Raw genomic sequence first — 111,776 nt, forward strand, 5'->3', positions numbered from 1 at the left:
CACCGACCAGGTCCAGGACGAGATGCTCGTCGGCGTCGCCAAGATCACCGCCGCCACCGAGTAACACCCCGCACCACAGCACCACCCACAGCACACGACGGCGCCGCCCCCACCACCGGGGACGGCGCCGTCGCCGTGCGCCGAGGGGACATCCGTCCCACTCCTTTTCGTGAATCATTCATAACTAGGGTAGGGTGGGGGGCATGACCTCGACGACCCTCCCCGTCCAGCCCGCCCCGCTCGCCGGCAACTACGTGAGCACCGTCCGCCCCACCGGGACCGGCTCCTACGTCTCCGCCCCGCGCGACCTCCGCACGATCGGCTCCTACGTCAGCGTCTCCGGTGCCCGCGACGTGACGCTCGGCCGCTACACGCGCAGCGCCCGCCGCCAGCCCAGCGCCGTCACCCGCGTCGTGCGCACCGTCACTGGCAGCATCCGCGTCAGCCGGACCGCCCAGGCCTGACGCGCCTCCTGCCGGTCGGCCGCCCGCCGCCGCCTCGCGACCGCACCTGAACCCGAGGCCCGGCGCCGGCTCGGCAGCCCCGCCCGGGCAGGGTGTCGGACCGACTCGGAGGTGCCCGGCCCGCGCGGCCGGCCGCCCTCAACCCTGCGCGAGCACCAGCGCGTCGGCCTCGCCGGCGGGGTCGGCGAGCAGCGGCTCGAACACGAGCTCGGCCGCTCCGCGGAGCAGGATCGCCGCTCCCAGGCGCGTCCGCGTCACCGCCACCCCGTCGCGCACGACGCGGGTCTGCGCGGCGACGAGCGCCTCCAGCCGCTCCCCCGCCACCTCGTGCAGCGCCCCGAGGAACCCGCCGAGCACGACGAGCTCCGGGTCCGTGGTGAGCACGACGTCGCGCAGGGCCCGGGCGAGGAACCGCAGCTGCCGGTCCACCTCGGCGGCGAGGGGCGGGGCGGGGGCGGCCAGGGCCTCCTGCAGGATGTCCGCGTCGGTCGGGCCGAGCCCGGCCGCGTCGAGCAGCAGCGACTGGGCCACCACCGTCTCGAGGCAGCCCGTGCTGCCGCAGTGACAGGGGCGCTCGTCTCCGTCGACGAACGTGTGGCCCAGCTCGCCGGCGTGGCCGTCGCGCCCGCCGAGCGCCCGCCCGTCGACGACGAGGCCGCCACCGATGCCGCTCGCGCCGCCGTTGACGTAGACCACGTGCCGACGGCCGCGGGCGCTGCCGTGCAGCTGCTCGGCCCGCACGCCCAGGTTCGCGTCGTTCGCGGCCGAGACCCTCAGCCCGGTGGCGGTCGCCAGGCGGGCGGCGAACGGTTCGTCGCGCCAGCCGAGGTGCGGGGCGTTGCGCACCAGCCCGTCGTCGGCGCGGACGATGCCCGGCACCGCCACGCCCAGCCCGGCGACGCGCGTCGTCGACGGCAGGCCGTCGCGGAGCTCAGCGACGATCGTGCCGAGCCGTGCGGACGCCTCGGCCGGGGTCGGCACGGCCTCGAGCCGGTGCCGCACGCGGGCGTGCTCCGTGCCGTCGAGGCCGACGACGGCCACCGTGAGGGCGTCGATCTCGGGGTTCGCGGCGAACGCGACCACGTCGGGCGAGGCGGTCACGGTGGGACTGGGCCGGCCCACCGCACTGGAGGCGACCGGGTCGCCCTCGACCACGAGGCCCAGCCGCACGAGCTCGCCCACGAGCGCGCCCACCGTCGAGCGGTTCAGCCCCGTCGTGCGGGTGAGCGCGGACCGCGCGGTCGTGCCGTCCTCGTGCACGAGCCGGAGCACGCGCGCCAGGTTCGTCCGGCGCACCCGCTCGAGCGCCGACCCGGGCGCCCTCACCGTGTCCGGCACGGGGTCACGGGTCGGGTCGGCGGTCACGGCACCACCCTAGTGAGCGGGATCCGGGCCTCCTGCCGCGCCGCGAGCCGACGGCGCCGGGCAGTCGAGCGGCAGGTCGCCCCACGGCACGGGCAGGCGCCAGGCACCGCCCGCCCGTCAGGCCGTGCGCGCCCGCACGAAGGCGACGGCCGCGAGGTCGTCCTCGACGCCGCCGCCCTCGTGCCCGTTGTACGGCCACACGGTCAGCTCGGCCTCGCCCGCGTACCGGGCGTGCGCGGCGAACACCGTCGCGGGCGGGCAGGTGGCGTCCATGAGCGCGACCGTGATCAGGGCAGGAGCCGCGGCCCGCTCGGCGAAGAGGGTCCCGTCGACGTACGACAGGGTCCGCATCACGGCGTCGGCGTGGTCGCGGTGCTGCGAGAGGTAGTCGACGACCTCGCGGTACGGGTAGGCGTCGGTGACCATGAGCGCGCGCGGGAAGTCGCAGAGGAACGGCACGCGCGCCACGACGGCGGCGAGGTCGTCGCGCAGCCCGGCGACGGCGAGCGCGAGCCCGCCGCCCTGGCTGCCGCCGACGACGGCGAGGCGCTCGGGGTCGACGACGTCGAGCGTGCGGGCGGCGTCGACGGCGAGGACCGCGTCGGTGACGAGCCTCCGGTAGTAGTAGGTCTCGGGGTCGAGCACGCCGCGGGTCATGACGCCCGGCACCTGCGGTCCCGTGCCGTGGGGGTCGGGGGTGTCGCCGACGGACCAGCCGGAGCCCTGCCCCCGCGTGTCGACCACGAGGTGGGCGAACCCGCTCGAGGCCCAGAGCAGGTCGTCGGTCGCGTGCCCCCGACCCCCGCCGTAGCCGATGTACTGCACGACCGTCGGCAGCGGCCCGGTCGCCCCGGCGGGCGTGCGCAGCCAGGCACGGACGGGGTCGCCGCCGAAGCCCGAGAACGTGACGTCGACGACGTCGACGGTCGTCAGCGGCGTGTCGACCGGCGTCAGGACAGGAGGCGCGGCCTGCGAGCGCGACCCGGCCAGCGTGGCCTGCCAGAACGCGTCGAAGTCGTCGGGGGCGACCTGCACGCCGCGGTAGGCGCGCAGCTGGTCGAGGGGCACGTCGGTGAGCACGAGGACACCGTAGCGGGCGGGCCGGCCCGGCGACCGCGTGGCGGGGCGGACCGGGAGACGGGGCGCGACCGGGGCGGGCCTCCTGCCGGGCCCTTGCGCGCCTCCTGCGCACGGCGTATGTTCGGCATGGCAACAATCCCCCTCGATGATGACGGAACAGGATCCCCCATGGCGACGACGCCCACCCGCGACGACAAGTTCTCCTTCGGCCTCTGGACGATCGGGTACAACGGCTCCGACCCCTTCGGCGGCCCCACCCGACCCCCGCTGGACGTGGTCGAGGCCGTCGAGAAGCTCGACGAGCTCGGTGCCTACGGCCTCACCTTCCACGACGACGACCTCTTCGCCTTCGGCTCGACCGACGCCGAGCGCCAGACGCAGATCGACCGCCTCAAGGGCGCGCTCGACGCGACCGGCCTCGTGGTCCCGATGGTGACGACCAACCTCTTCAGCGCGCCCGTCTTCAAGGACGGCGGCTTCACCTCGAACGACCGTGCCGTGCGCCGCTTCGCGCTCCGCAAGGTGCTGCGCAACATCGACCTCGCCGCCGAGCTCGGCGCGAAGACCTTCGTCATGTGGGGCGGTCGCGAGGGTGCCGAGTACGACTCGGCCAAGGACGTCCAGGCGGCCCTGTCGCGCTACAAGGAGGGCGTCGACATGCTCTCGCAGTACGTGCTCGACAAGGGCTACGACCTGCGCTTCGCCATCGAGCCCAAGCCCAACGAGCCCCGCGGCGACATCCTGCTGCCGACGCTCGGCCACGCGATCGCGTTCATCGAGACCCTCGAGCACCCCGAGATGGCGGGCGTGAACCCCGAGGTCGGCCACGAGCAGATGGCGGGCCTGAACTTCACGGCCGGCATCGCGCAGGCGCTGTACCAGGGCAAGCTCTTCCACATCGACCTCAACGGCCAGCGCGGCATCAAGTACGACCAGGACCTCGTCTTCGGCCACGGCGACCTGCAGAACGCGTTCTCGCTCGTCGACCTGCTCGAGCACGGCGGCCCCGCCGGCGGCCCGTCCTACGACGGCCCCCGCCACTTCGACTACAAGCCGAGCCGCACCGAGGACATCACGGGCGTGTGGGACTCCGCCGCCGCCAACATGCGCATGTACCTGCTGCTCAAGGAGCGCGCGCAGGCGTTCCGCGCCGACCCCGAGGTGCAGCAGGCGCTGGAGGCCGCCAAGGTCGCCGAGCTGGCCGCCCCCACGCTCGACGAGGGCGAGACCTACGACCAGCTGCTCGCCGACCGCAGCGCCTACGAGGACTTCGACGCCGACGCGTACCTCGGCGGCAAGGGCTTCGGCTTCGTGCGCCTGCAGCAGCTGGCCGTCGAGCACCTCATGGGCGCGCGCGGCTGATGAGCACGCTCGTCGCCGGCGTCGACTCGTCGACCCAGTCCTGCAAGGTCGTCGTGGTCGACGCGGCGACGGGGAGCGTGGTCCGTGAGGGCCGCGCCCCCCACCCCGACGGCACCGAGGTCGACCCCGCCGCGTGGTGGACCGCCCTCGGTGCGGCGGTCGCCGACGCGGGCGGCCTCGACGACGTCGCGGCCGTCTCGGTCGGCGGTCAGCAGCACGGCATGGTCGTGCTCGACGCCGAGGGGCGCGTCGTGCGCGACGCCCTGCTCTGGAACGACACCCGCAGCGGTCCCGCCGCCGCGGCGCTCACCGCCGAGGTCGGCGCCGAGGAGTTCGCGCGCCGCACGGGCGTCGTCCCCGTCGCGTCGTTCACGGGCCCGAAGCTGCGCTGGCTGCGCGACGCCGAGCCCGCGTCGATGGCCCGGGCCGCGGCCGTGGCGCTGCCGCACGACTGGCTGTCCTGGCGCCTGCGCGGCTACGGCCCCGCCGACGAGTCGCCGCTCGGCCCCGACCTCGACGCGCTCGCCACCGACGCGTCCGACGCGTCGGGCACGGCCTACTTCGCGACGGCGCGGGGCGAGTACGACGCCGAGGCGTTCACGACGGCGACCGGCAGGAGGCTCGTGGTCGCGGGCGAGGCCCGTCCCGCCCCCGAGGCGGGCGGCTCCGGGTCGGACGCGGCCCCCGTGGTCGTGCCGCGCGTCGTCGCGGCGGACCAGCCGATGGGGACCCTCTCCCGGGTCGTGCACCTGCCCGGCGGGGCCGCCGTCCCGGCGGGCGTCGTCGTCGGCCCGGGCGCCGGCGACAACGCGGCCGCGGCCCTGGGCCTCGGCCTGCGTCCCGGCGACGTCGCCGTCTCGCTGGGCACCAGCGGCACCGTGTTCGGGGTCACCGAGGCCGACGTCGTCGACCCGACCGGCACGGTCGCGGGCTTCGCCGACGCCTCGGGCGCCCGCCTGCCGATCGTCACGACCCTCAACGCCGCACGGGTGCTCGACGTGGTCGCCGCCCTGCTCGGCGTGGACCACGACGGCCTCGCCGAGCTGGCGCTCCAGGCGCCCGCCGGCAGTGCAGGAGCAGTCCTCGTGCCGTGGTTCGCCGGCGAGCGGACGCCCGACCTGCCGGACGCCACGGCGACCTTCGAGGGGCTCACGCCCGTCAGCGCCACGCGCCCGCACGTCGCGCGCGCGGCCGTCGAGGGCATGCTCTGCGGGCTCGCGGCGGGGGTCGAGGCCGTCGCGACGGTGAGCGGTCGACCCGCGGCGCGCCTCCTGCTCATCGGCGGGGCGGCCCGGAGCGAGGCCGTGCAGGCCGTGGCCCGCACCGTGTTCGACGCGCCCCTCGAGGTGCCGCCGCCCGCCGAGTACGTCGCGCGCGGTGCCGCCGTGCAGGCCGCGTGGGTGCTCTCGGGCAGCCGACCGGAGTGGACGCTCGCGGACACCGTGCGCCTCGCTCCGGACCCGCGGCCCGAGGTCCGCGCCGCGTACGACGCGGCGGCGGCGCGCGCCGCGAGCCGCGCCTCCGACTGACCCACCCCTCCTCCCCCGGTTCCCTTTCTGGACGACCGGGGGCAGGAGGGGCGTCGTCCCGGCCGATCCGCCACCTCGGCCCGGTACCGTGAGGGGACCCACCCCACGACGGAAGGCGGTCCATGGACCTGCGCTCGACCCTGAAGAGCCTCCCCTGGAAGCGCATCGCGAAGGTCGTCCCGGCCGTCGTCCTCGTCGTCGAGTACCTGGCCCGCATCGTGGCCCTGCTCACGGTGCCGCGCAACCGGCGCCCCACGGCGGCCATGGCCTGGCTGATGACCATCTTCTCGGCGCCGATCCCGGGGACCCTGCTGTTCAGCCTCCTGGGCACCACGCGCCTGCCGAAGAACCGGCGCGACAAGCAGACCGAGATCAACGAGTACATCCTCGACACCACCGAGGGGCTCGACCGCGTCACCGAGACCGGCAGCTGGCCCACATGGCTCGCCAGCGTCGTGGCGCTCAACCGCAAGCTCGGCGCCATGCCGCTCGTCGGCGGCAACGACGCCCAGCTGCTCAGCGACTACTCGGCGTCGATCCGGTCGATGACCGAGGCGGTCCGCTCGGCCGAGAAATGGGTCCACGTCGAGTTCTACATCTTCAGCCGCGACGTCACCACCCGCCCCTTCTTCGACGCCCTCGCCGACGCCCACGCCCGGGGCGTGACGGTGCGCGTGCTCTACGACCACTGGTCGACCATGCGCAGCCCGCGCGGTCGCGCGACGCGGCGCTGGCTGCGCGCGTCCGGCATCGCGTTCCAGCAGATGCTGCCGTTCAGCCCGTTCCGGCGCTCGTGGCGCCGGCCCGACCTGCGCAACCACCGCAAGCTCGTCGTCGTCGACGGCACGGTCGGGTTCATGGGGTCGCAGAACATGGTCGACCCGAGCTACAACAAGCGCGGCAACGTCGCGCGCGGCCTCCGGTGGAAGGACCTCATGGTCCGCCTCGAGGGGCCGATCGTCGCCGGGGTCAACGCGCTCTTCGTCACCGACTGGTACAGCGAGACCGACGAGCTGCTGCAGCGCGAGGCCGAGGGCATCCGCGAGGCACCCGCCGAGGAGGGGCTCGACTGCCAGCTCGTGCCGAGCGGACCGGGCTTCGAGGGCGAGAACAACCTGCGACTGTTCAACGCGCTGCTCTACTACGCGCAGGAGCGCCTCGTCATCGTCAGCCCGTACTTCGTGCCCGACGACTCCATGCTCTACGCCATCACGACGGCCGCCGAGCGCGGCGTGCAGGTCGAGCTGTTCGCCTGCGAGGTCGCCGACCAGGCCGTCGTCTACCACGCGCAGCGCTCCTACTACGAGACGCTGCTGCGGGCCGGGGTCCGCATCTGGCTCTACGAGAAGCCCGTCGTGCTGCACGCGAAGCACTTCACGATCGACGACGACGTCGCGGTCGTCGGGTCCAGCAACATGGACATGCGCTCCTTCAGCCTCAACTTCGAGGCCTCGCTGCTCGTGCGCGGGCGGCGGTTCGTGCGCCAGCTGCGCGAGGTCGAGGACGAGTACCGCCGCCAGTCGCGCGAGCTCAGCCTCGACGACTGGCTCGAGCGCCCCGTCCGGTCGCAGGTGCTCGACAACCTCGCGCGGCTCACCGCGGCCGTGCAGTGAGCGGCGACTGAGGGCGACCCGCTCGCCGCGGTCGACGGCCGCCGCGAGCGGGTGACCGTCGGGCGAGCGCCCGGTGCGGGCCGCCCTGCCGCCACCCGCCGGGCGTAGCCTCGACCCGACCACCCGACGATCCACCGAGGACGACATGGCACTGACCAACCTTCCCTACGACGACGACGCCATCGTCGCCGCGGTCCGCGACGTCGCCGTGCGGCGCCAGGAGGTGCGCGACGTCCGCGTCGACTTCTCCTCCACCGACATCGACGACTCGGCCGAGGCCACCGTCACCGCGACGTTCACGTGGACCGTGTCCGCTGCCGATGCCGCGCGCATCCTCGCGGACGCCGCCCCCGTGGGCACGACCGGCACGACCGACTGACCAGGAGGCACACCGTGGGCTACTTCATCTACGACGGCGGCACCGCCGAGGTGCAGATGGAGGACCGCGTGCTCGCGCACCTCCAGATCGTGATCATCTCCAAGCTGCGCCGACAAGAGAGCTTCGCGTTCTCCTGGAAGGACCCGGCCTCGTCCGGCGACGGCCGCAGCACCGTCTGGCTGCACCCCACCGTGAGCCTCCGGTTCAAGTTCTCGGGCAGCCGCCCGCCGTCGATCAACACCAGCTGGGTCGCGGCCCTCACGACCAGCGCCAACAGCGGCTCCGGGCTGCACGTGCTGCCCGAACCGACCGACGGCGAGCCGGCCGACCACCCCGGGCGCGCCCACGCCTCCGCTCCCGGGGCCAGCGACCCCGGCAGCCTCGACCTCCCGGGCGGCGGGGGCCACCGCCGCTGAGGCCCGGCTGCCTCGCCTCGAACCAGTCTCCTGCTCGGGAACCAGTCCGTTGCCTGGTTCTCGAGCAGGAAAGTGGTTCGGCACCACGGGCCGTGCTGCTGCCGGCCCTCAGCCGCACCCCACCGTGGAGTGCGCTCGTGCACCGCGACGTAGCGTCGGGGCACGCCTGCCGCTGCCTGCCCGGTGACCCTGCCCGCGCCTCCTGACCTGCTGCCCGTCGTCCCCGTGGGGCAGCGCTGCGCACCGAGACCTCGCTGCGGGCGGCGCTGCGGCGCACGCCGTCACGCATGCACGAAGGGGACCTCCGTCCGCTCGCTCAGCAGGTCGTCGTGGTCACCGGCGCCTCGAGCGGCATCGGGCTCGCGACCGTGCGCCGGGCCGCCGCCGCCGGTGCCGCGGTGGTCCTCGTCGCCCGCGACGCCGAGGCGCTCCAGGCCGACGTGCGCGCCGTGCCTCGCACCAGGTTCCTGACCGCGAACCAGTCCGATGCACGGTTCGCCGACAGGAGGCTGGTTCGACACCGCGAAGTCCGCTCGGCACCCGCACCGTCCGCGGTGCCGGGCGGACCCCGCGGTGCCGACGCGCAGGGCGGGCGTGGACCGCACGACCGGCGCCGCCGCCCGGTACCGTCGTACCCGTCCGCGCCCGCGGCCCGCCACGACGACGTCTCGAGCCCATGACCGCCTCCCCCGCCCCTGCCCCACCGGCCGACGCCCGTCGCGCACGTCTGGGCGTCGCGTTGCTGTTCCTCACGAACGGCGCCCTCTTCGCGAACCTCCTGCCGCGCTACCCGGGCCTCAAGGCCGACCTCGACCTGTCGAACACGGCCTACGGCCTGGCCGTCGTCGCCGTCCCGGTCGGCGCCATCGCGGCTGGACTTGCCGCGGGCGTCCTCGTGCGGCGCCTCCGGTCGTCGCGCGTCGCCCTCGGCGGCACCCTCGTCACGGCCGTCGCGGTGCTGGGCGCGGCCGTCTCGCCGTCGTGGGCCTGGCTCGCGGCGGCCCTGTTCGTCGCCGGCGCCATGGACGCCATCACCGACGTCGCCCAGAACAGCCACGGCCTCCGGGTGCAGCACCGCTTCGGCCGGTCGATCATCAACTCGTTCCACGCCGTCTGGAGCATCGGCGCCGTCCTCGGCGGGCTCATGGGCGGGCTCGCGGCGACCCTCGACGTGCCGCGCGGTGCGCACCTCGCGGTGTCGGGCCTCCTGTTCGCCGTGGTCGCCGTGGTCGCCTACCGTCTGCTGCTCCCCGGGCCCGAGCCGCAGCACCGGGGGTCCGACGCGGGCGCCGAGCCCGCGGACGCCGATGCCGACGCCGATGCCGGTGCGGCTGGGTCCGATGCCGTCGCGGCCGCGGGCGGCTCGGCGGCCGGCGCCCCGATCGATCCCGGACCGGCCGACGCGGCCCGGGCCTCCGGCACGCCCGGCCGCCTCGTCGTGCTCGGCCTGCTCGCCGCGTTCGTCGTCATCGGCGCGTCCGGCACCCTCGTCGAGGACGCCGGCCAGTCGTGGGCCGCGCTCTACCTTACCGGCTCGTTCGGGACGACGGCCGGCATCGCCGCGCTCGGCTTCGTCGCCCTGCAGGGCGCCCAGTTCGTCGGCAGGATGCTCGGCGACCGCCTCGTCGACCGCTTCGGCCAGCGCGCGGTCGCCCGCACCGGCGGCGCGCTCGTGCTCGTGGGCTTCGGGCTGGCACTGGCGTTCCCGTCGGTCCCGGGCACGATCGCCGGCTTCGCCGCGGCCGGGCTCGGCGTGGCCACGCTCGTGCCGGCCGCCATGCAGGGGGCCGACGAGCTGCCGGGGCTGCGGCACGGCACCGGGCTCGCCGTCGTCAGCTGGCTGATGCGCATCGGGTTCCTGCTGCCGCCCGTGGTCGGGGCCGTCGCCGACGCCTCGAGCCTGCGGGTCGGGCTGATCGTCGTGCCGATCTCGGGACTGCTCGTCGTCGTGCTCTCCCAAGCGCTGTCGGGCAGGAGGCGCCGCCCGGCGCCCTGACACTCGAGCGCGGCCGCCCGGCAGTCCCGCGGCGGTTCCGGTCCCGATCCCCGGGCCCTGTCCGGCCCCGGGCCCTGTCCGGCCCCGGGCCCTGTCCGGCCCCGGGCCCTGTCCGGCCCCGGGCCCAGCCCGGCCGGGCCCAGCCCGACCCGGCCCGGCCCGGCCCGGCCCGGAACGGTGTCCACGACACGCGGGCGTCCGGCCCGCGCACCCGCGTTCCGGGGACGCCGTCCTGCGGAGGGTGTCCCCGGAACGTCGCCGGGCTCCTCTCGCCACCGCGTGTCGTGGACGCCCTCGGCTGGCCTCGGGGGCGGGCGACGGTCAGTCGGAGGCCGGGGGCACGCCGGTCGCCGTCGGCGCGGTGGGCACCAGCCGGGGCAGCACCCGCACGAGCACGACCATCGCGACGAGCTCGACGAGGGTCTGCGTGACGACGACGAGCGGCGCCAGCGCCAGCTCCGCGGGCAGGGCCAGGGCGAGCGGCAGCACGACGAGCGAGTTGCGGGTCGCTCCCCCGAAGACCAGGGCGCGGGCCGACGGCACCCCGAGCCCGGCGACCCGGGCGGCGGCGATCCCGAGCGGCACCATCACGACGACGAACGCCACGAACACGGGCACCACCCTCACGAGCACGGACAGCTGCTCGCCGACCGCCCGCACCTGTGACGCCACCACGACCGCGAGGGTGGCGACCAGGAGCGGGACCACGGCGCCCTGCACGACCGCGTCGAGCCTCTTGACGGCCGCCGACCGGCGCGCGAGGGCCTGGACGACGCCGGCCGCTCCGAGCGGCAGCAGCACGAAGGCGACGAGCGCCGCGACGAACGGCCCGGGATCGACCAGGCCCGCGGCGTCGTCGCCTAGGAAGAGCACCAGGTACACGGGCAGCAGGAGGACCTGGCCCAGCAGGAGCAGGGGCGCAGCGGCCAGGAGGCGGTCGGCGGCTCCCCCGGCGAGGCCCGCGAACACGACGACGTAGTCGACGCAGGGCGCGAGCAGCACGAGCAGCACGCCGACGAGCAGGGCGGCGTCGTCCGCGACGATCCGGGACAGGCCCAGCACGACGAGGGGCACGACCACGACGTCCAGGACGCCCAGCACGACGAGGAACCTCCGGTCGCGCAGCGCCGCCCCGAGCGCCCCCAGTGGCACGCCCGAGAAGGTCGCGAACAGCAGCAGCACGAGCACGGGCGCCACCGCCTGCTCGAGCACCCCGCTGCCCGGGACGGCGAGGCCGCCCGCGAGGCCGACCGCGATCGCGGCCAGGCAGAGGGCCACCTGGTGGCGCTCGCCCCAGCCCACCGCCCCGCGCACCGACACGCGCCCCACCCTAGGTGCGCCGGGACGGCGGAGGGCCCGTCGCCCCCGCAGGGGCCCTGGCCCTGGGTGTCCACGACACGCGGTCCACCCGCTCTCGCGCCCGCCGGTCGTGGACACCCTCGCCGCGAGGGTGTCCGCGTGTCGTGGACACCCTCCGGGAGCGGCGGGAGGCCAGAGGCCGGCCACCGCGGCCGCCGGCGAGCTGCCGTCCCGCGGACCCTCAGCGCCGCTGCATCCGCGGCACGACGACCTCGTCGAAGATGATGACCCCGGCGGTCGCGACGGGGATCGCGACCAGCGCGCCGAGGACCCCGCCGAGGGCCGCGCCGCCGAACGCGGCGACGATGACGAGCGCACCGGGCACCGCCACGGCCTTCGACATGACGCGCGGCGTGAGCACGTAGGCCTCGACCTGGGCGTAGACGAGCAGCACGATGCCGACGACGAGCGCGGTGACCGGCCCGACGGTGAGCGTGCCGACGACGATGATCGCGTAGGCGACGACCGTGCCCACGACGGGGATCAGCGCACCGAGGAACGCCAGCGTGGCGAACAGCACGGGCAGCGGCCCGCCCGCGATGGTGAGCACGACGAACACGAAGACCCCGTTGAGGGCGGCGAGCGCGATCTGCCCGGCGACGTAGCGCCCGACCGAGAGGAAGATCTCGTCGGCGACGGCGACCACCCCGTCGCGGTGGCTGCGCGGCACGGCTCGGCTCAGCGACCGGATCATCTGCGGCAGCGTCACCGCGAAGTAGAGCGTGAGGATCGCCACGACGATGACGGCCGTGACGGCGGAGACGAGGCCCTGGCCGACCGCGAGGATCCCGCCGCCGAGGGTGAGCAGCCGGTCGGGGTCGAGCAGGTACCCGCTGACCGTGCCGACGAGCGCGTCGAGGTCGAGGTCGAACCCGAGGGCCCGGACGGTGTCGCGGACCCAGTCCTGACGGGACAGGTCCGTGAGGAACGCCGGCGCCTCCTGCACGAGGTAGCCGATCTGCTCGGCCAGGCGCGGCACGACCGCCCAGAGCAGTGCGGCGACGGCGACGACGGTGAGCACGACCGTGACGAGGACCCCGACCCAGCGCGGGGCGCCGAGCCGGGCGATCCGTCGCACGACCGGTTCGAAGGCCAGCGCGAGGAAGAACGCGAGCCCCACGTAGACGAGCACCTGCGAGAGGGTGACGACCGCCGCGATGATCCCCACGCCCAGTCCTGCGCCGAGGGTGGCGACGAGGCCGAGGCGGAAGGCCCGCGGCGGGGCGGTGCGCGGTCCCGGGGTCGTGCCCGAGCCTCCTGCGACCGGGGCAGGGTCGGGGGCGGCGCGGCGACGACCGGCGGCAGGGCCCCGGGCCAGGTCGAGCACGGCGCGGGCGCGGTGGTGGACGGTCATCCGACCATCCTGCACCGACGGGACGAGGGGCACGGACCACAGCAGCGCCTCCTGCGCTCCCCCGCCCCCGCCCCCCGCTGCCAGACTCGACGCATGCGCACCGTCACGAAGGACACCACCCTCTGCGTCTCGCTCGCCGCGCGGCCGAGCAACATCGGCACGAGGTTCCACAACTTCCTCTACGAGGCCCTCGACCTCGACTACGTCTACAAGGCGTTCGCGCCGGCCGACCTCGCCGGTGCCGTCGCGGGGGTGCGCGGCCTGCCGATCCGGGGCGCGGCGGTGTCGATGCCGTACAAGGAGGCGGTGATCCCGATGCTCGACGAGCTCGACCCGTCGGCCGCGGTGCTGCAGAGCGTCAACACGATCGTCAACACCGACGGGCACCTCGTCGGGCACAACACCGACTACACGGCGGTCGCATCGCTGTTGCGCTCGCACGCCGTGCCGGTGACGCCCGTGCTGCTGCGCGGCAGCGGCGGCATGGCGAAGGCGGTGGGTGCGGCCCTGCGCGACGCGGGCTTCACCGACGGCACGCTCGTGGCCCGCAACGAGGCCACCGGACGCGCCCTCGCCGACGAGCTCGGCTGGTCGTGGGCGCCCGACGTCGAGGGGCGCACGGCGCCGCTGGTCGTCAACGTGACCCCGCTCGGCATGGCCGGCGGCCCGGAGGCCGGCACCCAGGCGTTCGACGACGCCACGGTCGCCGCGGCGTCGGTCGTCTTCGACGTCGTGGCGCTGCCGGCCGAGACGCCGCTCGTCCGGGCCGCGCGCGCCTCCGGCACCCCCGTCGTCACGGGCGCCGAGGTCATCGCCCTGCAGGCCGAGGAGCAGTTCGTGCTCTACACCGGCGTCCGCCCCGACCCCGCCCTCGTGCGCGAGGCGTCGGAGTGGTCGCGGCGCGCGTGAGCGGGCGGACGCCGGTGTCGCAGTCGTGACCGACGTGCAGGTCGTCGCGGCGTTCTTCGTGCCGGCCGCGACGATCACGGGCGTCTGCTTCGTCGTGTTCCACCAGCACATCTCCGACATGGCCCGCCAGGTGCGTCGGGAGCACGGGCGGCACGTGGGCCCGACGACCCAGTCGCCCGGGCTGATGATCGTGGCTGGCCTCGGGCTCCTCGTCGGTGCGGGCGCGTTCGCGCTGGGGGCCTTCACCGACGTGTTCTCCGCCGCCGGCTGATCACCCCGGTCGGCTCTCGCCGCACCACGGTGGACTTCTCGCACGGAGGTGGAGACGTTCGCACCGCGGTGCGAGAAGGGCACCGCGATGCCGGAGCGGCGGACCGGCACGCGGGCACGGGCGCAGGAGGCGCGGCCCGCGTCAGGCGCGCACGTCGCGCCCGCGCCGGCGCAGCACCGCCGCCCGCAGCAGCACCCCGACCACGAGCACGGCCGCGCCGCCCGCGAGCGACGGCCACGGCAGCGTCGCGACGAGCAGCACGCAGCCGGCGAGCCCGACGATGGCGACGGCCCTCGGCTGACGGCGGTGCGGCGGCCGCTGCGTGAGGGCCGCGGCGTTCGCGACCGCGTAGTAGACGAGCACCCCGGCCGACGAGAACCCGATCACCTCGCGCAGGTCGCCGACCAGCACGAGCAGGCAGACCGCGACGCCGATCACGAGCACCGCCCGGTGCGGCACGCCGACGCGCGGGTGCACGGCCGCCAGCGGGCGCGGCAGGTCGCCCTCCCGGGCCATGGCGAGGGCGGTGCGGCCGATCCCGGCGACGAGGGCGAGCAGGGCCCCGAGGGCGGCGAGCGCGGCGCCGACCGCGACGACGGGCACGGCCCACGGGGCGCCGGACGCGGTGACCACGTCGGCGAGGGGCGCGGCGGAGCCGGCCAGCGCCTCCTGCCCGAGCACGCCGAGCGCGGTGACGGCGACGACCGCGTAGAGCACGAGCACCCCGGCGAGCGCCCCGAGCACGGCGCGCGGGATCGTCCGGGCGGGGTCGCGGACCTCCTCGCCGAGGGTCGCGACGCGCGCGTAGCCCGCGAAGGCGAAGAAGAGCAGTCCCGCGGCCTGCAGCACGCCGAAGGCGCCGGAGGCTCCGGTCGCGTCCGTCACGGCGACCCGGCCGGGCTGCCACGCGCCCCCGGCGAGGCCGAGCAGCACGACGCCCGCGAGCACGACGAGCACCAGCACCACGATCACCCGGGCCACCGCCGCGGTGCGCGTGACCCCGCAGAGGTCGACCGCGACGACGGCCACGACGGCGAGGAGCGCGATCGGCCGCTGCCACGCCTCGGGCACCGCGTAGGCGGCGACCGTGAGCGCCATCGCGGCGCAGCTGGCGGTCTTGCCCACCACGAAGCCCCAGCCGGCGACGAAGCCCCACCACGGTCCGAGCCGCTCGCGGCCGTAGACGTAGGTGCCGCCCGAGGTCGGGTACTGCGCGGCCAGCTGCGCCGACGACGACGCGTTGCACCAGGCCACGACGGCCGCCAGCGCGAGACCGAGCAGCAGGGCGCCGCCCGCGGCCCCGGCGGCGGGGGCGAGCACCGCGAAGACGCCCGCGCCGATCATCGAGCTGAGGCCCACGACGACGGCGTCGCCGAGCCCGAGGCGACGGTGCAGGGCGGGCGGGGTCGGGCCGGAGGCGGTGGTCACGCCCCCGAGGATGCCCCGACCGGGTGGACGGCAGGTGACGGGGGTGGGGGCTGGCCCCCAGGGGAACGTGCGGCCAGCGCCGCTGTGGGGCGGACGGCCCTCACCGTACGGTGAACCCGTGAAGACGCTGACCACCCTCTGGACCTCCGCGGTCGACCTGCTGATCGACGCCGTGCTGGGCCTCACCGGGCTGATCGTCGTCGTCACGCTGCTGGCGACGTCCCTGGGCACGATCCCCGCCGCGGGCATCGGCATCGTGCTCCTCGTGCTGACGATGCTGCTGCTCCGCGGCGTCGGCGTCGTCGAGCGGGCCCGCGCGACCGCGCTGCACGGCGTCGAGATCCTGCCGCCCACGCGCCGACGGACCCGGGTGACGAGCGGCTGGCGCGTGCTCGCGCAGGCGTTCGTCGACCTGGTCGACCCGGTCACCTGGCGGCTGCTGCTCCACCTGCTCGTGAGCACCGTGCTGGGCTGGACCTTCCTCGGGCTGCTCCTCGCGGTCCCGCGCCTCGCGGTCGCCGTCGGCACCGCCGAGCTGTCCGGGCCGTCCTGGCTGCCGACCGGCCCGGTCGCGGGCACGATCGCGGGCCTGCTCGCCCTCGCCCTGCTCGTGGCGTGCACCTGGGGCGCCGGCGCGGTCGACCGCTCGATCTCGCCGCCCCTGCTCGGCACGAGCCGCACCGCGCACCTCGAGCACCGCGTCGACGCCCTCGTCGAGGCGCGCCAGGGGGCCGTCGACGCCGCCGCCCTCGAGCGGAGCCGCATCGAGCGCGACCTCCACGACGGCGTGCAGCCCCGCCTGGTGGCGCTCGCCCTCACCCTCGGCATGGCACGGTCGCGCCTCGACTCCGACCCCGAGGCCGCCAGGGAGCTCCTCGACCAGGCCCACCGCGACGCGAAGGACAGCATCACCGAGCTGCGGCACCTCGCGCGGGGCATCCACCCCGCCGTGCTCACCGACCGCGGGCTCGACGCGGCGCTGTCCGCCGTCGCCTCGCGCACCGCGGTCCCCACCACGGTCGACGTCCAGCTCTCGGCACGCCCGCGTCCCGAGGTCGAGGCGGTCCTCTACTTCACCGTCGCCGAGGCCCTCACCAACGTCGCCAAGCACGCCGCCGCCTCCCGCTGCTCCGTCGTCGTCGACGAGGTCCCGGGCGGCGTGCGCGCCGTCGTCACCGACGACGGCCGCGGCGGCGCCAGTCGCGAGGGCCACCCCGGCGGCGGGCTCGGCGGCCTGCACGACCGGGTGCGCGCCGCGGGCGGCACCCTCCTGACCGACAGCCCCGTCGGCGGGCCGACCATCGTGACCGTGGAGGTACCGTGCGCATCGTGATCGCCGAGGACGCCGTCCTCCTCCGAGCGGGGCTCGTCCGCCTCCTCACCGACGCCGGCCACGAGGTCGTGGCCGCCGTCGACACCGCCCCCGCCCTGCTCGCCGCCGTGGAGCAGCACCGCTCCGACCTCGCCCTCGTCGACGTCCGCATGCCGCCCACCTTCACCGACGAGGGCATCCGCGCCGCGGTCCTGATCCGCGCGCAGGACCCCACCGCCGCCGTGCTCGTGCTCTCGCAGTACGTCGAGGAGCGCTACGCCGCCGACCTCATCGCGGGCGGCTCCGCCGGCCTCGGCTACCTGCTGAAGGACCGCGTCGCCGAGGTGGACGAGTTCCTCGCCGCCGTCGCGACGGTGGGCTCCGGCGGCACCGTGCTCGACCCCGAGGTGGTCGCCCAGATCGTGGTCCGCTCCCGCCGCACCGACGGCCTCGACGCGCTGTCGCCGCGCGAGTCCGAGGTGCTGCAGCTCATGGCCGAGGGGCGCTCCAACAGCGCGGTCGCGGCCGACCTGCACATCTCCGAGAGCTCCGTCGAGAAGCACGTCTCCGCGATCCTCGCCAAGCTCGGCATCCCCGCCGAGGCGACCGGCAACCGCCGGGTGCTCGCCGTCCTCCGCTACCTCTCGAGCGTCGCCGGCCCCCGTTCCTAGGCCCGGCCTCCTGCCCCGCCGTCCCGCCCGCACCGACTCCTGCCCGCCCCTCCGAACGAAGGTCGTCATGTCCGCACCCGCCCCCACCGGCGCTCCCACGCCGTCCCGTCCCCGCACCCTGCGCACCGTGCTGCTCGTCGTCGGGTCGCTCGTGCTCGCCCTGCTGCTCGTCCTGGTCGTCGGGCAGGCCGTCTCCTCCACCCAGCGCGTCGACGCCTCGGGCACGAGCACCGTCGACGAGCGCTTCGACCGGGTGTCGATCGAGAGCACGGCCGCCGACGTCCGGGTCGAGCAGGGCGACGTCGACCGGGCCGAGATCGTCTTCGACGCCGGCGGCACGCGGCTCACCGAACGGCACCGGGTGTCGGGCGGCGAGCTCGTGGTCGAGGTGCGCGGACCCCGTTGGAGCCCCTTCGACGGCAGCGCCGGCGTCACGCGCGGTGCCAGCCTGACCCTCCTGCTCCCGTCGTCCACCGAGGGCGCCGACCTGGAGGTCGAGTCGGCGGCGGGCGACGTCGCCCTCACCGGCACGTACGGCGACGTGGACGTCTCGAGCACCGGTGGCGACGTGGACCTCGCCGGGGCGGTCGCCGACCTCGAGGTCGAGTCGGCCGCGGGCGACGTGACGGCGCGAGCGCTCGAGGTCGACGGCGAGGTCGAGGCGTCGACCACGGCCGGCGACGTCGAGCTCGACCTCGCCACCGCGCCGACCGCCCTCTCCGTCACGTCGACCGCCGGCGACCAGCGGGTGCTGCTGCCCGCTGGCGACTACGCGATCACGACCGAGACCGTCGTCGGCGACGTGTCGAACGCCCTCGGCGACGACCCCCGGTCCGCGTCCCGCTACCGCCTCTCCGCCGTCGCCGGCGACATCACCCTCGAGCGGCGCTGACCGTGGGGGTGGTCACCGCACGGTGCCCACCCCACCGCACGGTGCCCACCCCACCGTGCAGTGCCGTCTTCCGTGCGGGGAGCCGGTCACCTACGGTGACCAGTGCACGCGAACGAAGGAGAACCCATGAAGATCGCCGTCACCGGAGCCACCGGCCAGCTCGGACGACTCGTCGTCGACCACCTGCTCGCCCGAGGAGCCGACGCCGAGGACGTCGTCGCCGTCGTCCGCGACGAGGCCAAGGCCTCACCGCTGGCCGAGCTCGGCGTGCAGGTCCGCGTCGCCGCCTACGGCGACGTCCCCGCCCTCACCGAGGCCCTCGACGGCGTCGACCGGCTGCTGCTCGTCTCGGGCAGCGAGGTCGGCCAGAGGGTCCCCCAGCACGCGAGCGTGCTCGAGGCAGCGCAGGCCGCGGGCGTCGGGTTCCTCGCCTACACGAGCGCGACCCGCGCCGACACGAGCGACCTCGTCCTCGCCCCCGAGCACCGTGAGACCGAGGCCCTGCTGCAGGCCTCCGACCTGCGCGTCGCGATCCTGCGCAACAACTGGTACCACGAGAACTACGGCGCAGCCGTGCAGGAGGCCGCGGCCACCGGGCGCGTCACCACCAGCACCGGCACGGGTCGCGTCGCGAGCGCCTCGCGGTCCGACTACGCCGAGGCCGCCGCCGTCGTGCTGCTCGGCGACGGCGACCCCGTCGTGCTCGAGCTCGGCGGCGACAGCGCCTGGAGCGCGTCCGAGTTCGCCGAGGCCGCCTCGGTCGCCGTCGGCCGGCCCGTCACCGCCAACGTCGTGTCGCGCGAGGAGCACCTCGAGGCGCTCTCCGCGGCCGGGCTCGACGAGGGCACCGCCGGGTTCGTCACCGCCCTCGACGCCAACATCGCCGCGGGCGACCTCGACGTCGTGACCGGCGACCTCTCGCGCCTCGTCGGCCACCCGACGCAGCCGCTCGCCGAGGGCCTCGCCCGCCTCGCCTGAACGGCCGGCCGGCCGGTCGGCCGGGTCGGCCCGGCCCGGCTGGCCGCCCAATTGGCCGCCCGACCGGCCCGGCCCTCCTGCCCTGCCCTGCCCGACCCTCCTGCCCGACCCGGCCCTCCTGCCGGACGCTGTCCACGACACGCGGAGCGTCCCCGACCCGACCCGCCGAACGTGGACACCCTCCCGACGAGGGTGTCCGCGACACGCGGAGGTGACCCCAGCCCACCCGCCGAACCTGGACACCGTGCGGCCGCTCGCCCCGGCCGGAGGGCGACCACCACCCAGGGCGACACCGCCCAGGGCGACCACCGCCCAGGGCGACACCGCCGAGGGCGACCGGCGCCGAGGGCGGTCGGCGCCGTCGGCGGGGGCACGTAGCCTGACGGGGTGCTCCCGTTCCGCCGCCGCGACGTCTCGGCGCCCCGCCTCCCGCGCGACGTGGTCGTGCTCGGCGTCGTCGCCTTCTTCGTCATGGTCGGCTTCGGCGTCGTCGTCCCCGTGCTGCCCGTCTACGCCCGCAGCTTCGGCGTCGACCACGCGCTCGTCGGCGCGGTGCTCTCGGCCTTCGCGGCCATGCGCCTCGTCGCCAGCCCGTTCGTCGGCACGATGGTCGACCGCGTCGGCGAGCGCGTCGTGCTGTCGGTCGGCATCGGGATCGTCGCCGTGTCGAGCGGCCTCGCGGGGTTGGCCCAGGACTACGTGCAGCTGCTCGTCCTCCGCGGCCTCGGCGGCATCGGCTCGGCCATGTTCTCCATCGCGGCGATGACGCTGCTGCTCGCGGCCGCCCCGCCGACGATGCGGGCCAGGGCGGTCGGCTTCTACCAGGGCGGCTTCCTCATCGGAGGCATGGCCGGTCCCGCCCTGGGCGGGCTCCTCGCCGCCATCTCGATCACGGCCCCGTTCTTCTTCTACGCCGCGACGCTCGCCGTGGCGGGCCTCGTGGGCGTCGCACTGCTGCGGCCGGCGACCGCGACGGACGGGACGGAGCAGGTCGAGCCTCCTGTCCCCTTCGCCCGGGTGCTGCGCGACGTGCGGTTCAGGGTCGCGTGCCTCGCCTCGTTCGCACAGGGCTGGTCGTCGCTCGGGGTGCGCAGTGCGCTCGTGCCCGTGCTCGTCGTCGAGGTGCTGCGCGGACCCACCTCGTGGACCGGCGTGCTCTTCGCCGTCTCCGCCGTGGCGCAGACCCTCGCGCTCGCGCCCGCGGCCCGCTTCGTCGACACCGTCGGCCGGCGGCCCGCCATGATCGGCGCCTTCGCCGTCGCAGGAGTCGCGTTCGCCGGCATCGCCTTCGCCCCCGACGTCTGGGTGCTCGGCGGCCTGCTCTGCGTGTACGGGGTCGCCACGGCGTTCCTCGGCACGGCACCCGCCGCGCTCGTCGGCGACGCCGCCGGGGCCCGGGGCGGTCGCCCGGTGGCCGTCTTCTCGATGTGCAGCGACGTCGGAGCGATCGCCGGGCCGCTCGTCGCGGGGCTGCTCGTCGACCAGGCGTCCTACCCGGCCGCGTTCGGCGTGGCCGCCGCGCTGCTCGTGCTCAGTGCCGTGGCGTCGGCCTGGCTGCCGCGGGCGTCCCGCGCGGCGGTCGCCGCGCCTCCTGCCGCCGCCTGACGCCGGCCGCCGCACGCACCACCCACGCCGTTCACGCGAACCACCCATCGGTCCACGAACCACGCCTGGGCGACGGGCATGCCGCCGATCGGAGGTCCACGCCACCCGAGCCTCCCCGCGGCGCGACGCACGCACGCACCCCAGCGCACCGCACGGCACCGCACGCACGGCACCGCCCGCCCGGCAGGTGCCGGACGGGCGGTGCGTGACGGAGCGACGGACGCTACGCGCGGTGCGCCGGCGGGTGGCCGGTGTCCACGGTCGGGTCCTGGTCGGGCGTGACGGGGGCGACGTGCGACCCGTGCCCGTCCTCGGCACCCGCACCCGCACCCGCGGCACCGTCGTGCCGGCGCTGCAGCGCGGCGCCCTCGACGTCGACGTCCGGCAGGATCCGGTCGAGCCACTTCGGCAGCCACCACGCGGCGTCGCCGAGCAGGTGCATGACGGCGGGGATGAGCAGCAGGCGCACGATGAAGGCGTCGACGAGCACGCCGAAGGCGAGGCCGAAGCCGATCGACTGGATCATCACCGAGTTCGAGAAGACGAACCCGCCGAAGACCGAGATCATGATGATCGCCGCCGCGATGACGACCGACCGGCCGGCGTGCAGGCCGCGCTGCACGGCGAGCCGCGCGGGCGAGCCGTGGGCGTAGGCCTCGCGCATGCCCGACACGAGGAACAGCTGGTAGTCCATCGCGAGCCCGAACAGGATGCCGATGAGCAGGATCGGCAGGAAGCTCAGGATCGGCCCCGGGTCGTGCACGCCGAACGCGCCGGCGAGCCAGCCCCACTGGAAGATCGCGGTGACGCCGCCGAAGGCCGCGAGCACCGAGAGCACGAAGCCGAGGGTCGCCGTGATCGGCACGAGGATCGAGCGGAACACGACCACGAGGATCACGAGCGACAGGCCGACGACGACCGCGAGGTAGAGCGGCAGGACGTTCGCCAGCTTCTCGCTGACGTCGATGTTGGCGCTGGCGTTGCCGGCGACGCCGAGCTCGGTGCCGTCGTCGAGGGGCGACGCGTCGCGGAGGGCGTGCACGAGCTCCTCGGTGGAGACGCTCGTCGGGCCCTCCTCGGGCACGACCTGGAACGCGAGCAGCGTGTCGTCGTCGGAGGCGCCGATGGGCGCGACGGCGGCGACGTCGTCGAAGTCGCCGATGAGCTGGCCGAGGCGGGCCTGCTCGCTGACGAGCTCGTCGTCGTCGACCGCCTGGGGCAGGTCGGCGACCACGACGATGGGGCCGTTGATGCCCTCGCCGAACTCGTCGGCCATGATCGTGTACGCCTTGTACTGGGTCGAGTCGACCGGCTCGCTCGACCCGGCCGGCAGGCCGAGGCGCATCGAGAGCGCGGGCAGCGCGACGATCGCGAGCACGGCGAGGCCGGCGACGAGGGTGAGCACGGCCCGCACGGTGCTCATGGGCGCCGAGGGCACCTTCACGGCGCCGGTGCGACCGATCGAGGCCCGGGCCTTCTTGGGCAGGAGGCGCATGCCGACGAGGCCCAGGAGGGCCGGCGTGAGCGTGACGGCCACGAGGATCGCGACGAGCACGCAGACCGCGCCGACGGTGCCCATCAGCCCGAGGAACGGGATGCCGGTGATGTTGAGGGCGAGGAGCGCGATGACCACGGTGGTGCCGGCGAAGACGACGGCGTTGCCGCTGGTGCCGTTGGCGAGCCCGATGGACTCGTGCAGGTCGGTGCCCTCGCGCAGCTGGTTGCGGTGCCGGTTGAGGATGAAGAGCGAGTAGTCGATGCCGACCGCCAGCCCCAGCATCACGCCCAGCACGGGGGTGATGGAGAGCATCTCGACGGCGCCCGAGAGCGACAGCGAGGCGACGACGCCGACGGCGACGCCGAGCAGCGCGTTGATGAGCGGCAGTCCGGCGCCGATGAGGGTGCCGAGCATGACGAACAGGGTGATGGCGGCGATGGCGAGGCCGGCGATCTCACCGGGGCCCGCGAGCTCGGGGAGGCTCTGGGTGAGGTCCTGCGAGAACTCGACCTCGACGCCGTCCACGGGCGCGTCGGAGACGGCGTCGATGACGGCCTCCTTCGTCTCGGGCGCGACCGAGTAGGTGTCCTCCTCGAACTGCACGGTGCCGAGCGCGGTGCTGCCGTCGCTCGAGACCTGGCGGATCTCCTCCGCGAGGCCGAGCAGGGTACGGGCGTCCTCGGCCTGCGCCTCGCCGGTCTCGAGCTCGGCGCGGGCGTCGTCGAGCTGCGCCCGCTGCTCGTCGAGCTGCTGCTGCCCGGCGTCGAGCTGGGCCTGCTGGGCGTCGAGCTGGGGCTGCGCGGCGGCGAGCTGACCTGCGGCCTCGGCCTGCGCACGGGCGGCGTCGAGCTGCTCCTGGCCTGCGGCGATCTGGGCCGCGGCGGCGTCGAGCTGCTCCTGCCCCTGTTCGAGCTGCGTGCGGCCGTCGGCGAGCTGGTCGTCGCCGGCGTCGAGCTGGGCGGCCTGGTCGTCGAGCTGCTGCTGGGTCGCGAACGGGTCGACCACGCCCGTGACGCCGTCGACCTCTTCGGCGGCGGCGAGGGCGTCGCTGACGCCGCGCTGCTGCTCGTCCGTGAAGGCCTGGCCGTCGTCGGTGGTGAAGACGACGCGGCCGTTGCCGCCGCTGGCGTCGGGGAACCGCTCGGCGAGCTGGTCGGTGACCTCTTCCGTGGCCGTGCCGGGGATGCTCACCGAGCTGGTGAGGGTCCCGCCGAAGGCGAGGAAGGCGCCGACGGCGAGGCCGAGCAGCACCACCCATGCCGTGATGACGAGCCAGGCGCGGCGGGCGGCGGCCCGGCCGAGCCGGTAGAGCAGTGAAGCCATGGTCCTCGGTCCGTTCTGTGGGGGCGTGCGATCGGGTGCGGTGGAGGCGTCGTCGGCTCCGAGGGGTGCGGGGGCGGGTGGTCAGTCCGTGGGTGCGGCCCGGACCGGCAGGTCGTCGGGGTACCCGCGCTTGGCGGTGACGAGCACGTGCTCGAGCAGCTCGTCCCAGCGTGCCCGGGTCGCGTCGTCGAGGCGCGCCGACGTCTCGACGGTCCAGTGCTCGGCGACGAGCGCGATGCCGTGCAGGAGGGTGCTGACGAGCAGCTCGACGTCGAGCCCGCGCGCACCGGGGTGCCGCTCGGTGGCGGCGGCGACGAGCTGGCCCGACACGCGGTGGAAGGTGTCCTGGACGATGCGGACGCCCGAGATCTCGGGGTCGCGCACGTGCTCGAGCGCGGACGAGAGATAGGCGATGGCCGGCGTGAGGTCGGTGCCCCGGAGCGTCGTCGCGACCTCGTCGAAGAGGGAGCCGAGCGATCCGTCGCCGAGCGGGGCGGCGACCACCTGCGCCTCGAACGTGTCGATGACGACCGCGAGCTCTCGGGCGCACGCGGTCGTGACGACGTCGTCCAGGGACGAGAAGTGGTTGAAGACGGTGCGCCGCGACACGTCCGCTCGCTCGGCGAGCTCGTCGACGCTGAAGCGCGCCGTGCCGCGCTCGCGGATGAGCGCGTCGGCGGCGTCGACGATGGCCGTGCGGTGCCGCTCCTTGAGGGCGGCCCGGCGGTCGACGAGGGGTGCGGGCGAGCTCACGCCGTTACACTAAGTGCATCGACGCACCCGGTGCACGCTGGCCCAGCACCTTCTCAGGACCGGCGCGACCGCGTCGCCCGGGCCTGCGGGGACGCGCAGGAGGTCCGCTCAGGCGGGCGGGCGGCTCCCGCCCGGCGCGCGGTGCGCCTCCGGCCCCACGTCGTCGAGGTCGTAACCCTGGGGGTGCACGCGAGAGGCCTCGCCCGGGGTGAAGGCGATCCCCTCGGGAGCCGCCCGTCGGCGCGACCACCGACGTGCTCGCAGCACCGCACGGCTCAGTCGTCCCGGCACGCGGGGCAGGCCGAGCGCGCGCGCCACGGCGACGTCGTCCAGCAGCGCCGCGAACGCCAGCCGGGCGACGAGCGCCGCGAGCGGGCGCGCCGGTGCGCGGACGGTGGCGACGAGCGCCTCGATCGTGCTGGCGGTGAGACGGGTCGCGGCCGCGGACGGCCCGACGCCCGCCGCGACGTACGCGTCGAGGAAGGCCTCGGCCTCGGACTGGGTCCGGGGGGCGTCGACGAGGCCGAGGTCGTCGGCCAGGCGACCGAAGAGACGACCGGCCGCCGCGCGTTCGTCGGGCGAGAGGGGCCGCCTGCCCGCGGCGTCGACGAAGCGCACGGGCACGACGAAGAGGGTCGACAGCACGAACAGGTGGTCGTCGCGGCCGCCCGGAACCCCCCGGTGCACGCGACGCAGGAGGTCCACCATGCGGGCGGCGCGCTCCGAACCGGGGCCGGAGGCGAGGATCTCGTAGACGACGATCGAGGTGTCCTTGGCCCGGCGCACGGGCCGCTGCCGGATCTCGCCCGTGGCGTCGAGCGCCCCCGCGACGACCGGGCTCGCGAAGGACCAGAGGTAGGCGAGCTTGAAGCCGAGGCGGAAGTCCGCCCCCAGCTCGCCCAGGACGACCCGCCGGAAGTCCCCGTACAGCTGCTCGTCGTCGTCCGACAGCGGCGGGAGCCCGGCCCCGCCCGTCCTCGACCCTCGCTCGCCCACCTGCACATGGTAGACAGAGGATGCACCGGCCGACGACGTCGCCGTACCGTCGAGCGGTGCACCGTGCGACCAGGGGAGGAGCACCGATCATGACCGGACCTGGCCCCGGCCTCGAGCCGCGCGAGCTCGCCAGCAGGCTGGCGATCCTCCTCGACCACGTCGAGGCCGTCCGGGGCACGCCCCTGACCTTCACCGAGATCAGCCGATGGCTCGAGGAGCGCGGCGTGCCCCTCTCTCGGGCGCGCTGGTCGTACATGCTCAGCGGCGACTCCTGGCGCGTGCGCGACGCGGCGCTCTTCGAGTCCCTCGCCGAGCTCTTCGGCGTCGACGTCGCCTACCTCACGGGCGAGGGCGAGCTGCCCGCGGCGGTGGCCGCCGAGATGCACCTGGTCCGCGCCCTGCGCCGGGCCCGCGTGCAGACCTTCGCCGCGCGCAACCTCGGCGACGTCGACCCGGCGGCGTACGAGGCCATCGCCGACTACCTCGACGGCGGCGGGCGCTGACCGGTCGCCGACCGGGGTCGACGCGGCCGCCGACCGCCCCTGAGCGGGGTGCAGACGGGTCGACCCGCTCGTCCTAGCATGGGGAGCATGACCGGGCTCGAGGACGAGGCGCTCGCGCGACGCGAGGGCGAGGCGCTGGCCCGCCGTGCCTACGAACGGCTCACCCTGCCCGAGGTGCCCACGACCGGCTCGATCATCGACCACGTGGCCGCCCTGCGGAGCCGCGAGATCCGGGTCACCGAGCTCGCCTCGCTGGCCGGCACCCGCACCTGCGGCTGGTGGCTGGCCCGTGAGGACCACGACGAGATCCTCATCGCCCCTCCCCTGTCGTCGGCGCACCGTGACGCGCTCGTGCTGCACGAGGTGGGCCACCTCGTGCTCGACCTCACGGGCGTGGTGCGCCCGGCGTCGGACGACGCCGTGGCGGTCCCGGGCGCCGCCCCCGGCGTCGTCGCCGCACGCCGGTCGCACTTCACGGACGCGACCGAGATCGCCGCCGAGCTGCTCGCCGACGCCCTGCACCGCGCGATCCGTCGCGGCCCCCGCCGAGCATCGCGGTTCCTCAGCGTCTTCTCGTGAGCGCGGTCGTCCTCGCGGCCCTCATGTGGTCGGCGGCAGCGTGCTGTGCCTTCCCCCTCAGGCGCGGGCGGGACCGTTCCGTCCTGATCGCGGCGTCGCTCATGGCCGCGTCGTTCACGGTCACCGTCGAGCAGGCGTACCGCGCCGTCGACCGGCTGGTGGGCGTGCCCAACGCCGCCGACCTGCTCAAGCACACGCTCTTCGTCGCGGCCGTCGCGGTGCTCGCGCACGGCCTCACGACGGCCCTGGGCGGCCGCGGCCTGCCTCGTGCGGCAGCCTGGGCCGCACCCGCCCTGGTGGTCGTCGCCCAGACCACCGCGTTCGCGCTGATCGACATGCCGGAGGGCACGACGACGGCTCTGATGCCGACCTACGGCGACCAGCCCGCGGCCGCCGTCTACTCGATCGCGCACTTCTCGTACTTCGGGGCGACCATGGGCGCCGTCGGCGTGGCCTGCCTGCGCTCGGGCCTGCCGACGATGCCGACGGTCGCCCGCACGGGGGTCCGCCTGCTCCTGGCCGGCTGCGTGGTCAGCGTCGTGACGGCGGCCGTGCTCGTCGTCCGCGACGTGTCCCGCGTGACGGGGGCGGTGCCCCTGGAGGACGCCCTGGAACGCACCTACGCTCCGTTGCTGCTGCTCTCGGTGACCCTCGTCGCCCTGGGCCTGGGCCTGCCGCCGCTGCTCGTGGGGGCGTCACGTCGTCGTCTCGCGCGGGAGCTGCCCGGGCTGACGGCGCGACTGGCGCGCCTGCGCGACCGCGCCTCCGGCCGGTCGGGCTCGTTGCGGTTCCCCGCCGACGCACGCATGCCGGGCGAGGAGCCCACGCCGCTCGACCAGCTGCACCGGCTCGTGGTCGAGGTGCGCGACCAGATGTTCCTCGACCCGGGGTTCGAGCCGACGCCCGACGAGCTGCGCGCCCTGACCCGCAGCGAGCGCCTCGTGGGGCGGCTCGAGCTGCTCTGACCCGGCGGCGGACGCAGGAGGCGCGGGCCCGGCAGGGCGCGGGGCCAGCGCTCGACGGGCCTCGTCCGGGAGAAGAAGAGGCCCCCGCGGAACAGGCTGCGTGGGGGGACGCGATGCCTACCGCGGGGGCGCGGTCAGTTGGGGGGAACTGACAAGAAGTACGTTACGCCGTGCCCCCGGTCGCGGCAACCGTGGACATGTCCAAGTTGCCCCGATGTCCGCTGGACGAACGACGCGTGCGCCGCACCCCGCTCAGGGGTGCGGCGCACGCGTCGCGGCGCAGGCCGTTCAGTCGAGCCGGCGACGGCGGACGGCGAGCAGGACGCCCAGCAGCACGAGCAGCAGGGCCGCGCCCAGCACCCCGATCCAGGCGTCCGAGCCGGTCCAGGCCAACGCCCCGTCGACGGGCCGGCCGTCACCCGCACCGACCGCGCCCTCGGCGGCGAGGACCGTGAGGACCGCCTCCGCGCGCTGACCGGCGCCCTCGAGCACGACGCGGTGCGCCCCGGGCTCGAGGTCGGCCGGCACCGTGAAGGCGAGGGCACCGCTGCCGCTGCCCGACGCCCTGACGGCGCCGATCGAGCGGGGCTCCGAGAACACGGTGCCCTTGAGGCGCTCACCGGGGGCGAAGCCCTCGGCCGAGACGGTCACCCGGTCGCCGACCCGTGCGGTGGCGGGGTCGAGCGTCGCGGCGACGACCCGCGTCGAGGGCTCCTCGCCCGGACCGGGGGTCGGGCCGGGGGTCGGGCCGGGGCCGGGCGTCGGCTGCTCGAGCACGAGCCCGAGCACGCTGGCGAACCCGATGACGGCGTCGTCCGGTCGGCCCTGGGCGACGGCGTGCTCGGCGTCGGCGGTGATCGCCGCCGAGCCGTCCGCGGCCGTGCCGTCGAGCATCGCGACCTGGGCGAGGTCACGGGCGAGCGACACGAGGTCGTCGGCCGCGGCCATCGTCGCCGTGTCGGTCCCGGTGAGCGCGGCGGCGGCGGCGAGCAGGAGGCGCAGGGCCTCCGGCGCGTCGGCCACCGTGCCGTCGGCGGCCCAGACGTCGGCGTCGAGGGCGACCTGCACGGCCTCCTGCGCACCTCCGGCCGGCAGCGACGCGGCGAGCGCCTCGAGGCGGTCGCGCGGCACGTCGGTGCGGAGGCCCCAGCCGTACGGGAACGCCGGGTCGTACGACTCGTCGCCCACGTTGATCGGGACCTGGTCGGCGCTGGCCGCCCAGGTGACCGGGAGGCGCCCCGCGAAGGGCTCGTCGCCGAAGAGCACGTCGGCCACGCCGGTGCCCTCGGAGCCGGGCAGGAACGACGCGACGACCGCGTCGGCGACGTCGAGGACGCCGTCGAGCAGCTGCGGACGGCCCGACACGACGAGCACGACGCACTCCATCGCCCCGCAGACCGTGTCGATCGTGGCGCGGTCCTGCGCGGTGAGCGAGAGGCTCGAGCCGTTGTTCGGCACGTCGCCCTGGCCCTCCGCGTAGGGGCGCTCGCCCACGACGACGACGCCGACCTGGCCGTCGGTCATCGGGGCCGAGGCGTCCGGGCTGACCGTGATGTCGGCCTCCGGAGCGACCTCGCGCATCCCCTCGGCGATGCTCGTGCCGGTGGTGGTGTCGCCCGAGCCGCCCTGCCACGAGATGGTCCAGCCGCCCATCTGGCGACCGAGGTCGTCGGCGGTGGAACCGGCCAGGTAGATCGACTGCTGGTCGGACAGCGGCAGCACGCCGGAGTCCTGCAGCAGCACCTGTGACTGGGCAGCGGCACGTCGGGCCACGGCCCGGTGCTCGGCCGAGCCGACCTCGTCGATGCCGGCGCGCTCGGCGAACGGCTGCTCGAAGAGGTTGAGGTCGAACTTCTGGGTGAGGATCCTCCGCACGGCGTCGTCGACGCGCGCCTGGGCGACGTCGCCCGACCTGACGCCCTCGACGATGGCGGTGATGAAGTCGTCGTAGTTGTACGGCGCCATCGCCATGTCGAGGCCGGCGTTCACGGAGCGGACCGACTTCTCGGCGTAGCTGCCGCCGGGCAGCTTGTCGATGCCCTCCCAGTCGCTGATGAGGAACCCCTCGAAGCCGAGCTCGTCCTTGAGCAGGTCGGTGTTCAGGGCACCGTTCTCGTGCATGCGCACGGGCCCGTCGCCGAGGTCGACCGCCGAGTACGACGGCATGATCGTGCCGACGCCGGCCTCGATCGCGGGCAGGTACGGGTCGACGTGCAGGCGGCGGAACTCGTCGAGGGAGGACGCCTCGGTGACGCCCTGGTCGATCGGGTAGCCGCCCGTGCCCGCGACGGACTCGTCGTAGCTCGTGCCGCCGTCGCCGGCCCAGTGCTTCGCGGTCGCGAGCACCTCGTCCGCGCCGCCGATGTCGGTCGGGTCGTCGCCCTGCAGGCCCAGCACGCTGGGCGCCGCGAAGGTGCGCACCAGGTCGGGGTCCTCGCCGAACGACTCGTAGCTGCGGCCCCAGCGTTCGTCGCGCGTGACGCAGAGGCACGGGGCGAACGTCCACGGGATGCCCGTGGCGCGCACCTCCTGCGCCGTGACCCGCATGATCTCGCGCACGAGCTCGGGGTCGCGCGCGGCGCCCAGGCCCGTGTTGTGCGGGAAGATCGTCGCGCCCTCGACGTTGCTGTGGCCATGGACCGCGTCGACGCCGTAGATCATCGGGATCTGCAGGGGCGTCGACAGGGCCTCGCGCTGGTAGCCGTCGACCATGTCGGCCCAGTCGACGGCCTCGCCGCCCTCGGGCACCGAACCGCCGCCCGAGAGGATCGACCCCAGGCCGTAGCGGCTGATGTCGTCGGTGGACGGCAGGCCCAGGCGCTCGGCCTGCGCCATCTGGCCGACCTTCTCCTCGAGGCTCATGCGGGCGAGGAGGTCCTCGACGCGCTCGGCGGTCGGCAGCGCGGCGTCGAGGTAGGGCAGGTCGTGCGCCCGGATCACGACGCGCGGGCCGTCGCCGACGCGGGCGGTCGTGCTCGTGAGCTCGACGCGCAGCTGCTTCGACTCGGCCGCACCGGTCGCGGCCAGGGTCTCGACCACGACGTCCCGGGAGTCGCCGGAGGCGGTCCCCGCGGGGAACGTCAGCGTGCCGTCCGCCGCGACGTAGTCGGTGCCCGCGACGGCGCTGTCGTCGCTCGTCGACCACTCCACCGCGACGTCGGAGCCGAGGGGCTCGCCGTCGGCGGTCGTGAGCGTCATCGGGATCGTGGCCGCGCCTCCTGCGTCGACCAGGTGGACGTCCTGGCTCGGCTCGACCGCGACGCGCGAGACCCTCGCGGGCGTGCCGTAGAGCTGCACGTCGTCGACCGCGTAGCCGACGGGCCCCGGCGTGCCGACCGGGAAGGTCAGCGCGTAGCCGTTCGCGGCCGTGAGGTCGAGGGTGCCGTTGCGGGTCGCCTCGTCGCCCGGCTGGTACCCGCCGAGCGTGAAGGCGGAGAAGGGCAGCTCGACGAGCTTCCAGCGGCTGGTGCTGCTGCCCCAGTTGTCGCGGAAGGTCGCCTGCCACAGTTCGCTGGTCTCGCCCGTGCTGCTGCCGGCGGGGTCGCCGTCCTTGATCTCGACCTTGATGTCGGAGCCGGCCGTGGGCGAGGCCGGGTTGTTCGGCTGCGAGGCGTACCACCAGAAGCGGATGCCCTGGTAGCTCGACCAGTCCTGGCTCTCGGCCAGGTTGTGGCTGAAGCCGCCCCAGCTGCCCGAGGGGACCTGGTAGCGGCCGCTGAGCACGTGGTTGTCGGCGACGCCGCCGCGCTCCTGCACGGTGACCTCGCGCGTGACGTCGACGGCAGCGGCGTCGGGTCCGGCCCAGGTGAAGAAGCCGACCGGGTCGGACGCGGTGCCGAGGGGCACCTCGCCCTCGAAGTCCTCGATGGTCGTGGCGCGCTCGAAGAGGGCCACGTCGTCGAAGCGCCAGGTCCCGGCACCGAGCGCGGTGAGCGTCACGGCGAAACCGGTCGAGGCGGTCGGGTCGAAGCGCTGGTCGGAGTCCGGCTGGCCCTTGAGGCGCAGGTCGGAGAAGAGCACGCTGACCTGCCGCCAGCCGACGGAGTCGTCGGGGACGGCGACCTCGAAGAGCGCGCCCTGGCCGTTCTTGAGCTCGTAGCGCAGCGTGCCGCCCGAGCCGGTGCCCTCGAACCAGAAGGAGAAGCCGTCGGCGGACGACCAGTCGGTGGCGGGGGTGTCGTGGGTGAAGCCGAACCAGCTGCCGTCCTCGGTCGGACCGGCCACGACGGCCTCCAGGGCCTGACCGCTGCCGTCGCGTCCGGGTGCCGCGGCGCCCAGCACGGGCGTCACGGCGGGGGCGGAGCCCCACGTCGTGTAGCCGGAGGGCACGCCGTCCTCGAAGTCGTCGAGCACCGTCGACGCCCCCGAGTTCGGCAGGTCGCCCGTCGGGGTGAGCGTCACGACCGTGGTCGCCCGGGTGCCCACGATCGTGTCGGCGCTGGGCTCGTCGACCGTGAGCTCGATCGTGCGACGGGGCGTGAGCGCCCCCGTCGAGATCGTCTCGAGGGCCACGGAGGCCGTGGTCCCGCCCGGTGCGAAGGTGACCGTCTCGTCGACGGGGACGTAGTCCGTGCCCGCCTCCGCCGTGCCTCCCGTGCTGCGGACGCGCACCGTGGTGGCCTCGTCGGACGGGCCGGACAGCGACAGCCCGGCGGTCAGCGACTGCCCCGCGGCGACCGTCGCCGTCGCACGGTCGAAGGCGACCGCGCGGGTCTCGGGGTCGCCGAAGACCTGCAGCCCGTACGCCGAGTAGCCGTACCAGTGCAGCGTGGGGGCGTCCCACGTGGCGGGGGCGCGCTCGAGCATGCTCACGCGCACGTAGCGGGCCTGCGTCGGCGTGGTCAGGGCCACCTCGTCGCGGGCGCCGTCGGAGTCGTCGACCGTGGCGGCCGTCGTCCACGAGCCGGGCAGCGTCGGGTCGGCCGTGGCGACGTCGACGGTGTACCGCTCGGCGTACGAGGCCTCCCAGTCGAGCCCGATCGAGCTGACCGTCGCGGTCCCCTGCAGGTCGACGACGACCGACGCGGTGAACTCGGCGTCGGCGGAGTCGGGGCCGTTGCCGCTGGCCCACCGCGTGGTCGGGTCGCCGTCGACGAGCGCCTCGGCGGGGAACGAGCCGTCGGCGTCGTCCTGCGACGCCGACGCGGTCACGGTGCCGAACCGGGCGAGGTCGACGGGGGCGGCCGAGGCGGAGATCGCCGGGAGGCCGGTGGCGAGCAGGGCCGCGAGCGCCGTGGTGGCGGTGACGGCGAGGGCTCGGCGGGGGCGGTGGGACTGGTGCCCGCTCGTCGTCGAGCGGGCAGGGCGATGGGGCACGGACACTCCTTTGTGCACGGTGGGGGTCGCCGCACGTCACCACCCCCGTGGAGGGGGCAGAGCGGGCGGTCTCGCTCAGGGTAGGGGCACAGGAGGCTCTGGGCAAGGGCTCGGCAGGCCCGCACCGACAACGGTGTCGGCAGGGCCTCCGGGCGGTCGCGCCGGCCCGTCGTCGACCTACGCCGCGCGGCGCACCTGCTTGAGGTACCGGTACACGGTCGGCTCGGAGACGCGGAGCGCCTCGGCGGCGCGCGCCACCGCGCCCTTGAGCAGGAACACGCCCGCGCGCTCGAGCTCGCGCACGGTGAGGAGCTTCTCGTCGGGCGTCATGCGCTGCGGGTCGACGCGCTGGGCGGCCACGATGCGCGCCACGCTCTCGAGCGTGAGCTCGTCGACGTCGGTGCTGAACCGCTCGGCGACGGCCGCGGGGGTCGCGGCGTCGACCCGGGTCACCGGTCCGGCCTCGCCCTTGAGCAGGCCCGTGGTCTCGGTCATCGCCGCGAGGAGGTCGCGTGCGCGGGACAGCGGCTCGTCGTCGATGTTGACGCACAGCATGCCGACGACGTCGCCGCCGGGGTCGCGCACGAAGAACGTCGAGGAGCGGAAGCTGCCGCCCGTCCGGGACTGCGCGAGGTAGTTCGCGAGGTAGTCGCGGTCGTCGTCCTCGTGGTTGCGCAGCACCTTGAGCACGAGGTCGGTCGCGGGCCCGCCCACCGTGCGACCGCTCACGTGCCCGTTCGTGAGGGCGACGATGGAGCGGCCGAGGTCGCTGGTGTCGTGCAGCACCACCTCGGTGCGCGGTCCGAGCAGCTCGGCGAGGAAGTCCATGAGCACGAGGTAGGGGGCGAACTCGGGGCGCAGGGTGCGCGTCTCGTCGACGACGGTCGTCGGGGTCGGTCGGGACATGGTGCCTCCTGCTCGGTGTGCCGTCATCCTGCTCGGCCCTCCAGGTTACCGGCTTGTAAAAAGTTCTTCTCATGGTGAGAATGGTCTCTCACGGAGGGTCGGCAGCGGCTACCGTCCGGATGACCGACGACGTTCACGAAAGGCTCGACCATGACCCGACCCCGCTCCCGCGTCCTCCTGGGCGCCACGACCACGGGCCTCGCCCTGGCGCTCGCCCTCACCGCCTGCGGCGGCCCCAGCGCGCCGCAGCCCGGCGACGCCGGCGGCTCCGGCTCGGGCTCCGGCTCCGGCTCCGGCGACTCGCGCGTCCCCGACACGAGCGCGATCCTCGACGGCGTCGAGGTCGACGACGAGCTCGCCGCCCAGGTCCCCGCCGAGATCGCCGACGCCGGGGTCCTCGCGGTCGGCTCGAACGTGCAGTCGCCGCCCAACAACTTCTACGCGGCCGACGGCAGCACCGTCGTCGGCAGCGACCACGACCTCATCACCGCCGTCGCGAGCACCCTCGGCCTCGAGGTCGAGTACCAGGACCAGGACTTCGGCTCGCTCATCACCAGCCTCCAGTCGGGCCGCGTCGACGTCACCATCGCCGCCATGAACGACACCGCCGAGCGCCAGGAGGCCATCGACTTCGTCGACTACCTCACCTCGGGCATCACGATCATGGTGCAGAAGGGGAACCCGGCCGAGATCACCGGTCCCGACGCGCTCTGCGGCAAGAGCATCGCCGTCGTCACCGGCACGAGCCAGCAGGAGTTCGCCCAGGAGACCAGCGAGACCTGCGTCGCGGACGGCGAGCAGCCCCTCGAGGTCACCGTCACCGACAGCGACAGCCAGAACCAGACCCAGCTGCGCACCGGCCGCATCGACGCGATCGTCAACGACCTGCCCAGCGCCGTCTACATCTCCGACACCACGCAGGACGGCGAGGCCTTCGAGGTCGTGCCCGGCGACGTCATCGACGGCGCCCCCTACGGCATCGGCGTGAACAAGGACCAGCCCGAGCTGCGCGACGCCATCGCGGCCGCGCTCGACGGCCTCATCGAGGACGGCACCTACGACGAGATCCTCGACGCCTGGGGCATCACCTCCGGCAGCGTCGACGAGGCCGTCGTCAACGGGGGCGCGTAGTGCCGGGTCCGTCCGGGGCGGGCACCCACGACCGTCAGGAGGCGCGGCGCGAGCTGCTCCCGCAGGTCCCGCTGACGCACTGGGGCCGCTGGGTCAGCGCCGTCGTGATCCTCCTGCTGCTCGCGGCGCTGGTCTACGGGGCCTCCCAGGGCGACATCTCGTACCGGGACGTCCCCTACTACCTGGTCTCCCCGATCATCCTGCAGGGCCTCGTCGGCACGATCGTGCTCGCCGTCGTCGCGCAGCTGAGCGCCGTCGTGATCGGCGTCGTCATCGCCCTCATGCGCATCTCGGCGAACCCGGTCGCGCAGGCGTTCGCGGCCGGCTACACCTGGCTCTTCCGCGGCCTGCCCGTGCTGCTGCAGATCCTGCTCTGGTACAACCTGGCGCTGATCTTCCCGCGGCTGCAGGTCGGGATCCCGTTCACCGACCTCGTGTTCGTCGACGTCAGCACGAACGCCGTGATGACGACCTTCATCGCCGCGTTCCTCGGCCTCGCGCTCAACGAGAGCGCCTACATGGCCGAGATCGTGCGCGCCGGGCTCAAGAGCGTCGACCGCGGCCAGATCGAGGCCGCCCAGTCGATCGGCGAGACCCCCGCGCAGCGCATGGCGCGCATCGTGCTCCCCCAGGCGATGCGCGTGATCATCCCGCCCACCGGCAACGACTTCATCAACATGCTCAAGGGCACCGCGATGGCCTCGGTGATCGGCTACGTCGAGCTCATCAGGGCCGCGAACAACATCGCGTCGTTCAACCTGCAGGTGATGGAGACCCTCATCGCCGCCGCCTTCTGGTACATGGTCATCGTGAGCGTCGCCAGCGTCGGGCAGTACCACCTCGAGCGCACCTTCGACCGGCAGGACCGCCGCCCCGGCACCCCGTCGGCACGGTCCGTGCGCCGCCGCCTCGCCGCCGACCTCGGCCGCCCGCCCCTCGTCAGGAGGACCCCGTGACCACCACCGGCACCCCGTCGCCCGTCCTGGAGGCGATCGGCATCGGCAAGTCGTACGGCAGCCACGAGGTGCTGCGCGACGTCTCCCTCACCGTGCACCCCGGCGAGGTCGTCTGCATCATCGGCCCCTCGGGCGCCGGCAAGTCGACGTTCCTCCGCACCCTCAACCGGCTCGAGGCCCCCGACGCCGGAGAGGTCTGGGTCGGCGGCGACCCGATGGGCTTCGAGCTGCGCGACGGCCGGCTGCACGAGCTCAGCGAGCGCAAGCTCTCGGCCCAGCGGGCCCGGACCGCCATGGTGTTCCAGCACTTCAACCTGTTCCCGCACCTCACGGTGCTGGGCAACGTGCTCGAGGGCCCGGTCCGCGTCCAGCGCCGTCGCGCGGCGGAGGTGCGCGCCGAGGCCGTGGCGATCCTCGAGCGCGTGGGCCTCGGCGACAAGGTCGACGCCTACCCCGGCCAGCTCTCGGGCGGTCAGCGGCAGCGCGTCGCCATCGCGCGGGCCGTGGCCATGAAGCCGCTGTTCCTGCTCTTCGACGAGCCGACGTCGGCGCTCGACCCCGAGCTGGTCGGCGAGGTGCTGCGCGTCATGGGCGACCTCGCCCGCGACGGCATGACGATGCTCGTCGTCACCCACGAGATGCAGTTCGCCCGGGAGGTCGCCGACCGCGTCGTCTTCATGGCCGACGGCGGCATCGTCGAGCAGGGCCCCGTCGAGCAGGTGCTCGGTGCGCCCACCGAGGCCCGCACCCAGCAGTTCCTGCAGCGGGTGCTCGGGTGAGCCCGCTCGACCGGTACCTGGCCGCCTTCACCGAGCCGGCGGGGTACCTCAACCACGCCAGCTACGGGCCGCCGTCGACCGACGTGGTCGCGGCGATCACGGCGACCGCGACGGCCGCCGCGTCGGGCGCCCCCGCCGCCGGGCTGCACGCCGAGGACGACCGGGCCCTCGGCGCCGCGGCCCGCCTGGCGGGCGTGCCCGCCGACGCCGTGACGCTGGTGCCCAGCACCTCGCACGGGCTGCACGCCGTCGCGTTCGGCCTACCGCGCGGCGAGGTGCTCGTGAGCCGCGACGAGTTCCCGTCGAACGCGTACGCGTGGTGGCGCGCGCAGGAGGCGGGCCTCGTCACGGTCCGGACGCTCGAGCGCACCGATCCCCGCCAGCCCCTGCGGGTCACGCCCGAGCTCGTCGCCGACGCGCTCACCCCGGGCACCGTCGCCGTGGCGGTGAGCGCCGTCGACTTCCGTACTGGTCACCGTGCCGACCTCGCCGGGCTGCGCGAGGTCGTCGGCGACCGGCTGCTCGTCGTCGACGGCATCCAGGGCTTCGGCGTCGTCGACCAGGACTGGACGGCGGCCGACGCGCTCGTCGTCGGCGGCCAGAAGTGGCTCCGCGCGGGCTGGGGCACGGGCTTCGTGGCCCTGTCGGCGCGCGCGCTCGACCGGCTCCGACCGCTGCTCGGCGGCTGGACCGGCGTCGAGGGCCCCACCCGGTACGACGGCGTGCCGCACGAGCCCCTGCCCGGGGCGCGGCGGTTCTCCGTCACCAACGCCTCGCCCTTCACCTCGGCGGCGCTCGCGACCGCGCTGGAGCTCGTCGAACAGGTCGGCGTCGGCACCGTGCACGCGCGCGTCGAGGCCGCGGCCGCCGAGCTCGTCGCCCGCCTGGACGCGGCGGGCGCGACCGTGCTCTCGCCCCGGGAGCCGGGCCTCCGGGCGGGCATCGTCGTCGTCGGGACGCCCCCGGGGCGTGCCCCCGCGCTGCACGCGCGGCTCGCCGACACGGGCGTCACCGCCACCGTGCACGGCGACGACCGTCTGCGGTTCAGCGTGCACGCCACCACCACCCCGGCCGCCCTCGACGCGGCCCTCGACGCCCTCGGAGGCCCCGCATGACCGACACCGCCAGCAGCAGCAGCACCGCCGTCACCGCCGACACCGGCGTCACCGGCGAGCGGACGCCCGCGGCCCCCGCCCCCAGCGTCACGGCCGTCGCCACCGACCGGGCGCCCGCGGCCGTCGGCGCGTACTCGCAGGCCGTCCGCGCGGGCGACCTCGTCTTCGTCTCCGGCCAGCTGCCGCTCGTCCCCGGCACGGGCGACCTCGCCGGTCCCGGCGTGCGCGACGAGGCCGAGCAGTCGCTGCGCAACGCGGCGGCCGTGCTCGAGGCAGCAGGCTCGGGGATCGGCTCCGTCGTCAAGACGACCGTGCTGCTCACCGACATCGACGACTTCGCGGTCGTCAACGAGGCGTACGCGGAGGTGTTCTCGGGCGAGGGCACCGTCCTGCCCGCGCGCGCCGCGTACGCGGTCGCGGCGCTGCCGAGGGGCGCCCGCGTCGAGATCGAGCTGGTCGCGGTCGCGACCCGCCCGGTCCCCGCCGCCTGACCCGGGGCCGCCCCGCTCCGCCCGGCTCCGCCCCGCCCCGCTCCGACGATGTCCACGACACGCGGAGTGCCCGTCGCCCCACCCGCCGATCGTGGACACCGTCCGGCCGACGGTGTCCACGATCGGTCGGGCGGCGGGCGCTCGACCCTCCGATCGTGGACACCCTGCCCCGGGCGGACCCGTCCTGGGCGCGGTGGGCACCGGCCGGAGCGGCACCAGCGGGGCAGGGCTGGTGCTCGCGCGGCGGACCTGGTCCACTAGGGCCATGACGACGACGTCAGTGTTCGAGCGCATCCCTCCCGAGCAGTGGCTCGCGGCGGACGCCCTCGCGTTCGCCGTGGCCGACGCGCATCCCGTCTCGCCCGGGCACTGCCTGATCGTGCCCCGGCGCCGCATCGCCACCTGGTTCGAGGCCACGGCCGACGAGCTGACGTCGAAGCTCGACCTCGTCCGCGTCGTGAAGGGCCTCGTCGACCGCGAGCGGCGTCCCGACGGCTACAACGCGGGGGCCGCGGCCGGTCAGACCGTGCCGCACGCGCACCTGCACGTGATCCCGCGCTGGGCGGGCGACGTCGAGGACCCCACCGGCGGCGTACGGCACGCCGTCGTCGGCCGGGGACGGTACTGAGCGGGGCGTCACGTCCCCCGCGGGGCCGTCCCCCGCGGGGCCGTTCCCCGCGGGCCGTTCCCCGCGCGGCCGTCCCCCGCGCGGCCGTTCCCCGCGGGGCCGACCACGGTCGGCCGTCGGCGGGCTGCCGCACCCACGGGTCGCGGACGCCCTCGGGCGGACGGCGTCCACGATCGACCGGACGCGACCCGCCGCACCCGCCGGACGCGGACGCCCGCCGACGGACGGTGTCCGCGATCGGTCGCGTGCGACCCGCCGGACCCGCAGAGCGGGGACGCCCTCGGGCCGAGCGGACCTGCCGTGGGCGCTGGAGGCGCGGGGCCCGGAACCGGCGAGCCCGGCACCCGGCGGATCAGCCCCGGACCCGGCGGATCAGCCCCAGACCCGGTCGATGAGCCCGGTGATGAAGGGCCACACGTCGCCGACCTGGTCGACGGCGGAGAGGGCGGTCGCGACGAGCGGCCACAGCGAGACGAGCGACGTCGACACGACGGCGGCGACGGCGAGCACCCAGGCGACGGGGCCGGACCGGGTGAGCAGCACCAGCCCCAGCAGCACGAGCGCCAGCAGGTAGCCGACGACGGCAGCGACCGCGATCGAGCCCACCGGGACGTCGAGGACGCCGGCCGTGCCACCGTCCGCGGCGGCGAGCAGGCCCAGCACGGGCACGAAGACGCCGACGACGACGAGCAGGCAGACGACGGCGCCCGTGACGAGGGCGGCCCACACGGCGGTCGGGCGGCGGGGGCGCCAGGAACGCGAGCTGGCGCGGCGGAACGGGGACACGAGGCCTCCTTCGGGTCGACGAGGGTGACGCCCATGGGACACGTCGGGCGACCCCGTCGTCACGGTGACCCGGCGAGCTCCCAGGATGGGGCCTCCTGAGCGCCCGTCCCGCTCGCGAGGGGCCAGAGGGCCGACGCCGCGGGGTGCGCCGACGGCCGCGGCAGGGGCAGCGACGCCGGCGGCCGGGCCGCAGCAGCACCGGACGAGCCGGGGCGGCCCGTCTCAGCGCAGGTGGCGGCTGTCGCCGAGCGTCGTCATGAGGGCGTGCGAGACGGCCTGGTGGAACGACCGCGGCAGGCGCGTGCGCAGCGGCCGCTGGGCCTCGATCGAGACGACCACCTCGGTGTCGACGTCGACCAGGCCCCAGCCCGTGATGCGCTCGAGCGAGGCGACCGTCGGCTCGTCGGGCGACGGGTCGCAGAGCACGACGCGGTCGCGGAACACGCTGATGCCCCCGACGAGGTGGTGGTTCTCGATGATGCACTCGAAGACGAGGTCCTCGGGCACGTCGGCGAAGAAGCGGTCCCAGTCCTCCAGGGCCGTGTCCTCGGCCGCGTCGGGATCGACCGGGCCGGTCGTGTCGGCGGCCCCGGCGCGGACCCCGTCGACCGCGCCGTCACCGGGCCCGTCGGGGCCCGATCGTGCCGGGGGTGTGGTGGCGTCCATGTGGGGTTCGCTGGTCCTTGCCGTGGGAGCTCGGAGCGGTGCGGCCCGAGTCCGGCCGTCACGCGACCTCCGTCGAGTCTGCTCCCTTCGCCTGGACGACGACCGTCGTCCTGACCGATCCGCACGATCCCGCGGGTCGGCGGGTGCTGCTCCGCGCCGGGCCCGTTCCCGGTTCGAGGGTCACGGTCCCGGCCTGGCGCCACCGATCTGCTCGGGAACCCGCACGATGACCGGTTCCCGAGCAGATGCGTGGTGCGCAGGAGGCGCGCGCCGGCAGGTCCCGCTCGTTACGGGACGAGGTACCCGGCCGCGCGGAACAGCTCGTACCACTCCGGGCGCGTGAGCCGCAGATCGGCCCCGGCGGCGGCGGCGCGGACGCGCTCCGGCTTCGTGGTGCCGAGCACGACCTGCATGTCGGCGGGGTGCCGGGTGATCCACGCCGTCGCGATGCCCTCGGGCGTCACGTCGTACTGCGCGGCGAGGCGGTCGATGACGGCGTTGAGCTCGGCGTAGTCGTCGTTGCCGAGGAACACGCCCGTGAAGAACCCGGCCTGGAACGGCGACCAGGCCTGCACGGTGATGTCCTCGAGACGGCAGTAGTCGAGCATGCCGCCGCCGTCGAGGGTGACGGACTGGTCGAGGCCGTGCATGTTGGCGGCGACGCCCTGCGCGACGATCGGCGCGTGCGTGATCGACAGCTGCAGCTGGTTCGCCACGAGGGGCTGCGTCACCGAACGCTTGAGCAGCTCGATCTGCCGGGGCGTGTGGTTCGAGACGCCGAAGGCGCGCACCTTGCCCGAGGCCTCGAGCTCGTCGAAGGCGCGGGCGACCTCGTCGGGCTCGACGAGCGCGTCCGGACGGTGCAGCAGCAGCACGTCGAGGCGGTCCGTCCGCAGGGCCTCGAGCGACCCCTCGACGCTGCGCACGATCTCGTCGTACGAGAAGTCGAAGTAGGGGCCGTCCTTGACGATGCCGGCCTTGGTCTGCAGCACGACCTCGTCGCGCTGGCTGCTGGTGAGCTGCATCGCCTCGGCGAAACGGCGTTCGCAGCCGTGCAGGTCGTCGCCGTACACGGCGGCGTGGTCGAAGAAGTCGATGCCGACGTCACGCGCGGTCCCGACGAGCTCGCGGACGGCGTCGTCCTCGAGCTCCTGGATGCGCATGACCCCGAGCACGACGGCGGGAGCGGGGCGTTCGATGCCGGTGAGGCTGATGGTCTTCATGGGGACAGCATGCGCGATCGCGCGGCAGGAGGGCCGACCCGGGCCCGCCCCGCGCCTCCTGCCCGCCCTCGCAGCACGGTCAGCCGATGACGGGGCGGTCCTCGGGGTAGTTGTAGAGCAGGCTGCGGCGACGGACGGCCAGCGCCGAGGCGAGCCCGATCGGGCCGATGCGCCCGGCGAACATGAGCGCCGCGAGCACGTACTTGCCGAACGGCGGCAGCTGCTCGCTGAGCCCGACGCTGAGGCCGCAGGTGGCGAAGGCCGAGATGACCTCGAAGAGGATCCGGTCGAGGGGGGCGTCGCTCACCGTCATGACGAGCGCCGTGGCGACGAGCACGAGGCTCGCCCCGAGGAACAGCACGGAGATCGCGACCCGGAGCGCCGCCTCGGGGACGGTGCGGCGGAAGACCCGCACCGACTTGTCGCCCTTGCCCTCGGCCGCGATGGCCAGGAAGAGCAGGGCGATCGTCGTCACCTTGATGCCGCCCGCGGTGGACGCCGAGCCACCGCCGACGAACATGAGGGCGTCGGTGACGAGGAGCGTGATGGGCTGCGAGGCCCCGGTGTCCACGAGCTCGAAGCCCCCCGAGCGCATCATCGTCGAGGCGAAGAGGCCGTGGACGATCTTCTCGCCGACGGTCATGCCGCCGATCGTCGGGGAGTGCGACCACTCCAGGAGGGTCCAGGCGAGGGCGCCCGCGAGCAGCAGGCCGGTGGTCACGGTGACGGTGAGCTTGGCGTGGAGGTTCCAGCGGCGCACGTGCCACCGGTGCGCGAGGAGCACGAGGAAGACCGGGAACCCGAGGCTGCCCACGAAGACGCCCACCATGATCGGCACGATGATCGTCGGATCGTCGGCGAAGGGCGCCAGGCCGTCGGCGTGGGTCACGAAGCCGGCGTTGTTGAACGACGACACGGCGTAGAAGACGCCGTGCCAGAGCCCCTGCGTGAACGACCCCTCGCGCACGATGAAGCTGGGCACGAGCACCGCCGCGAGCGCGAGCTCGACGGCGAAGGTGGTGACGACGACGACCTTGAGCAGCGACTGCACCTCGCCGAGCCGCTCCGTGCCGATGCCCTGCTGGGCGAAGACGCGGCTGCGCACGCCGAGGCGGTGCGTCACCGCCCGCGACAGCAGGAGGGCGATGGTGACGATGCCGAGACCGCCGACCTGGATGCCGACGAGGATGACGACCTGGCCGAAGAACGACCAGTGCTCGGCGGTGTCGAGGGTGACGAGCCCGGTCACCGTGGTGGCCGAGACCGCCGTGAAGACCGCGTCGTGCAGCGCCGTCTGCTGACGGTCGGCCGCGGCCATCGGGGTGCTGAGGAGGACGGCGAAGAGGGCGACCGCCCCGAGGAAGATGCCGAGCGCGACGAGCGAGGGGTACTTGCGGAGCACGCCGTGGGAGAGCCCCACGACCTGCCCGTACGAGGGCCTGGGCCTCGCCCGTCGCGGCACGGCCATCGTCAGTCGGCCGTGCGTTCGCGCTTGCGGCCGCGGACCGCGAGGATCGTGGCGCCGATGATCGCGGACACCAGCGACCCGAGGAGCACGCCCACCTTGACGACGTCGTCCTGCTCGCTGCCGGTGCCGTAGGCGAGCTCGCCGACGAGCAGCGAGACCGTGAAGCCGATGCCGGCCACGAACGAGAGGCCGACGATGTCGCCCCAGCGCAGCGTCGGGTCGAGGCGGAGGCCCGGCAGGCGGCTGACGAGGAACGTGCCGCCCGAGATGCCGATCGACTTGCCCAGCACGAGGGCCACGATGATGCCGATGGCGACGCTGTCGCCGAGCGACGTGACGAGGCCGTCGAGGCCGCCGACCGTGACGCCGGCGGAGAAGAACGCGAAGACGGGCACGGCGATGCCCGACGAGACGGGGCTCCAGCGCTCGGCGAAGTGGTGCGTGAGGGCGTGGCGCTCCTCGTGGCCGTCGGGGCCACGGTGGGTGACGCCGGCCTTCTTCGTCGCCAGTGCGGGCACGAGCACGCCGAGCACGACGCCGGCGACCGTGGCGTGCACGCCGGACTCGTGCACGAGCACCCAGGCGACGATCGCCAGCGGCAGGAGGACCCACCAGGCGCGCACGCCGCGCTGGACGGCGACGCCGAAGAGGGCGAACGGCACGATCGAGAGCAGCAGGGGGACGAACGCGATGCCCGCCGTGTAGAAGATGGCGATGATCGAGATGGCGAGCAGGTCGTCGACGACGGCCAGCGTCAGCAGGAACGTGCGCAGCGCCGGGGGCAGCCGCTTGCCGACGACGGCGATGACGGCGACCGCGAAGGCGATGTCGGTCGCGGCGGGGATCGCCCAGCCGTGCAGGGCGTCGGCGTCGGCACCCGCCACGAGGTTGACGATGGTGAAGAACAGGGCGGGCACCGCGACGCCGGCCGCGGCGGCCGCGATCGGCAGGGCCGCCTTGCGCGGGTCGCGCAGGGAGCCGGCCACGAACTCCTGCTTCAGCTCGAGGCCGACGACGAAGAAGAAGATCGCGAGCAGGCCGTCGGCCGCCCAGGTGGCGAGCGTCAGGTCGAGGTGCAGGAACGGGAGCGAGGGCCCCACCCGGAGGTCGCGGAGCGCCTCGTAGGCCCCCACGGCGGGGGTGTTGGCCAGGACGAGCGCGAGCACGGTCGCGGCCAGCAGCAGCATGCCGCCGGTCGTGTCGAGGGCCAGGTAGCGGGCGATGCGGGCGCCGCGCGAGACGCGGGCGGGAGGGACGGGGGCGGAGACGGTCACGACGAGCCTTCGGGTGGTGGGTGTGCTTCGGAGGTCTGGGGACCACCCCCGGGCACGTCGCTGGACGCGGGCATGGTCAGGCGCACCTCGGCGGCGGGCACCCGGCGATCTCGCCGTGCGCGTTGCTGCCCCAGAGGCTCATCCAGCCGTTGGTGCCGCTCGTGCGCTTCGTCAGCACGAGCCGGTTCGGGAACGCCTGCGCCGCGATGCGCGCGCGACGGCGCGGCACGAGGAGGGCGACGAGCGGGGACACCCCGCGATGGTACCGCCCACCCCCGACGAGCGGCACGGCAGGAGTCGCGGGGCCCGCTCGCACCGGACGGTCCGGTTCGGAGGTGGTTCAGGGCTTCCCCGCGGCTTCCTCGCACCCTGCACCGCCACAGTGGCGTCATGCCCGACTTCTCGCGCCTCTTCGGTGCCGCAGCCAGAGCGCTCGGCGACTCCTCCTCCACCCCCTCCTCCCGGCAGGGCTCCCCGCAGCGGGGGCAGCGGGGCGGCTCGGCCGACTGGCGCGACCTCGTCCGCACCGCGGCCGATCGGTTGACCGGCGACGGCCAGGGCCAGGTCGACCACGGGCAGGAGCGTGGCGGCCAGCAGCACCAGCAGCACCAGCAGCCTCGCGGGCAGCGCCCCGGCTCCCCCGCGCACGACGACGCGGTCGCCCTCGCGAAGTACGACTACCTCGTCCGCACGGCCCGTCCCGACCAGCTCGAGCAGGTGCACCGCGAGGCGTTCGAGCGCCTCTCCCCCGCGCAGCGCGAGCAGGTGCGGGCCCGGCTGACCGACGAGCTCCCCGCGCACGAACGCCCCCGGGGCGACGGCAGCGACGAGCTCGCGCGCGCCGCGACCCGTGGCGAGACCGCGCACCCGGGCCTCCTGCAGCGCGTGCTCGGCGGGCGCGGCGCCGCGCAGGGGTCGACGGGGCGGGGCTCGGGCCGGGCCGGTGCGGCCGCGGCGGGCGCCGCGGCCGGGCTCGGCGTGGGAGCGCTCGGCGGGCTGGCCGTGGCCGTCGCGGGCGGCGCGGCCCTCAGCGCGGCCGCCGCTCCCCTGCTCGGCGACGCCCTCGCCTCCGGCGTCGACTTCGACGGGCTCGCCGAGGGCTTCGGCCTCGACGGCCTGGCCGAGGGCGTCGAGGGGCTCGGCGGCGGCGTCGAGGGGCTGGCGCAGAGCGGCGAGGAGCACCTCACCGGGTTCGGCGAGCAGGTCGGCGACCTGGGCCAGGGCTTCCAGATCCCGGGGCTCGGCGACCTCTTCGACCGGTGACGGGCGGGCACGACGACCGCGCGACGGTCCGGGTCCGTCCGCGCGACGGCCCCTCGCGCGCCGCGGTGACCACGCTGGTGGGGACCACCTTCGCCGAGGACCCCGTCTTCACCGCGCTCGTGCCCGACGCCGACGATCGGCGGGCCACGACGACCTCCCTCTACGCCCGGGAGCTCGACGACCCGGCGCGCACCGTCGACGTCGCCCTCGACGCCTCCGACCCGGGCGGCGACGTCGTGCTCGGGGCCGCGATCTGGTCGCGGAGCCCCGGCCGCACGCGGCGACGCTCGGCCGCAGAGGTCGCCGCGGCCGCCTCCGAGCTCGTGCACCTCGTCCGCGACCTGGGAGCGTCGGGGGCGCAGCGCCTGCGACGGCACGACGCCGCCGTCGAGCAGCACCGCCCGACCGGCCCGCACTGGTACCTCGAGGCCCTCGCCGTCTCGCCCGCCGCGCGCGGTCGGGGCGTCGGGTCGTCCCTGCTCGAGCACCGCCTGGCCGAGGTGGACGCGCACGGCGAGGTCGCGTTCCTCGAGGCCACGACGCGGGCGAGCCTCCGGCTCTACGAGCGGCACGGGTTCGTGCTGGTGGCCGACGTCCGCAGCCCCCTCGGCGTCACCGTGCACGCGGCGCTGCGACCCGCGCAGGGCTGAGCCGCACCGGTCGGGTCGCCGGAGCCGCCATGCTGGGACGGTGACAGGCGTCCTCATCGGCTTCGGGATCATCGGCATCGTCATCGCGACGGGCTGGCTGGTCGCGCGGCTCGACCTGCTCGGACCGCACGCGCACCGGGTGCTGTCGCGCCTCGTGTTCTTCGTCCTGACGCCCTGCCTGCTGTTCTCGACGATCTCGCACGCCGACGTGCACGTGCTGTTCTCGCGCCTCCTGCTGGTGTCGGCGATCGCGTCGCTCGCGGCGGCCCTCGTGGGGGTCGTGCTGCTGAAGCTCGTCCTGCGGCGCACCGTCGCCGAGACGACGCTCGGCACCATGGCCGGCGCCTACGTGAACGCCAACAACATCGGCCTGCCCGTCGCCACGTACGTGCTCGGCAGCGCCACCTTCGTCGCCCCCGTGCTGCTGTACCAGCTGCTCGTCGTCACGCCGATCGTGCTCGCGGTCCTCGACACCGCGACGGACCGCGGCAGCTCGCCGTGGCGGGCCGTCGTGCGCCCGCTCACCAACCCGCTGCTCCTCGGCTCGCTGCTGGGCGTGCTCGTCGCCGTCACCGGCGTCGAGCTCCCCGCACCCGTCCTGGAGCCGTTCGAGCTCGTCGGCGCCGCGGCCGTGCCCGTCGTGCTGCTCTCGTTCGGCATGTCGCTGCGCGGCTCACGCCCGCTCGCCCGCGGATCGCGCCGGAGCGACGTGCTCGTCGCCGCCGGCCTCAAGCTGCTGCTCATGCCGCTCGTCGCCTGGCTCGTCGGCCGCTTCGCGTTCGGCCTGGAGGGGCAGGACCTCTTCGTCGCCGTCGTGCTCGCCGGCCTGCCCTCGGCGCAGAACGCCTTCACGTACTCGCAGCGCTACGAGACCGCCGTCGACACGACCCGCGACGCCGTGCTCGTCACGACCGTGCTGTCGGTGCCGGTGCTCGTCGTCGTCGCGGCCCTGCTCGCGTAGCGGGCGGCCCCGGTCGCCCATGGTCGCCCCGATCGGGGCAGCTCGTCGTCCGGGTCGCTGCTCCTCGAGCGCGGTGCCGCACGGACGACGAGGGGCGGACCTCCTGGTCCGCCCCTCGTGCCACCCGCCGCCGCGTCAGCGGAGGGCGTGCTGGTGGTGCTGGTGGTGCTGGTGGGTCAGCGTGCCGTCCCGCCGGTCGCGGCAGCGGCCTGCGCGGCCTTCGCCTCGTCCTCGGCGGCGAGCTCGCGGTCGCGGCGGGCGCCGGGCACCCAGCCGCCGTCGACGACCTTGATCTGGTAGATCGAGGCGGCCACGACGAGCACCACGCCGATGAGCAGGCTGATGACCACGCCGACCACCGGTCCGGCCATCAGGCCGACGCCGATGATCGTGCCGAACCAGCCGAAGTCGGCGTCGCCGAAGGTGCTGTTGGCGAAGCCCAGGTTGCCCAGGACGAGCAGGAGGATCGCCGGCAGGAACGTGATGATGAGCCCGTTGACGAAACCGCCGAGGGCGGCACCCCGACGACCACCGGTCGCGTTGCCGAACACGCCGGCACCACCGCCCGTGAAGAAGTGCGGCACCATGCCCGGCAGGATCAGCGCGAGGCCGAAGACCGGGTTGAGCCAGAGGGCCAGCACGCCGAGGGCGACGAGGCCGCCCGCGAACGACGACAGGAACCCGATGAGCACCGCGTTGGCGCCGTAGGGGAACACCAGCGGGATGTCGAGCGCGGGACGCGCCCCGGGCACGACCTTCTCGGCGATGCCCTGGAAGGCGGGGACGAGCTCGCCGAGCACGGTGCGCACGCCGTAGAGGATGATCGCGACGCCGACGCCGAACTGCAGCGCCTGGGCGAAGCCGGCCATGATGAACGCTCCGCCGTCGGTGACGCCGAAGATCTCGAACGCCTCGGCCTGCGGCAGCACGATGAGGCCCCAGACGGTGAAGACGAGGTAGATGAGCACCATCGAGAGGCTCGTCGCGACCATCGAGTCGCGCAGGAACCTCAGGCCCTGGGGGAAGGTGATGTCCTCGGTGGACCGGCTCTTGCGACCCGCCGCGATCCCGGCGGCACCGGCGGCGACGTAGCCGAGGGTACCGAAGTGGCCGATGGCGATCGTGTCGTCGCCCGTGATCTTCTTCATGAAGGGCTGCGCGAAGGCGGGGACCACGACCATGATCACGCCGAGCAGCACCGCACCCAGCACGACGGTCAGCCAGCTGAGGTCGTCGCCCAGCCCCACCGACAGCACCACCGTGAGCAGCACCGACATGAACACCATGTGGTGCCCGGTGAGGAAGATGTACTTCAGCGGGGTGAAGCGCGCGAGCGCGAGCATCACGAGGAACCCCAGCACGAGCACGTAGGCGCTCTGCGCCCCGTACTGCTCACTGGCGACGGCGGCGATGACCTCGTTGGTGGGGATGACGCCCTGGGCGCCGGTCACCGCGAGGATGAGCGTGCCGAGCGGGTCGAGCGCGCCCGTGACGACGGTCGCGCCGGCACCGAGGATCAGGAAGCCGAGGGCGGCCTTGAGGCCGCCGCCGATCACCTGGCCCGCGTTGCGCCGGAGCGCGATGAGGCCGATGGCGGTGATGATGCCGATGAGGTACGCCGGCACGTTGAGGATCTGCTTGCCGATGAAGTCGAGGACGACGACGAGCCAGTCCATGGGAGCTCCTTGGGGTCGGGGTGGGATCGTCCAGCCGGGGCTAGGCGATCGCCTCCTGGATCTTCGACTGGATCTCGGTGACGCTCGTGAAGTTGTCGATGACGACGATCTTCGCGGGCACCTGGCCGATCTCGGCCACGAGGTCCTCGCTGGTGAGGACCAGCTGGGCGGTGCGGGCGGCGCCGCGGGCGGTGCCGATGTCGGCGGCCTCGACGTCGGCGTCGACGTCCAGGGCGCGCAGGGCCTTCTCGGCGTTCATCTTGAGCAGCACCGAGGTGCCGATGCCCATGCCGCAGACGGTGATGATCTTCATGCTGGGGTTCCTTCCGGTGGGGTCAGTCGGTGGTGAGGTCGGCCAGGATCGCGACGACCTCGTCGGGCGACGACGCGGCCCGCAGGCGCGCCAGCGCGTCCTCGTCGGCGAGCACCGCGGCGAGCGCCGACATCATGTCGATGTGCCCGTCGTGATCGAGGGCCGCGAGCCCGACGACGAGGTCGACGGGGTCGTTCGTGGAGTGCCCGAAGGCGACGGGCTCGGCGAGGCCGACCCAGCTGAGGCCCGTGCGCAGGACGGCCGGCGAGGGCCGGCTGTGCGCGAGGGCGAGGCCGGGGGCCACGACGATGTAGGGGCCGAGCTCGGTGACCGCGGCGACCATCTCGTCCGAGTAGGCGTCGGTGGTCGCGCCGGCGGCGACGAGGCCTGCTCCGGCGAGGCGGAGGGCCTCCTGCCAGTCCGCGGCGCGAGCGCCGACCGTGATGGCCTCGGGGGGCAGGTGACGGGCCAGGCCGACGCTCATGCGGGCTCCTTCGCTCGGTGCCGCTGAGCGGCGCGCACGCCGGCGACTGCCCGGCGGGTGCGGCCGAGCCTAGCTGGCTCGGGAGCTTTTGACCATTCGTGTGCCAAAGTCGGCCGGAGTGGCCGAGCGGGCGGGCCTGCTGCTCAGGAGGCCGGGCGGTCCGGCCGCTCGGGTCGGCGCGCGGTGGCCGCGCTGACGCGGGCGACGTCGAAGAGGGCGTCCTGCGCCATGAGCGACGCGCCGCGCACGCCCGCCTTCTCGCCGAGACGCGCCCGCTCGACGACGAGCCCGCGCCGCGAGAAGTCGTGCGTGCCCGAGAGCAGCGCCGAGCGCAGGCCCGCGACCAGGCGCTCCCCCGTCTCGGCGAGGTTGCCGCCGACGATGACCGCCTGCGGGTTGAGCAGGCCCACGACGTCGGCGAGCGAGCGCCCGATCTCGGCCCCGACCCGCTCGAGCTCGGCGAGCACGACCGGGTCGTGGGCCCGCGCCAGGCGCACGAGGTCGGCGCTCGTGTCGGCGGTGCCGCCCTGCGCCCGCACCGCCTCGCGGATCGTGCGCCCGCTCGCCGCGAGCTCGAGGCGCAGGAGGGGCTCCTCGCCCGAGCGGGGCGCGCTCAGCTGGCCCGCTCCCCCGCGGGCCCCCCGGTACACGTGCCCGTCGAGCACGAAGGCGCAGCCGACGCCCATCCCCACCTTGACGACCGCGAGGTGCTGGTACTCGGGCCAGGACAAGCGGGACTCGCCCAGGGCCAGGATGTTCACGTCGCGGTCGACCGCGAAGACGGCGTCGAAGTCGGCGAAGTAGTCGTCGACGCGCACCTCCTCCCAGCGCGGGTCGAGCTGCGGGCTGCCGAGCCGACCCGTCACGACGTCGACGGGTCCCGGCACGCCGATCCCGATGGCGCGCACGTCGGCACGCGTACGACCCAGGTCGGCGAGCAGGAAGTCGAAGACCTGCACCGCCCAGCTGAAGATCTCGTCGGGGCCGTCGTGCAGGCCGATGTCGGCCTCGTCCTCGAGGAGCACGGTCGAGACGAGGTCGGTGACGCCGAGGCGCGTGTGCGAGCCGCCGATGTCGATCGCGAGGATCACCCCGGCCGAGGCGTCGACGGCGAACTCCTCGGGCGGGCGGCCCCCGCTGCTGCCGAGCTGGCCGGCGCTCACGATGTAGCCCGCGTCGAGCAGGTCGTCGAGGCGCCGGGCGAGCGTGACGCGCGACCAGCCCAGCCGGTCGATGAGCTCGGAGCGGGTCGTGGCCACGCCGCGACGGACGAGGTCGAGCACGACGCCCGAGCCGGTGGACGGTGTCCTGGGGGTCTTCGCCATGGTCGGGCCTCCTCGTCGGTTGACTTTCGTACACTAGTAGACGAAAGTGGCGGGCATGGCCGACGACGTCTCCCCGCTCCCTCCGACCGACCCTAGCGAGGCCCGCGCGGTCGCCTCCGCCACCGCGGTCCCCGCCCACGTCGTCCAGCACAAGGGGCACGGGCACGCCGGCACGGCCATGGCGCTCGCGCCCCTCGCGCACGTCCTCTGGCAGCGCGTGCTGCGGCACGACCCGGCCGACCCGGACTGGGTCGGGCGCGACCGCGTGGTCCTCTCGGCGGGCCACGCCAGCCTCCTGCTCTACGTCCAGCTCGTGCTCACCGGCTACGACCTCCGGCTCGACGAGCTCCCCCTCAGCCGCAGCCTGGGCTCGCGCACCCCCGGCCACCCCGAGCGCGGGCACACCCCGGGCGTCGAGGCGAGCACGGGCCCGCTCGGCCAGGGGCTCGCCACCGCCGTCGGCCTCGCCCTCGCCGCCCGGCGCGACGAGGCCCTGCACGGCGGCGGCACGGGCCTGTTCGACCCCACGGTCTGGGTGATCGCGGGCGACGGCTGCCTGCAGGAGGGCGTCTCGCACGAGGCGGCGAGCCTGGCCGGCACCCTCGGGCTCGACGACCTCGTCGTGGTCTGGGACGACAACCGCATCACCATCGACGGCGGCACCGACCTCGCCTTCTCCGAGGACGTCCGCGCCCGGCACCGCGCCTACGGCTGGGACGTCGTCGACGTCGACGACGCCACCGACCTCGACGCCCTCGAGGCCGCGCTCGTCGCCGCCCGACGGCGCGACGGGCGGCCCACGCTCGTCGCGGTGCGCAGCACCATCGGCGCACCCTCGGAGAGCGTCGGCGGCACGAGCGCCGCGCACGCGGGCGGCTTCGGCGACGAGGGGCTCGCCCAGGTGCTCACGACCCTCGGCTTCGCCCCCGACGCGACCCTCGACGAGCTCGTGCCCGAGGAGGTGCGCCGGCACGGGCGCCGCACCGCCGAACGCGGACGTGCCCAGCACGAGGCCTGGGACGCCGCCGTCGCCCGCTGGCGGCACGATCGCCCCGACCTCGCGGCCGCGCGCGACGCCCTCCTCGCCGACGTCGACCCGGAGGCCGTCGACCGTGCCCTCGCGACGGTGCCCGTCGACGACGGTGCCGCCACGCGCACGACCTCGGGGCGGGCCCTCGTCGCCCTGCGCGGCGCCGCGCGGCTCTGGGGAGGGTCCGCGGACCTGTCGTCGTCGACGAACGTCGCCGTGCCCGGCGAGGGCGTGGACGCCGGGCACCCCGGCGGCGACTTCGTCCACTTCGGCATCCGCGAGCACGGCATGACGGCCGCCCTCAGCGGCATCGCCCTGCACGGCCTCTGGCGGCCCTACGGCTCCACCTACCTCGCCTTCAGCGACTACGCGCGCCCCAGCCTCCGGCTCGCGGCGCTCATGGGCCTGCCCACGGTGAGCGTCCTCACGCACGACTCCGTCGCCGTCGGCGAGGACGGCCCCACCCACCAGCCGGTCGAGCAGGTCGCCTCGTTGCGCACCGTGCCCGGGCTCGAGGTCGTGCGGCCCGGCGACGCCCGCGAGGTCGTGGCGGCCTGGCGCCGCCTCGCCACCGTGGCCGAGCATCCTGCCGCACTCGTCCTGTCGCGCCAGGCGCTGCCGGACCTCGCAGGAGGCGCCGCCACCGACCGCGGGACGGCGCGCGGCGGGTACGTCCTGCAGCAGGAGGGCGAGGGGCTCGACCTCGCGCTCCTCGCCACCGGCAGCGAGGTGCACGTCGCGGCCGCCGTGGCCCGCACGCTGGCCGCCGAGGGGGTGGCCGTGCGGGTCGTGTCCCTGCCGTGCCTCGAGTGGTTCGAGGCCGAGGACCAGGCCTACCGCGACTCCGTGCTGCCGCCGCAGCTGCGCGCCCGCGTCTCCGTCGAGGCGGGCAGCCGACAGCCCTGGGGCCGGTACGTCGGGCTCGACGGGGCCTCGGTCGGCATCGACGAGTTCGGGGAGTCGGGCTCGGGGCCCGACCTGCTGCGCCTGCGGGGAGTCGACGAGGCCAGCGTGCTGGCGGCCGCCCGCGGCGTGCTCGCACGCGCCTGACCGCGCCCGGCTGGCCGGTCCCGGCTGGCCGGTCCCGTGCGCAGCACCCTCCCGCCCCGCCGCACCGGCCCGACGGGCCTGGACGCCCCGCCCCCGCTCGCCCCCTGCTCGCCCCTGTTCGCCCCGATCGGGGCAACTCGAGCAGGCGCTCACCCCAATGGGGGCATCTCGTCGTGGGGATCACCGGGGCGGCCGGCGGCCGGCCAGGCGGCGGGCGGCGCTCAGGCGAACAGGGGATCCAGGTTCTCGACCCACACGTCGTGGCCGACCTTGAGCACGAGGGCGCCGACCACCACGAGGAACGCCACGCGGATGAACCGGTTGCCCCGGGCGACGGCCGTCCGCGAACCGGTCCAGCCGCCGAGCATGTTGGCGGCGCCCATGGCGAGCCCGAGCGCCCAGAGCACGTGCCCCTGCGGCACGAAGAAGGCGAGCGCCCCGGCGTTGGTCGCGACGTTCACGATCTTCGCCTTGGCGCTGGCGAGCAGGAAGTCGTAGCCGAGCGCCGTGATGAGCGTGATGATGAGGAAGGTGCCCGTCCCCGGCCCGATGAGCCCGTCGTAGAACCCGATGCCCAGGCCGAGCGCCCCCGCGACGAGGTGGTGCTTGCGGGTGCCCTCGTGGCGCAGGGCGACGACGCTGCCGAGCGCAGGGCGGGCGACCGTGACCACGGCGACGACGACGAGCGCGACGACGATGACGGGCTTGAACACCGACGCCGGCAGCAGAGCGGCGAGGTTCGCACCCGCGTAGCTGCCCACGAAGGCCACGGCCGCCATGGGCAGGGCGGTCCGGAGGTCGGGCCTCGCCCGCCGGCAGAAGGTCACGGCGCTCGTCGCGGTCCCGAAGATCGAGGCGGTCTTGTTGGTCGCGAGCGCCTGCACCGGTGAGATGCCCGGCACCAGCAGGAGCGCGGGCAGCTGCAACAGCCCGCCACCGCCGACGACGGCGTCGATCCAGCCGGCCGCGAACGCGGCGACGAGCACGAGCACCACCACCCCCGCGCCGAGGTCGCCCAGCAGCGAGAGGTGGTCCATGCGGCCATTGTCGCGCAGCCGCGGGGCCGTGCCGGGCCGGTGCGCGCCTTCCTGCGCCGGCCCGGCGGCCCGACGGCCCCGGCGGCCCCGGCGGCCCCGGCCACCCTGGCGGCCCCGGCACGTCTCTCCGGTCGGCGGCGCCCGACGGTGTCCACGATCGCCCGGTCACCGGTCCGGCGACCGGCGTTCCGGGGACACCCTCCGACGGACGGTGTCCACGACCGGCAGGAGGCGCGGGCCGGGACCCACTAGACGTGGACACCCTCCCGCCCGGCACCGCCCGCCAGCACCAGCCCCCACCCGCACCACCCCGCACCCCGCACCCCACCAGCACCCAACCCCACCCCGCCCCGACACCCCTCCCGCTGGGAACGCCCGCCGAGTTCCCAGCCCTGATGCTGTGTCCCGCTCCCCCGCCCCGGCGTAGACCCAGAGGCAGCGGCATCGAGGCCAGATCGGCCGGTCGCGGAGGAGATGCGCACATGGCACACGGAGTGGCGACGATCTGGGTCCCGGTGACCGACATGCAGCGGGCGACGGCGTTCTACCGCGACGTCGTGGGGCTCGAGCTGACGAGCGAGTCCGACGACTGGACGGAGTTCGACGCGGGCGGCCTCATGATCGGCCTCAACGCCCGGGAGGACGCGCGGGTGTCGCAGGACGGCGGCGCGGTGATCACGTTCCAGCCCGACGGCAGCATCGAGGACGAGCTCGCCGAGCTGCGCGACAAGGGCGCGGACATCGAGGGCGAGATCAGCGAGCACCCTTGGGGGCGCATCCTGCCGTTCAAGGACACCGAGGGCAACGACCTGCAGCTCTACTCGCCCCCGAAGGGTTGACGAGCGCAGGAGGCGCGTCCTCGGCGGTGCGCGGACGGCCGGTCGGGTGCTCCCCGGCCGGCCGTCCGGCGTCCGCCCCGGGGCTCACCCCCGTCGGCGCGGCACGACCATCGGAGTCCCCGTGACCGGGTCGGGCACGACCAGGCAGGGCAGGCCGAAGACGCGCTCGACGAGCTCCTCGGTGAGGACGTCGGCGGGCGCGCCGGTGGCGACGACGTCGCCGTGGTCCATGACGACGAGGTCGGTGGCGTAGCGCGCCGCCTGCCCGAGGTCGTGGAGCACGGCGACGATCGTCGTGCCGCCGGCGTGCAGCCGCGCGAAGAGGTCGAGCAGGTCGTACTGGTGCGCGAGGTCGAGGTAGGTGGTGGGCTCGTCGAGCAGCAGCACGGGCGTGCGCTGCGCGAGCGCCACGGCGACCCACACGCGTTGCCGTTGACCGCCCGAGAGCTCGTCGACCTCGCGCTCGGCCAGGTCGACGAGGTCGGCCTCGACGAGGGCGGCGTCGACGGCGGCCTGGTCGTCGGCGGTCCACTGGCGGAACAGCCCCTGGTGCGGGTAGCGCCCGCGGGCGACGAGCTCCGTGACGGTGATCCCCTCGGGCGCGGTCGACGACTGGGGCAGCAGGCCGATGCGGCGCGCGGCCTCCTTGGGCGCGAAGGTGGCGAGGTCGCGGCCGTCGAGCAGCACGGCTCCCGAGCGCGGGGCGAGCAGGCGGGCGAACGCGCGCAGGAGGGTCGACTTGCCGCACGCGTTCGGTCCGACGACGACGGTGAACGAGCCGTCGCGCACGGCGAGGTCGACCCCGGCCGACACCGTGCGGCGGTCGTAGGCGAGGTGCGCCGACCGCGCCTCGAGCCGGGCGGCGCCGTCACGCGCACCGCCGTCGCGGGCACCAACGTCACGCGCACCGCCGTCGCGCGCGGCAGGCTCACGGGCACTCCCCTCCGGGGCACCGCCGGGCAGGTCGGGACGGGTCACGACGACCTCCGGTTCTCTCGCGCGAGCAGGCTGACGAGGTAGGCCCCGCCCAGCACGAGCGTGACGAGTCCGACCGGGATCGGGCTGGGAGCGACGTGCTGGGCGACGACGTCGGCGACGAGCAGCAGCACCCCGGCGGTGAGCGCGGAGGCTCCGAGCGGCACGCCCGCCGAGCGGACGATCCGTCGGGCGAGCTGCGGGGCGGCGAGCGCGACGAACGCGATGGGCCCGGCCACGGCGGTGACGGCGGCGGTGAGGCCGACCCCGACGAGCACGACGGCGAGCCGGGCGCCCTCGACGCGGGTGCCGTGCGCGCGGGCGGCGTCGTCGCCGAGCTCGAGCTGGCGCAGCGGCCGGGCGACGGCGAGCACGGCGGGCACGAGCAGGGCGAGCAGCGCCGCGGTGGGCAGCAGCTCGTCCCAGCCCACGAGCGCGATCGACCCGGAGCCCCAGAAGTTGGCGGTGAGCGCGACCTCGGTGCGCGCCCGCAGCAGCAGCCAGCTGTTCACCGAGTGCAGCACCGCCGTGACGCCGATGCCGACGATCACCAGCCGCAGCCCCTGCACGCCCCGTCGGTACGACAGGAGGTAGACGAGCAGGGCGGTGCCGAGGCCGCCGACGAGCGCGCCTCCTGCCGTGGCGGCGGTCGACGCTCCCCCGGCGACGATGACGACGATCGCACCCGTGTAGGAGCCGGTGGCGAAGCCGATGACGTCGGGCGAGCCGAGCGGGTTCTGCGTGAGCGACTGGAACAGCGCGCCCGAGACGCCGAGCGCGGCCCCGAGCACGAGGGCGGCGAGCACGCGCGGCAGGCGCCACTCGAGCACGATCGTCGAGGCGAACCCGTCGCCGCCGGTGAGGGCGCGCAGCACCTCGAGGGGCGTGAGGGGGTAGTCGCCGATGCCCAGCGCGACGAGCGCGAGCACGACCGCGGCGACGCCGAGCGCGACCGTCGCGGTGCGCCGGCGCGTGCGGGGCAGGAGGCGCCGGGTCGCCCCCGCCCCCGACGCCCGGCCCGGCGTCGTGGCCATCACGCGGCCCCTCCCCGGCGTCGGCGGCGGGCGACGAGCACGAGCACGGGGGCGCCCAGAGCGGCGGTGACGAGCCCCGCGGCGAGCTCGCCGGGCGGCGCGACGACGCGACCCAGGACGTCCGCGAGGAGCAGGAGGGCCGGCCCGAGCAGCACCGCCAGGCCGGTGATCCAGGGCTGGCTCGGGCCGACGAGGCCGCGGGCGGCGTGCGCGACCATGAGCCCCAGGAACGCGATCGGGCCGACCACGGCGGTCGCGCCTCCTGCCAGGAGGGTGACGACGAGCAGCGACACGAGGCGCACCCCGGTGACCGAGACGCCGAGCGAGCGGGCGTGGTCGTCGCCGAGGGCGACGGCGTCGAGCGGGCGCGCGGCGACGAGCGCGAGCACGACCCCGACGGCGACGAAGGGCGCGACGGTGGCGACGGGCCCCCAGCCGCGGTCGGCGAGCGAGCCGACCTCCCAGGCGCGCACGGCGTCGAAGCGCCGCGGGTCGGCGAGCACGATGCCCGAGGTGACGCCCGCGAGGACCGAGCCGAGCGCGAGGCCGGCGAGGGTGAGGCGGGCGGCACCACCGCCTCCTGACCCCGAGCCGCCGATCACCGACACCGCCACCGCGGCGACGGCCGCCCCCGCGAACGACGGCCACAGCCAGCCCGACGCGGTGCTCACGCCCGCGAAGCCCACGGCGAGCGCGACCGCGAAGGCGCTGCCCGCGGTGACGCCCAGGATGCCCGGGTCGGCGAGCGGGTTGCGCGTGACGGCCTGCGCGACGGCGCCCGCGACGCCCAGCGCGGCACCCGCGAGCAGGGCGGCGACGGTGCGCGGCAGGCGCAGGTCGAGCACCGCGGCGACGTCGGCGGGGGCCAGGCCGGCGGCGTCACCCGTGACGATGCGGAGCACGTCGCCCAGCGCGACGGGCCGGGCGCCGACCGCGAGCCCCAGCGCGACGGCCACGAGCAGCACGGCCGCGGCGACGCCGACCGCGACGAGGCGGGTGGCCAGGCGCCGAGAGCGCGGTCGGACGACGATGGTCCCCGGGGCGGAGCTGGTCGTCGTCACCGGGACAGCTTAGGCTAGCCTCACCTACGTCCACCCCCCTCCGACCTCAGGACCACCATGCGCAGACCCCTCGCCCTCGCCTCGATCGTCGCCGTCTCGGCGCTCGCCCTCACCGCCTGCTCGTCGGGCGACGAGGCCGCCGGTCCCGCGACGAGCACCACCGGCGCCTCCGACGCGTTCCCGGTGTCGGTCGACACGGCCTTCGGCGAGGTCACGATCGACGCCGAGCCGCAGCGCGTCGTCGCGCTCGGCTGGGGCGACGCCGAGACCGCGCTCGCCCTCGGCGTGCAGCCGGTCGGCGCCTCCGACTGGCTGGCCTTCGGCGAGGAGGCCGACGGCGTCGGCCCGTGGGCGCAGGGGCTGTACGACGAGTCGCCCGAGATCATCGGCACGCTCGAGCCCTCCTACGAGGCGATCGCGGCCCTCGAGCCCGACCTGATCCTCGACACGAAGGGCTCGGGCGACCAGGAGCGCTACGACCGGCTCTCGAGCATCGCGCCGACCGTGGGCGTGCCCGAGGGCGGCGAGAACTACCTCACCGACTTCGACGACCAGATGGAGCTCGTCTCCACCGCGCTCGGCCGCGAGGACGAGGGCGAGCGCCTCGTCGACGAGAGCGAGCGCGCCGTCGAGGAGGTCGCCGACGCCCACCCCGAGTGGGACGACCTCACGGTCACCGCCGCGACCCGCACGAGCGAGGGCTGGGGCGCCTACGTCGAGGGCTCCGAGCGCGTGCAACTGCTCGAGGAGCTCGGCTTCGAGCAGAACCCGTCGATCGCCGACCTGCAGGCGAGCGCGAACGGCTTCTCGGTCGACGTGTCGAGCGAGCAGCTCGACGTGCTCGACGCCGACGTGATCGTGGCGTTCCCCATCTTCATCGAGACCTCCGAGATCACCGACGACCCGCAGTGGAAGGCCCTGCCGGCCGTGCAGGCCGGGCACGACGTCGTCATCGACGGCGACGTCGCGAACGCCTACTCGCTGGGCACGTCGCTCGCGCGGCAGTACGCACTCGACCAGCTCGTGCCGCTGCTCGAGGGGGCGACGAACTGAGCGGGCGCGGGGCCGCGGCCGGCGCCGGCGCCGCCGCGGCGGCACCCCAGGAACCCGCGCCCACCCCAGGTCTCGAGCTGGGGTCCGGGCGGGTCCCTGGGGTCCAGTCGGGTGGGGGTGCCGACGGGCGCCCGGCAGCGCGCGAGGGCGGGCGCGGGGCGTCGGGCCAGCACGTGCTCGTGGTGGACCGCACCGAGCGGGTCTCGGCGCACCTCCTGCGCGTGCACCTCGGCGGCCCGGGGGCGCGCGCGTTCCTCGCCGCGGCCGACCCCGAGCGGCTCGCGGCGACCGACGCGTACGTGAAGCTGCTGCTGCCCTGCCCGGGCACCGGCCTCGAGCCGCCGTTCGACCTCGACGCCCTGCGCGCGGCGCACCCGGCCGACGAGCTGCCCGTGCGCCGCACCTACACGGTGCGCTCGGTCGACCACGACGCCGGGACGATCGCCATCGACTTCGTCGTGCACGGCGACGAGGGCGTGGCGGGGCCCTGGGCGGCCACCGCTCGCCCCGGCGACCGTCTCGCGCTCAGCGGACCCGGGGGCCTGTGGTCGCCCGCGCCCGGCGACGGCACCTGGCACCTCCTGCTCGGCGACGAGGCGGCGGCGCCCGCGATCGCGGCCGCGCTCGAGGCGATGGGGCAGGAGGCCCGTGGCCTCGCCCTCGTCGAGGTCGCCTCCGCCGCGGACGAGTTCGCGATCGCCCACCCCGACGGCGTCGAGCTGCGCTGGCTGCACCGCGGCGCCCGCACCCCGGGCGAGCTGCTCGTCGACGCGCTGGGGGCGCTGCCCGTGCCGGAGGGCCCGGTCAGCGCCTTCGCCCACGGCGAGCGCACGGCGATGAAGGCCGTGCGCGTCGTGCTGCAGGAGGCCTGGGGCCTCGACCGGTCGGCGATGTCGCTGTCGGCCTACTGGGCCCTCGGCCGCGCCGAGGACCGCTTCCAGGCCGAGAAGCGCGAGCCCGTGGGCGACGTCTTCGCCGCCTGAGCCCGCCCGTCGCCCCTCCCTGGCAGCCCTCTCCCCTGCCCGCGCATCGATGTGACCCGAACTGCGACCCCGGCCCTCCACGAGCAGCACTTCGGGTCACATCGATCTCCCCGCAGGACCCGACGAGCCCCCACGCCCCGCCGCCCACCGCGCGCGGCACGTCGATGTGACCCGAACTGCGGCCCCCACGCCCCACAGGCAGCACTTCGGGTCACATGGATCTCCCTGCGGCGCCGGACGAGCACGCACGCACGCCAGCCCGACCGGGCCCTCGCCAGCCCGCCCGCACGCCCGGCACACACATCGATGTGACCCGAACTGCGGCCTCGGCCTCCCGCAGGCAGCAGTTCGGGTCACCTCGATGAGCGGGCGCGCCGCGCGCGGCCGCGCTCAGCGCCGCGCGGCCAGGAGGTACGCCACGCTCACGAGGTCGCCCCCGACGAGCAGGTACCCGGTCCCCGCCCGCCCCGTCCGCGCACACCCGGCACGCCCGGCCCGCCCGGCCCGCGAGCCCACGGCGCGCCCGGCCCGCGCACGTCCGGCAGGTGCGGCGAGCGACAGCACCGTGCCGACGGTGTTGACGAGCAGCCCGGTGACCAGGAGCCTCCTGACCGTGGGCCGGGGTGCCCGGCCGACCGCGACGTCTCGCTGCAGCTCCCGCTCCGCGACCCCGGCGAGGGCGAGGCCGACCACGGCGACGAGCGCGTCGCCCCGGGCCGAGCGGGCGAGCACGGGGTCCGTGGTGCGGTCGAGACCCCGCAGCACGGCCCGCAGCACGAAGGCCGACACGTGCAGCGCGTCGACGACGCCCGCGGCACGGAAGGCCAGGAGGCGCGAGGCCGCCCGCCGGTCCGTCACCCCCGCCTCCTGCCCACCCGCTCGCGCGTGAAGGCGAGCACGGCACGGCCGACGTCGGCGGAGTGCGAGTGGACGAGGTTGTGGACGGCGCCGGGCACCTGGACGACGGTCCCGTCGGGGACGAGGTCGCGGAGCTGCTCGGCCCACCGGGCCGGGGCGACGGGGTCGTGCGCCCCGCGCACCACGAGCAGGGGCACCTCGAGCCCGGCCAGCCCCTCGGCCGTGCCGTAGCGCAGCATGGAGCGCACGCCGAGGCCGAACGAGACCGGTCCGGCGCGGAGGTAGTCGCGGGCGACCATCGCCCCGGTGAGCGGCCGCTCGCGGGGCATGTCGCGCAGCAGCCGCACGCCCTGGTGCGCAGCCGTCGCCGCGGCGGGGTCGACGACCGGTCCGACGAGCACGAGGCCCTGGACGAGCTCGGGCCGTTGCCGCGCGACGTCGGTGGCGACCTCGGCGCCCAGCGAGTGCCCGAGCACGACGACGGGACCGGTGCCCGCCCCGCGACCGTCGAGCCGGGCGGCGATGCCGTCGCCCACGGCGCCGGCGAGCTCCTCGATGGTCGGGCGACGGCGGGCGCCGCGCGCGTGTCCGTGACCGGGCAGGTCGGGGGCCAGCACGGTGCCCTGCTCGGCGAGCACGCGGGCGAGCCGGCTGAGGGAGCGGTGCGAGAGGCCGACGCCGTGCACGAGCACGAAGGTCGGCGCGTCGGAGCGGTCCGCGGGCCCGGCGACGCGGTACCAGGGCAGGGAGAGCTCGTGCGGTGCGATGGCGGACCTCCGGGGGCGGCACCACCTGGGGGGCGGCGCTCGGACCCGAGCGTAGCGTCGGGGCATGACCACCACCGATCGTCAGACCACCATCGCCATCGTCGGGGCGGGCTCCGGCCTGGGCCTCGAGACCGCCCGCCGCTTCGCCCGCGAGGGCTTCGCCGTCGCCCTGATCTCGCGCCACCAGGGCCGGCTCGACGAGCTCGCCGCGACCCTGCGCGCGGAGGGCGTCACCGCCGAGGGCTTCGCGGCGAACGTGCGCGACCAGGTGTCGCTGCGCACCGCGCTCGAGCGGGCGACCGAGCAGCTCGGCCCGATCGAGGTGCTGCAGTACAGCCCCCTGCCCGCCAAGGAGTTCATGCGCCCCACGCTCGAGACGACCGCCGACGACCTGGTCGGCCCCATCGAGTTCTCGGTCTACGGCGCCGTGACGGCCGTCCGTCAGGTGCTGCCCGGCATGCGCGCGCTCGGGCGCGGCACGATCCTCTTCGTCAACGGGGCGAGCGCCGTGCGCCCCATGGACCGGGTGACCGGCACCTCGGTGGCGTTCGCCGCCGAGAGCGCCTACGCGCAGCTGCTGCACGACGCGGTCGCGGCCGAGGGCGTCCACGTGGCGCAGCTCATCATCCCGTTCGGCATCGACGACGGGCAGGACGACCACTCCGGCGGCGCGCTGGCCGAGCGCCTGTGGACGCTGCACGCCGAGCGCGACGAGTTCCGCACGTACGCGGAGCCGCTCGCCGACTGACGACGATCCGGGGCGGGCAGGAGGTGCGCCTCCTGCCCGCCCCGCGCGTCGCCCCCGGCGCGCGGTCGGTAGCCTTCCGTCGAGGCGCACGGGCGCCCGCGACGACGAGAGCGACCATGAGCACGAAGAGGACGCCGGTGCCCCGGCCCAGCAGGCAGGTCTCGGTGCCGCGCGGACGGTTGGGACGCGAGAACCCCCGGCAGCCGCGGACGGTGGCGCTGCAGGGCGGCGCCCGACGGCTCGTGACGCTGCCCGCGTTCCGCGTCGGCTTCGTCGGCACGCTCGGGGTCGGCCTCGCGCTGGCGCTCATCGGGGCGTTCCAGACCATCTCGCTCGTCGTCACCTACGTGGGCGTCGCGTACTTCTTGTCGCTCGCGCTCGAGCCGGTCATCGAGGTGCTGCGGCGTCGGCGCATCCGCAGGCCCGTCGCGGTGGCCCTGATCTTCGGCGTCACGGTGGTGCTCGTCGCGGCGGCGGTGCTCGTCGTGGCCCCGCTCGTCGGCAACCAGCTGCTGTCCCTCGTGCGGCAGGCGCCCGGTGCGATCCAGCGCCTCACGCAGCAGCCCTGGGTCGCCGACGTCACCGCGCAGTTCGGCCTCGACGCCTCCCTGGAGGGGCTGGTCAACGGGGCGACGGACTTCCTCCGCGACCCGCAGCACCTGGCCTCGGTCGGCGGCGGGCTCGTGGCGCTCGGGTCGGGCGTCGTGGACGGCGTCGTCGCCGTGTTCGCGGTGCTCGTGCTCACCATCTACCTCACCGCGACGATGCCGCGCGTGGTGCGCAAGGCCTTCAAGCTCGTGCCGGCGTCGCGCGCCGACACCTGGCGCCCCGTCTACGAGGAGATGACCACCTCGGTCGGTCGCTTCGTCGTCGGGCAGGTCACGCTCGCGGTGATCAACGCCGTGCTCGTGTGCGTCCTGCTGCTGGTCTTCGACATGCCCGGCGTCGCGCTGCTCACGGTGGTCGCGTTCATCGGGGCGCTCATCCCGATCGTCGGCACGGTCGTCGCGGCCGTCATCATCATCGGCGTCGGACTGCTCACCTCGCCGCCGGCGGCCATCGCGATGGCGATCTTCTACCTCGGCTACCAGCCGCTCGAGTCGTACGTGCTCACCCCGAAGGTCATGGCGCGCGCCGTGCACGTGCCGGGCTCGCTCGTGCTCGTCGCGGTCCTCGCCGGCAGCGCCCTCGGCGGGGTGCTCGGGGCGCTCGTCGCGGTGCCCGTGGCGGCGTCGGCGACGGTCCTCATCGACCGCATCGTCGTCGTGCGGCAGCGCCAGCACTGAGAGCCGGGGGGGGCGGCCGCGGCTCCCGCCCCGGCCCGGCCCGGCCCCGGCATCTCCTCCCGCCCGTGTCGGAAAAGGCGACCTGCGCGGGGCGACACGCCGACGACGGGCCCCCTCGCGGCCGATCCCCTGCACGCTTGTCGCGTTCGGCGCGGTGACGACTGCAGGAGACCCGACCCGGTGAGGTCCGGCGTAGCCGGGACGGGCCGGGTCGGAAAAGGCGACCGGCGCGGGGCGACACGCCGACGACGGGCCGACTTGGGGACCGATCCCCCTTGCGGTTGTCGCGTTCGGCGCCGTGGCGAGCGCAGGAGGCCCGGCCCGGCCCAGCGCAGGAGGCCCGGCCCCGACGCAGGAGGCGCACCCCGCCCAGCGCAGCAGGCGCACCCCGCCTCAGCGCACGCGGCTCGCGCAGCCGCCGTCGGGCCCGCAGGCCTCGGCGAGGGTGCGGGCGATGCCGCCGAGCTGGCGCACCTGCGCGGCGCTGAGCTGGTCGAAGACGAGCTCGCGGACGCGCGCGACGTGGCCGGGTGCGGTCTCGACGACCTTCTGCATGCCGGCGTCGGTGAGCACGGCGAGGGTGCTGCGGCCGTCGTCGGGGTCGGGGGCGCGCTCGACCCAGCCCTGGGCCTCGAAGCGGTCGATCACCTTGGACAGGCGGGGCAGGGTGCTGTTGCCCTTGCGGGCGAGCTCGCGCAGCCGCAGCCGCCGGTCGGGTCGTTCGCTGAGCACGGCGAGCACGCCGTACTCGAAGTGGCTGATGCCGGCGTCGCGCTGCAGCTGCACGTCGAGCGCGGAGGGCAGCCACATCGACAGCGAGAGCAGCGGGCGCCAGGCGGCGTCCTCGGCCTCGTCGAGCCAGCGCGCACCGTCGTCGTCCATGCTCCGAGACTACCCGGCAGCGACCCTATTCACTTGACAAGGCAACTACTTTGCGCGCACCCTTGACCGGTCGGAGCGCAGCCGCTACGCGCCCCCTCGAGAACGGAACCCGCCATGACCCTCGACGTCGCCCCTCCTGCCGCCCTGCCCGAGCGCACCGCAACGGGCCCCGGGACCCCCGCGCCGCTCGCCGCCGCCCGGGTCCGGACGCGCGTCACCGTGCCGCTGCGCTTCGGCGACGGCTGGTCGACGTCGGCCGAGGTGACCACGTTCGACGGCCTCGTCGACGGCGCCGAGCACCTGCTGCTCGCCCTCGGCGACTGGCAGGGTGCGCTCGACCGGAGCGCGGAGGGCGGCGAGGCGCCGCTGGTCCGCCCGCACAGCGAGTGCCTCACGGGCGACGTGTTCGGCTCGGAGCGCTGCGACTGCGGCCCCCAGCTGCGCGAGGCGGTGGAGCGCATCGCCGGGACGGGCGGGTTCCTGCTCTACCTGCGGCAGGAGGGGCGCGGCATCGGCCTCTACGCCAAGCTCGACGCGTACGCGCTGCAGGACGCGGGCCTCGATACGTACGAGGCGAACGTCGCCCTGGGCCGCGGCGAGGACGAGCGCGACTACCGGGCCGCCGCCCAGATGCTGGTGGCGGTCGGGGCGGACCGGGTGCGCCTCCTGAGCAACAACCCCGACAAGGCCGCGCAGCTCGCGGAGCACGGCGTGACGGTCACCGAGCAGGTGCCGACGCACGTGCACCTGTCCTCGTCGAACGCGCGCTACCTCGCCGCGAAGCGCGACCACACGGCGCACACGCTCGACCTGGGCTGAGGGCCGCCCCCGACGAGCGCGGGCGGGCAGGAGGCACGGCACGGCCCGGCAGGAGGCGCGGGGCAGGAGGCGCGGACGGGCCCGGCCGCAGACCCGTCGGTCGTGCGCAGGCCCGTCGGTCGTGCGCAGGCCCGTCGGTCGTGCGCAGGCCCGTCAGTCGTGCCAGGTCGCCGTCGGGCGGCGGGCAGGCCGGACGGGCTCGACGACGGTCCCGTCGGAGAGCGCTGCGGCGACGGTCTCGGTGCGGCCGAGGGAGTCGCTGAGCGTCCAGGCGCCGGCGACGGCGCCGAGGGCGGAGATCGGGAGCGCCATGACGCTCGTCCAGGGTGCTCCGACGAGGACGGCGGCGAGCACGATGAGCACGGCTCCCGTGCCGAGCAGCAGCTGCGCGAGGAGCAGCGGTGGCGTCGCGGCCCGGGTGAGCTGGACCAGGCGGTCGAGCGTGTCGGTCGTGGCGGCGTCCGCGGTGACGGTGTCGTCCTCCGCGAGGCACCCGGCGAGGAGCCCCTCGTCGAGGACCCGCACCCGTCGGAGGCCACGCTGTGCCCGACGGGCCCGGGCCAGGCTGGTGACCGCGGCGGCCAGGGCACCTACGCCGGCCCCGGTCAGCCCGCCCGCGACTCCTGCCCGCACGACGCCGTCCTCGCCGAGGTAGGTGACGGCCACCGCCGCGACGCCGACGACGAGCACGCCGGTCACCGCCGCGAGCACGAGGGCGGTGCGCCGCGGCAGCACCGTCGGCAGGCCGGCGACGAACGCCCGCCACCCTCGTCTGCGCCACCGTGCGGCGGCGTCCTTGCCCATGCCCCCGAGGCTATCGGGGGCGTGGGGCGACCACCGGGTGATCGTGGGCGCCGACGGGTGGTGCTGCGCGCAGGGGGCACCCCGAGGCCGCCGTCGCCACGCCGACCGCCCCGCCCCGCCGCGCCCCGCCGCGCCGCGCCGCGCCGCGCCGCGCTCAGCGCCGCAGGGTGTCGCGCGGGTACTCGCCGAACCGGGCCGCGTAGACGGCCGAGAACCGCCCGAGGTTGCCGAAGCCCCAGCGCCGGGCGACCTCGCCGATCTGCACCGAGCCCGGCGCCGCGGCCAGCAGCTCGTGCCGCACCTCGTCGAGGCGCACGCGGCGCACCAGCTCCATGGGCGACAGCCCGAGCTGCGTGCGCATCGACTGCTGCAGCGTGCGGGGGTGGAGACCCGCGGCGCGAGCCACGACGTCGGGCGTGAGGGGCTCGGCGGCGTGCTCGTGCACGAAGTCCACGGCCGCGCGCAGGCGCCCGGCCCCCGCGTGGCGCACCGCCCGGGGCACGTCGCGCACCCGCCACGGGAACACGTCGAGCAGGGCGTGCACGAGCCGACGCTGCGCCTCGAGCCGCAGCAGCGGCGAGGCGGCGGGGTCGACCACCGGGCTCGTCGACGCGGCGAGCGCCGTGCGCCAGGCGACCAGGGCCTCCTGCGCGGTCTCGGCCTCGCGCTCGAACACGACGAGCTGCGGGGGACCGTCGTGCCGCTCCGCCGCGGTCGCCTCCAGGAACGCGGCGTCCACCTGCACCACCTGCTGCCGGTGCGGCGTCATGACGAACGAGAAGGGCCGCTCGGTGGGCAGCAGGAACGGCGTCGCCCCGGTGCTCCTGAAGCGTCCGCGGCCGTCCGACACCACCGTCGACCCCTCGCGGAACCAGGTCACGGCGTACCGGTCGAGCCACGGGACGGTCCCCTCCAGGTGCGCCGTCAACGTGGTCGCGTGCAGGGTGAGCCGCTCGTCGCCGCGGACCACGGTCCGGAACTCCGTCCGCTCGTCCACGGCCCTCGCGACGAAGCCCGTGCCGCCCCAGCGTCGCTCCAGCCACCGGCGCGCCGCCTCCAGGTCGTGCTCCTCGGCGACCACCTGGGCGAAGCGACCCGGCCGGAGTCCCGTGAGGCCTGCCGGGTCGGCTGCGCTCCGTGTCGTCATGCGTGGTCCCTTCCGTGCCGCGGGCCCCTCGGGCAGGGCGACCGCACGCACACGTCAGTCAGGACGAGTCGACGGGGCGGTTCGTCACGGATCCGTCCTGGCGGATCTGCCGGAGCTGCCGTCGACCGCCCTCGCGCGGGGCCCTGCCGCCCTCCCGGGTCGCGCCCCGGGCCTCCTGCCGGGCCGCCCTTCGTCGTGCGGCCATCGCCGGGACGGGACCGACCGTCACGTGATATGCACGAAGCACGGTGCCGCCGGCGCCGCCGCCGCGAGCCACCGGGAGGTCGACATCAGCAGCCCCGACGCCCCCGCGGAGCTCTCCGACGCGACCCTGGCGCTGCGGGCCGGCGACGGCGACGTGGTCGCCTTCGAGACGGTCGCCCGACGGCACGGACCGCTCATGCGCGTGCTCGCGAGCCGGCTGCTCGGCACCGACGCCGAGGCGGACGACGTCGTGCAGGAGGCGTTCCTCACCGCCTGGCACCGGCTCCCCGACCTCGACGAACCCGAGCGGCTGCGCAACTGGCTCATGCGCATCGCCACCAACAAGGCCATCGACCGGCTCCGGACGCGGCGCGACCACGACGACGTCGACGAGCACGAGCGGGCGGCGTCGCCGGCCGGGGCCCCGGACCGGGTCGTCGAGCACCGGCTGCAGCTCGACGCGGTGTGGCGCGCCGTCGACCTGCTCCCCGTCGACCAGCGACGGTGTTGGCTGTTGAGGGAGATCGCGGGCTGGTCCTACGCCGAGATCGGCGAAGCGCTCGGCCTGACGACCTCCACGGTGCGCGGGCAGCTCGCCCGCGCCCGACGGTTCGTGCTGGGCGAGATGGAGGCATGGCGATGACGTCCCCCGACGACGCCCTGCCCGGCGACGGCCCGCCCGACGCCGACCTGCCCGAGCGCGCCGACCTGCCCGAGCGCGCCGACGCGACCGCGAGCGCCGACCCGACCCCCGGCGACGCCGAGCGCGACGGCACCGACGCCGTCGACGGCGTCAGCCTGGAGGAGCTCGGCGACTACCTCGACCGTGGCCGCGAGCCGCGCGACCCGCGCATCGAGGGCTCCCCCGCGTGCCGCCTCGCCCTGCAGGCCCTCGAGGGCGTCGCCGCCCTCTCGCGCGAGTCGTTCGAGCGCGAGGCCGCGCGCGAGCCGCACCGCGACGACGCCTGGATCTCCGGCCTGCTCGACCAGGTCCGCCGTGAGGTCGTCGAGGGCCGTGCCGTGCCCGTGCACGGCCCCGACCCGCTCACCGAGCTCAGCACGAGCGAGGCCGCCGTGCGCGGGCTGCTCCGCCGGGTCGGCGACGAGGTCGACGGGGTCGTCGTGCGCTCGACCGAGCTCGACGGCGCGATCGACGAGCCCGGCGCCCCCGTCATCGTGCGCGTGACCGTGTCGGCGCGCTACGGCCTGGCCCTCGACGAGCTCGCCGACCGGCTCCGCGGCCTCCTGGGGGCGGCGCTCGAGCAGCACACCGAGCTGCGGGTCACCGCGGTCGACGTCCACGTCGACGACGTGCACCTCGGCCCCGACGACGGGAGCACCCCGTGAGCGACGCCCGTGCCGACGACGCGACGCGCGCCGACGACGACCTGTCGCGCGACCTCGCCGACGCCCTGCGGGACGTCCCCGGCGTCGTCGACGTGTTCGACGCACGGCCGCTGGTCCGGGCCGCCGTCCGGGTGCTCGCCGCGGAGCTCGCCCCCGACGAGGAGGCCGCCGCCGGACGGGCCGCGCTCGTCCTCGTGGAGCGCTCCGGCCAGCGCGTGACCATCACGGCGCACGTCGCGACCGACCTGGCCGCCTCGACGCCCGAGGTCCTCGCCCGGGCCGCCGCGGGCCTCCGGTCGGCCGTCGCCGCGCGCGAACGCGGGCACGCCCCCGACGCCGAGGTCGTCGTGCGGGTCCGCTCCCGCCTCATCGAGCCCGCGGCCGCCCCCGCCTGAGCCGGCACCCGGTGCGGTCGCCCGGCCCGGCGCCCCGGGCGGGCCGGGCCCGCCGGCGGCAGTCCGACCGGCCCCGGTCGGACGCTCAGTCCAGGCGGGCAGGAGGCACGGAGTGGCCCGCGAAGGGCGCGGCCCGACGCTCGAACTCGGCCCGGTCGGCCTCGGGCAGCAGGCCGTTCGCCCCGTAGGAGAGCGTCAGCGAGCTCGGCTCCCAGCCCGCCTCCGTCGCGACCGCGTTCCGCTCGGCGAAGGTGCCCTCGGCGTCGTCCTTCGAGAGGTCCGTGAACCCGAACGACAGCCACTGCCCGGCCGGCCCCTCGATCATGCCGTCGACGAGCACCTGCTCCTCGTACGTCGCCCCGCCCAGCGCCTCGATCCGGTCCTCGCGCGGCTGCGGCCAGCGGTCCTCGTCGAGCACGGGCTCCGACCAGCCGTGCCGCGCGGCCACCTCCCCCAGGACCGCGATCACCTCCTGCTTGTCGGCCCATGCCTCCGGCACGCTCGTCGTCTGCGGTGTCGGCAGGTTGACGGCGCGCAGCAGCGACGGGCCGCCCCAGCCGTTCTCGACGGGGAAGACGACGTCCGCGCCGTCCTGGACGGCAGGAGGCGCGGCCCAGGTGAGTCCCGTCCGCTCGGTCACCGCCTCCTGCATCTCGGCCACCATCGCCTCGCCCTCGGCCAGGCCCTCCTCGAGCGTGGGGCCGTCGAGCACCTCCTCGACGGTCGACTCGGCCCGCCCCGGGTGCTCGGCCCAGTGCAGCTCGACCTCCTGGCCGTCCGCACCGGTCGCCGTCGTGACGACCGGACGCGGCACGAGCAGCACCACCAGCACGGCGAGGACCAGCAGCGGGACCCCCAGCGACAGGCCGAGCACGAGCGCCACGGTCCGGCGCGAGCTCGCGACCGCGCCGCCGCCCTGCCCGGGCACGACGCCGACCGGGGCCGTGCCGTCGACGTCGCGCTCCTGCGCCTGCCCTTGCCTTCGCCCTCGTGCCATGTGCTCCCCCTCGTCGACGAGTCTCGTGCAGGGGCGGGGCGGCCGCGTCCACCGCGCGGTGGAGGAGGTGTCCGCCCGGGGAGGGGTCCTCCCGGGGAGGGCACCGACACCCCGACACCCGACGCGCGCTGTGCGGCCGACGCGGCGCCGCGGACCCTTTCGGCTCCGGCGGGTCGGTGGCGGGGCCGCGACGGTCACGCCGGGGGTCGTCCGAGCCCCGGGCGGCCTGGTGGCGGGAAGGTGGCCGGGCACTCCGTCCTGGCCCCCTGAGGGTCCCACCGGCGAAGATGGTCGCGGGAAGGGGACCCATTGGACGACCGACCAGGACCACTGCGCACGCGCCTCGGGCTCGTGCTGCTGCTCTCGGGCCTCGCCGCGCTGACGCTCACCGCCCCGATGACGACGAGCGTCGTCGAGCCGGGGTCGCCCACGGTGCTCCTGCCCGTGGCCCTCGGGCTGCTCGTGGCGTTCCTGCCGGGCCGCATCCGGCCCGGCGAGGGCTGGGCCCGGGGGCGCGTCGCGACGGTGCCCGGCGTGCTGCTGCTCGTCGTGGCGGTGCCGGTCGCCCTGCTGGGGCTCACCTTCGGCGTCGGCGGCGCGACCGCGTGGGCCGTGGCGGCCGCGCTCGTGGTCGCCCTCCTCGCCGTGGTGGCGGCCCGGCTGCCCAGGCCGCGCGCCGAACGGTGAGGGCGCCCGCGCGACGCACGCCGACGGCGGGCGGGAGGGGCCTCGGCCAGGAGGGCGGGCCTCCTGCCGGGCGCCTCGGTAGGGTCGGGGCACCAGCAGCACACGACGACGGGGGACGGCGATGACGTACGGACAGGACCAGGGCCAGGACGGTCAGCAGCAGGGGCAGCAGTACGGCGGCGCGCCGCAGGCACCCGGGTACGCACCCACCGCCGAGCAGCAGCAGCGCCCCTCGAAGGGCTTCGAGATCGCCGGCTTCGTGCTGTCGTTCTTCGGGATCCTCGCGATCGCCGGGCTCGTCATGAGCACGATCTCGTTCCGTCGCCTCGGCCGCGCCGGTCAGCCGCGGGGGCTCGCCCTCGCCGGCATCATCATCTCGATCGTGGTGCTGCTGCTCACGATCGGCGGCATCGTCGCCGGCGTCGCCGGCGTCTCCGCCGTCGTCGAGGCCTGCGGCGAGCTCGGCCCCGGCACCCACGTCGTCGACGGGGTCACCTACACCTGCGGCTGAGCCGCGTGCGCCGGGCCGCCCTCGCGGGCGGCCCGGCTCCCGGGCTACGGGGTCGTGACCCGAGCGGCCACGGCCTGCAGGGCCAGCCCCTCGCGCCACCGGGCGAGGTAGGAGGCGAACCCGGCCACGTCCTCCTGCACCGGCTCGACGACGTGCACGGCGTCGCCGCCGAAGACGGTGCCGTCGAGGTACTCGGACAGCGACGTGCCCTCGGCCTCGTCGAGGTACGCGGCGAGCACGGCCATGCCCCAGGCGCCGCCCTCGCTGGCGGTGAGCCGGAGCGCCACGGGCACGCGCAGCGCGGCCGCGAGCAGCTGCTGCGGGGCGCCGGGGGTGCGGAAGAGCCCGCCGTGGGCGAGGATCCGGTCGACGGCGACGCCCTCGCCGGCGAGCACCTCCATGCCGACGCTGAGCGTGGCGAACGCGGCCTGGACCTCGCTGCGCACGAGGTCGCCGAGCGTGAAGCTGCCGCCCGGCGAGCGCAGCAGCAGCGGGCGGCCGTCGTCGACGCCCGCGACGGGCTCGCCCGAGAGGAAGTTGTACGACAGCAGGCCGCCCGCGTCGCCGTCGGCGGCGAGCGCCTCGTCGAGCATCGCGGCGTAGACCTCGTCCATCTCGAGCGGGTGGCCCGACGCCTCGGCGAAACGGGCGAACACGCGCGCCCAGGCGGCGATCTCGCTGGCGCCGTTGTTGCAGTGCACCATCGCCACGGCGTCGCCGGAGGGCGTGGTCACCACGTCGAGCTCGGCGTGCGGGGCGGCCAGGGGCTCCTCGAGCACGACCATCGCGAAGATGCTCGTGCCCACGCTGACGTTGCCCGTGCGGGGAGCGACGGCGTTCGTGGCCACCATGCCGGTCCCGGCGTCGCCCTCGGGCGGGGCGAACGGGACGCCCTCGCGGAGGGTGCCGGTGGGGTCGAGGAGCCGCGCGCCCGCCGCGGTCAGGCGTCCGGCCTCCTGCCCCGCGACGAGCACCTCGGGCAGCAGCTCGGTGAGCGTCAGGTGCGGCGCCCGCTCGGCGATCAGGCCCTGCGCGACGCCGAGCATGCGGGCGTCGTAGTCGCGCGTCGCCGGGTCGATGGGGAACACGCCGGAGGCGTCGCCCACGCCGAGCACGTCGCGCCCGGTGAGCGCACGGTGGACGTGACCGGCCAGGGTGGTGACCGAGACGAGGTCGGCGACGTGCGGCTCGTCGTCGAGGACGGCCTGGTACAGGTGCGCGATCGTCCAGCGCAGCGGCACGGCGAAGTCGAGGGCCGAGCTCAGCGCCTCCGAGGCGGGGCCGGTCGACGTGTTGCGCCAGGTGCGGAAGGGCACGAGCAGCTCGTCGTCGGCGTCGAAGGCGAGGTAGCCGTGCATCATCGCCGAGACGCCGATCGCGCGGTAGGTCTCGGGCAGGAGGCCGTACTGGTCCTCCACGTCGCGCACGAGGTCCGCGTAGCAGGCCTGCAGCCCGGACCGGACGTCGTCGAGGGAGTAGGTCCAGCGCCCGTCGACGAGCTCGTTCTCCCACTCGTGGCTGCCCGAGGCGATCGGCACGAGGTGCTCGTCGACCAGGGAGGCCTTGATGCGGGTGGACCCGAGCTCGATGCCGAGCGTCGTGCGCCCCGCGCGGATGCTGTCGGTACGTTCCTGAACGCTCAAGGTCGGACTCCTCTGTTCGATGTGAGCGCTCACATCATACTGCCGGGCACCGGAGGCCACGAAAGGGCCGATCTCGTGGGACCCTTGACGCAGCACGACTGCCTCGAGGCGAGGAGATCGTGCGCCAGGCCACGCCCTCCGTCACCGCACCGGTGCCCTCGGGCGGCACGGGCCGAGCGGGCACGACCCGCCTCCGTCGCCGCTCCCGACCTCCGCGTGCGTGACCCGCACCGTCACGAGCAAGGACATCCATGACCCAGACCAAGCACGCCCTCGACCTCAAGAAGCCCCAGCCCCTCAAGCGCGGCGCCATGCGCATCACGCCGCTCGGCGGCCTCGGCGACGTCGGCCGCAACATGACCCTCTTCGAGCACAAGGGCAAGCTCGTCGTCGTCGACTGCGGCGTGCTCTTCCCGGAGGAGACGCAGCCCGGCATCGACGTGATCCTCCCCGACTTCACGCCGCTGCGGGACCGCCTGCGCGACGTCGAGGCGATCGTGCTCACGCACGGCCACGAGGACCACATCGGCGCGGTCCCCTACCTCCTCAAGGAGCGCCCCGACATCCCCCTGGTCGGCTCCAAGCTCACGCTCGCCTTCATCACGGCGAAGCTGCAGGAGCACAAGATCACCCCGAAGACCGTCGAGGTCGCGGCCGGCGACCACCACCAGGCCGGCCCCTTCGACCTCGAGTTCGTCGCCGTGAACCACTCCATCCCCGACGGCCTCGCCGTCGCGCTCCGCACGAGCGCCGGGCTCGTCCTCCACACGGGCGACTTCAAGATGGACCAGTTCCCGATGGACAAGCGCATCACCGACCTCAACCACTTCGCCCGCCTGGGCGACGAGGGCGTCGACCTGTTCATGACGGACTCGACCAACGCCGAGGTGCCCGGCTTCACGACCGCCGAGAAGGACCTCGGCGCGGCCATCGACCGCGTCTTCCGCGAGGCGCCCAAGCGCATCGTCGTGTCGAGCTTCGCCAGCCACGTGCACCGCATCCAGCAGGTGCTCGACACCGCCCACAAGCACGGCCGCAAGGTCGCGTTCGTCGGCCGCTCGATGGTGCGCAACATGGGCATCGCGTCCGACCTCGGCTACCTGAACATCCCCGACGGCCTCGTCGTCGACCTCAAGCAGCTCGGCAACCTGCCCGACAAGAAGGTCGTGCTCATCTGCACCGGCTCCCAGGGCGAGCCGATGGCCGCGCTGTCGCGCATGGCCAAGCGCGAGCACATCATCAAGGTGGGCGAGGGCGACACGATCCTCCTGGCCAGCTCGCTGATCCCCGGCAACGAGAACGCCATCTACGGCGTCATCAACGGGCTCATCCGCTGGGGCGCGACCGTCGTGCACAAGGGCAACGCCAAGGTGCACGTCTCCGGCCACGCCAGCGCCGGCGAGCTCACCTACTGCTACAACATCGTCAAGCCGAAGAACGTGCTGCCCGTGCACGGCGAGTGGCGCCACCTCGTCGCCAACGCCGAGCTCGCGGTCCAGACCGGCGTGCCGGAGGACCGGGTCCTCGTCGTCGAGGACGGCGTCGTCGTCGACCTCGACCGCGGGCGCGCCAGCGTCGCCGGCCGCATCCCCGCGCCCTACGTGTTCGTCGACGGCCAGACCATCGGCGTCGCCACGGAGGACGCCCTCAAGGAGCGCGTCTCGCTCGCCGAGGAGGGCCACATCACGGTGCTCGGCATCTTCGACGAGGGCACCCAGAAGCTCGTCGAGCCCATCGAGCTCATCACGCGCGGCTTCGTCGAGGCCGCCGGCTGGGAGTCGCAGGCCGAGGAGGTCGCCGAGAAGGCCCTCCAGCAGGCCACCTCGCGCGGCAAGATCGACGGCGAGGCCGCCGAGCAGGCCATCGAGGACGGCCTGAGCCGCTGGTTCCTGCGCCGCCACCGCCGCACGCCGGTCATCACGACCGTCGTGATCGACGCCGACTGACGTCGCGCACGTCCGCACCGCAGGAGGCCCCCGGCACGCGCCGGGGGCCTCCTGCGTCGTCCGCCTCCGCCTCCGCTGACGCCTCCGCCCCCGCCTCCGCCTCATCGCGGTGCTTTCCTCGCACCACGGTGCGAGAGAACGCACCGCGGTGCGAGGAAGGCACCGCGGTGCGCCCGTCGCAGAGCGGCGCGGTGCACCCGCGACACGACGCGCGGGCGCCCGCGGCGCGGTGCACCCGCCGCCGGTCAGGCCCGGGACCGCCCGCGCGGGGCGTCCGGACCGCAGCCGCAGGAGCGGCGCAGCACGAGCGCGGCCGGTTCGACGACGGTCGTGGTCGTGCCTCCTGCGGGCGGGTCGAGCAGCAGCTCGACGGCGCGACGGCTCATGGCCGCCAGGGGCTGCTCGACGACCGTCAGCGGAGGGTTGAGGTAGGCCGTGTCCGCGGTGCCGTCGAACGAGACGACGGCGACGTCGCGGGGCACCTCGAGGCCGAGCTCCCAGAGGGCGTGCAGCACGCCGAGGGCCTGGAGGTCCGAGCTGCAGAAGACCGCGGTCGGTGGGGTCGCCGTGTCGAAGAGGCGCAGGCCCGCGCGGTGGCCGCCCTCACGGGTGAAGGGCTCGCGGGCGATCGGCCCGTCGACGAGCCCCGACTCGCGTGAGCCGTGCAGCCACCCCCGCTCGCGCTGCTCGGCGTCGCCGGCGTGCTCGCCGATGACGAGCGCCACCGAGCGGTGCCCGTGCCCGGCGAGGTGCCGCACCGCGTCGGCGGCGCCCTCGAACGCGTCGACGCCGACGCTCGTGAACCCCTCCACGTCGCGGAACGTGTTCACCAGCACCGTGGGGATCCCCTCGAGCGGCAGCGCGGCCAGGTCGTGCCGCCCGAGGCCGGTGACGAGCACCAGGCCGTCCACCTGCCGCGACGCGAGGTCGACGATGTCGCGTCGTTCGGACTCCTGCTCGGACCCGCTGTTCGCGAGCAGCAGGCCGTAGCCGCGCTCGAGCGCCGCGTGCTCGAGCGCCACGGCGAGCTCGCCGAAGTGCGGGTTGTCGATGCGCGGCACGACGAGGCCGAGCAGCCCGGTCGAACCCTTGCTGAGGGCGCGGGCGGTCGCGTTCGGCCGGTAGCCGAGGGCGCGCACGGCGTGCAGCACGCGCTCCCGGGTCGCGGGTGCCACCGGACGCGGGCCGCCGTTGACGACGTAGCTGACGACGGCGCCCGAGACGCCCGCGTACCGCGCGACGTCGGCCCGGGTGACCCGACCGGCAGGAGGCGCGGGCCGGCCGCCCGAGGAGGGTCCGGCCTCGTCGAGGGGTGCGCCGTCGTCGGGTGCGGCGGGCGCGGTGTCGTCGGGCGCGGTGTCGTCGTGCACCAGGCACCTCCTCGTCGCGGGCCCGGGCGGGCGGGTCAGACACGGATCCTATCCAGCCCGGCCGGGGCGGGGCGGGCTGCCGTGGCGGGGCGGGGCGGGCCTCCTGCGGCACCGCGGTGCGGATCTGGCACGGCGGTGCGAACGTTCGCACCGGGGTGCGAGAAAGCCACCGCGATGGCGCGCGCGGCCGCCGTGCGCGGCAGCCGCAGGAGGCCCGCCCCGGCGGGTCAGGCGCGCGCGGCCGCCGTGCGCGGCAGCGGCTCCCCGACGGCGACGGGTGCGTCGCCCAGGTCCGGCACGGCCAGCCGGGCGCCGCCCTGCTGCGCGGACCGGTGCGCGATGATGCCGGGCAGGGTGAGGCGGGCCGCGACCCAGGCGTTGACGGGCGGGAGGGTGCCGTCGACGGCGGCGCGCACGAAGTCGTCGACCAGGAAGTGGTGGCTGCCCTCGTGGCCCGTCGGGAGGGCGAGGAGCTCCTCGGGGAGGCGCTCGACGTCGTGCACGGCGGCGAGGCCCGACACGAACGACTCGCGCAGCTCGGGGGCGATGTCGGCGAGGGAGGGGTCGTCGAGCGACATCGTCGGCACGGTCCTCAGCTGCTCGCTGACGTCGGTGACGTCGTGCTTGTCCTGCCAGAGCGAGACGGTGGCGAGCTGCTCGAAGCTGGCCTCGGTGCCGAACCAGCGGAACCGCGACTCGCGCAGCTGCGACGGGTAGCCGACGCGGCGCATCTCGGCGAGGCGCACGACGCCGCCGTTGTCGAGCTCGAAGAGGGCGATCGCGTTCGAGAAGTCGTTGCCGAACTGCGACACCTCGGTGTCGAAGACGCCGTCGCCGAGCTGGTCGCGGATGCCCGTGCAGCTGACGCTGACGACGTGGCCGGGCACGCCGCCGAGCACCCCGCCGAGGCCGTGCGTCGGGTAGTGCATGGGCGGGAACGACGCGGTGGCCTTCCAGTCCTCCCCGCCGCTGTAGCGGTAGGCGTCGTAGAAGCCGAGGTCCATGTCGTGCAGGTAGTCGCCCTCGGCGTAGACGATGCGACCGAAGGCGCCCTCCTCGACCTTCGCGCGGGCGAAGACGACGGCCGGGTTGTACCAGCTGGTCTCGCCCATCATGTAGGTCAGGCCGGTCTCGGTGACGAGGTCGACGATCTCGCGGATCTCGTCCTCCTCGAAGGCCATGGGCACGGCCGAGTAGACGTGCTTGCCGGCGCGCAGGGCGGCGGTGACGAGGGGGCCGTGCGTCCAGCGCTGGGTGAAGATCGCGACGGCGTCGACGTCGGAGGCGAGCAGCGCCTCGAACGACTCGACGGTCTCGCTGCCGTCGAGCTGCTGCGCGAGCTCGGCGGCGCGTTCCGGCAGGAGGTCCGTGACGACCGTGCGGGACACGTCGGGGTGGGCGGCGAACATCTTGGTGAAGTGGCCGGCGAACTGGCCGGCTCCGACGATGCCGAGGGAGAGCATGGGCGACCTTTCGGGACGGAGCCGCGCGCGGCTCGGGGTGGGCCCGATCGCGCCGGGGACGGCGTCCGTCGCGGCGTCGCGATCGTGGTGGGGCGAGTCTGGCAGGGTCGCAGCACTCAGCGCAACCCGGGTAGACACGTTCAGACGTCGCACTTAAGGGGGGAACAGGGGCACGCGCAACGCGAGTAGAACACCGAGCCGGGACGCTCCTCCTGCGGGCGGGGCGGCTCCGTGCTCAGTCGTCCGACGCCTGGGTGGCCCGGAGCGCGGCGCGGCTGCCGACACGTGCGGCGTAGAGGACCACCACGAGCATCACGGCGCACCAGGCGAAGAGGATGCCCACGAGCACCGGCGTCGGCAGCGGCAGGAGGGCCGCGACCAGGCCGCCGACGATCCCGGCGACGCCGACGAGGACCGTCGGCCGCTCCGCACGCCGGTGCGCGGCCAGCCACGCCTCGTCGCTGGCCAGGGTGCTCGGGATCCGGATGCCAGCGATCGCGTTGCGCCCCAGGCGCCCCGACGCGGTGGCACGGGCCATCCACACGAGCAGGAGGCCCGATCCCGCCATGACGGCGAACAGCACGATCCGCAGCAGCAGCTCGTCGCCCATGCCCTCGACGCTAGGCGAGGATCGCTCCGACGACCAGGAGCGCGACCGCGACGTGGCCGACGAAGGTCGCGAGGACGAACAGCACGATGCCTCCCACGAGGCCGCCGGTGGTCCGCTTCCGGACGAACAGGACGCCCAGGACGACGAAGATCGCCGCCAGCAGTGCCAGGAAGACGCCGATGCCCACGCGTGCCCCCTCGCTCGAGGTGACCACGCTACCCGGTGCACTGAGAGATCGTCACATCACGGCTCGGCGAGGAACCGGCGCAACCCCTCGACGACGAGGTCGTGGTCCTCCTGCGAGGTGAGGCCGGAGGCCGTGATCACCGCGACGACGCCGGTGCCGGCGACGCGGATCGGGAACGCTCCCCCGGTGACCGCGTACTCGTCGGCGGGCCAGCCGGCGGTCGTGACGTCGGTCCCGGCGGCCGCGTCGCGTGCGGCGACGAGGGCGCTGCTCTGCTCCATGCGGGCGACGACCGCGGCCTTGCGCTGCACCCACTGCTCGTGGTCCGGGCGCGTGCCGGGCAGCGACGTGCGGTACAGGACCAGCCCCGGCCTCCTGATGTCGACGACGACGGGGTGGCCGCCCTCGACGGCCAGGGCGGTGACGATCTCGCCGAGGCGACGGGCGTCGTCGTGGTCGAAGGCGGGGAGCACGAGCTCGGCCTCGTGGGCCTCGAGCTCGGCGACGGTGGACTCGGGCACGGGGGCCTCCTGCGGTCGGCGTCGCCCGGGACGGCGGCGTCTGGTGACACCGTAGCGGGGGCGGGGGTCTACCCTCGCGGCATGGACGACGAGGCACCCGAGACCGAGACGACCGTCGTGCGCCTGTTCGTCGACCACGCCGCGTCGCCCGTGTGGTTCTCAGAGCCGCGCGACTGGGACGAGATGGGCTTCGACGCCGATCTCACGGACGACCTGCGGCGGTGGGACGCGGAGTGGTACTCGTCCCGTGACCGCGAGGACTTCGAGTGGATCGCGGACGAGCCCGAGATCGAGCACCGCCGCCGAGGGGTCGCGCTGGCGCAGCGGATCACGGACGCGCTCGGGGCACCGTTCGTCGTCGAGGTCGAGGCGACCCACAGGGTGGCGCCCGACGGAGGCCCGTGCCGAGAGCGCGTCTCGTCCGAGCAGGAGGCGACGCAGCCGCGGGCGGCCGCGCGGTTCCGCGCGTGGGCGCAGGAGGCGCGGGCCGAGCACGCGAGGATCAGGGCGGCCGTGGCAGACGGCGGCGGCAGGTGGGTCGCGTACGCGCCGCTGTCGGGGCACACGTTCGAGCCGGGGCTCGGGTCGACGGGAGACTGAGCGCGGCGCGGGCGAGGATTCCGGCGCGGGACGACCGCTGCCCGGGGCCTGTCCCCGCCCGCGACCAGGAGCTAGCGTGTCCTGATGCGACACTCTTGGGGCTGGATGGGCACGCGCACGCCGTGGCGGTTCCGCGTGGTGGTCGTGCTGGTCGCCTTCGCCCTCTGGGCGGTGGGCATGGCCCTCGACCAGCGGCCCCTCTTCTCCGGGCTGAGCGTGGGCGTCGTCATCGGCGGGAACGTGACCTTCATCGCGTGGGCCGCGTGGCAAGAACGCCGACGGGCTGCCGTGGACGACCGATCGCGGATCGGCGCACCTGACGGGGGCGACGGCCACGGGGCGCCCCGATAGGTCCAAGGCGGCACGACGCCCGCCCGTAGCCCTCGGCACCGGCGACCGGGCGCCGGGTCGACCAGGATGCCCCGGTCGAGCCGGACGCCCTGCGACCAGGGGTCGAGGGCGTCCGGCCCGGCCTGCCGAGCGACGTCAGGGTCGGTGGAGCTGAATCTGGTCGAGCTCGGCGAAGCCCGTCCCCTTGGTGAACGCGATCGTGTTGGTGCCCGCCCTGAGGGTGACCGTCTTCTGGGCCCACCCGAAGCGACCCCAGTTGGCGGTCGGCGCGTAGGAGATGGCGGAGATCGCGCCGCCGTTCACGGACACGCCGTGGGTGCTCGCCGTCCCGCTGCCGTTGTCGTAGCGGACGTTCATCGTGTAGGTGCCGGTGGTGGCGGCCGTGACGGTGAACTGCACCTTGCTGGTGGCGTCGTTGATGTTGCCCACCTTGGCGCCGCCGCTCGCGTCGACCTGCGTGACGGTGCTCGTGTCGGTCCGCGTCGCCGCCTCGGCCTCGTACCGTTGCGCGTTGATCGGGATCGACCCGACGCGGATGTCGTTGTACGTGGTGCGGAGGTTCTCGACGTTCGTCGCCTGGTAGATCGTCCGGCCGTCGGCACTCGAGTCGAAGCCCTGCGCGAAGCCGCTGAACGTGCCGCCTTCCGTGTCGCGGGCGTCGTAGGTGACCGCGTAGGGCAGCGGCTCCCAGGTGCCCGCGCCCTGGTTCCGGTTGACGGCGAAGTTCTGGCCGCCGTCGATGGTGCCGGTGCTGTCCAGCGACCACTTCGACGACACGACGACCATCCCGTTCGGGTTGCCGTCCTCCGGCACCCAGCGCACCTCGGGCGAGGAGCCGATCCCGCGACCGTCCGCGAACGCGAGCTTCGTCCCGATGCTCGTCTCCGGCGTCCAGGTGAGCCCGTCGGGCGACGTCTTGTAGTACACGGGCGCCGTGTTCTTCGACTGGCTGGGGCGGTTGACGACCTCGAACGTCGCGATGTAGTTGCCGTTGGGGACGCGGGTCACGGTGATCATCCCCGGCCGGTCGCTCCTGTTCGTCGGTGCCGACACGTTGACGAGCGGCCCCCAGGTGGCTCCGCCGTCGGTCGATCGCCGGTAGCTGATCGCCTGCAGCACGCCCCTCGCCTTCTGCCGTTCGTCGGAGAAGTACGTGACGAGGCCGCCGTTCGCATCGACTGCGACGGAGGGCTCCCAGACGGTCGTGGTCGTCGATGTCGGGCTCGGGTCGTACGTGGCGGGTCCGCCGGAGTCGACGGTGCTGACGAAGGACCACGTCAGGCCCCGGTCGAGGCTCTTGTAGAGGACGAGTCGGCTGCTCGACCTGTCCGCGGGCATGATCATGCCGCTCAGCAGCAGGGTGCCAGCGGGCATCGACCCGATCTGGATCGGCGTCTCGTACAGCGAGGGCTGCGCCGTGCGGGTGAGGGCCGGGAACTGGGCGCTGGGCCTCACCGCCGCGACCCGGGACCACGAGGTGCCGTTGTCGGTGCTCCGGTAGATCGGGTAGACCTGCACGCCGTTCTCGAGCACGAGCTGGTCGAACGTCACGAACTGCTGCCCGTTGGCGGCGCCGCTGTTCTTGAGGACGATGTTCTTGGCATAGGTGGTACCTGCTGCGCGGCCGCCCTCGGGGTTGAAGGAGGTGCCGGCGGCGGGCGAGTAGACGAGGGCTCCGTTGCCGGTGGTGACGGCGTTCGCGGGGCCGGGTGCCGGTCCCACCAGGGAGACCAGGAGGGCGGCGACGGTGGCTGCGGTCGCGAGGGCGATCGTGCGACGTCGGCGCGGCGCCAGGACGGCGTCGGTGCGGAGGGACATGGTGCTCCGTTCGGTAGGGGGTGGTCGTGGTCGTCGAGGTCGCGCAGGAGGCACGACCGGGCGGTCGGGCCTCCTGCGCCTCGCCTCCTCAGGAGGTGGTGGCGAGGGGGGAGGAGCTGATCAGTGCCTGCGACGGCCCTGCCGTGCGCGCCGCCCGTGCCTGCCGGGCGAAGGCGTCGGCGACCGGGTTGCGGCGGCGGTCCAGGCCGCCCGTGCCGTCCTCGACGAGGTCGAACAGCCCCATCGTCAGGAGGTGATCCCGCCGGGGTGCGTCCGTGTGGCGCCAGGTCCACTCGTACATGTCGAAGAGCGGCCACCAGGTGTAGCCGACGACGGGCGCCCCCTCCGCGCGCATCTCGTGGACCAGCGCCACGGACTCGTCGAGCCAGGCCACCCGCTCGTCGACCGTGCCCGTGACGCAGGTCTCGGTGAGCATCACGGGCGCTCCGTAGCGCTCGGCGTAGGTGGTGAGCACGTCGCGCAGCCCCTCCGTGCCGGAGTCCTCGTAGGGCCGCGGGTCGGCGAAGCCGCCCCCGTGGTGCACGCCGCGCTCGAAGACCTCCGTCGAGTGCCGCGGGTAGTAGTTGACGCCCATCACGTCGGGCTGCACCGCGTGCTCGCGGAACCAGTCCAGGTCGGCGTCGGTGGCCCCGCCGGAGCGCAGCCGCCCGGCGAGCGGGTGGTCCGTGCCCACCCTGCCGGTGACGAGGTCCTCGACGAGGAACGCCTGGGCGCGGAGGCGCTCGACCGTCTCGCGGTGCTCGGGGGCGTCGACGTCGCCGACGTAGCGGATGCCGGCCTCGACGTGCACGAAGCGCGCGGCGTCGCCGAGCTCCGCGGCGATCGCGCGCTGCGTCGACACGAAGCCCTTCGCGAGGGCCGTGGCGATGCGCGCCGAGCCCTCGGCGCCCGTGAGGTACGGGGGCCAGTAGCCGTACTCCCCCGAGAACAGCGCGTGGATCACGGGCTCGTTCACGGGCGTGTAGTCCGTGGCGACGTCGCCGTAGCGGGCGGCGAACCGTGCGGCGTACTCGGTGACGTGCCGGGCGTAGTCGGGGTGGGCGAACTGGCCCTCGAGCCAGAGGGGGGTGCCGTAGTGCAGGAGGTCCACGACGGGCGTCAGGCCCGTCTCCCGGAAGCGCCGCATCACGCCGTCGACCCACGACCAGTCCCAGACGCCGGGTGCGGGGGCGACGCGGTACCAGGGCACGCCCCAGCGGAGCAGCTCGGCACCGACGTCGACGGCGAGGCCGAGGTCGGAGGCGTACCGGCGGTAGTGGTCGGTGAGCTCGTACTCGTCGATCGGGCGTTCGCCCGGTCGGGCCTGGGGGACGAAGGTGTCCTCGATGCCCAGGGCGAAGTGCAGTCGCCCGTCGGTGGACCAGTGCATGGTGCCTCGTTCCGTGGAGGTGTCGCGGGCGCGGTGCGCGCCGGTGGCGGGGATCACTTGAGGCCCGTGCTGGCGACGCTCTCGATGAAGCGCCGTTGCACGAGCAGGAACATGACCGCGAGGGGCAGGACGGCGATGAGGGCGCCGGCCATCATCACGCCCTGCGGGATGATCCCGCCGGGGCCGGTCAGGAGCGTCAGGCCCGACGTGATGGTGCCCATGCTCTGGTCGGTGGTGAACACCAGCGGCCAGAGGAGGTCGTTCCAGTTGTTGACGAAGGTGAAGATGCCCAGCGTGAGCAGCGCCGGCACGGCGTTGGGGAGGACGATGCTGCGGAAGATCCGCCACTCCGAGGCCCCGTCGATGCGTGCGGCGTTGTCGAGGTCGCGGGGCAGCGCCAGGAAGAACTGCCGGAGGAAGAAGATCCCGAAGGCGTCGGCGGCGCGGGGGGCGATGAGGCCGGCGAACGTGTTGACCCACCCGAGGTCGGAGACCAGCTGGTAGATGGGGATCAGCGTCGCCTGGAACGGGATCATCAGGCTGGCGATGATCACGATCAGCAGCACCTTGCTGCCCCGGAAGTCGAGGCGGGCGAGGGCGTACGCGGCGAGCGAGTCGAAGGCGAGCGCGAAGACCGTGACGCCGCCGGCGAAGGCGAAGCTGTTGAGGACGAGCCTGCCGAACGGGAGCTGGTCGAAGATCGCCCGGAAGTTGTCGAGCGTCCACGCGTGAGGGAACAGCGTCGGCGGGTAGGCGTTCACCTCGCTCGCCGGCTTGAAGGCCGTGAAGACGATGATGAGCACCGGCAGCAGCACGGACGCGGTCACGAGGAGCACGGCGGCGAAGCCGAGCCACCTCAGCGACGGGGCCCTGCGCGCCGCGCGACGGCGGGCGGGGACCACGGCGGGGCGGGACAGTGCGGTCACGAGGCGGTGTCCTCTCCGCGCTTGCCGAAGAACAGGAACTGCACGAGGCTCAGCAGCAGCGTCGCGAGGAGCAGCACGTACGCGAGCGCCGAGGCGAAGCCGATGTCGAGGTCCCTGAAGCCCGACTCGTACACCTGCATGACGATCGTCTCGGTCGAGCGGAACGGGCCTCCACCGGTGAGCACGTAGATCTGGTCGAAGGCCTGGAGGGCCGCGATGAGGGCGACGATCACGACGAAGGCCAGGGTGTTGCTCAGCATGGGGAACGTGATGTTCGCGAACCGCTGTCGGGCACCGGCCCCGTCGAGCTGCGCGGCCTCGTAGAGGCTCGCGGGGATCTCCTGCAGGCCGGCGAGGAAGATCACCATGTAGAAGCCGAAGCTCTTCCACACCGCGACCAGCACCACCGTCGGCATCGCGAGCGTCGGGTCCTGCAGGACGTTGCCGAGGCGGATGCCGACGATCTGGAGCCAGTGGTTCAGGAGGCCGATCTGCGGGTCGAGCAGGTAGGACCAGGCGAACGCGGCGACGGCGAGCGAGACGATGAACGGGAGGAACAGCGCCGACCGGAAGGCGCCCCGGAAGGGCAGGCCCGGGTGGTTCAGCACGAGGGCGAGCGCCAGCGCGACGGCGATGGCGACCGGCGTGAAGAGCACGGCGTAGAGGGCGGTGTTGCCGATGGAGCGCAGGACGTCCGGGTCGGTGAAGACGCGCTCGTAGTTCGCGAGCCCGATGAACTCCGGGTCCCCGAAGCCGCTCGCGTCGGTGAACGAGAGCTGCAGCGCCGACAGCATGGGCCAGAGGACGAAGGCCCCCAGGATGACGATCGCCGGGCCGAGGAACCCGACGATGGCGGCGCGGCGGCGGAACGTCCCGCCGATCGGGGCGCGTCCCCCGAGCGGCGCCGGTGGCCGGTACGGGCGACGGCGGTCGATCTGTGTCGTGGTCATGGTCCTTCTCCGTCGGGCAGGGGCAGGGGCGGGGCCGGGGCCGGGGCCGTGCGGCCCCGGCCCCGTCAGCGCGGTGCTACTCGAGGGCCGACTGCACGTCGGCGTCGGCGGCTGCCAGCAGCTCGGCGGGGTCGCCGCCCGCGAGGGCCTTCTGGGTGGCCGTGTCGATCGCGGTCAGCACGTCGGCGCTGTTCACGACTCCCGGCAGGAGGGGGAGCGTCGTCCCGGGGAGCCCGGTGAGCGTCGCCACGGTCGGGTTCTCGTCGACGTCGTCGGCGGAGATGTCGGTGCGCAGAGGGGGCCAGCCGGAGCCGAGCGCCCAGGTCGTGGCGACGGACTTCTCGGTGAAGTAGGCGAGGAACTGCTCCGCAGCCGCCTGGTGCGCCTCGTCGGTCTGGGCCGTGATGCCGAGCGAGATCCCGATCGCCGAGGCGGCCTGGGCCTCCGGACCGGCGGGGATCGCCGCGATGCCGTAGTCGATCCCTGCGCCCTCGGCGACGGCGGCCATCCACGGCCCGCCGATCTCCATGGCGGCCTTGCCCGCCGTGAAGAGCTTGTCGGCGGCGATGCCGTCGACGCCGGTGGGCGAGATCCGGTCCTCCTGCACCGCCTTCGTCCAGTACTCGAGCGTCTCCCGGTTCTCGGCCGAGTCGATCGTCGACGCCGTGCCGTCCTCGTTCGTGATCGAGCCGCCGTTGCCGGCGAAGAGGCTCGGCCAGATGCCGTTGCCGACCGTCTGGTGGTCGGGCAGCACGAGGCCGTACTGCTCGGGGGTGCCGTCGCCGTCGGCGTCCTTCGTGAGCGCCTTGGCGTCGGCGACCCACTCGTCCCAGGTCGTCGGGAACTCGGTGATGCCCGCCTCGGCGAAGAGGGTCTTGTTGTAGACGACGGACAGCGGGACGAACCCGCTCGGGACGCCGTACTGCCGCCCGCCGACGGTCTCCATGGCGACGGCCTGCTCCTTGAGCGCGTCGGTGCCGTTCGACCCGTCCGCGTAGAAGTCGCCGAGGTCGACGAGCGCCTTCTTCTCGGCGTAGACCGGCAGGCGGTCCGCCGTCATGGCGAGGAGGTCGGGGCCCTCCCCCGCCGACAGCGCGGGCAGGACGGTGTCGTCGATGACCGCCCAGGTCTTCGTCTGGGTCGTGATCGTGACGTCGTCCTGGGAGTCGTTGAAGTCCTGGACGATCCCGTCGAGGACCTCGCCGTCGGCCTCGGTGTACCCGTGCCAGAACGTCAGGTCGACGTGGCCGCCCTCGGGAGGGCCTGCCTGACCGGACTGGCCGGAGCATCCGGCGAGGGAGATCGTCGCTGCTGCTGCCAGCGCGACGACTGCGATGTGCTTCTTCATCGAACACCTGCCATCCGTTCCGCACGTCGATGTGGGGAACCTCGTCTGCACCAGATTTACACCGGTGTAAATCGGGACGCTAGCCGGGGCACGGTCGCTTGTCAAGCAACCGGTGGAGCCGCTACGTGCGCGGTGCTCCCGACGACGCCCGGACGACGAGCCTGTGCGGGGAGAGCACGACGCCGGGCCCCGAGGGCGCCTCCCCCTCGAGCTGTGCCACGACCTTCTCCACGGCCGTCGTCGCCAGTCGGTCCAGGTCGGCGGAGACCGTGGTGAGGGCCGGGGTCGCGAAGGCCGCCTCCTCGATGTCGTCGAAGCCGACCACGGCGACGTCGTCGGGCACCGACCGGCCGGCGAGCTGCACAGCGCTCATGACCCCCAGGGCGAGCGCGTCGTTGCAGCAGACGATGCCGTCCACCACCGCGCCGGACGCCAGGAGGTGCCGCGCGGCGGCAGCGCCGTCGGCCCGGTGCCACAGCGCGGTCGGGACGATCCACTCGGGCCGACCGTCCACGCCCGCCGCCCGCAGGGCGTCCTGGTACCCGCGGAGCCGTTCCTCCGCCGCCCTCGTGGGCCCCGCCGGGCGAGCGCCCACGAACGCGATGGCGGTGCGGCCGGCGTCCAGGAGGTGCGCCGTGGCCTCCTGGAGGGCAGCCGCGTTGGACGTCGTGATGAACGTCGCCGCGCTCTCCTCGACCGGCTCGCCCAGCACGACGAGCGGGAAGTTCACCTCGAGGGCTGCCGCGTCGGTCGGGCGGACCGACAACGGGCTGTAGATGACGCCGTCGATCGAGTGCTCGCGCATCCTGCCGATCGCGTCGGCCTCGCGGACGCCGCTCGCGGTCTGCTCGACGAGCACCGTGTAGCCGAGGGACCCGGCCGCGCGGATCACCGCGTCGGCGAGCTCGGCGAAGTACGCCTGGCGCAACTCCGGCACGGCCAGGCCGAGGACCTTCGACCGACCGGACCGGAAGGTCCTCGCCGAGACGTTGATCTCGTACCCGAGCTCGTCCACGGCGGCGATGACGCGCGACCGCATCCGGTCCGACACGTGCTCGTACCCCGACAGCACGTTCGAGACGGTCTTCTTCGACACGCCCGCCAGGGCAGCGACGTCGCTCATCGTCGGGGTCGACCGGGGCGCGTCAGCCATGCCCGTCCCCCGCGGCTCGGGCGCGCTCCCGGCGGACCACCCGGGGGCCCCTCCGCCCGTGGGCGCGCGGTCGGCTGGACGTGGTCACTGCGCGAGTCTCGCACAGGGGCGGCCGGGCGGCCGGGCGCGCAGCGCTCCTCGCTGCCGCCGCACCGGCACCGGGAGGCCGGCCCGGCCCGGTGCCGGACAGGGGTCGGGAGGATGACCCGGGATCGTCCTCCGGGAGCCCCCGGGCATCCTCACGGACGACTCGGCCGCCGCGCGGCCCTCCCTAGCGTGAGGTCCATGGTGAACGCATGAGGACGGCAGCGGCAGAGCTGTTCGTCGACCACGAGGCCATCGCCTCCAACACGCGGTGGTTCGTGGACCACGTCGAGGGCGACGTCATGGCCGTGGTGAAGGACGACGCGTTCGGACACGGCGACGTGCTCCGCACGGTCCTCGACGCGGGTGCCTCCTGGCTCGGCCTCGCGACCCTGCCCGAGGCGCTGGCCGTGCGCGAGGCGACGGCTGCCACCGGCACGCCGGTCCTGTGCTGGGTGACCACGCCCGACGACGACGTCGACGCGGCCGTGCGGTCCGACATCGACCTCGCCGTCTCCGACGAGCGGCAGCTGCACGCCATCGCCGCCGCGGGCCGCCGCGCCGGGGTCGCGGCGCGCGTGCACCTCTTCATCGACGTCGGCATGAGCCGCGACGGCGCGGACGCCTCGCACTGGGCACCCCTCTGCGAGATGGCGCGGCACCACGAGCGTGCCGGGGCCGTCGACGTCGTCGGCGTGATGGGCCACTTCTCGTCGGCGGACGAGCCCGGCGCCGAGCGCACCGCCGTCGAGGAGCTGCGCTACCGCAACGCCCTGCGCGCGGCTCGGCGTCGCGGCCTGCGCCCGACGGCGCTCCACCTGTCCGCCACGGCGGGCACGGTCACGGGTGCCAGCGCCGGCACGGGCTGCTCGCTGGCGCGCATCGGGGCGGGCCTCTTCGGCATCGACCCGAGCGGCACGACCGACGAGCTCCGCCCCGCGATGACCCTGACGACGACCGTCGCCTTCACCCGGTCCGTCGGCGCCGGCACGGGCGTCGGGTACGGCCACGACCACGTCACCGACCGGGCGACGACGCTCGCGACGCTGCCCCTCGGCTACGCCGACGGCCTCCCCCGCACCGCGGGCGGTCGCGCCGAGGTCCAGATCCGCGGCCGGCGGCACCCCGTGGTGGGCCGGTTCTCGATGGACATGGTCGTCGTCGACGTCGGCCGCGAGGGCATCGCCCCCGGCGAACCGGTCACCGTCTTCGGCCCGGGCGACTCGGGCGAGCCGACCGTCGCCGAGTGGGCGGCCTGGGCCGCGACGATCCCGCACGACATCGTCACGAGCGTCGGCTCCCGCGTCTCCCGCGTGGCGCGGATCCCGGTGCCGGTCGAGGCGGCCGAGCCCACCGCCTCCTGCGCCTCCGCCCCGACGCCCGCGCCCCGTCGCGTCCTCGCCTGACGCCCCCTCACCACGACGCCCCTGATCCGGCGCCGCTCCCCCGACGATCGAGGAGATCGACATGCCCCTCCCCACCACCGCCCTCGTGCCGGACGCCACGCCGGCCGCCACCTCGGCCCCGCGCCGCGTCGTCGTCGTCGGCGGCGGGCAGGCCTCCGAGCACGCCGTCTCGCTGGCCTCGGCCGCCGCGGTCGCGACCGCGCTCCGCAGTCGGGGCCACGCCGTCGACGAGCTGACGGTGCTCGAGGACGGGACCTGGGCCACGCAGGAGGGTCGGGTCGACCCCGCCACGGCGGTCGCCCTCCTGACCGCGGCCGACGTCGCCTTCCCGGTGCTCCACGGCGAGAACGGGGAGGACGGGACGGTCGCGGGGTTCCTCCGCCTGCTCGGGGTGCCGTTCGTCGGCTCGCCCGTCGGGGCGGGGGCCGTGGCGATGGACAAGCGGGTCATGAAGCTGCTCGCCCAGGATCTCGGCATCGCCGTCGCCCGGGGCAGGACCGTCGGCAGCGTGGCCGGGGCACGGGCCCTGGAGGGCCTCGACCTGCCCGTCGTCGTCAAGCCCGTCGCGGGTGGCTCCAGCCACGGCGTCACCGTCGTGCACGACGCCGACGCCCTGATCCCGGCGGTGCGCGCGGCGTTCGCCGTCGGGGACCAGGTGCTCGTCGAGGACTTCGTCGTCGGCCGCGAGATCGACGTCGCCGTGCACCGCGACGCCTCCGGTCGGCTGGTCGTCGGCGACGCCCTCGAGATCGTCGTCGCGCCGGGCGAGGTGTTCGACTCCGAGACGAAGTACGACGGCTCGGCCCGGTTCGTCGTGCCGGCGCCGCTCACGCCCGACCTGCGCGACGACCTGGTGCGGACGGCCTCCGCCCTCTACGAGGAGCTGCGCTGCGCGGGCGTGGCCCGCTTCGACTTCTTCGCCTCGGCCCGGGGGCTCGTGCTCAACGAGGTGAACACGTCGCCCGGCCTCAGCGAGCGGTCGCAGGTGCCGCTCATGTTCGCGGCACGGGGCACGTCGTACGCGGAGCTCGTGGACCTCCTGGTCCAGACGGCCGTGCAGACCGCCCGGGCCGACGCGCCCACCGCTGCCCAGACCGACGCCCCCGCCGCTGCCCGGACCGCCCGGTAGGCCCACGGCGGCGGGCGGATGCCCGCTCATCCGCCCGGCGGGGCTGACCCCTTCGTTCTACGCCGGAAGGACGAGGACGCCGGCCGCCCGCGCCGCGATACTGGAATTCCGGTGCCGCGTGGTGCCCGGCGAGGAGAGGCGTGGACGGCGTGAGTGCGGTGCGAGTGGTGCTGGTCGACGACGAGTGCCTGCTGCGGTCCGGCCTCGCCCTGATCCTCGATGCCGCCCCCGACGTCGAGGTGGTCGCCTCGGTCGACGGCGGCGAGGCCGTGGCCGCGGTGCGCGAGCACGACCCCGACCTGGTTCTGCTCGACGTCCGCATGCCGCCGCCCGACGGGTTCGAGGTCCTGTCGCTGCTGCAGGCCGAGCCCGAGCCCCCGCAGGTCGCGATGCTGACGACGTTCCACGACGCGGACCAGGTCGACGCCGCCCTGCGCGCCGGGGCGAGCGGGTTCCTGCTCAAGGACACCGAGCCGGAGCAGCTCGTCGCGCACGTGCGCTCGCTCGCCGCCGGTGCCCGGGTGCTGGCCCGCGGTGTCGACACGGGCGAGCTGCGGCGCCCCGAGGTGTCGCGGTCGGACGCCGCCGTGCTCGCGAGCCTCAGCCGTCGCGACCTGTGCATCGCGTCGGCCGTGGCCGCCGGGTGGTCGAACGCCGAGATCGTCGAGCGGTGCGGGCTGCCCCTCGGCACCGTGAAGGACGTCGTCCGCAGGCTCCTCGCCTCGCTCGGCGTCTCGACGAGGGTCGAGGCCGCCGTCATCGTCGACCGCGCCGGCGTCCGGCAGGGAGCGTGACCCGGGCCGAGGCCGTCGCCGCGGTGCGTCGGGGCGTCCGGCGAGCGCAGGAGGCGTGGCCCGCGTGGGCGACGGACGTGACCCTGGTGGTCGTGGCCGGGGTGAGCCTCCTGCCGTTCGTCACGTGGGCGCCGTGGTGGGACGAGGTGCTCATGGTCGCCGCCGCGGCGAGCCTGGCCCTGCGGCGCCGCTGGCCCTGGGTCGTCGTCGTGGTCACCGCGGCGGCCCTCCTCTGGGCGGACGTGGCGATCCCCCTCATGATCGCGCTGGTCGCCCTCGGTGCCCGCGAGCGTCGCCAGGGGGTGCTGCTGGGCCTGGCAGTCGTGCTCGTCCTGGGGTACCTCGTCGACGTCTCCGCCTTCGTCGAACCGAGCTGGCTGCCCAGCGCCGTGCTCTACGCCGGCATCTACCTGGCGGCGCCGCTGCTGGTCGGGGTGCTGCTGCGGACCCGTCGCGACCTGCGCGACCAGATCGACGAGATGACGCGCCTGCGCGACCAGGACCGCCGACGGGCCGGGGAGATCGCCCTCGCGCAGGAGCGCGCCGTCCTGGCGCGCGAGATGCACGACGTGGTCTCGCACCAGGTGACCCTCATCGCCGTGCAGGCCGGTGCCCTGCAGCTCAGCACCGCGGACCCCACCGCGCGCGAGGTCGCCGGGACGGTGCGCCGCCTGGCCGCGGTGACCATGGACGAGCTGCGCAGCATGGTCGAGGTCCTCCGCACCGCCGGCGGCGGCAGCCGGGCCCTCGCCCCGCAACCGGTGCTCGCCGACGTGCCCGCCCTCGTCGCCGACTCGGGCATCACCGTGCACGGCACCGTCGACCTGCCCGACGACCTGCCCCCGGTGGCGCAGCGCGCCGTGTACCGGTTCGTGCAGGAGGGCCTGACCAACGCCGGCAAGCACGCCCCCGGCAGCGACGTGGTCCTGACCACCACCATCGAACCAGGGTCGTGGTCGATCGCCCTGGTCTCGGGCCCCGCGCGCAGCGCCCCCCTGGCCCTGCCGAGCGCCCACCACGGCCTCGTCGGGCTCCGCGAGCGCGCCGAGCTGCTCGGCGGGACCGTCACCGCGGTGCTACGGGAGGACGGGACGCACCGGCTGGTGATGACCGTGCCGGGGTGAGGGAGGTGGGTCTGGTCGGCCTGGGCGCTGATGCGGCGGTGCGCGGCTCGACGGGCGCGTTCCAGCGGGCCTCCATGTAGCATTTCGGGAGGCGCTCGGGGCCAGAGGAGTGGGCACTCGCGGCGCCGACGTACGGCCGACCGCGAGCGGAGGAGATGTGGCACAAGGCCGGAACAGAGCCGTCGCCGCGGGCGTCTTGGTGATGCCCCTGCTGATGTCGGCCTGCTCGAGCCCAGGGCCCCTGCCCGCCGGGCCTGCCGGACCTGCCGGGCCCCAGTACGAGGTCCTCGTCACCGTCCAGCAGGACGGCACTCCCCTCGCCGGATGTTCGGTGGGCTTCACGGGCAGCCCTGCTGACGGCAGCGGGCTCACGGAGCCGGGGTTCATCACCGGCGGGGACGGCCGTGTCGGACGGGCTCTCCGCGCGGGGTCGTACACGGTGTCGGCGTTGTGCGACTCCGTGCCCGGGGGTGCGGGTGAGCAGGCCTTCGAGGTCGTGGACGAGGACGTCGAGGTCGTCGTCGATCTGGTGATCCCGTCCGCGTAGACGGTGACGGCCGACGAGCGGCGACCGCCGACCCCGCAACTATCGAGACGACTCGTGGAGCACGTCGGCGCGCTCGCGCGGCCTGTAGTGCCGGGCGAAGTCGCGTTCGTTCGGTACCCAGACGTCCCTCCACAGGGCCTCGTGGCGTCGGCCGAGGTCCTCGTCACGCGCCAGGCCGCGCTGAGCGGCCGTCTCGAGGTCGACGTCGTACCAGACCGTGACGTCGAGAGCCGCCATGGCGTCGGGGTGGAAGAGTCCGATCAGGTCGACGACGAGGATCTCTGCCCGTGGGAGCGGCTCCGGTGCACCGAGGGCCCTGGCTGACCAGTCGTAGCGCTGGAACTCACCCGGTCGTCCGCCGCGGAACGGTGCCAGGACGGTCGAGACCAGACGCAGCCGATCGACGCCGTCCCAGTCCGTGGATCGACGGTGGGAGCGTGCCGGATCGAGGAAGTCGTCTCCGCGAAGCCTGGCGGCGCCGGGCAGAGCCGCGACGAGACTGCGTGCGAGCGTCGATTTCCCGGACCCGCAGTAGCCCGAGATGCCGACGACGATCGGATGGTCGACGGCACTGGCTCGCAGGGAGATGCGGTCGCGGAGCCCACCTTGGTCCATGCCCGCACCTTAGCTCGGGCCCCCGCGAGCTGACGCGGGTGGTCGAGGCACGCTACGTTTCCGCGAGATCGACGTCCTCGAGGACGATCACGGATACGGGGGTAGACGGGTGGACGAGATGACGAGACGACGGCTGCACCGTGTCGTCGCGGTGGCGACCCTGGTGCTCGTGGTGACGGGGTGCACGTCAGGTGCCGGCGGAGGAGGCTCCGTGTCCGGACAAGATGCGCAGGATGCGGCGGGCCTGACCCGGGCACAGGTCGCGGAGTCGTCGCTGGAGGACGAGTTCGGGTCGGCGAGCGAGCGGTACGGCACGATGCAGTCCGTGCTGCGGGAGGCGCAGGTCCAGGTCTCCGACGGGACGTGGCTCTGGAACGGCGGCGACGTGCTGCCCGTGCCGGCAGGAGCTGACGCTTTCGGAGATCCCCTGCCGGGCGCCGACACCGACAACTCGTACTACTTCCGGGCCGGGCGCATCATCCGGCGAAAAGGGGCCTCGGGCGACCGAGCTGACCTCGGCCCGATGGAGGAGTACTTCGACGACAAGGGGTGGAGATCCAGCAGCACCGAGATCGGTCGGAACCTCGAGGTCCGGGCCGACAGCGGCGACGGGTGGTGGCTGACCTGGACGGTGCGGCCCAACGGGCAGTACTCCCTCTCCGTGTACAGCGAGCCCTTCTGGACCAACGACTCCGACGCCTTGTTCTCCGCCATCGCTCGCCGCGACCCGGCGGACTTCCCTGAGGAGTCGGTTCCGGGGGTGTTCGCGCCGTTCCCGGAGTGGGGGGACCCGGTGGTGCGGTGACGACTGCCGGCGACGCCGGATGCCGGCCGACCGCCGACCGCCGACCGCCCGATCGCCCGATCGCCGTGGGCGTCGCCGGTGGACAGCGCCGTCCGCTTCAGCCCGAGCGGTGCCCCGTCGTCGAGGACACCCTCCACCGGCAGCTCGCCGACGCCGGCACCGGCGCCGCGGAGGCTCGAGTCGACGAACACGTCGCACCGCTCGAGGCACCGGAGCGGACGCGTGGTCGTGCCGCGTCCGCGACCCGGCTGCGTCCGTCAGCTCCGAGGGCGCGGTGTCAGCCGCTCCAGCTGCGTGACGTGCTGCGGCCCGAGCTCCTCGAGCGAGTGCGCTCCGAGCAGCTTCATGGTCCGCACGACCTGGTCCGAGAGGATCTGGATCGTCCGGTCGACGCCCTGCCGCCCTCCGGCCATGAGGCCGTACAGGTACGCCCGCCCGATCAGCGTCGTCTTGGCCCCCAGCGCGACGGAGGCGACGATGTCAGCGCCGTTCATGATGCCGGTGTCGACGAGGACGTCCGTGTCCGCGCCCACCTCACGCACCACCTCCGGCAGCAGGTGGAACGGGATCGGCGCCCGGTCCAACTGCCGCCCACCGTGGTTCGACAGCACGATCCCGTCGACTCCGGCATCGACGAACTTCCTCGCGTCGTCGACGCTCTGCACGCCCTTCACCGCCAGCTTCCCCGGCCACATCTCGCGGATGGTCCGCAGGTCGTCGAAGTCGATCGTGGGGTCCATGGCCAGGTCCAGCAGATCCCCCACGGTCCCGCCCGTCGCGCTCAGCGACGCGAACTCCAGCTTCTTCGTGGTGAGGAAGTCGTACCACCACCACGGCCGAGGCAACGCGTCGAGCACCGTCCCCAGCGTCAGCTGCGGCGGGATCGAGAACCCGTTCCTCTTGTCCCGGAGGCGCGCCCCCGCCACCGGGGTGTCCACCGTGAAGAAGAGGGTCTCGTACCCGGCCGCGGCGGCACGCTCCACGAGGCCGTAGGAGATGTCGCGCTGTCGCATGACGTAGAGCTGGAACCAGTTGCGCCCGGACGGGTTCGTCGCCTTCACGTCCTCGATCGACGTCGTCCCGAGCGTCGACAGCGTGAACGGGATGCCCGCCGCCGCCGCCGCAGAAGCGCCCGCCGTCTCCCCCTCGGTCTGCATGAGGCGGGTGAACCCGGTCGGCGCGATCGCGAACGGCATCGTCGACGGCGACCCGAACACGGTCGCCGTCGTGTCCACGTCGGCCACGTCCCTCAGCACCTCGGGGTGGAACTCCACGTCCTCGAACGCCTGTCGCGCCCGCGCGATCGAGATCTCCGCCTCCGCGCTGCCGTCCGTGTAGTCGAACGCGGCCTTCGGCGTGCGGCGCTTCGCGATGGTCCGCAGGTCCTCGATCGTGAGTGCCGCCTCGAGGCGGCGCTTGCGCCCGTCGAGCTCGGGCTTCTTGAAGCTCAGGTACTCGAGCAGTTCGACGGGCTTGGGGAACTGACGCTGGACCACGGTCTCAGCCTTTCTGCGAGGCGGCGGCCGCGGCGGTCCGCGGCTCGTACCGCACGGGTGTGAAGGTGCGGCGCACGAGCGCACGCAGGGATTCCAGGCTGCCGGTGACGAGACCGTGCGCGCGCGCCTGCACGAGGACGTTGCCGATCGCCGTGGCCTCGACCGGTCCGGCGAGCACCGGCAGCCCGGTACGGTCGGCGGTGAGCTGGCAGAGCAGCGCGTTCTGCGACCCACCCCCGACGACGTGCAGCGCCCGCACCGTGCGACCGCTGAGCCGCACCGCGTCCTGCACCGTCACCGCGTACGCCTGCGCCAGCGACTCCAGGATCGCCCGCACGACCTCGGCCCGCGAGCGCGGCTCCTGCAGGCCCCGTTCGCGGTACCACGACGCGATGCGGGCCGGCATGTCCCCGGGCGTCACGAAGCGCTGGTCAGCCGGGTCGAAAGGCGCGACGGGCCGCGACACCGCGGCGGCCTGCGCCAGCAGTGCGGGCAGGTCGACGGCCCGCCCGCCGTCCTCCCTCTCCCACGTGCGCACCGACTCGGACAGCAGCCACAGGCCCGAGACGTTCTTGAGGAACCTCACCCGGCCGTCCACCCCGCCCTCGTTCGTGAAGTTCGCGACCCGCGCCTCCTGCGTCACCACCGGCCGATCGATCTCGACGCCGACGAGGGACCACGTGCCGCTCGAGATGTAGGCGACGTCGTCGTCGGCGGCGGGGACCGCGACGACGGCCGAGGCCGTGTCGTGCGACCCGACGGTCGTGACCACGAGACGGGACGGGGCACCGAGCTGACGGGCGACGGCCGGCGTGAGGCCGCCGGTCACCTGCCCGGGCTCGACGAGAGGCGCGAAGAGGGACGACGGCACACCGGTCCGCGCGAAGAGCTCGGCGTCCCAGCGGCGCGTGCGCGGGTCCAGCAACCCCGTGGTGGAGGCGTTGGTCACCTCGGTGGCTTGCTCGCCGGTCAGCCAGTACGCGATCAGGTCGGGCACCATCAGGGCACGGTCCGCCCGGTCGAGGACCCCGCTCGCCCGGTCCACCGCGAGCTGGAAGAGGGTGGTGAAGGGCAGGTGCTGCAGCCCAGTCCTCTCGTAGAGCGACGCGGCGTCGACGACTGCGTGCACCGCCGCGACGCCGGCCGCCGTCCGTTTGTCACGGTAGTGGTACGGCATCTGCGTCACCCGTCCGCCGGCGAGCAGCGCGTAGTCGACGGCCCAGGAGTCGATGCCGACGCTGACGAGATCGGGCTCGTCCCGCAGGGCCGCGGCCAGGCCCGCCGTGAGCGACCGGTGCAGCCCGAGCACGTCCCAGTGCAGCCCCTCGCCCAGGTTCGAGCCCACGCCCTCCGTCACGGCCACCGGTTCGTTCGCGAACCGCGCGACGGCCCGCACGTGCAGTTCGTCCGGCGCGACGTGCCCGAGCACGACGCGACCGCTCGTGGCGCCGAGGTCGACGGCGGCGACGGCCCTCATCGCAGGAACGCCGCGGCGACCCCCGCGTCCACGGGCACGTGCAGGCCGGTGGTGTGCGAGAAGTCAGGGGTGCAGAGGGCGAAGACGGCGGCGGCCACGTTCTCGGGGACGACCTCGCGCTTCAGGATCGTGCGCTGGGCGTAGAACGCGCCGAGGTCCTGCTCGTCGATGCCGTACGTCGCGGCCCGGTTGGCACCCCAGCCCGAGGCGAAGATGCCCGAGCCGCGCACGACGCCGTCCGGGTTGATCCCGTTGACCTTGATCCCGTGCTCGCCGAGCTCGGCCGCGAGCAGCCGCACCTGGTGCGCCTGGTCGGCCTTGGTGGCCGAGTACGCGATGTTGTTGGGCCCCGCGAACACCGAGTTCTTCGACGAGATGTAGACGATGTCGCCGCCGAGCCGCTGATCGACGAGCACCCGCGCCGCCGCCCTCGACACGAGGAACGACCCCTTCGCCATGACGGCGTGCTGCAGGTCCCAGTCGGCGACGGTGGTGTCGAAGAGGGACTTCGACAGCGAGAGGCCGGCGTTGTTGACGACGAGGTCGAGCCCGCCGAAGGCGAGGACGGTCGCGTCGACCGCGGCCTGCACCGCGGCCTCGTCCGACACGTCGACCGCGACGCCGACAGCGACGTCCGACGACCCCAGCTCGGCCGCGGCCGCCTGCGCCTTCGCGAGGTCGAGGTCGGCCACGACGACGCAGGCCCCCTCGGCGGCGAGCCGGGTCGCGATGGCCTTGCCGATGCCGGAGGCGGCACCCGTCACGAGAGCGATGCGACCGGCGAGAGGGGCGGACCTGGGCATCCGCCGCAGCTTCGCCTCCTCGAGCGCCCAGTACTCGATGCGGAACTTCTCGGCCTCGTCGATGGGCGAGTACGTGGAGATCGCCTCGGCGCCGCGCATGACGTTGATCGCGTTGACGTAGAACTCGCCCGCGACGCGAGCGGTCTGAGCGTCCTTGCCGTACGAGAACATGCCGACGCCGGGCACGAGGACGATGAGCGGGTCGGCGCCGCGGATCGCGGGGCTCTCGGGCCCCGCGTGGGCGTCGTAGTAGGCCTGGTAGTCGGCCCGGTACGCCTCGTGCAGGGCGGGGAGGCGCTCGAGGACCTCGTCGACCGTCGCGGTCGCCGGCAGGTCGACGAGCATCGGCTTCACCTTGGTGCGCAAGAAGTGGTCGGGGCACGAGGTCCCCAGCGCCGCCAGGCGCGGGTGCTCGGTGCTCGCGAGGAAGTCGAGCACCACGTCCGCGTCGGTGAAGTGCCCCACCTGCGGCGCGTCGTGCGAGGCGACGGCGCGCAGGTGCGGGGCGAGCGCGGCGGCCTTGGCCCGACGCTCGGCCTCGGGCAGCGCACCGTACCCGTCGAGGGCGGGACCGAAGGGCTCCGGCCTGCCGTGCTCGACGATGTACGCCGCGGCCGTCTCGATGATCCGACGCGACGCCGCCTCGGCCTCGTCGCTCGTGTCGCCCCAGGCCGTGATCCCGTGCCCGCCGAGGACCGCCCCGACCAGGCCGGGACGCGCCTCCTTCGCCGCCGCGATGTCGAGCCCGAGCTGGAAGCCGGGGCGACGCCACGGGATCCACGCGACGGTGCCGCCGAACGCCGCTTCGGTGAGCCGCTCGCCGTCGGCGGCGGTCGCGAACGCGATGCCGGAGTCGGGGTGCAGGTGGTCGACGTGCGCCGCGTCGACGAGGCCGTGCATGGCCGTGTCGATCGACGGTGCCGCACCGCCCTTGCCGAAGAGCGTGTGGTCGAACGCGGCGACCATCTCGTCCTCGCGCTCCACGCCCGGGTAGACGTCGGCGAGCGCCCGCAGCCGGTCCAGGCGCAGGACGGCCAGGCCCGCCTCGGTGAGGGTGCCGAGATCGCCGCCCGAGCCCTTCACCCAGAGCAGCTCGACGGGCTCACCCGTCACGGGGTCGACGGCGGTGCCCTTCGCCGAGGTGTTGCCCCCGGCGTAGTTCGTGTTCGCCGGGTCGGCGCCCAGGCGGTTGCTGCGCGCGACGAGGTCTGCGGGGGTCGAGGGGCTGGGGTCGGTGCTGGGGCTGGTCATGGCTCGTTCTCTCCGGGGCGTGAGGTCAGGGGGCTCGGGACTCGGCTCAGGTCCAGCTGAGCTGCGTGCCGCCGACGCGCTCGGCGGCGAGCATCTCGGGGACCCCGCTGGCGAGGTAGGCCGCCATGGGGTCGCGCGGCAGGCCGCGGCCCTCGCGCCAGTCGGCGAGGGCCGGGCGGACGTCGGTGTAGAAGGCGTCCATGAGCACGCCGTGGGCTCCGAGGACGTCGTGCTCGGCCCGGGCGGCGGCGAGGGCGGGACGGTCGACGAGCAGGGCGCGCGCCGTCATCTCCTGCACGTTCAGCACGCTGCGGATCTGGCCGGGGACCTTGTCCTCGACGTTGTGGCACTGGTCGAGCATGAACTGCACGGGCGAGCCCTCGTCGAGGCCGCCGCCGTCGACGACCTCGACCAGGATGCGGAACAGCTGGAACGGGTCGGCGGCACCGACGATGAGGTCGTCGTCGGCGTAGAAGCGCGAGTTGAAGTCGAACGAGCCCAGCTTGCCGAGGCGCAGCAGCTGCATGACGATGAACTCGATGTTGGTGCCGGGCGCGTGGTGCCCGGTGTCGAGGCAGGTCAGGGCGCGGTCGCCGAGGGCGCTCACCTGCGCGTAGCTGGTCCCCCAGTCGGGCACGTCGGTGTGGTAGAACGCCGGCTCGAAGAACTTGTACTCGAGCACCAGGCGCTGCGCGTCGCCGAGCTCTGCGTAGATCTCGGCGAGCGACTCGGCCAGGTGGTCCTGCCGCTCGCGCATCGAGTCCTGGCCGGGGTAGTTCGTGCCGTCGGCGAGCCAGATCTTCAGGTCGCGCGAGCCCGTCTCGTGCATGATCTCGAGGCACCGCCGGTGGTGGTCGATCGCCTTGCGGCGGACGGCCGCGTCGCTGTGGGCGAGGCTGCCGAACTTGTAGGCGTCGTCCTGGAACGTGTTCGAGTTCACCGTGCCGAGCGAGACGCCCAGGCCCTCGGCGTACGAGCGGAGGGCGGCGAAGTCGTCGACCTCGTCCCACGGGATGTGCAGCGCGACGCTGGGGGCCAGGCCGGTGTGCTCGTGCACGCGGGCGGCGTCGGCGATCTTCTCCTCGGGCGTGCGGGGCGTGCCCGGCGTGCCGAAGACCTTGAAGCGGGTGCCCGAGTTGCCGAAGGCCCAGCTGGGCAGCTCGATGGCCTGCCGCTCGAGCGTCGGTGCGATGTCGGCGAAAGTGGTCATGGGGGTCCTCTGTTCCTGTCGTGCGCCGCGGGCGTGGGCGGCGAGGGGTCAGTTCGTGGGTGCCAGATCGGCTGCGAGCGGAGCGACGAAGTCGTGCGTGCCGTGCCCGACCTCCGTCACGGTCCCGTCGGGCAGGTCGACCGTGCCCCTGGTCCCCACCGGGAGGACGACCGTGAGGTGCAGGTCCCCGTCCTGGACGCTCCACGACGACGACACCTCGCCGTAGGGCGAGAGGTGTCGACCCGCGGCGTACGTGAGGCCCCCGCCCGGCCTCGGCGCGAAGCGCACGCGTCGCCATCCCGGGTCCACGGGGGCGAGTCCGGCCACGGTGCCGTGCAGCCAGTCGGCGACCGCACCCAGCGCGTAGTGGTTGAAGCTCGTCATCTCTCCCGGGTTGACGGTCCCGTCGGGCAGCATGCTGTCCCAGCGCTCCCAGATCGTCGTGCCGCCCATGTCCACCGTGTAGAGCCACGAGGGGCAGGAGCGCTCGAGCACCAGGTCGTAGGCGCGGTCGACGTGCCCGGTGGCGGTGAGGGCGGGAGCGACGACGGGGGTGCCCGCGAAGCCGGTGGCGATGCGGTTGCCCGCCTCCTCGACGAGCTCGCTGAGCCGGTCCCCGGCCGCGACGGCGGCCTCGTCCCGCACGAGGCCGAACGCGATCGCGAGGCCGTAGGCGGTCTGGGCATCGCTCGTCGTGTGCCCGAGACCATCGGTGTACCTGCCCAGGAACGCGGTGCGCACCTCCTCGGCGACGCGCCGGTAGCGCTCCGCGTCGCCCTCGAGCCCGAGCACGTCGGCCATGAGCGCCAGGTGCTCCGTGGACCGGAACAGGTACGCGGTCGCGACGAGGTAGCGGTCGGTGCTCGCATCGGCGGGGTCGTGGGGCGGTGCCGCCGGGTCGAGCCAGTCACCGAGCTGGAAACCTCGGTCCCAGAGGCGGGACGGCCCTGCCCGGTCGACGATGAGGTCGACCCAGGCCTTCGCCGACGGCCACTGTCGGCGGAGCACCTCGGCATCGGCGAAGCGTTCGTAGAGGACCCACGGGGTGAGGACGGCGGCGTCGCCCCAGACGGCCCCGGGTTCGATCGGCTCCCAGGAGGGCCCGCCCGGGATGCGCGGCACGAACCACGGGACGGTGCCGTCGGGCAGCTGGTCGACCGAGAGGTCCTGGAGCCAGGACGAGAGCATGCCGGAGCAGTCGTAGAGGTACGACGCCGTGGGGGCGAAGACCTGGATGTCGCCGGTCCAGCCGAGGCGCTCGTCGCGCTGGGGGCAGTCCGTGGGGATGTCGACGAAGTTGCCGCGGGTGCTCCAGAGGACGTTGTCGTGGAGGCGCTCGAGGTCGGGATCCGAGGCCTCGAACCATCCCGTGCGCTCCATGTCGGTGTGCAGCACCCGGGCCGTGACGGCCGACGGGTCGAAGTCGCCGGGCCAGCCCGAGACCTCGGCGTAGCGGAAGCCGTGGATCGTGAAACGGGGCTCCCAGGTCACCGCGCCCGCGCCCGCGAGGGTGACGACGTCCTCGGCGGCGGCGAGGCGCAGGGTGCGGCGGTAGAGCGCACCGTCTTGCACGACCTCGGCGTGCCGCAGCGTCACCTCGTGCCCTGCGGGTCCGTCGACCGTGACGCGGAGGCGTCCCACGAGGTTCTGCCCGAAGTCGAGGACGACGGACCCGGAGGCGGTGGTCCAGTGGTCGCGGACGCTCAGCTCCCGCGTGCAGCGGACGGGCGGTTGCTCGGGGGCGACGAGCGTCGCGGGGTCGCGGTCGTGGACCGCGACGGGTGTCCATCCCTCGGCCGTGCCCCCGGGCGTCGACCACGCGGCGTCGTCGAGCCTGAGGTCGTGGCGCTCCCCGTCGTAGAGCCCGCTGAACGTGATCGGGCTGGGTCGCGCCTCCCAGGTCTCGTCGGTGGCGAGGACGACGCGGCTGCCGTCGGCGAGGTGCACCTCGAGCTGGGCCAGGTACGAGAGATCGGTGCCGTAGAGGTCGTGGTAGCCACCGTTGAAGCCGAGGCGCCCGCGGTACCAGCCGTCGCCGAGCCAGGCACCGACGACGTTCTCACCGACGACCAGCGCGTCGGTGACGTCGTAGGTGCGGTACCGCAGACGCGAGTCGTACGAGGTCCAGCCCGGAGCGAGCACGTCGTCGTCGATGCGTCGACCGTTGATCTCGGTCTCGTGCACCCCGTGCGCCGTCGCGTAGAGCCGCGCGCGGACGATCGGGGCCTCGAGGGTGAGGGCCCGACGCACCTGGGACGGGCGTCGATCGGTGCCCGCCTGCTCCTCCCAGCTCCCGCCGACGGGTCGTGCGACCCACTCCGCGGGGTCGAGCAGGCCGGCCTCGAGGACGAGGGGCGCGCTCCACGGCGAGGCCGTCCCGTCCGCGCCGGAGACGCGGACCCGGACCCGCGCCTCCTGACGCGAGGTCAGTGGGGGGAAGGGCCACGCGACGAGGACCTGGTCGTCGCCGTCGAGGACCGCCGACAGCGTGTCGTCCTCGACGACCGCTTCGACCTCGGCGCTGACCTGCGTCCAGCCGGTCCCGGCCGTGGTCTGCCAGGTGAGGCGGGGAGCGGCGGTGCCGATCCCGAGGGGCTCCCGGTCGTGCTCGACGCGGAGCTGCGTGACGGTGGTGCTCATGGTCATCCCTTGACCGCCCCGGCGGTCAGTCCCTTCTGGACTTGCTTGTTGAGGACGAGGTAGATCGCGAGGATCACCACGACGTTGAGGCAGATGGCGGCGAAGAGGGGCCCGTACTGGACGGAGCCGAACTGCCCGGTGAAGTTGAGGAGCCCGACCTGCAGGGTGCGGAGCGAGCCCGAGTTCGTGAAGGTCAGGGCGATGAGCAGGTCGTTCCAGAGCATGAAGAACTGCACGAGCCCGACCGTGAAGAGCGCGTTGCGCACCATGGGCAGGCCGACGAGGAAGAACGCCCGGACGATGCCGGCACCGTCCAGGGTCGCGGCCTCGAAGATCTCGCGGGGCACGGCCCGGAAGAAGGTCGCCATGAGGAACACGGCCAGGGGCAGGCTCGTCGCGGTGTACGTGATGACCAGGGGCCACAGCGTGCCGGTCAGCCCGAGCCTGAAGTAGGCCGCGAAGAGCGGCAGCAGGATCATCTGCGTGGGCACCATGATGCCGGCGAGGAAGGTGATGAGGACGGCGCCCCGTCCCTTCCAGACGAGGACCTCGAGGGCGAAGCCGGCCATGGACCCGAACAGGAGCACGAGGAACAGGGCCGGGAACACCGTCAGGACGGAGTTGAGGGCGTACTGGCCGAAGTTGCCCTGGGTCCAGGCGAAGGCGTAGTTGTCGAGGTCCCACTGCTGCGGCAGGGCCCACACGGGTCGTTCGAGGAACTCGGCCTGCGTCTTGAACGATCCGAGGAGCATCCAGACGAGCGGGCCCACGACGATGACGAGCAGGAGCGCGACGAGGACGCCGCTGGCGACCTGGCCGACGAGGCGGCGTGGGCTGCGACGTCGTCCTGGGCGACGGCTCGGTGACGTCGCGGGCGTCGTGGGGAGCACGGTGTCGACGGAGGTCATCGCCTAGCCCTTCGTGAGGTCGCGACGGTTGGCGCGGAAGATGAACACCGTGACGAGCAGGGACACGATGGTGAGCAGGAACGCGATGGTGCTGCCGTAGCCGTACTGCCCGAAGCGAAAGGACGTGTCGAACATGTAGATGGTGAGCGGGCTCGTCGAGGTGCCGGGACCACCGTTGGTGAGGGCGAGGATGCTGTCGAAGACCTTGAGCGTGCCGTTGATCGAGAAGATGAGCGACGAGACGAGCACGGGGAGGGACAGCGGCAGGACGATGCGGCGGACGAGTCCGAAGCCCGAGGCGCCGTCGATGCGGGCGGACTCGAAGACCTCCTCGGGGATGTCGAGGAGCCCGGCGTAGAGGAGCACGCCGTAGAAGCCCATGCTGCGCCAGACGTCCATGAGGATGATGACGAGGAACGCGGAGCCGCCGTCGCCGAACCAGTCGACGGACGAGAGCCCGATCGCGTCGAGGGCCGTGTTGACGAGGCCGTTCTGCGGAGCGATGGCGAACATCTGCTGGAACAGCAACGCGACGGCGACCGTCGGCAGCACGACCGGGAAGAAGATGAGCGTGCGCACGGCGCTCGACCACTTCTTGAGGACGAACACGTAGAGCAGGGCGAGCAGGTACCCGAACCCGACCTGCAGGATCGTCATCAGCACCGCGTAGCGGATGGTGAGCAGGAGGGCGTCACCGACGCGGCTGTCCTGCAGGAGGCGCTGGTAGTTCTCGATGCCGCTGAAGCTGAAGCCGGTGATGGCGTTGCCGGTGGTGAAGGTGTAGGCGAAGGACGCGATGATCGGGACGAGCATCACGACCGAGTAGATCAGCAGCGCGGGCCCGATGAGGATCAGGGTGGCGCGGCGATCACCGAGGAGGGGGTTCATCGGGGGCCTTCGATCGGGGGTGGGCTGGGCTGACGGTGCCACGGGAAGGGGTGGGGCTGCGAGCGACCCCACCCCTCGTGCGGCTACGAGGCCAGGTCGCCCTGGACGAGGGCCATGAACTCCTCGGCCGAGATGGCGCCGGTCACGAGCTGCGCGGCGTTCTGCTGCGAGGTCGTCGTGGCCTGGGTGCTGAAGTAGGCCTCGAACCACGGGATGGTGGTGTCGGTGCTGGCGATGCGGTCGCGGACCTCGGTGGTCAGGGCAGTGCTCGTCGCATCGCCGGCGGTGAAGCCGGAGATGCGGCTGCTGTCCTGGAGCGCGACCTCGCCGTAGTTCTCGGCGATGCACTTCACCCACGCCTTGCTGTCGTCGTTGAGGGCGTTCGCGTTGATGGTGAACGGCAGACCGACGTTCGCCACGAGCTGGCTGCTGTCGCCCTCGCCGCCCTCGACGTCGGGGAAGGGCAGGTAGCCGATGGCGTCCTCGCCGATCTGGTTCGCCGTGTCATCGGCGAAGTTGCTGAGGACCCAGCTGCCCATGTACAGCATGGGCGAGCTGCCGTTGAGGAACTGGTTGATCGAGGTGTCGTAATCGATGGAACCCACGCCCTGGCCGAAGTAGCCGGCGGCTCCGAGATCGGCGATCTGCTGTGCCGCAGCCACGTACTCGGGGTCGGTCAGCTCCGCGTCACCGTCGGCGACGGCCTGCAGCGCCTCAGGGCCGAGCTCACGCTCGATGAGGTTGCCGACCAGGCGCGTCAGGGGCCAGCCCTGCTCGCCGCTGGCGGCGAAGGGCACGAGGCCGGCGTCCTGGAAGGTGGCGGCCGCGGCGACGACGTCGTCCCAGGTCTCGGGGACGTCGACGCCGTTCTGCTCGAAGAGGTCCTCGTTGTACCAGATGCCCTCGATGTTGTACTCGGTGGGCAGGACGAGGAACTCACCGTCGTAGAGGGACTCGACCGTGGAGCGGGCGGCGGGCTCGATCGAGTCGGATACGCCGAGCTCGTCGAAGAGCTCGTCGAAGTGCGCGACGAAGCCGGCGTCGTCGAGCTGCTGCACGAGCTCGTTCGTGTCGACGGCGTACATGACGGGGAGGCCCCCCTGGCCCGCGAGGAGCTGGACCTGCTGGTTGAGGTTCGTCTGCGGGACGGTCTCGACCTTGAGGGGCATGGCGTCGTTCTCGGTCGCGCAGGCGCCGTCCGCCAGGGTCTGGAGGGTCGCGGGGACGACCTCGTTCTCGACGTTGCCGAGGACGGTGAACTCGGTGGTGCCACCGCCGGTGCCGCCACCACCACCGGAACAGGCTGTGAGGGCCGCGATGGTGAGGCCGACGACGGTCATGGTTGCGGCGCGGCGAGCTGTGCGGTGCATCATTCCTCCTTGAATGGGGCGCCTCAAGTATTTTGAAGCGCTTCATAATGGGCACGCCCGCCAGCGGTTGTCAAGATCGTGCCTCTCCGGCACGCGGGATAGGCTCGCCCCACCATGACCGACGCCCTGCACCCTGCTCGTCGCCGTGCGCCCGTCATGGCGGACGTGGCGCGCCTCGCCGGCGTGTCGCTCGGCACGGTGTCGAACGTCCTCAACACGCCGTCGCTCGTGAAGGCCGCGACCCGCGCCCGGGTCGAGGACGCCATCGAGAGCCTGGGGTTCGTGCCCAACGGGTCCGCCAGGACGCTCGCCGCCGGACGCGGGACCCTCGTCGGGTTCGTCGCGGTCGACCTCGGCAACTCGTACTTCATGGACATCGCCCGCGGAGTCGAAGAAGAAGCCGACCGCGGCGGGTACTCGGTCCTCCTGGGCAACTCGGACGTGGACCTCCGCAAGCAGACGATGTACCTCGACCTGTTCGAGCAGGCGAGCGCCGCCGGGATCGTCCTCGCCCCCTTCGACGGCCCCCTCGACGAGGCCCGCCGCCTGCGTCGCCGGGGCACGCGAGTGGTCCTGGTGAACTGGCAGGGCGACGACCAGGAGAGCTGCGGGGTCATGGTCGACGAGGTGCTCGGCGGACGGACCGCAGCGCAACACCTGCTCGACCAGGGCCGTAGACGCCTCGCCTTCATCGGCGGGCCGCTCGAACTCACGGCCGTGAGGCACCGCTTCGAAGGCGCCTCGCAGGTCGCGCGGGAGGCGGACGTGCCCATGGAGCTCGTGCCCACGCACGCGCTCACCGTCGCAGCAGGGCTCGCGGTCGGTCAGGACCTCGTCGACCGCTCACCCGACGAGCGCCCGGACGGCATCGTGGCATCCGCCGACGCCCTCGCGGCGGGCATCGTGCAGTCACTGCTGATGGGCGGGGTGTCGCTCCCGCGCGAGATCAGCATCACGGGCTACGACGACAACCACTTCGCCGAGAGCACCGCCCTGCCCCTCACCACCATCGGTCAGCCGGGGGCAGAGATGGGTCGGCACGCCATGCGCCTGCTGCGCGACGAACTCGACCGCCCCGAAGAGCACGTGCACGAGACGGTCGTCCTGGCGCCTCGACTGATCGTACGGTCGAGCACCCTGGCCGGCACCATTGGGTGAAGCGGTTCAAGGTGGACCTCCGCGACGCGCTCGGCCACGTGCAGGAGGCGATGTCGACCATCGACCTCGAGGTCGTCGCCAGGAACCGGGGCGGGACGAAGGGCATGCACGGGTTCATCGCCGAGGTCGCGGAGGTGGGCATCGGCAATGCGCGCAGTCGCATCCTGGGCGAGGGCATTGTCTACCAGTGGGTGAACGACAACGGACCCGTGGACCTCGCGCGCGGTGGCGTGCAGATCCAGCAGAAGTTCGTGGCGGCGGGTGGCCGCCTCGGTCTCGGTGCGATCGCCGAGCACCTCGAGAGGTACCCCGACTTCGTGAGGAACGGCGGGAGGTACCAGATCCCCGGCGACCACTTCGAGGCGATCAGGAGGCTGCAGGCGATGCCCCGAGAGGAGGCGGGCCGCGTGCTGTCCCGCGCTGGCGACGGACCGTCGTTCAGGGACTGGGAGCGAGTGCAGTCCTTCTTCGAGAAGGGCGGGGTGGGGGTCGAGTCGCTCGAGCCGTCCCACCTCGAGTACGGCGAGGTGCAGCGAGGCGCCTACGGCGCGACGATGGAGGCCGAGCAGGAGTCGCTGCGTGCGACGGACCGGTCGCTGCGGGAGGACGCCTACCGCACAAGCCGACCGACCGTGCGCTAGGGTGCCCGGGCGACGCTCGTCGCCGCTGCCGTGGAGGGCGGGACGACTTTCGTCCTGGCGGTCGTCGCGAAGCGCCGGGAGGGCACGGCGCTCAAGGACTTCACGAGACAGGACTGGATCGAGATCGCGGGCGATGCGGGCTTCGGGGTGGCGAAGGGCGGCGTCCGGGGTCTCAGCATCTATTCGTTGACGAACTTCACGATGACGTCTGCGTCCTTGGCGAGCTCGATCGCGCGCGACGTGGCGTCGTCGGAGGCGATCCTCGTGCGCGTGCAAGTATGCGGAGGCGCACGGGTACCCCGGAAGCGGTAGGACCGTCCGATCACTCGTCCAAGGGTAGAGAAGACGCCGTCCGCCCCAGACCAGGCGTCCGTCCACCAGGTCCAAAGGGCCGAGGATGGGACGCAAAAGCTCTGGTTTAACGTCGGACGGTCCTCCGATGATGAACACGTCGTCCGCCCCCGTAGCGAGGCCGCCACGCACCTGCACACCGACCTGCTCGAGCAGAGGCAAGAGGCGGGCAACGCGACGCGCAGCCTCACGGCGAGCAGGCGGCAGCAGCGTCCATCCGGCTGACCCGAATTCAGCGCGGGGACTCGTCCACACGTGGAACGCGTTTGTTTTCCGTTCTCCACCGCGGACGATTACGCCCCCGACCGCGTCGGCGCTCGAAGCGTCGAGATCCTTTACGAGCCTGCCGACCGTGACGTCCGACCGACCGCCGCCACGCCGCACGACCGTGATCGCCGGATAAGCGCCGACCGTGCGCTCAAATGCGTCGGTCTCCCTCAAATCGAGCACCAATTCCAGAGCGAACGAGGAGCCGATCAGGGTCCCCAGACGTGCGCCATACTGATTGACGAGGAGTCGAAACCGCCGTTGTCAACCCATTCGTGGACTGTCTTTTGCCCGCTGGGAGGGGTGTTATGTTGCCCAATCGAACCAGCGAAATCTGGATACGAATTCGTGTTGAGATCCGCGTTGGGGGCTGAGGGAGTGTGGGACAAAACGATTTTTTTGTCTGAGAGACAGGAAGTGCCCTGAGGGCCGCTGTGGTTGAACTCAGGGAACGCGGGGGGAGCGCTATGCACTCCCCCCGCGCGTCGCCCTAGTTCAGGACACGGGACTGCTGTCCGCGTGCGCGGATGATGCGCTTGATCTTCAGTGCGATGGTCTTCATTTTTTTTCACCTCCCTTGTGCTGTTCCTGCCCGCCGATCAGGTCGATCAGCGGGTCAAGTGGTGGAGCGGAGGTCGAAAGTCAGAAAATACGGGACTTTCGACGTTTTCGCCCAAATCTCTGGGTACGCAACGGCGGTCTCGGGGGTTGGCTGCGGCTCATAGAGGGCATTGACCGAAAGGCCGCTCGTGCGAAACAGGGAGAAGTAGGTCTCAACAGTTCGGTGGTAACTGCGGAGAGACCGTAGCGAGACATCTCCTGCGGCCGACTCCCAGTGCTTCTCGATCGGCTTTTCCTCGAAGTACTCCCGAAGGCGCATCTCCTCGTAACGCCAAGTGTCACCATCGGCAGTGCGTATCCATCGCGCACCGTCCTTGATTGGGTGTGGCACAGTGACCAGGAGGCGACCATCCTTGCTGAGTCGGTCTGCCATCCACCCGACGGCCTCTTCTACCGCCCCGGGGGCGATGAGGTCGAGAACGTTGGTGCACATGATTAGGTCGAAACGCTGGTTGCTCGGAACAGATCGCAGGTCATGCGTAAGCGTCACGTCGAGGTCTGATGAAGCTTGAAGTACGCCACGGAACTGCTCGAGCATGCCCGTCGAGACATCAAAGGCGTGAACGCTGGCGCCAGCTCGAGCTGTGCGGATGGCTTGGTCGCCGCTTCCGCAGCCATAGTCGAACGTCATTTGTCCAGGCTGCGGCTGAGCGATCTCGTGCAGAAAATCGTCGAGCACAATCTTGTTGATCGAATCCGTGCTGCGGTTTTCGGCGTAGACACTTTCGATGGAGCTAGTGACTACTGCTGTGCTCTCCGCTACGTGCGGCTCGTGTGAGCCGCATGCTTGGCAATCGGCGAGTCGGTTGACGTCTTCCGTCGTCTTCTCGTAGTTCCTAGAATCTATGAGTATCCGACGACCCGCGGTCTCGCAGGGCGCGCCCCCAATGAGACGGATCGTCTCGTTGGCTGCCATGGACGCGATGATGAGGTTCAAAGGGCCGTAGCTTGCGGCCTGCAATCCTGCGTTGAGGTTGCCTCCGTCATCCTGGACTGAGTCGAGAAGTCCGCTGTCCGCCCGCATGCATTCGTAGCAAGCCGTAGAACCTGGGAGGACCATAGGACCCACGGTTCCATGTCCCTCAATATATCCTGCAGTAATATAAGCATACCCGGATGATCGGGCGCCGGCATCGACCCATTTGTGGATCTCGTCTGGACTGTCGGCTGACACCATCACCGCGTCGCAATGCTGTAGCTCCTTCAGAAACATTCCCTCCGACGCGGCTGCTTCGATGGTTGATATCTCGACTTCCGAATTGATGGCATGCAGTCTCCGCCGAGCGGCCTGCACCTTGGCTTCGCCGATAGTGCTTTCGTCGTACAGAACCTGCCTCTTAAGGTTGCTGAACTCAATGGTGTCCCCGTCGGTCAGAATGAGGCGTCCAACGCCTGCGGCCGCCAGGAGGGTCGCTACGTTGCTTCCGATCCCCCCTGTCCCGACAACGGCCACCGTCGATTGCTTGAGACGTTCTTGGACATCCGCGGGATTAAGCCCTAAGAGATCGAAATACAGCAAGTGACGGGCATATCGACTGTCGTCCGGAATCGGGGAACCGACAACGCCTGCCTCGATGAGGGTATCGATCGTGTCGAGCCAGCCGTCCGCGTCGACGCCGGCGGCTCCGTTCATTTCTTTAGCGACTTCCCGGGCTGACCTCGGACTCGAGAGTTTGCGTAGGAGATCATCGAGCTCTTCAGGAGCGTCGTCAATCTCGATCCCGCGAGGGGGCATGTTGCCAAGTCGTATCGCCGTGCCGGCGCGTCGAACGGCGAGATAAGGCTTTAGTTGTACCTTCACAGTGGATTCCTTTCAACTGCATGCAAATCTGCGTCGCGGATCGCCTTGCTCACCACCGCGAGTTCTTCATTGATGTACAGGGCAGCGGCACCGTCATCGAGGGCAACCCCCTGAGGAAGGCGTCCAGCCTCGACCTCACGTCGGAATTCGCCCTCGCGTTGAGGTTCGGAGTTGTAATGGGGGCAAAAGCTGCCGGGTAGAAGCCCTAGGCCGTCATTTAGTGCTGCCACTGGGCCGAACGAGTCCGTAAGACACGCGTCAAACCAGCACGCCGCCCCGGCGCTGATGCCACCCAGCACGACTCCTCTCGCATAGGCCTTCTTCAGGGCAGGGTCCACGCCGTGCAGGCGCCATACAGCAAGCAGATTGGCGGTGCTGCCTCCACCGACGTAGATGACGTCTTGTTCGGAAAAGAAGGCATCTAGGTCGTCGACCGACCTTCTGAAGAGCTCGAGATGGGATGGCACGGCGCGTGCGGTTAAAAAGGCGGCGTAAAAGCGCTTGATGTAATCGGGCGAATCGCCACTCGCTGTAGGAATGAAGCAGATCCTTGGAGAGTCTTTCGCTGCCGCGTTGAGAAGTACGTCAT

The 111,776-nt window shown here is 73.9% G+C and carries 104 protein-coding genes (1 of these 104 running past the window's edge); 51 read left to right on the top strand and 53 right to left on the bottom strand.

Annotation, left to right across the window (positions count from 1 at the left end; all coding sequences use genetic code 11):
- Nucleotides 1–203: 203 nt before the first annotated feature.
- Nucleotides 204–464: a hypothetical protein gene (locus tag ACYVHQ_RS13530; protein ID WP_460513912.1), complete on the top strand. Its 261-nt coding sequence runs from the start codon at nucleotides 204–206 to the stop codon at nucleotides 462–464.
- A 138-nt stretch (nucleotides 465–602) separates the two neighbouring features.
- Here ACYVHQ_RS13530 and ACYVHQ_RS13535 read toward each other — a convergent pair whose 3' ends face one another.
- Together ACYVHQ_RS13535 and ACYVHQ_RS13540 are read right to left on the bottom strand one after the other, a co-directional pair.
- Nucleotides 603–1,829 (bottom strand): ROK family protein, encoded by a 1,227-nt coding sequence (locus ACYVHQ_RS13535; RefSeq protein WP_460513914.1) that lies wholly within the window; start codon nucleotides 1,827–1,829, stop codon nucleotides 603–605.
- A 117-nt stretch (nucleotides 1,830–1,946) separates the two neighbouring features.
- A complete protein-coding gene (locus ACYVHQ_RS13540) occupies nucleotides 1,947–2,909 on the bottom strand; it encodes an acetylxylan esterase (protein WP_460513916.1) in 963 nt (320 codons plus the stop codon).
- A 168-nt stretch (nucleotides 2,910–3,077) separates the two neighbouring features.
- Here ACYVHQ_RS13540 and xylA point away from each other — a divergent pair, with 168 nt between their 5' ends.
- The 7 genes from xylA (at nucleotide 3,078) to ACYVHQ_RS13575 (ending at nucleotide 10,204) form a co-directional block, all read left to right on the top strand.
- Entirely contained in the window at nucleotides 3,078–4,271 is a 1,194-nt protein-coding gene (gene xylA, locus ACYVHQ_RS13545) for a xylose isomerase (RefSeq protein ID WP_460513918.1), read from the top strand.
- Nucleotides 4,271–5,800 carry a xylulokinase gene (locus tag ACYVHQ_RS13550; RefSeq protein ID WP_460513920.1) on the top strand — a complete coding sequence of 510 codons (1,530 nt, stop codon included), beginning with the start codon at nucleotides 4,271–4,273 and terminating at the stop codon, nucleotides 5,798–5,800. Before xylA ends, ACYVHQ_RS13550 begins: the two co-directional genes overlap by 1 nt.
- A gap of 122 nt (nucleotides 5,801–5,922) precedes the next feature.
- Nucleotides 5,923–7,413, top strand: a complete 1,491-nt coding sequence (gene cls, locus ACYVHQ_RS13555) for a cardiolipin synthase (RefSeq protein ID WP_460513922.1) — start codon at nucleotides 5,923–5,925, stop codon at nucleotides 7,411–7,413.
- 145 nt (nucleotides 7,414–7,558) lie between these two features.
- Nucleotides 7,559–7,792: a hypothetical protein gene (locus ACYVHQ_RS13560; protein WP_460513924.1), complete on the top strand. Its 234-nt coding sequence runs from the start codon at nucleotides 7,559–7,561 to the stop codon at nucleotides 7,790–7,792.
- A 14-nt stretch (nucleotides 7,793–7,806) separates the two neighbouring features.
- Nucleotides 7,807–8,208, top strand: coding sequence for a DUF7882 family protein (locus ACYVHQ_RS13565; RefSeq protein WP_460513926.1), 402 nt, complete (start codon nucleotides 7,807–7,809; stop codon nucleotides 8,206–8,208).
- A gap of 287 nt (nucleotides 8,209–8,495) precedes the next feature.
- Nucleotides 8,496–8,888: an SDR family NAD(P)-dependent oxidoreductase gene (locus ACYVHQ_RS13570; protein ID WP_460513928.1), complete on the top strand. Its 393-nt coding sequence runs from the start codon at nucleotides 8,496–8,498 to the stop codon at nucleotides 8,886–8,888.
- On the top strand, nucleotides 8,885–10,204 hold the full coding sequence (locus tag ACYVHQ_RS13575; protein ID WP_460513930.1) for an MFS transporter: 1,320 nt from the start codon (nucleotides 8,885–8,887) through the stop codon (nucleotides 10,202–10,204). Before ACYVHQ_RS13570 ends, ACYVHQ_RS13575 begins: the two co-directional genes overlap by 4 nt.
- Nucleotides 10,205–10,525: 321 nt before the next feature.
- Here ACYVHQ_RS13575 and ACYVHQ_RS13580 read toward each other — a convergent pair whose 3' ends face one another.
- A complete protein-coding gene (locus tag ACYVHQ_RS13580; RefSeq protein WP_460513932.1) occupies nucleotides 10,526–11,524 on the bottom strand; it encodes an arsenic resistance protein in 999 nt (332 codons plus the stop codon).
- 220 nt (nucleotides 11,525–11,744) lie between these two features.
- Nucleotides 11,745–12,917 (bottom strand): AI-2E family transporter, encoded by a 1,173-nt coding sequence (locus tag ACYVHQ_RS13585; RefSeq protein ID WP_460513934.1) that lies wholly within the window; start codon nucleotides 12,915–12,917, stop codon nucleotides 11,745–11,747.
- Nucleotides 12,918–13,010: 93 nt separating this feature from the next.
- Here ACYVHQ_RS13585 and ACYVHQ_RS13590 point away from each other — a divergent pair, with 93 nt between their 5' ends.
- Together ACYVHQ_RS13590 and ACYVHQ_RS13595 are read left to right on the top strand one after the other, a co-directional pair.
- A complete protein-coding gene (locus ACYVHQ_RS13590; RefSeq protein WP_460513936.1) occupies nucleotides 13,011–13,826 on the top strand; it encodes a shikimate 5-dehydrogenase in 816 nt (271 codons plus the stop codon).
- Nucleotides 13,827–13,851: 25 nt separating this feature from the next.
- Nucleotides 13,852–14,097 (top strand): hypothetical protein, encoded by a 246-nt coding sequence (locus ACYVHQ_RS13595; protein WP_460513938.1) that lies wholly within the window; start codon nucleotides 13,852–13,854, stop codon nucleotides 14,095–14,097.
- A 141-nt stretch (nucleotides 14,098–14,238) separates the two neighbouring features.
- On the opposite strand, the gene ACYVHQ_RS13600 is transcribed toward ACYVHQ_RS13595, so the two are convergent.
- Nucleotides 14,239–15,525, bottom strand: a complete 1,287-nt coding sequence (locus ACYVHQ_RS13600) for an APC family permease (protein WP_460513940.1) — start codon at nucleotides 15,523–15,525, stop codon at nucleotides 14,239–14,241.
- A gap of 118 nt (nucleotides 15,526–15,643) precedes the next feature.
- On the opposite strand from ACYVHQ_RS13600, the gene ACYVHQ_RS13605 reads away from it, so the two are divergent.
- The 5 genes from ACYVHQ_RS13605 to ACYVHQ_RS13625 all read left to right on the top strand — a co-directional run bounded on the left by ACYVHQ_RS13605 (nucleotide 15,644) and on the right by ACYVHQ_RS13625 (nucleotide 20,983).
- Nucleotides 15,644–16,858, top strand: a complete 1,215-nt coding sequence (locus ACYVHQ_RS13605) for a sensor histidine kinase (protein ID WP_460513941.1) — start codon at nucleotides 15,644–15,646, stop codon at nucleotides 16,856–16,858.
- Nucleotides 16,846–17,508: a LuxR C-terminal-related transcriptional regulator gene (locus ACYVHQ_RS13610; RefSeq protein WP_460513943.1), complete on the top strand. Its 663-nt coding sequence runs from the start codon at nucleotides 16,846–16,848 to the stop codon at nucleotides 17,506–17,508. The genes ACYVHQ_RS13605 and ACYVHQ_RS13610 overlap by 13 nt, the downstream gene beginning before the upstream one ends.
- Before the next feature lie 67 nt (nucleotides 17,509–17,575).
- Nucleotides 17,576–18,400, top strand: a complete 825-nt coding sequence (locus ACYVHQ_RS13615; protein WP_460513945.1) for a DUF4097 family beta strand repeat-containing protein — start codon at nucleotides 17,576–17,578, stop codon at nucleotides 18,398–18,400.
- Nucleotides 18,401–18,526: 126 nt separating this feature from the next.
- On the top strand, nucleotides 18,527–19,378 hold the full coding sequence (locus ACYVHQ_RS13620) for an SDR family oxidoreductase (protein WP_460513947.1): 852 nt from the start codon (nucleotides 18,527–18,529) through the stop codon (nucleotides 19,376–19,378).
- 387 nt (nucleotides 19,379–19,765) lie between these two features.
- Nucleotides 19,766–20,983 (top strand): MFS transporter, encoded by a 1,218-nt coding sequence (locus tag ACYVHQ_RS13625; protein ID WP_460513949.1) that lies wholly within the window; start codon nucleotides 19,766–19,768, stop codon nucleotides 20,981–20,983.
- Between the two features lie 223 nt (nucleotides 20,984–21,206).
- Here ACYVHQ_RS13625 and ACYVHQ_RS13630 read toward each other — a convergent pair whose 3' ends face one another.
- From ACYVHQ_RS13630 to ACYVHQ_RS13640, 3 genes are all read right to left on the bottom strand, one after another.
- The gene (locus ACYVHQ_RS13630; RefSeq protein WP_460513951.1) at nucleotides 21,207–23,804 is read right to left on the bottom strand and encodes an MMPL family transporter; all 2,598 of its coding nucleotides are present in this window, start codon (nucleotides 23,802–23,804) and stop codon (nucleotides 21,207–21,209) included.
- A gap of 81 nt (nucleotides 23,805–23,885) precedes the next feature.
- On the bottom strand, nucleotides 23,886–24,557 hold the full coding sequence (locus ACYVHQ_RS13635) for a TetR/AcrR family transcriptional regulator (RefSeq protein ID WP_460513953.1): 672 nt from the start codon (nucleotides 24,555–24,557) through the stop codon (nucleotides 23,886–23,888).
- 108 nt (nucleotides 24,558–24,665) lie between these two features.
- On the bottom strand, nucleotides 24,666–25,553 hold the full coding sequence (locus tag ACYVHQ_RS13640; protein ID WP_460513955.1) for an oxygenase MpaB family protein: 888 nt from the start codon (nucleotides 25,551–25,553) through the stop codon (nucleotides 24,666–24,668).
- An 89-nt stretch (nucleotides 25,554–25,642) separates the two neighbouring features.
- Here ACYVHQ_RS13640 and ACYVHQ_RS13645 point away from each other — a divergent pair, with 89 nt between their 5' ends.
- From ACYVHQ_RS13645 to ACYVHQ_RS13655, 3 genes are all read left to right on the top strand, one after another.
- Nucleotides 25,643–26,056, top strand: a complete 414-nt coding sequence (locus tag ACYVHQ_RS13645; protein WP_460513957.1) for a hypothetical protein — start codon at nucleotides 25,643–25,645, stop codon at nucleotides 26,054–26,056.
- A gap of 87 nt (nucleotides 26,057–26,143) precedes the next feature.
- Nucleotides 26,144–26,635 (top strand): hypothetical protein, encoded by a 492-nt coding sequence (locus ACYVHQ_RS13650; protein WP_460513959.1) that lies wholly within the window; start codon nucleotides 26,144–26,146, stop codon nucleotides 26,633–26,635.
- A complete protein-coding gene (locus tag ACYVHQ_RS13655) occupies nucleotides 26,632–27,600 on the top strand; it encodes a hypothetical protein (protein WP_460513961.1) in 969 nt (322 codons plus the stop codon). Before ACYVHQ_RS13650 ends, ACYVHQ_RS13655 begins: the two co-directional genes overlap by 4 nt.
- 288 nt (nucleotides 27,601–27,888) lie before the next feature.
- Here the strand turns inward: ACYVHQ_RS13655 and ACYVHQ_RS13660 are convergent, their stop codons facing one another.
- Both ACYVHQ_RS13660 and ACYVHQ_RS13665 read right to left on the bottom strand, forming a co-directional pair.
- A complete protein-coding gene (locus ACYVHQ_RS13660) occupies nucleotides 27,889–32,916 on the bottom strand; it encodes a glycoside hydrolase family 3 N-terminal domain-containing protein (RefSeq protein ID WP_460513963.1) in 5,028 nt (1,675 codons plus the stop codon).
- Between the two features lie 177 nt (nucleotides 32,917–33,093).
- Nucleotides 33,094–33,822 carry a helix-turn-helix transcriptional regulator gene (locus ACYVHQ_RS13665; protein WP_460513965.1) on the bottom strand — a complete coding sequence of 243 codons (729 nt, stop codon included), beginning with the start codon at nucleotides 33,820–33,822 and terminating at the stop codon, nucleotides 33,094–33,096.
- A gap of 150 nt (nucleotides 33,823–33,972) precedes the next feature.
- On the opposite strand from ACYVHQ_RS13665, the gene ACYVHQ_RS13670 reads away from it, so the two are divergent.
- From ACYVHQ_RS13670 to ACYVHQ_RS13695, 6 genes are all read left to right on the top strand, one after another.
- The gene (locus ACYVHQ_RS13670; RefSeq protein WP_460513967.1) at nucleotides 33,973–34,953 is read left to right on the top strand and encodes an ABC transporter substrate-binding protein; all 981 of its coding nucleotides are present in this window, start codon (nucleotides 33,973–33,975) and stop codon (nucleotides 34,951–34,953) included.
- Nucleotides 34,953–35,909: an amino acid ABC transporter permease gene (locus ACYVHQ_RS13675; protein ID WP_460513969.1), complete on the top strand. Its 957-nt coding sequence runs from the start codon at nucleotides 34,953–34,955 to the stop codon at nucleotides 35,907–35,909. The genes ACYVHQ_RS13670 and ACYVHQ_RS13675 overlap by 1 nt, the downstream gene beginning before the upstream one ends.
- A complete protein-coding gene (locus ACYVHQ_RS13680; RefSeq protein WP_460513971.1) occupies nucleotides 35,906–36,688 on the top strand; it encodes an amino acid ABC transporter ATP-binding protein in 783 nt (260 codons plus the stop codon). The genes ACYVHQ_RS13675 and ACYVHQ_RS13680 overlap by 4 nt, the downstream gene beginning before the upstream one ends.
- Entirely contained in the window at nucleotides 36,685–37,803 is a 1,119-nt protein-coding gene (locus ACYVHQ_RS13685; RefSeq protein ID WP_460513973.1) for an aminotransferase class V-fold PLP-dependent enzyme, read from the top strand. Before ACYVHQ_RS13680 ends, ACYVHQ_RS13685 begins: the two co-directional genes overlap by 4 nt.
- Nucleotides 37,800–38,294: a Rid family detoxifying hydrolase gene (locus tag ACYVHQ_RS13690; protein ID WP_460513975.1), complete on the top strand. Its 495-nt coding sequence runs from the start codon at nucleotides 37,800–37,802 to the stop codon at nucleotides 38,292–38,294. The genes ACYVHQ_RS13685 and ACYVHQ_RS13690 overlap by 4 nt, the downstream gene beginning before the upstream one ends.
- 265 nt (nucleotides 38,295–38,559) lie before the next feature.
- The gene (locus ACYVHQ_RS13695; protein WP_460513977.1) at nucleotides 38,560–38,922 is read left to right on the top strand and encodes an HIT family protein; all 363 of its coding nucleotides are present in this window, start codon (nucleotides 38,560–38,562) and stop codon (nucleotides 38,920–38,922) included.
- 372 nt (nucleotides 38,923–39,294) lie between these two features.
- Here the strand turns inward: ACYVHQ_RS13695 and ACYVHQ_RS13700 are convergent, their stop codons facing one another.
- The 6 genes from ACYVHQ_RS13700 to ACYVHQ_RS13725 form a co-directional block, all read right to left on the bottom strand.
- Entirely contained in the window at nucleotides 39,295–39,708 is a 414-nt protein-coding gene (locus tag ACYVHQ_RS13700; RefSeq protein ID WP_460513979.1) for a hypothetical protein, read from the bottom strand.
- 222 nt (nucleotides 39,709–39,930) lie between these two features.
- Nucleotides 39,931–40,374, bottom strand: coding sequence for a hypothetical protein (locus ACYVHQ_RS13705; RefSeq protein WP_460513982.1), 444 nt, complete (start codon nucleotides 40,372–40,374; stop codon nucleotides 39,931–39,933).
- 287 nt (nucleotides 40,375–40,661) lie between these two features.
- Nucleotides 40,662–41,597 carry an aldo/keto reductase gene (locus tag ACYVHQ_RS13710; protein WP_460513984.1) on the bottom strand — a complete coding sequence of 312 codons (936 nt, stop codon included), beginning with the start codon at nucleotides 41,595–41,597 and terminating at the stop codon, nucleotides 40,662–40,664.
- Nucleotides 41,598–41,676: 79 nt separating this feature from the next.
- Entirely contained in the window at nucleotides 41,677–43,017 is a 1,341-nt protein-coding gene (locus tag ACYVHQ_RS13715) for a TrkH family potassium uptake protein (RefSeq protein ID WP_460513986.1), read from the bottom strand.
- 50 nt (nucleotides 43,018–43,067) lie between these two features.
- A complete protein-coding gene (nhaA, locus tag ACYVHQ_RS13720; protein ID WP_460513988.1) occupies nucleotides 43,068–44,339 on the bottom strand; it encodes a Na+/H+ antiporter NhaA in 1,272 nt (423 codons plus the stop codon).
- Nucleotides 44,340–44,415: 76 nt separating this feature from the next.
- A complete protein-coding gene (locus tag ACYVHQ_RS13725; RefSeq protein ID WP_460513990.1) occupies nucleotides 44,416–44,592 on the bottom strand; it encodes a hypothetical protein in 177 nt (58 codons plus the stop codon).
- A gap of 137 nt (nucleotides 44,593–44,729) precedes the next feature.
- Between ACYVHQ_RS13725 and ACYVHQ_RS13730 the strand changes: the two genes are divergently transcribed.
- The 3 genes from ACYVHQ_RS13730 to ACYVHQ_RS13740 all read left to right on the top strand — a co-directional run bounded on the left by ACYVHQ_RS13730 (nucleotide 44,730) and on the right by ACYVHQ_RS13740 (nucleotide 47,213).
- A complete protein-coding gene (locus tag ACYVHQ_RS13730; protein WP_460513992.1) occupies nucleotides 44,730–45,602 on the top strand; it encodes a cation-transporting ATPase in 873 nt (290 codons plus the stop codon).
- Nucleotides 45,603–45,667: 65 nt separating this feature from the next.
- Complete coding sequence (locus ACYVHQ_RS13735) at nucleotides 45,668–46,252, top strand: GNAT family N-acetyltransferase (RefSeq protein ID WP_460513994.1); 585 nt, start codon at nucleotides 45,668–45,670, stop codon at nucleotides 46,250–46,252.
- 40 nt (nucleotides 46,253–46,292) lie between these two features.
- Nucleotides 46,293–47,213, top strand: a complete 921-nt coding sequence (locus tag ACYVHQ_RS13740) for an AEC family transporter (protein ID WP_460513995.1) — start codon at nucleotides 46,293–46,295, stop codon at nucleotides 47,211–47,213.
- 176 nt (nucleotides 47,214–47,389) lie between these two features.
- Here the strand turns inward: ACYVHQ_RS13740 and ACYVHQ_RS13745 are convergent, their stop codons facing one another.
- From ACYVHQ_RS13745 to ACYVHQ_RS13760, 4 genes are all read right to left on the bottom strand, one after another.
- Nucleotides 47,390–48,889, bottom strand: a complete 1,500-nt coding sequence (locus ACYVHQ_RS13745) for a PTS ascorbate transporter subunit IIC (protein ID WP_460513997.1) — start codon at nucleotides 48,887–48,889, stop codon at nucleotides 47,390–47,392.
- A gap of 40 nt (nucleotides 48,890–48,929) precedes the next feature.
- On the bottom strand, nucleotides 48,930–49,202 hold the full coding sequence (locus ACYVHQ_RS13750) for a PTS sugar transporter subunit IIB (RefSeq protein ID WP_460513998.1): 273 nt from the start codon (nucleotides 49,200–49,202) through the stop codon (nucleotides 48,930–48,932).
- 22 nt (nucleotides 49,203–49,224) lie between these two features.
- Entirely contained in the window at nucleotides 49,225–49,686 is a 462-nt protein-coding gene (locus ACYVHQ_RS13755; RefSeq protein WP_460514000.1) for a PTS sugar transporter subunit IIA, read from the bottom strand.
- A 143-nt stretch (nucleotides 49,687–49,829) separates the two neighbouring features.
- The gene (locus ACYVHQ_RS13760; protein ID WP_460514002.1) at nucleotides 49,830–51,011 is read right to left on the bottom strand and encodes an ROK family protein; all 1,182 of its coding nucleotides are present in this window, start codon (nucleotides 51,009–51,011) and stop codon (nucleotides 49,830–49,832) included.
- Between the two features lie 55 nt (nucleotides 51,012–51,066).
- Between ACYVHQ_RS13760 and ACYVHQ_RS13765 the strand changes: the two genes are divergently transcribed.
- Nucleotides 51,067–53,091: a transketolase family protein gene (locus ACYVHQ_RS13765; RefSeq protein ID WP_460514004.1), complete on the top strand. Its 2,025-nt coding sequence runs from the start codon at nucleotides 51,067–51,069 to the stop codon at nucleotides 53,089–53,091.
- A 221-nt stretch (nucleotides 53,092–53,312) separates the two neighbouring features.
- On the opposite strand, the gene ACYVHQ_RS13770 is transcribed toward ACYVHQ_RS13765, so the two are convergent.
- Nucleotides 53,313–54,128: a sulfite exporter TauE/SafE family protein gene (locus ACYVHQ_RS13770; protein ID WP_460514006.1), complete on the bottom strand. Its 816-nt coding sequence runs from the start codon at nucleotides 54,126–54,128 to the stop codon at nucleotides 53,313–53,315.
- Nucleotides 54,129–54,610: 482 nt separating this feature from the next.
- On the opposite strand from ACYVHQ_RS13770, the gene ACYVHQ_RS13775 reads away from it, so the two are divergent.
- Nucleotides 54,611–54,967, top strand: coding sequence for a VOC family protein (locus ACYVHQ_RS13775; protein WP_460514008.1), 357 nt, complete (start codon nucleotides 54,611–54,613; stop codon nucleotides 54,965–54,967).
- 84 nt (nucleotides 54,968–55,051) lie between these two features.
- Here the strand turns inward: ACYVHQ_RS13775 and ACYVHQ_RS13780 are convergent, their stop codons facing one another.
- From ACYVHQ_RS13780 to ACYVHQ_RS13790, 3 genes are read right to left on the bottom strand one after another with little or no spacing between them, the layout of a single operon-like run.
- Nucleotides 55,052–55,945 carry an ABC transporter ATP-binding protein gene (locus ACYVHQ_RS13780; RefSeq protein ID WP_460514010.1) on the bottom strand — a complete coding sequence of 298 codons (894 nt, stop codon included), beginning with the start codon at nucleotides 55,943–55,945 and terminating at the stop codon, nucleotides 55,052–55,054.
- On the bottom strand, nucleotides 55,942–56,976 hold the full coding sequence (locus ACYVHQ_RS13785; RefSeq protein WP_460514012.1) for a FecCD family ABC transporter permease: 1,035 nt from the start codon (nucleotides 56,974–56,976) through the stop codon (nucleotides 55,942–55,944). Before ACYVHQ_RS13785 ends, ACYVHQ_RS13780 begins: the two co-directional genes overlap by 4 nt.
- Nucleotides 56,976–58,037 (bottom strand): FecCD family ABC transporter permease, encoded by a 1,062-nt coding sequence (locus tag ACYVHQ_RS13790; protein ID WP_460514014.1) that lies wholly within the window; start codon nucleotides 58,035–58,037, stop codon nucleotides 56,976–56,978. The genes ACYVHQ_RS13785 and ACYVHQ_RS13790 overlap by 1 nt, the downstream gene beginning before the upstream one ends.
- 57 nt (nucleotides 58,038–58,094) lie before the next feature.
- Between ACYVHQ_RS13790 and ACYVHQ_RS13795 the strand changes: the two genes are divergently transcribed.
- Nucleotides 58,095–59,090, top strand: a complete 996-nt coding sequence (locus ACYVHQ_RS13795; RefSeq protein WP_460514016.1) for an ABC transporter substrate-binding protein — start codon at nucleotides 58,095–58,097, stop codon at nucleotides 59,088–59,090.
- A 179-nt stretch (nucleotides 59,091–59,269) separates the two neighbouring features.
- Nucleotides 59,270–60,073, top strand: coding sequence for a siderophore-interacting protein (locus tag ACYVHQ_RS13800; protein WP_460514018.1), 804 nt, complete (start codon nucleotides 59,270–59,272; stop codon nucleotides 60,071–60,073).
- 390 nt (nucleotides 60,074–60,463) lie between these two features.
- On the opposite strand, the gene ACYVHQ_RS13805 is transcribed toward ACYVHQ_RS13800, so the two are convergent.
- Nucleotides 60,464–60,931 (bottom strand): hypothetical protein, encoded by a 468-nt coding sequence (locus ACYVHQ_RS13805; protein ID WP_460514020.1) that lies wholly within the window; start codon nucleotides 60,929–60,931, stop codon nucleotides 60,464–60,466.
- A complete protein-coding gene (locus tag ACYVHQ_RS13810; protein ID WP_460514021.1) occupies nucleotides 60,928–61,764 on the bottom strand; it encodes an alpha/beta fold hydrolase in 837 nt (278 codons plus the stop codon). Before ACYVHQ_RS13810 ends, ACYVHQ_RS13805 begins: the two co-directional genes overlap by 4 nt.
- Here ACYVHQ_RS13810 and ACYVHQ_RS13815 point away from each other — a divergent pair.
- Complete coding sequence (locus ACYVHQ_RS13815) at nucleotides 61,763–62,446, top strand: SDR family NAD(P)-dependent oxidoreductase (RefSeq protein ID WP_460514023.1); 684 nt, start codon at nucleotides 61,763–61,765, stop codon at nucleotides 62,444–62,446. The genes ACYVHQ_RS13810 and ACYVHQ_RS13815 overlap by 2 nt on opposite strands.
- A 116-nt stretch (nucleotides 62,447–62,562) precedes the next feature.
- The gene (locus ACYVHQ_RS13820) at nucleotides 62,563–63,732 is read left to right on the top strand and encodes an AI-2E family transporter (RefSeq protein WP_460514025.1); all 1,170 of its coding nucleotides are present in this window, start codon (nucleotides 62,563–62,565) and stop codon (nucleotides 63,730–63,732) included.
- Nucleotides 63,733–64,125: 393 nt separating this feature from the next.
- On the opposite strand, the gene ACYVHQ_RS13825 is transcribed toward ACYVHQ_RS13820, so the two are convergent.
- On the bottom strand, nucleotides 64,126–64,614 hold the full coding sequence (locus ACYVHQ_RS13825; RefSeq protein WP_460514027.1) for a MarR family winged helix-turn-helix transcriptional regulator: 489 nt from the start codon (nucleotides 64,612–64,614) through the stop codon (nucleotides 64,126–64,128).
- 114 nt (nucleotides 64,615–64,728) lie between these two features.
- Here ACYVHQ_RS13825 and ACYVHQ_RS13830 point away from each other — a divergent pair, with 114 nt between their 5' ends.
- Nucleotides 64,729–65,433: a GTP cyclohydrolase II gene (locus ACYVHQ_RS13830; protein ID WP_460514029.1), complete on the top strand. Its 705-nt coding sequence runs from the start codon at nucleotides 64,729–64,731 to the stop codon at nucleotides 65,431–65,433.
- A gap of 153 nt (nucleotides 65,434–65,586) precedes the next feature.
- Here ACYVHQ_RS13830 and ACYVHQ_RS13835 read toward each other — a convergent pair whose 3' ends face one another.
- Nucleotides 65,587–66,237 carry a hypothetical protein gene (locus ACYVHQ_RS13835; RefSeq protein ID WP_460514030.1) on the bottom strand — a complete coding sequence of 217 codons (651 nt, stop codon included), beginning with the start codon at nucleotides 66,235–66,237 and terminating at the stop codon, nucleotides 65,587–65,589.
- 154 nt (nucleotides 66,238–66,391) lie between these two features.
- Nucleotides 66,392–67,384 (bottom strand): AraC family transcriptional regulator, encoded by a 993-nt coding sequence (locus ACYVHQ_RS13840; RefSeq protein WP_460514031.1) that lies wholly within the window; start codon nucleotides 67,382–67,384, stop codon nucleotides 66,392–66,394.
- 229 nt (nucleotides 67,385–67,613) lie between these two features.
- Here ACYVHQ_RS13840 and ACYVHQ_RS13845 point away from each other — a divergent pair, with 229 nt between their 5' ends.
- The 3 genes from ACYVHQ_RS13845 to ACYVHQ_RS13855 are packed head-to-tail and all read left to right on the top strand — an operon-like array spanning nucleotide 67,614 to nucleotide 69,330.
- Nucleotides 67,614–68,231, top strand: coding sequence for an RNA polymerase sigma factor (locus ACYVHQ_RS13845; protein WP_460514033.1), 618 nt, complete (start codon nucleotides 67,614–67,616; stop codon nucleotides 68,229–68,231).
- Complete coding sequence (locus ACYVHQ_RS13850; RefSeq protein WP_460514034.1) at nucleotides 68,222–68,935, top strand: Asp23/Gls24 family envelope stress response protein; 714 nt, start codon at nucleotides 68,222–68,224, stop codon at nucleotides 68,933–68,935. Before ACYVHQ_RS13845 ends, ACYVHQ_RS13850 begins: the two co-directional genes overlap by 10 nt.
- Nucleotides 68,932–69,330 carry a hypothetical protein gene (locus tag ACYVHQ_RS13855; protein ID WP_460514036.1) on the top strand — a complete coding sequence of 133 codons (399 nt, stop codon included), beginning with the start codon at nucleotides 68,932–68,934 and terminating at the stop codon, nucleotides 69,328–69,330. Before ACYVHQ_RS13850 ends, ACYVHQ_RS13855 begins: the two co-directional genes overlap by 4 nt.
- 85 nt (nucleotides 69,331–69,415) lie before the next feature.
- Here ACYVHQ_RS13855 and ACYVHQ_RS13860 read toward each other — a convergent pair whose 3' ends face one another.
- Nucleotides 69,416–70,327 carry a hypothetical protein gene (locus ACYVHQ_RS13860; protein ID WP_460514038.1) on the bottom strand — a complete coding sequence of 304 codons (912 nt, stop codon included), beginning with the start codon at nucleotides 70,325–70,327 and terminating at the stop codon, nucleotides 69,416–69,418.
- 309 nt (nucleotides 70,328–70,636) lie between these two features.
- Here ACYVHQ_RS13860 and ACYVHQ_RS13865 point away from each other — a divergent pair, with 309 nt between their 5' ends.
- On the top strand, nucleotides 70,637–71,014 hold the full coding sequence (locus ACYVHQ_RS13865; protein ID WP_460514040.1) for a hypothetical protein: 378 nt from the start codon (nucleotides 70,637–70,639) through the stop codon (nucleotides 71,012–71,014).
- Nucleotides 71,015–71,135: 121 nt separating this feature from the next.
- The gene (locus tag ACYVHQ_RS13870; protein ID WP_460514042.1) at nucleotides 71,136–71,525 is read left to right on the top strand and encodes a hypothetical protein; all 390 of its coding nucleotides are present in this window, start codon (nucleotides 71,136–71,138) and stop codon (nucleotides 71,523–71,525) included.
- A gap of 44 nt (nucleotides 71,526–71,569) precedes the next feature.
- Here the strand turns inward: ACYVHQ_RS13870 and ACYVHQ_RS13875 are convergent, their stop codons facing one another.
- The gene (locus ACYVHQ_RS13875) at nucleotides 71,570–73,168 is read right to left on the bottom strand and encodes a xylulokinase (protein WP_460514044.1); all 1,599 of its coding nucleotides are present in this window, start codon (nucleotides 73,166–73,168) and stop codon (nucleotides 71,570–71,572) included.
- Nucleotides 73,169–73,419: 251 nt separating this feature from the next.
- On the opposite strand from ACYVHQ_RS13875, the gene ACYVHQ_RS13880 reads away from it, so the two are divergent.
- Nucleotides 73,420–75,114: a ribonuclease J gene (locus ACYVHQ_RS13880; RefSeq protein WP_460514046.1), complete on the top strand. Its 1,695-nt coding sequence runs from the start codon at nucleotides 73,420–73,422 to the stop codon at nucleotides 75,112–75,114.
- A 245-nt stretch (nucleotides 75,115–75,359) separates the two neighbouring features.
- Here ACYVHQ_RS13880 and ACYVHQ_RS13885 read toward each other — a convergent pair whose 3' ends face one another.
- The 5 genes from ACYVHQ_RS13885 to ACYVHQ_RS13905 form a co-directional block, all read right to left on the bottom strand.
- On the bottom strand, nucleotides 75,360–76,484 hold the full coding sequence (locus ACYVHQ_RS13885) for a LacI family DNA-binding transcriptional regulator (RefSeq protein WP_460514048.1): 1,125 nt from the start codon (nucleotides 76,482–76,484) through the stop codon (nucleotides 75,360–75,362).
- Between the two features lie 227 nt (nucleotides 76,485–76,711).
- A complete protein-coding gene (locus tag ACYVHQ_RS13890) occupies nucleotides 76,712–77,947 on the bottom strand; it encodes a Gfo/Idh/MocA family protein (protein ID WP_460514050.1) in 1,236 nt (411 codons plus the stop codon).
- Nucleotides 77,948–78,182: 235 nt separating this feature from the next.
- The gene (locus ACYVHQ_RS13895) at nucleotides 78,183–78,557 is read right to left on the bottom strand and encodes an SdpI family protein (protein WP_460514052.1); all 375 of its coding nucleotides are present in this window, start codon (nucleotides 78,555–78,557) and stop codon (nucleotides 78,183–78,185) included.
- Between the two features lie 10 nt (nucleotides 78,558–78,567).
- Nucleotides 78,568–78,744: a hypothetical protein gene (locus ACYVHQ_RS13900; protein WP_460514054.1), complete on the bottom strand. Its 177-nt coding sequence runs from the start codon at nucleotides 78,742–78,744 to the stop codon at nucleotides 78,568–78,570.
- Between the two features lie 56 nt (nucleotides 78,745–78,800).
- Nucleotides 78,801–79,265, bottom strand: coding sequence for a heme-degrading domain-containing protein (locus tag ACYVHQ_RS13905; protein ID WP_460514056.1), 465 nt, complete (start codon nucleotides 79,263–79,265; stop codon nucleotides 78,801–78,803).
- Between the two features lie 81 nt (nucleotides 79,266–79,346).
- On the opposite strand from ACYVHQ_RS13905, the gene ACYVHQ_RS13910 reads away from it, so the two are divergent.
- Complete coding sequence (locus tag ACYVHQ_RS13910; RefSeq protein ID WP_460514058.1) at nucleotides 79,347–79,865, top strand: hypothetical protein; 519 nt, start codon at nucleotides 79,347–79,349, stop codon at nucleotides 79,863–79,865.
- 84 nt (nucleotides 79,866–79,949) lie between these two features.
- A complete protein-coding gene (locus ACYVHQ_RS13915; RefSeq protein ID WP_460514060.1) occupies nucleotides 79,950–80,216 on the top strand; it encodes a hypothetical protein in 267 nt (88 codons plus the stop codon).
- 135 nt (nucleotides 80,217–80,351) lie between these two features.
- On the opposite strand, the gene ACYVHQ_RS13920 is transcribed toward ACYVHQ_RS13915, so the two are convergent.
- The 6 genes from ACYVHQ_RS13920 to ACYVHQ_RS13945 all read right to left on the bottom strand — a co-directional run bounded on the left by ACYVHQ_RS13920 (nucleotide 80,352) and on the right by ACYVHQ_RS13945 (nucleotide 87,801).
- Nucleotides 80,352–82,034 (bottom strand): CBM35 domain-containing protein, encoded by a 1,683-nt coding sequence (locus ACYVHQ_RS13920; RefSeq protein WP_460514062.1) that lies wholly within the window; start codon nucleotides 82,032–82,034, stop codon nucleotides 80,352–80,354.
- An 88-nt stretch (nucleotides 82,035–82,122) separates the two neighbouring features.
- Nucleotides 82,123–83,424 carry a family 1 glycosylhydrolase gene (locus ACYVHQ_RS13925; RefSeq protein WP_460514064.1) on the bottom strand — a complete coding sequence of 434 codons (1,302 nt, stop codon included), beginning with the start codon at nucleotides 83,422–83,424 and terminating at the stop codon, nucleotides 82,123–82,125.
- A gap of 53 nt (nucleotides 83,425–83,477) precedes the next feature.
- Nucleotides 83,478–84,350 carry a carbohydrate ABC transporter permease gene (locus tag ACYVHQ_RS13930; RefSeq protein ID WP_460514066.1) on the bottom strand — a complete coding sequence of 291 codons (873 nt, stop codon included), beginning with the start codon at nucleotides 84,348–84,350 and terminating at the stop codon, nucleotides 83,478–83,480.
- Nucleotides 84,347–85,300, bottom strand: coding sequence for a carbohydrate ABC transporter permease (locus tag ACYVHQ_RS13935; protein ID WP_460514068.1), 954 nt, complete (start codon nucleotides 85,298–85,300; stop codon nucleotides 84,347–84,349). Before ACYVHQ_RS13935 ends, ACYVHQ_RS13930 begins: the two co-directional genes overlap by 4 nt.
- Nucleotides 85,301–85,376: 76 nt before the next feature.
- Complete coding sequence (locus ACYVHQ_RS13940; protein WP_460514070.1) at nucleotides 85,377–86,648, bottom strand: ABC transporter substrate-binding protein; 1,272 nt, start codon at nucleotides 86,646–86,648, stop codon at nucleotides 85,377–85,379.
- Nucleotides 86,649–86,769: 121 nt separating this feature from the next.
- Nucleotides 86,770–87,801 (bottom strand): LacI family DNA-binding transcriptional regulator, encoded by a 1,032-nt coding sequence (locus ACYVHQ_RS13945; RefSeq protein WP_460514072.1) that lies wholly within the window; start codon nucleotides 87,799–87,801, stop codon nucleotides 86,770–86,772.
- A 296-nt stretch (nucleotides 87,802–88,097) separates the two neighbouring features.
- Between ACYVHQ_RS13945 and alr the strand changes: the two genes are divergently transcribed.
- The 5 genes from alr (at nucleotide 88,098) to ACYVHQ_RS13970 (ending at nucleotide 92,885) form a co-directional block, all read left to right on the top strand.
- The gene (gene alr / locus ACYVHQ_RS13950; RefSeq protein WP_460514074.1) at nucleotides 88,098–89,291 is read left to right on the top strand and encodes an alanine racemase; all 1,194 of its coding nucleotides are present in this window, start codon (nucleotides 88,098–88,100) and stop codon (nucleotides 89,289–89,291) included.
- 61 nt (nucleotides 89,292–89,352) lie between these two features.
- Nucleotides 89,353–90,420, top strand: a complete 1,068-nt coding sequence (locus ACYVHQ_RS13955; RefSeq protein WP_460514076.1) for a D-alanine--D-alanine ligase family protein — start codon at nucleotides 89,353–89,355, stop codon at nucleotides 90,418–90,420.
- Nucleotides 90,421–90,560: 140 nt separating this feature from the next.
- Nucleotides 90,561–91,214, top strand: coding sequence for a response regulator (locus ACYVHQ_RS13960; RefSeq protein WP_460514078.1), 654 nt, complete (start codon nucleotides 90,561–90,563; stop codon nucleotides 91,212–91,214).
- Nucleotides 91,211–92,338, top strand: coding sequence for a sensor histidine kinase (locus tag ACYVHQ_RS13965; RefSeq protein WP_460514080.1), 1,128 nt, complete (start codon nucleotides 91,211–91,213; stop codon nucleotides 92,336–92,338). Before ACYVHQ_RS13960 ends, ACYVHQ_RS13965 begins: the two co-directional genes overlap by 4 nt.
- A gap of 202 nt (nucleotides 92,339–92,540) precedes the next feature.
- Nucleotides 92,541–92,885 carry an Ig-like domain-containing protein gene (locus tag ACYVHQ_RS13970; protein ID WP_460514082.1) on the top strand — a complete coding sequence of 115 codons (345 nt, stop codon included), beginning with the start codon at nucleotides 92,541–92,543 and terminating at the stop codon, nucleotides 92,883–92,885.
- A 39-nt stretch (nucleotides 92,886–92,924) separates the two neighbouring features.
- Here the strand turns inward: ACYVHQ_RS13970 and ACYVHQ_RS13975 are convergent, their stop codons facing one another.
- The gene (locus ACYVHQ_RS13975; RefSeq protein WP_460514084.1) at nucleotides 92,925–93,500 is read right to left on the bottom strand and encodes a uridine kinase family protein; all 576 of its coding nucleotides are present in this window, start codon (nucleotides 93,498–93,500) and stop codon (nucleotides 92,925–92,927) included.
- Between the two features lie 211 nt (nucleotides 93,501–93,711).
- Between ACYVHQ_RS13975 and ACYVHQ_RS13980 the strand changes: the two genes are divergently transcribed.
- The gene (locus ACYVHQ_RS13980) at nucleotides 93,712–94,305 is read left to right on the top strand and encodes a hypothetical protein (RefSeq protein WP_460514086.1); all 594 of its coding nucleotides are present in this window, start codon (nucleotides 93,712–93,714) and stop codon (nucleotides 94,303–94,305) included.
- A 257-nt stretch (nucleotides 94,306–94,562) separates the two neighbouring features.
- On the opposite strand, the gene ACYVHQ_RS13985 is transcribed toward ACYVHQ_RS13980, so the two are convergent.
- From ACYVHQ_RS13985 to ACYVHQ_RS14020, 8 genes are all read right to left on the bottom strand, one after another.
- A complete protein-coding gene (locus ACYVHQ_RS13985) occupies nucleotides 94,563–95,801 on the bottom strand; it encodes an alpha-hydroxy acid oxidase (RefSeq protein WP_460514088.1) in 1,239 nt (412 codons plus the stop codon).
- Nucleotides 95,802–95,805: 4 nt separating this feature from the next.
- Entirely contained in the window at nucleotides 95,806–97,278 is a 1,473-nt protein-coding gene (locus ACYVHQ_RS13990; RefSeq protein ID WP_460514090.1) for a rhamnulokinase, read from the bottom strand.
- Entirely contained in the window at nucleotides 97,275–99,332 is a 2,058-nt protein-coding gene (locus ACYVHQ_RS13995; protein WP_460514092.1) for a bifunctional aldolase/short-chain dehydrogenase, read from the bottom strand. The genes ACYVHQ_RS13990 and ACYVHQ_RS13995 overlap by 4 nt, the downstream gene beginning before the upstream one ends.
- A 46-nt stretch (nucleotides 99,333–99,378) precedes the next feature.
- A complete protein-coding gene (rhaI, locus tag ACYVHQ_RS14000) occupies nucleotides 99,379–100,542 on the bottom strand; it encodes an L-rhamnose isomerase (protein WP_460514094.1) in 1,164 nt (387 codons plus the stop codon).
- 48 nt (nucleotides 100,543–100,590) lie between these two features.
- Complete coding sequence (locus tag ACYVHQ_RS14005) at nucleotides 100,591–103,182, bottom strand: family 78 glycoside hydrolase catalytic domain (RefSeq protein WP_460514096.1); 2,592 nt, start codon at nucleotides 103,180–103,182, stop codon at nucleotides 100,591–100,593.
- A gap of 2 nt (nucleotides 103,183–103,184) precedes the next feature.
- Nucleotides 103,185–104,090 carry a carbohydrate ABC transporter permease gene (locus ACYVHQ_RS14010; protein WP_460514099.1) on the bottom strand — a complete coding sequence of 302 codons (906 nt, stop codon included), beginning with the start codon at nucleotides 104,088–104,090 and terminating at the stop codon, nucleotides 103,185–103,187.
- Between the two features lie 3 nt (nucleotides 104,091–104,093).
- Entirely contained in the window at nucleotides 104,094–104,978 is an 885-nt protein-coding gene (locus ACYVHQ_RS14015) for a carbohydrate ABC transporter permease (RefSeq protein WP_460514100.1), read from the bottom strand.
- An 83-nt stretch (nucleotides 104,979–105,061) separates the two neighbouring features.
- Complete coding sequence (locus tag ACYVHQ_RS14020) at nucleotides 105,062–106,348, bottom strand: ABC transporter substrate-binding protein (protein ID WP_460514102.1); 1,287 nt, start codon at nucleotides 106,346–106,348, stop codon at nucleotides 105,062–105,064.
- Between the two features lie 114 nt (nucleotides 106,349–106,462).
- Between ACYVHQ_RS14020 and ACYVHQ_RS14025 the strand changes: the two genes are divergently transcribed.
- The 3 genes from ACYVHQ_RS14025 to ACYVHQ_RS14035 are packed head-to-tail and all read left to right on the top strand — an operon-like array spanning nucleotide 106,463 to nucleotide 108,459.
- The gene (locus tag ACYVHQ_RS14025) at nucleotides 106,463–107,506 is read left to right on the top strand and encodes a LacI family DNA-binding transcriptional regulator (RefSeq protein ID WP_460514104.1); all 1,044 of its coding nucleotides are present in this window, start codon (nucleotides 106,463–106,465) and stop codon (nucleotides 107,504–107,506) included.
- Entirely contained in the window at nucleotides 107,503–108,147 is a 645-nt protein-coding gene (locus ACYVHQ_RS14030; RefSeq protein WP_460514106.1) for a hypothetical protein, read from the top strand. Before ACYVHQ_RS14025 ends, ACYVHQ_RS14030 begins: the two co-directional genes overlap by 4 nt.
- Nucleotides 108,148–108,177: 30 nt before the next feature.
- Nucleotides 108,178–108,459 (top strand): hypothetical protein, encoded by a 282-nt coding sequence (locus ACYVHQ_RS14035; RefSeq protein WP_460514108.1) that lies wholly within the window; start codon nucleotides 108,178–108,180, stop codon nucleotides 108,457–108,459.
- Between the two features lie 922 nt (nucleotides 108,460–109,381).
- On the opposite strand, the gene ACYVHQ_RS14040 is transcribed toward ACYVHQ_RS14035, so the two are convergent.
- Together ACYVHQ_RS14040 and ACYVHQ_RS14045 are read right to left on the bottom strand one after the other, a co-directional pair.
- Nucleotides 109,382–111,187, bottom strand: coding sequence for a ThiF family adenylyltransferase (locus ACYVHQ_RS14040; protein WP_460514109.1), 1,806 nt, complete (start codon nucleotides 111,185–111,187; stop codon nucleotides 109,382–109,384).
- Nucleotides 111,184–111,776 carry the 3' portion of a Type 1 glutamine amidotransferase-like domain-containing protein gene (locus ACYVHQ_RS14045; RefSeq protein ID WP_460514111.1) on the bottom strand. 64 nt of this gene lie beyond the right edge of the window, so the window shows 593 of its 657 coding nt (coding positions 65–657); the start codon falls outside the window, past its right edge — the gene reads right to left on this strand; it ends in the stop codon at nucleotides 111,184–111,186. The genes ACYVHQ_RS14040 and ACYVHQ_RS14045 overlap by 4 nt, the downstream gene beginning before the upstream one ends.

It is taken from the genome of Frigoribacterium salinisoli (genome assembly GCF_054781095.1).

What these genes read in the sequence shown, in the direction of transcription:
- ACYVHQ_RS13530 (WP_460513912.1), top strand. Translation starts at nt 204, where the DNA reads ATGACCTCGACGACCCTCCCCGTCCAGCCCGCCCCGCTCGCCGGCAAC.
- xylA (WP_460513918.1), top strand. Translation starts at nt 3,078, where the DNA reads ATGGCGACGACGCCCACCCGCGACGACAAGTTCTCCTTCGGCCTCTGG.
- ACYVHQ_RS13550 (WP_460513920.1), top strand. Translation starts at nt 4,271, where the DNA reads ATGAGCACGCTCGTCGCCGGCGTCGACTCGTCGACCCAGTCCTGCAAG.
- cls (WP_460513922.1), top strand. Translation starts at nt 5,923, where the DNA reads ATGGACCTGCGCTCGACCCTGAAGAGCCTCCCCTGGAAGCGCATCGCG.
- ACYVHQ_RS13560 (WP_460513924.1), top strand. Translation starts at nt 7,559, where the DNA reads ATGGCACTGACCAACCTTCCCTACGACGACGACGCCATCGTCGCCGCG.
- ACYVHQ_RS13570 (WP_460513928.1), top strand. Translation starts at nt 8,496, where the DNA reads ATGCACGAAGGGGACCTCCGTCCGCTCGCTCAGCAGGTCGTCGTGGTC.
- ACYVHQ_RS13575 (WP_460513930.1), top strand. Translation starts at nt 8,885, where the DNA reads ATGACCGCCTCCCCCGCCCCTGCCCCACCGGCCGACGCCCGTCGCGCA.
- ACYVHQ_RS13585 (WP_460513934.1), bottom strand. Translation starts at nt 12,917, where the DNA reads ATGACCGTCCACCACCGCGCCCGCGCCGTGCTCGACCTGGCCCGGGGC.
- ACYVHQ_RS13590 (WP_460513936.1), top strand. Translation starts at nt 13,011, where the DNA reads ATGCGCACCGTCACGAAGGACACCACCCTCTGCGTCTCGCTCGCCGCG.
- ACYVHQ_RS13615 (WP_460513945.1), top strand. Translation starts at nt 17,576, where the DNA reads ATGTCCGCACCCGCCCCCACCGGCGCTCCCACGCCGTCCCGTCCCCGC.
- ACYVHQ_RS13620 (WP_460513947.1), top strand. Translation starts at nt 18,527, where the DNA reads ATGAAGATCGCCGTCACCGGAGCCACCGGCCAGCTCGGACGACTCGTC.
- ACYVHQ_RS13630 (WP_460513951.1), bottom strand. Translation starts at nt 23,804, where the DNA reads ATGGCTTCACTGCTCTACCGGCTCGGCCGGGCCGCCGCCCGCCGCGCC.
- ACYVHQ_RS13645 (WP_460513957.1), top strand. Translation starts at nt 25,643, where the DNA reads ATGACCGGACCTGGCCCCGGCCTCGAGCCGCGCGAGCTCGCCAGCAGG.
- ACYVHQ_RS13650 (WP_460513959.1), top strand. Translation starts at nt 26,144, where the DNA reads ATGACCGGGCTCGAGGACGAGGCGCTCGCGCGACGCGAGGGCGAGGCG.
- ACYVHQ_RS13665 (WP_460513965.1), bottom strand. Translation starts at nt 33,822, where the DNA reads ATGTCCCGACCGACCCCGACGACCGTCGTCGACGAGACGCGCACCCTG.
- ACYVHQ_RS13670 (WP_460513967.1), top strand. Translation starts at nt 33,973, where the DNA reads ATGACCCGACCCCGCTCCCGCGTCCTCCTGGGCGCCACGACCACGGGC.
- ACYVHQ_RS13690 (WP_460513975.1), top strand. Translation starts at nt 37,800, where the DNA reads ATGACCGACACCGCCAGCAGCAGCAGCACCGCCGTCACCGCCGACACC.
- ACYVHQ_RS13695 (WP_460513977.1), top strand. Translation starts at nt 38,560, where the DNA reads ATGACGACGACGTCAGTGTTCGAGCGCATCCCTCCCGAGCAGTGGCTC.
- ACYVHQ_RS13705 (WP_460513982.1), bottom strand. Translation starts at nt 40,374, where the DNA reads ATGGACGCCACCACACCCCCGGCACGATCGGGCCCCGACGGGCCCGGT.
- ACYVHQ_RS13710 (WP_460513984.1), bottom strand. Translation starts at nt 41,597, where the DNA reads ATGAAGACCATCAGCCTCACCGGCATCGAACGCCCCGCTCCCGCCGTC.
- ACYVHQ_RS13730 (WP_460513992.1), top strand. Translation starts at nt 44,730, where the DNA reads ATGCCCGACTTCTCGCGCCTCTTCGGTGCCGCAGCCAGAGCGCTCGGC.
- ACYVHQ_RS13745 (WP_460513997.1), bottom strand. Translation starts at nt 48,889, where the DNA reads ATGGACTGGCTCGTCGTCGTCCTCGACTTCATCGGCAAGCAGATCCTC.
- ACYVHQ_RS13750 (WP_460513998.1), bottom strand. Translation starts at nt 49,202, where the DNA reads ATGAAGATCATCACCGTCTGCGGCATGGGCATCGGCACCTCGGTGCTG.
- ACYVHQ_RS13755 (WP_460514000.1), bottom strand. Translation starts at nt 49,686, where the DNA reads ATGAGCGTCGGCCTGGCCCGTCACCTGCCCCCCGAGGCCATCACGGTC.
- ACYVHQ_RS13760 (WP_460514002.1), bottom strand. Translation starts at nt 51,011, where the DNA reads ATGGCGAAGACCCCCAGGACACCGTCCACCGGCTCGGGCGTCGTGCTC.
- ACYVHQ_RS13765 (WP_460514004.1), top strand. Translation starts at nt 51,067, where the DNA reads ATGGCCGACGACGTCTCCCCGCTCCCTCCGACCGACCCTAGCGAGGCC.
- ACYVHQ_RS13770 (WP_460514006.1), bottom strand. Translation starts at nt 54,128, where the DNA reads ATGGACCACCTCTCGCTGCTGGGCGACCTCGGCGCGGGGGTGGTGGTG.
- ACYVHQ_RS13775 (WP_460514008.1), top strand. Translation starts at nt 54,611, where the DNA reads ATGGCACACGGAGTGGCGACGATCTGGGTCCCGGTGACCGACATGCAG.
- ACYVHQ_RS13785 (WP_460514012.1), bottom strand. Translation starts at nt 56,976, where the DNA reads ATGGCCACGACGCCGGGCCGGGCGTCGGGGGCGGGGGCGACCCGGCGC.
- ACYVHQ_RS13795 (WP_460514016.1), top strand. Translation starts at nt 58,095, where the DNA reads ATGCGCAGACCCCTCGCCCTCGCCTCGATCGTCGCCGTCTCGGCGCTC.
- ACYVHQ_RS13815 (WP_460514023.1), top strand. Translation starts at nt 61,763, where the DNA reads ATGACCACCACCGATCGTCAGACCACCATCGCCATCGTCGGGGCGGGC.
- ACYVHQ_RS13810 (WP_460514021.1), bottom strand. Translation starts at nt 61,764, where the DNA reads ATGCCCCGACGCTACGCTCGGGTCCGAGCGCCGCCCCCCAGGTGGTGC.
- ACYVHQ_RS13820 (WP_460514025.1), top strand. Translation starts at nt 62,563, where the DNA reads ATGAGCACGAAGAGGACGCCGGTGCCCCGGCCCAGCAGGCAGGTCTCG.
- ACYVHQ_RS13825 (WP_460514027.1), bottom strand. Translation starts at nt 64,614, where the DNA reads ATGGACGACGACGGTGCGCGCTGGCTCGACGAGGCCGAGGACGCCGCC.
- ACYVHQ_RS13830 (WP_460514029.1), top strand. Translation starts at nt 64,729, where the DNA reads ATGACCCTCGACGTCGCCCCTCCTGCCGCCCTGCCCGAGCGCACCGCA.
- ACYVHQ_RS13835 (WP_460514030.1), bottom strand. Translation starts at nt 66,237, where the DNA reads ATGGGCAAGGACGCCGCCGCACGGTGGCGCAGACGAGGGTGGCGGGCG.
- ACYVHQ_RS13840 (WP_460514031.1), bottom strand. Translation starts at nt 67,384, where the DNA reads ATGACGACACGGAGCGCAGCCGACCCGGCAGGCCTCACGGGACTCCGG.
- ACYVHQ_RS13850 (WP_460514034.1), top strand. Translation starts at nt 68,222, where the DNA reads ATGGCGATGACGTCCCCCGACGACGCCCTGCCCGGCGACGGCCCGCCC.
- ACYVHQ_RS13860 (WP_460514038.1), bottom strand. Translation starts at nt 70,327, where the DNA reads ATGGCACGAGGGCGAAGGCAAGGGCAGGCGCAGGAGCGCGACGTCGAC.
- ACYVHQ_RS13870 (WP_460514042.1), top strand. Translation starts at nt 71,136, where the DNA reads ATGACGTACGGACAGGACCAGGGCCAGGACGGTCAGCAGCAGGGGCAG.
- ACYVHQ_RS13880 (WP_460514046.1), top strand. Translation starts at nt 73,420, where the DNA reads ATGACCCAGACCAAGCACGCCCTCGACCTCAAGAAGCCCCAGCCCCTC.
- ACYVHQ_RS13890 (WP_460514050.1), bottom strand. Translation starts at nt 77,947, where the DNA reads ATGCTCTCCCTCGGCATCGTCGGAGCCGGCCAGTTCGCCGGCCACTTC.
- ACYVHQ_RS13895 (WP_460514052.1), bottom strand. Translation starts at nt 78,557, where the DNA reads ATGGGCGACGAGCTGCTGCTGCGGATCGTGCTGTTCGCCGTCATGGCG.
- ACYVHQ_RS13910 (WP_460514058.1), top strand. Translation starts at nt 79,347, where the DNA reads ATGGACGACGAGGCACCCGAGACCGAGACGACCGTCGTGCGCCTGTTC.
- ACYVHQ_RS13915 (WP_460514060.1), top strand. Translation starts at nt 79,950, where the DNA reads ATGCGACACTCTTGGGGCTGGATGGGCACGCGCACGCCGTGGCGGTTC.
- ACYVHQ_RS13920 (WP_460514062.1), bottom strand. Translation starts at nt 82,034, where the DNA reads ATGTCCCTCCGCACCGACGCCGTCCTGGCGCCGCGCCGACGTCGCACG.
- ACYVHQ_RS13925 (WP_460514064.1), bottom strand. Translation starts at nt 83,424, where the DNA reads ATGCACTGGTCCACCGACGGGCGACTGCACTTCGCCCTGGGCATCGAG.
- ACYVHQ_RS13935 (WP_460514068.1), bottom strand. Translation starts at nt 85,300, where the DNA reads ATGACCACGACACAGATCGACCGCCGTCGCCCGTACCGGCCACCGGCG.
- ACYVHQ_RS13940 (WP_460514070.1), bottom strand. Translation starts at nt 86,648, where the DNA reads ATGAAGAAGCACATCGCAGTCGTCGCGCTGGCAGCAGCAGCGACGATC.
- ACYVHQ_RS13945 (WP_460514072.1), bottom strand. Translation starts at nt 87,801, where the DNA reads ATGGCTGACGCGCCCCGGTCGACCCCGACGATGAGCGACGTCGCTGCC.
- alr (WP_460514074.1), top strand. Translation starts at nt 88,098, where the DNA reads ATGAGGACGGCAGCGGCAGAGCTGTTCGTCGACCACGAGGCCATCGCC.
- ACYVHQ_RS13955 (WP_460514076.1), top strand. Translation starts at nt 89,353, where the DNA reads ATGCCCCTCCCCACCACCGCCCTCGTGCCGGACGCCACGCCGGCCGCC.
- ACYVHQ_RS13970 (WP_460514082.1), top strand. Translation starts at nt 92,541, where the DNA reads ATGCCCCTGCTGATGTCGGCCTGCTCGAGCCCAGGGCCCCTGCCCGCC.
- ACYVHQ_RS13975 (WP_460514084.1), bottom strand. Translation starts at nt 93,500, where the DNA reads ATGGACCAAGGTGGGCTCCGCGACCGCATCTCCCTGCGAGCCAGTGCC.
- ACYVHQ_RS13990 (WP_460514090.1), bottom strand. Translation starts at nt 97,278, where the DNA reads ATGAGGGCCGTCGCCGCCGTCGACCTCGGCGCCACGAGCGGTCGCGTC.
- ACYVHQ_RS13995 (WP_460514092.1), bottom strand. Translation starts at nt 99,332, where the DNA reads ATGACCAGCCCCAGCACCGACCCCAGCCCCTCGACCCCCGCAGACCTC.
- rhaI (WP_460514094.1), bottom strand. Translation starts at nt 100,542, where the DNA reads ATGACCACTTTCGCCGACATCGCACCGACGCTCGAGCGGCAGGCCATC.
- ACYVHQ_RS14005 (WP_460514096.1), bottom strand. Translation starts at nt 103,182, where the DNA reads ATGAGCACCACCGTCACGCAGCTCCGCGTCGAGCACGACCGGGAGCCC.
- ACYVHQ_RS14010 (WP_460514099.1), bottom strand. Translation starts at nt 104,090, where the DNA reads ATGACCTCCGTCGACACCGTGCTCCCCACGACGCCCGCGACGTCACCG.
- ACYVHQ_RS14015 (WP_460514100.1), bottom strand. Translation starts at nt 104,978, where the DNA reads ATGAACCCCCTCCTCGGTGATCGCCGCGCCACCCTGATCCTCATCGGG.
- ACYVHQ_RS14020 (WP_460514102.1), bottom strand. Translation starts at nt 106,348, where the DNA reads ATGCACCGCACAGCTCGCCGCGCCGCAACCATGACCGTCGTCGGCCTC.
- ACYVHQ_RS14025 (WP_460514104.1), top strand. Translation starts at nt 106,463, where the DNA reads ATGACCGACGCCCTGCACCCTGCTCGTCGCCGTGCGCCCGTCATGGCG.